This is a genomic window from Sanguibacter sp. Z1732 (assembly GCF_051020515.1).
In the GTDB taxonomy this organism is placed as follows: domain Bacteria; phylum Actinomycetota; class Actinomycetes; order Actinomycetales; family Beutenbergiaceae; genus CALKWS01.
On record NZ_CP194857.1, the window covers coordinates 2,475,457 to 2,586,940 of the forward strand.

The following is a 111,484-nucleotide window of genomic DNA, read 5'->3' on the forward strand; positions in this document are numbered from 1 at the left end:
ACCTGCGGTTATGCGATGTAGTTACGCCCGTGGTTTTCCGATCCGAGGGGGTCTAGGCTGCATCTTGCCCTCCTTGCTTTCCTCAACTTTCCTCACGAGGCTCCCTCCCATGATCAACGCGCAAGAGATCCGAGACGCCCGCCAACGCGGCGGAATGACGCAAGCCGAACTGGCCCAGCGCGTCGGCGTCTCACAGCGCACAGTGGGCAACTGGGAGCGCGGAGAGTCCATCCCGCGCAACCGGGCGGCGAAGATCCGCGCCGTGCTCGCCGATCACCTCAGCACCGGCCAGGCCGCACCCTTGCGGTCAGCGTCGGACGCCGAGTTGCTGGCAGAGATAGCGCGCCGGTTCGAACGCGCCAAGGAGAGTGAGGAGGTGGTGGGCAATGCGAAGCATCCCGCCCCCATAGAGAACGAGACCAACGCCAGGCCGGCCCGGTTCGGCCTGGCCGCGATGGCCGGCGAGCCCGGCAACCCACCCGACACCACCACAGGAGAGGAAACACAAGTGCCGCCGGGCGAGGAGGACGGTGACGAGGCGTGAGTCCGGAACAGGAGCCACGCGATAATCGTTCCCCTAGTAGGGACGGTTTTGGCGAGCGCGAAGGCGAGGAGGAGGTAGAGTCCAACCATGAGCCCGACACACAAGCAGTGTTGAAGGGGATCAGCCGGGGGATGCGGATGGGATTGGCCCCAGACCCGACGCGCCTTCGCGAACTCAGCCGGGAAGCAGCGTCGATCGACTACACGGCCGAGGCGTGGAAGGACGTGGGGCGGAGCCTGGAACAGGCGATCCAGCAGGAGAGCCAGTCCAGGGGTCATTCCCAGAAGTAGACGAACACAGCGTCGTCGCTGTTGAGTTCGCGGGCCCTATCCCGCACCCTGCGATGCTCTCCGGTTTCGAGAACGTCGTGCCGGGATCTGCGGAACGCATCATCCGCATGGCCGAAGAGTCCCACCGGGCGAGGATCGAGGTGGAGCGGGTCCCGGTTGACGCTGAGGCTTTCGCGCTCCGGGCCTCCACGGTCGGGGTTTCGTTCCTGCCTTGGTTGATCATCCTATTGGCGGGCGGGCTCATCATTGCCGGCGAGTCCGCCGCGGGGATTATTGCGGGCCTTGTCGGCGTTATCGCGGTCGGCCCGCAGATTATCGCTGCCACCCGTCGCGCAAGGGGTTGATGTCACACCCTGCGCCTACGGTCCAGCGGTATGTTTCACCCTTGGCGCGCGTTGCGCAGTAACCCGCACATTGACGTGCATTGGACGGACCAACCACCGGGCCTGATCGCGTCCACTGATGGGCGTTCCCGGATCTTCATGGACACCCGTCTGTTGCAGGTGCAGCGGCGGTGTGCGGCGACGCATGAGTTGATCCATATCGAACGTGGGCACACTCGGGAGTGTTCCCCGGGGGAGGAGTTGTCGGTGCGGGTGGAGACCGCGCACCGGCTGATCGGCACCTTCCGGTTGATGGATGTGATGGCGTGGACGGAGTCGTGGGAGGAGGCGGCGGAGGAGTTGTGGGTGACGGTGGAGGTGTTCATGGACCGGCTCGCGTCGCTGACGAAGGCGGAGCGGACGGCGATCCAAACCATGTATGAGCAGACCGAAGGAGGTGCCTGATGCGGCCCCATGTTGTGCCTGATGTGCCGCCGCGGGCGGTGCTGTACCTGCGTCAGAGTGTGGATCGTGAGGAGTCGATCAGCCTCGAGTTGCAGGAGACCGCGGGGCGGGACTACGCCACCCGCATGGGGTACGTGGTGACCGAGGTGCTCGCGGACCCGGGGATCAGTGGGCGCACCTGGGCCCGCCCGGCCGTCAAACAGGCTCTCGCGTTGGTGGAGGCCAGGGACGCTGACGTGATTGTGGTGTGGAAATGGTCCCGCCTGGCGCGTAACCGTCGCGACTGGGCGGTGGCGGTGGACACGATCGAGGCCGCCGGCGGCCGCCTGGAGTCCTCCACCGAGACCGTGGACACCACGACCAGTACGGGCCGGTTGGCGCGGGGGATGCTTGCGGAGATTGCAGCGTTTGAGTCTGACCGCATCGGCGACGGGTGGCGGGAAGCCCACGCCCGCAGAGTCAAGGCAGGCCTGCCGGCGAACGGTAAACCCCGGTGGGGATACACCTACGACCAGGGGGCGAAGGTGCACCGCCCGGACCCGGTGACGGGGCCGGTGCTGGCGCAGTTGTATGCCCGGTATGTGGCGGGGGAGTCGGTGTACTCGTTGGTGCGGTGGCTGAACGCCAACGGGCATCGCACCAGCCCGGGGTATGGCACGTCGGGTGGGGTGTGGTCGGACCGGTCGCTACGGCGGGTGCTGGACTCGGGTTTCGGTGCCGGCCTGATCACCGTTGCGGGGGAGCGGCACCCTGGGGTGCACGAGCCGGTGATCGACCGGGGCCTGTGGGAGGCGTACCAGGTGTCCCGCGCCGGCCGTCGGGTGAGGCGTTCCTCGGAGCGGTCCCAGTATCTGTTGTCGGGGATGGTGCGGTGCGCGTGCGGTGCGGGGATGACCGGTGGGCAGTTCGGGGCGGGGCGGGTGGCGAAGTTCCGGTGCAAGGCGGCCGCCGACCAGGGCCGCCATGGCGGCGGGTACGCCACCATGCATCTGGTTGAGGACGAGGTGCTGGCGTGGTTGCGGGGACTTGGCGGGGGACGTGGACGATGCCACCGCCCAGGGGGCTCTGACTGCGGTCAGGTCGCGGCGGCACGCCCACGATGAGCGGGCGCTTGCCCGGGAGGCGGGGGCGGTGCAGGAGCAACTGGTGCGGGCCACCAGGGGGCACGTGGAGGGCCTCATCCCGGATGGGGCGTACCGGGAGGTGGTGGCCGAACTGGACGAGCGGGCGCGGATGGTGGAGGCGCGGCGGTTGGCCGCTTCGGTGGCATCGCGGGAGGCGTCCGCGCCGCAGGTTGCGGCAGACCTGCTGCAGGATTGGGAGGTGCTGGCGGTGGACGTGCGCCGCGCGGGCCTGCGACGGTTGATCAGCCGGGTGGTGGTGACGACAGGCCGGCCACGGTCTATCGTTGAGGTGGTGCCGGTCTGGGTTGGTGAGACCAGGGCCTAGTCACGTTGATGACCGCCGGGTTGGTGGTACTGATCTGGGCGCTGGCCGGGGAACTGCTCACCCAGGTCTTCGAGACGGCGATCGAGCGCATCCTGGGGGCGTGAGCGCCGAAGGTGAGCGGGGCTCGGCCGTGGTGGACTTCCTCCTGGTTTCCCTGTTGGTCACGGTGCTCACGCTCGGACTGATGCAACTGGCGCTGACCCTGCACGTGCGTAACATCCTCATCGACTCGGCAGCCGAAGGGGCCCGCTATGCGGCCCTGGATGGTCATGAGTTGCATCACGGGGTGGCTCGTACCCGGGCACTGATCACCGCGGCATTGCCGAACGCCTACGCCGATCAGGTACAGGCAGGGATGATCACCCACGAGGGCGTGAGCCTGGTCCAGGTGCAGGTACACGGCCCGGTGCCGGTGCTGGGCCTGCTCGGCCCGGGCGGAGTGATCAGCGTGAGCGGGCGGGCGGTCTTGGAGTGAATAGCGAGCGGCGGGACCTGCGCCGTGCGTGGGCGGCGGTGCGCTCCCGGTTGGGGGAGGGGGAGCGCGGCAGCGCCGTGGTGGAGTTCCTCGGGGGTCGTTGCTGATGCTGGTGCCGATCGTGTACCTGATCCTGACCCTGGCGCAGATCCAGGCGAGCGGTTTCGCCGCCGAGGGAGCGGCCCGCGAGGCCGGTCGGGTGCTGGCAGGTGCCGAGACGTTCGAGCAGGGGTTGACCGCTGCGCACCTGGCGGTGGAACTGTCCTTCGCCGACCAGGGGATCGCCGTCGACGGCGCCCAGGCACTCCAGATCAGGTGCCAGCACGAGCCGTGCCTGACGCCGGGGTCCTACCTCTACATCTCGGTGCGCACCGACGTGGGCCTGCCCGGCATGCCGGCGATGCTCTCCGGCACGCTACCGAGCGTGACCCAGGTTCAGGCGGATGCGATGACGGCGATCCCGCGGTATCGCGAGGTGGGCTGATGCGGGCGGACCGGCGAGCACGCCCGATGCGCATCCGTGCCGGCGACGAGAACGGCCAGATCATGCTGCTGTCCATCGTCTATGGGCTGGTCACTCTGGCCCTGGTCCTGGTGGTCGCATCCGTCTCTCACCTGCACATCGAGCGCAAGCGTCTGTGGAACCTGGCCGACTCGCTGGCCGCCGGCGCTGCCGATGCGGCTGACGTGGGACGGTGGTACGACACCGGTGGAGCGGACGGTCTGGTGCTGACCGACGCCAGCGTGAATGAGGCGGTAAGCGATCAATTGGCGGCAACACCCGAAGTGGTCACCGATTCCTTCATCGACTTCAGGGTCGTCTCGGTGAGCGCGGTGGACGATCAGACCGTGGAGGTCACCCTGTCCGCCCGGGCTCGCCCGCCGCTGGTGCCGTGGGTCCTGGTGCCGTGGCAGGACGGCTTCACCGTGCAGGTGACTTCCCGGGCCCACGCCACCGAGCCATGACCGGGGCCGGCGGTGTACGACAGGTGAGGTAACGGTGGGGGCAGCAAAGAAGGAGCCCCTCGCCACGTCAATGGAAATCGTCATCTCCGTCGTCGGACTCGGATTCGTGGTGCTGCTCAGGCTGGTGGTCTAGTGGTGCCTATGAGCGCGGAGAAAGGAGAGCCGACATGAAGGCAGTAGTGATCCACGGCGCCGGTGACCTGCGGGTGCAGGAACGTGAGGTTCCCACCCCTGGCACCGGGCAGGTGCTGGTCGCGATGGAGTTCGGGGGTATCTGCGGCTCGGACCTGGCCTACTACGCCCACGGCACCTCCGGCACCGCCATCCTGCGCACGCCGATGATCCTGGGTCACGAGGTGGCCGGACGGATCGCGCAGGCCGGGGCCGGTGTGAGCGGCCTGACGGAGGGCACAGCGGTGACGATGCATCCGGCCCGGTATGGCCCCGGGCCACTGGCGCCGCACCTGGGGGAGCGGACCAACCTGCACCACGATGTGCGCTACCTGGGATCGGCAGCGCCCACCCCGCACCAGGACGGAGCCTTCGCCCAGTACGTGCTGGCCGAAGCCGGCCAGATCCGGGTGCTGCCCCCGGGGGTGAGCACCCGGCACGGCGCGGTGGCCGAACCCTACTTCGGCGTGGCCCTGCACGCGGTGCATCGCGCGGGCTCGGTGCAGGGACAGGATGTGCTGGTCAACGGGGTCGGACCGATCGGGGCGCTGTGCGTCGCGGCAGCCAGGGCACGGGGCGCGGCCAGCGTCACCGCGGCGGACATCGCACCGGCCGCGTTGCAGATCGCGGCCGAGTTGGGAGCCGATCACACCGTCAACGTCGCCGCGGGGGAGGAGCTGCCCGCCGATGTGCCGGTGGTCATCGAGGCCAGTGGCGCCGCGGCCGCCCTCGGCCCGGTATTGGCGGCGGTGGCCCGCGGCGGTGTGGTGGTGCAAGTGGGGAACCTGCCGCTGACCGACCGCCCGGCGGTGCTGGGTAACCTGGTCACCCGGGAGGTGGAGTGGCGCGGTTCCTACCGATTCGTCGATGAGATCACCGACGCCGTGGCACTGCTGGCTGGCCAGGTGGACGTCGAACCGCTCCTGACCCACACCTTCAGCCTTGATCAGGCCCGGCTCGCCTTCGATACCGCCGCCGACCCCGGAAGTGGCGCAGGGAAGGTGCTGCTCGACCTGGGGTGAACCCTCAGGCGTCGGCGAGTTCGCGCTCCCGGGTGCGGGTGCGTTGCAGCGCTGCGCCCTCGACATCCATGTTCGGGGAGATCCGGTCCAGCCAGGCCGGCATCCACCACGCGGCCCGGCCGAGCAGGTGCATGGCCGCGGGGATGATCAGCATCCGCACCACGAACGCGTCGAACAGCACCCCCACGGCCAGGGCGAAGCCCATCGGGCGCACCATGGTGATCTGGGAGAAGGCGAACCCGCCGAAGACCGCGACCATGATCAACGCAGCGACGCTGACCACCACCCGGCCGTTGTGGAACCCTGCGGTCACCGCCCGGCGGGCAGGGGTGCCGTGGGCGTAGGCCTCCCGCATCCCGGAAACCATGAACAACTGGTAGTCCATCGCCAGCCCGAACAGCACGCCGGTGAGCAGCAACGGCAGGAAGTTCAGCAGCGGCGGGGGTGTGCACGCCGAAGGCTTCCCCGAACCAACCCCACTGGAAGACCGCGGTGGTGGCCCCGAGGGCGGCGAACAGTGACAACCCCAGTCCCAGCGCGGTCAGCACCGGTACCAGGATGGAACGGAACACCCCGATCAGGATCACCACCGACAGGCCGAAGACCACCAGAACGTACACCGGCAGGGCGTCGGCGAGCTGGTCGGAGATGTCGATGTTGCCCGAGGCCAGCCCCGCCACCCCCAACTCGGTGCCGTCGACCAACGGCGAGGCCGCGCGCAGATCACGCACCAGCGCCTCGGTGGACTCACTGGAGGGGCCTTCGATCGGGATCACTTGGAAGGCCATGAAGTCACGGCCGGCGGAGGTGCCCACCGGCGCCACCGCCGCGACGTCGGCGCGCCCGGCCAGCACCGTGGCCAGATCGAGTTGGACCTGCAGTTCCTCGTCCTCGGCTACCGGCTCGTGCAGATCGGCAGTGACCACCAGTGGCCCGTTCTGTCCCTCGCCGAAGGCCTGGGCGGTGATCGTGAAGGCTTGGTACTGGGTGTTGTCCTGCGGTTCGGAGGAGCCATCGGGCAGTCCCAGACGCATCGAGGTGGCCGGGATCGCCAGCACCGCCAGCGCGGCGACGCCGATGACCACCGTGGCCACGGCACGCAGGGTGCCCATCGGCTCGGTGCTGCGCGTGGGGACCGCACCGTTGGCAGCCCGTTCGCGTGCCTTGCGGGACCACACCCCGGACCCGATCAGACCCAGCACGGCCGGGGTGAAGGTGATGGCCACCGGCACGGCGACGACGATGCAGATCGCAGCGACCACGCCCATCACGGCCAGGAACTCGATCCCGGTGATCGCCAGCGCCAGCAGCGCGATCATCGTGGTCAGGCCGGCGAACACCACAGCGGTGCCCGCCGTGCCGTTGGCCAGTCCGATCGACTCGCGCACGTCCATCCCCTCACGCACCTGCCGGCGGTGGCGGTAGATGATGAACAGGGAGTAGTCGATGCCCACGGCCAGGCCCAGCATCAGCCCGAGCACCGGGGTGACGGTGGTCATCTCCACCGTGCCGGAGAAGGCCATCGACCCGCCCACCCCCACGCCCACGCCGACCAGTGAGGCCAGCACCGGCAGCATCGCCGGGCGCAGCGCGCGGAACACCAGGATCAGGACCAGTGCGGCGCCGATCACCCCGATGATCTCCCCGGCCCCGATCAGGCCGTCGATCGAAGCGGCGATCTCGGCGCCGTACTCCACCTGGACACCTGGCAGGTCAGCGGCGTCCAGGACGTCCATGACCTCCTGCTTGACCTCTTCGGGCACGGAGAAGACGTCGTCGTCGAACAGCACCGTGGCAAGCGCCACGGACTCGTCTTCGGAGACGGTCCGGATGTCCTCGGCCAGGGCCGCCAGGTCAGCGGCCAGGTCGAGTTGCTCCGACTGTTCCTCCAGGGTGACCAGCTGGGCGGAGACCTCGTCCAGCTCGGCCTCCATGGGGCGATCTCCTGCTCCGGTGCACCCACGGCCCGGGCCTGCTCCAGGCCCGCGGTGAGCCCTTCCTGCGCCTCGAGCAACTGCGGCCGGTTCTCCTCGATCTCGGCCAGGCCCTCGGCGAGTTCGGCGTCCTGCGCGGCCCGCTCCTGCTGTGCTTCGAAGGGGTCGATGACCTCGGGGATCTGCTCTACCTGCTCCACCTGGTCCAAGGCGGAACTGATGTGCTCGCGCTGGTCGCCGGTGAACTTCGCGGCGCCGGTGGTGTGGAAGACCACGGTGCCGCCGGTGGCACTGGAGTCCAGTTGGTCCTCCAGGTGCTCGTTCACCCGTTCGGTCTCGGTCCCGGGGATGGAGAACTGCGCTGCCAGGGTGCCACCGAACATCAGGAAGCCGCCGACGGCGAGCGCGAGCAGCAGCGCCCAGGCCGTGATCACACGGCCGGCGCGGCCCGCGGACCATTGTCCGACCCGATAGAGCAACGTGGCCACGGCGATCCTTCCGATAGGGGCAGGGCCGCCCCATTGCACCACACCCGTCGCATAACCAACAAGTGTTGTTTATCACGTCGGTGAGGTGGCACAATGAGCACCATGGACCCCCGCATCGCCCGCACTCGTAGTTCGCTGCGCCAAGCCCTGCTCGGGTTGGCCCGTGGACGCGACTTCGAGGAGATCTCGGTGGCCGACATCGCCGAGAGCGCGGGCATCAACCGCAGTACGTTCTACCAGCACTACGCGGACAAGAGCGAGTTGCTGGTGGACGTGCTCGATGCCATCACCTCCGACCTGCTCACCCAGGTCAGCGCCGACCTCGAGCCCGAGGAGGCCTACCAGGTGCTGGTGCGCTACATGGAGCACGTGCGCGACAACATCGCCCTGTACCGGCAGATCTTCTCCGAGGCAGTCGCCGCCGGAGTGCCGATCCGGATCCGCGAGCGCCTGGAGGGCTTGCTGCTCACACGCGCAGCCGGCTCAGAACTCGGTGGCCTGCCTCTGCCGATCGCCGCCGCCTCGATCACCGGATCGGCCGTCGCGATCATTGCCACCTGGGTGCGCTCCAGCGAGCCGGGCAGCGCCGAGCAGGTCGCCGGATGGATCTGGCAGATGGTGGATCTGCATGGGGCGATCCCGCGGGACTAGTCGCTGCCCACGTCCCGGGGTGCCGCCACGACACCCTCGCGCTCGGCCAGGTCGCTGATCTGGCGGGCCATCAGCACGTCCCGTTCGGTCAGTCCACCCACGTCGTGGCTGGTCAGGGCCACATCTAGGTGCGGGTAGCGCAGGTCCAGGTCGGGATGATGGTCAGCGGCCTCGGCCGCATGCCCGATCAGGTTCAACAACCGCAGCCCGGTCGCGAAGTCCCCGGTGCGCCATCGGGTGCGCAGCATCTGGTCCTCGATGACCCAGTCCACCAGGCCCTTGGCCCGTACGTCGGCTTCGGACAACTTCTCCGTTGACATCTGGCCTCCTCACAACTCCGGTGTGTTCAACCTACCCCGTTGTGTTGGGGGCCCGGCACGGCGGCCCCGGCCCCGCTATCGGACCCTGCGCGCCACGCGTGACCGCCCCGCGCACCCCGCTACCGAGCCGCCCGCGCCCACCGGCCCCAGGGCGAGACCACCTCGAAGGCTCCGCCGGGGCCTGCGGCCAGTTCGCAGTGGTCCGGCATGTTCAGGCGCGCCCACGCGTCGGCGTCCGGGGGCGCGCCCACCAGCGCTGCCACCAGCAGCGTGAAGGCGGTGCCGTGCCCCACCAGCACGCATGCGGGGTGGGTGCTCGACTCCAGCGCGGCCAGGGCGCCGTCGACGATCCGCATCGTCGCCTCCACCCGCGGTTCCCAGGTGGCACCGGACGGTGCTTTCCCGGTGGTGAGGTAGTCCCGGGTGGCGGCGCGGAACTCCGCGGCAGGCAGCAGCGCGCCGTCCCGGGCCACCTCGGCCAGCGCGGGCAGCACCTGCACCGGCTCCCCGGTCAGCAGCGCGGCACTCTGACGGGCCTTGGGCTCGGCGAGGTGAACCAACTGGCCGCGGTGGGCAGCGCCCCGGCGCCGAGCAGCGGCCCGACGTCGGCGCCGGCTGCCAGTTCCCACTGCCGGGGCGGGGCGGCTTCGGTGATCCGGGGCCGGGCGTGGCGGACCAGGTGCAACCGGTCGGTGATCATCGCCCCTGGTCCTGCGGACCCTGGTCCTGTGGGCCCTGGTCCCGCGTACCGTGGTGGTGCGCCACCTCGGCGCCCTCGACGCGCGCCAGGTGAGCGGCGTCGGCACCCGCATCGGCCACGAGCACCACCGAGGCGCCACCGAGCAGCATCACCAGCACCCGGGCCACCATCTGCTCAGGGGCCAGGTCCGCCACCGGTACCAGCACCCGCTCGGGACCGGACCAGGCCGGCCCCGCCACCGCACCGAGGTCTGCTGCGTCGGTGGGCGTCAGCAACTGATCCGGGTAGGTCATCAGGTCCGCGGCGCCGTCGATCACCCCGTCCGGCAGGTCGCCGTCGAAGGCATCGCCAGCGCAGGCAGCGCCACCGCGATCACCGCAGGCCCGCCCGGGGCGTCCTGGGGTCGCTCGGTGACGATCACGTCGTCGTCCGGCCGTCCCGGGCGCAGGTGCGCCTGCGCCCCGGTCAACCATGCGCCGAGGGACCACACCAGCGCCCGCCAGTGCACCGGCAGGTCGATGGCCACCATGGTGGAGGGCTCGGCATCGGCCTCCTCGGTGAGCAGGTTCGCCACCTTGATCACCCAGTTGGCCAGCACGCGTCCTGACAGTTCCACCCGCTCGGCACCGGGGCCGTACCAGGTCAGTCGCGGTTGGGCACCCTCCGGGCCCTGCCAGGAGGCGATCAGATCGGACACGTCGGCCATACAGCACACCCTACGCGCGCCGCAGCGCTCAGAATTCGGTGTGGACCAGGCCGACCACGCGGTGCTCGCGCAGCAGGGGAAGGGTGGGCCATTTGTCGAAACTGGTGCATGGGTGGGAGATGCCGAACTCGATCACCTCACCCACCTGCACCGCGTCGTCGGTGTGCAGGAACAGGTGCTGGTCGTTCAACCGGGTGGTGGTTCCGGACAGGTCCCGGGCGTTGCCCGCGCCGGAGGAGCTGCCGGTGGCGGCGTGCACCCGCAGGGGGATCGGCAGGTCGGCGTCGAACGGGGGGCGTCGCGCCGCCCCGCGCCGCACAGCACCAGACCCGGTTCGGGCACTGAGAGCACCTGCGCCCACAGTCGCAGCGCCGGCCGCAACCGAGCCGGTTCGCGCATCCGCGACCATGGGTCGGAGCGGGCGTAGATGCCGTGGTCGTGGCTGAGGTAGGCCCCTGAGCGCACCACCACCCGATGTCGCGCGGTCACGTCGGCATGGGCGAGCACCGACTCCACCACGTCCAGGTAGGCGCTCCCGCCCACGCTCAGCACCGGCGCCTCGACCGGGACTTCCTCGGCGACGGCGTCGGCGGCCTGCAGCAGCCCGGTGCAGAATTCGCCCACTGCCGCCAGGGCGCCGGCATCGGTGCCCTTGGCCACACTGCCCTCGTAGCCGCTCACCCCGACCACGCGCAGCCCGGCCGCCTCGGCCGCCCGGGCCAGCGCGGTCACCTCGGCGAGGGTGCGCGCCCCGGTGCGGCCACCGGGATGGCCGCACTCGATCAGCACCCCGACCCGCTCGCGCACCTGCGGGGCGGCCAGGTGCGCCGCGAGCAGGTCCACGCCGGCGTGGCTGTCGGCATAGAGCCACACCTGCAGGTCCTCATCGCCCTCGGCGCCGATCGCCTGCTCGGCCAGCCAGGCCAGTTCACGGGCGTCGGTGAGTTGGTTGGCCAGCAGGATGTGCTCGGTTCCCCAGGCGCGGACCTTGCGCAACTGGTCGGCGGTGGCCACGGTGGCGCCCCAGGCTCCGGCCTCATGCTGACGCTCCCACAGTCCGGCGGACATGTGCGTCTTCACGTGCGGTGCGAGGTCGAAGCCGTGGCGGGCGCAGAAATCGGCCATCGTGGTCACGTTGTGGGTCAGTGCCGACTCATCCAGCGTCATCACCGGCCAGGAGAACGGGCCGGTGAAAAGGTCCGGGCGCTCGGTGGCCACGGTGGTCTCGAACCGGGCCGGGGTGGTGCCGGCGGGCACATGCAGACCTTTGATTCCCATCGACTCACGGTAGCGTGCACCGTTGGCGGGCCGGCATCGAAGGTGCGCCGATCCGGGTGCGGACCGCGGCATATCAGCAACCGCCGACCCTCGCAATATCACGCCCGGGCTTGACTCCAGCGGATAACACGCGTGTAATTTACCCAAGACGGCGGCAGTGTCGCCTCACCGCATCTGAGATTGGGGAAAGCATCGTGTGGAATATCTTGGGAGAGGGGCCACTGACGGACGGGATGTCCGCGGCGGGTCCAGCGCCCCGCCCCGATGCCCCCTTGCTCCTGGACTCCTTCGACGACGACGGAGCGCTCGGCTGGCAGGAGCGGGCGCTGTGCGCCCAGACCGACCCGGAGGCCTTCTTCCCCGAGAAGGGCGGATCCACCCGGGAAGCCAAGCGCGTGTGTGTCTCCTGCGAGGTGCGCGCGGAGTGCCTGGAGTACGCGCTGGCCAATGACGAGCGGTTCGGCATCTGGGGTGGCCTGTCCGAACGCGAGCGCCGAAAGCTCAAGCGTCGCGCGATCTGACCATGCTGCCTCACCCCCACCTGCCGAATGGTCGCTGACGCCCCCGACGCCTGCGCCGTCGTCGTCGGCACCACTGATTCCCCCTACCTGCCGCACACGCTGAGGGCCTTGGCGACCCAGACGCACCCGCCCGAGCGGGTGCTGTGGGCGGTGCTGGACGACGACGAGGCCGCCCCGGACGTCCTGCCTGCCGACGCCGAGGAGGTACTGGCCGAGGCCGGGTTCGGCCCGGACCGGCCCGCGCAGGTCGCCCCCCAGGGCGTACAGACCGTGCGTGCACCGGCCGGCGCCGGATTCGGCGAGGCGGTCGATGCCGCGCTGGATGCCCTGACCGGCGGCGACCACGAGGGTGATGCCCCGGCGTGGCTGTGGCTGCTGCACGACGACAGCGCCCCCGACCCGGCCGCCCTGGATCACCTGCTCGCCGCGGTGGACGCCGCCAGTTCGGTGGGCGTGGCCGGGGTGAAGCAGGTGGACTGGGACGAACCGGACCGGTTGGTCTCGGTCGGAGTGGGCCAGACAGTGGACGGACAGCGCTACACCGGCATCGAGGACGGGGAGATCGACCAGGGCCAGCACGACGGGCGCGAGGACGTCTACTCCGTGGGCACCGCCGGAATGCTGATCCGTACCCGGACCTGGCGCCGGCTCGGCGGCCCGGACCCGGCGCTGGGGGTCTTCGGCGATGGGGCCGATCTGAGCCGGCGGACCCGCCTGGCCGGCCAGCGGGTGGTGGTGGTGCCCGCCGCCCGGGTCCGGCACGCCCGCGCCGGCTGGCACGGCCTGCGCACCACCTCCGGGGCCCGCACCCGCGAACCCCATGCGCCTGACCCGCGGCGCTCCTTCCGGGCCCGGCGCACCGCGCAACTGCACTCCTGGCTGGTACGCGCCCCGCTGCTCACCCTGCCCCTGGTAGCGCTTGCGGCACTGGTGCTGGCCCCGTTGCGGGCGCTGTGGCGGGTGGCCTCCAACGAACTGGCCCTGGCCGCCGAGGAGTTGCGGGCCGCGGCGGTGGCGCTGGTACGACCGGTTGCGGTGATGCGGGCCCGGCGCAGGGCCGCCCGCACCCGCGAGGTCTCCACGCGCCGGCTGGCCCCGCTGCAGGCCACCTGGGGGCAGCTCTGGCAGGCGCGGCGCAACCGACGCCTCCAGGCCGCCGCGGAACAGCGGGCGGCCCGGGCACCCAGCGAACTGGAGATGACCGAGCGCGCCGCAGTGGCCCGGCGCCGCCGGCTCACCTTCGGTGCGCTCGCATCGGTCACCACCGCGGTGGCGCTGGTGACCCTGGCCCCGGTGGTGGTGGCCGGGCCGCTGATCGGCGGCGCGCTGTTGCCGGTGGACGTCGGTTTCGTCGACCTGTGGCGTGCCGCGCTCGGCGCGTGGCTGACCACCGGTGATGGCTACGCGGGCCCACCGGATACGTTCCTGGCGGTGCTGGGTGTGCTCTCCGCCCTGACCGGGGGATGGGCCGGCGCTTCACCGGGGGTGAGCGTGGCGCTGGTGCTGCTGCTGGCGATGCCGCTGGCGGCGACCTTCGCCTGGTTCGCCGCCGGTGCGGCAAGCCGCTCGGTGCTGGTGCGGGCCTGGGCGGCCGGGGTCTGGGCCTTCGGTCCGCCGCTGCTGCTGGGCCTGGGACAAGGCCGCCTGGGCGCGGTCCTGGCGCACCTGATGCTGCCCCTGATGGCCCTGGGCATCGCCCGTGCCCTCGGGGTGGACCGGCGCGATGTGGTGATCTCGGGCATGGTCGGTGCCCAACGGGTCTCCCGGCGCCGTTCGGTGACTGCGGGGCGCTCGGCCCGGGAGGCCAAACGGGCGCGGCTGGCCGCACTGGCCGCCGTCGGGCAGTCCGAGCGGGACGACACCTTCGCCGACCTGGAACCGATCCGCTCCAACACCGCTGAGCAGGTCGAACCGACCGAGCGAGCCGAGGCGGTCGAGTCGGCAGCGCCGGCCGAGGGTGCCGGGCCGCAAGCCGGTACCGACCCTGGTGAGACCGGCGACGCCGAGCCGCAGGGCGCCCCGCCGGCTGCCGAGGGCGAGAGCCGGGTGGAGCGGGCCACGGTGGTCTCCCGGACCTCCCGGGCACCCTCGATGGCCGCCGCGGCCGCAGCCGGGCTGGCTTTCGCCGTCGCCGTCGCTGGTGCCCCGGTGCTGCTACCGGCTGGACTGACGGCCTTGATCGTGCTCGCGCTGGTCCTGGGCCGCCGCCGACACCTGGCGGCCGGGCGGGCCCGGTTGATCGTCGTCGCACTGCCTGCGGTCGTGGTGCTCGGACCGGTCTGGACCTACGCGATCCGAACCTGGGCCGACGGCGGCTGGCGCGTGCTGCTCGCCGACCCCGGGGCACCGCTGGCCGCCGACCCCGGGCCCGCGTGGCTGACCCTGCTGGGCTGGCCGGCCCTGCCCCACGTGGACGGTGACCTCGGGGCGGTCCTGGGCTCCCAGGTGCTGCCGCTGGTGGCGACCGGTGCGCTGCTCGTGGCAGCACTACTGGCGCTGCTGCGGGGCGGGCAGCGCGGCCGGGCGGTGCGGATCGGCTGGCTGATCAGCGCGATCGGGCTGGCCACCGCGCTGGCCTCCAGCCGCACCGTGGTGGCGCTGGGTCGCTCGCACGAGCCCGGTGCCGGCCCCGACGAACTCGTCACCGGCTGGGCCGGTCCGGGGACCTCGCTGGTCTTGCTCGGGCTCCTGCTCGCTACCGGTGTTGCCCTGGACGGGTTGCAGGGCGCCCTGGCCGGCCGGACTTTCGGCTGGCGCCAGATCAGCGCCGCCGTGGTGACCGTGCTGCTGGTCGCCGGCCTGGTGGTCTCGGCCGCCTCCTGGACCACCACCGTGGTGGCCGAACGTGGGCAGCAGACACCCGAGGCCGGCCAAACCGAGCAGACGCGGGCGGTGTACCTCACCGGGCGTGGCCCGGATCCGGTGCCGGCGCTCGGCCGCACCCTGCAGGCTCCCGAACAGGGCGCGCGGGTGCTGGCCCTGACCGCCACACCGGAAGGCATCGACGCCCAGTTGTGGCGCGGCAACGGCCCCCAGCTCACCGAGACCGCCACCGTGCTCGGCCTGGGTCGGGCCCTGGCCCGGACCGACTCCGGCGGCGAAGGGGACGGGGAACCGGACCAGGCTGATGCCCACCTGTTGTCGCTGGTGGCGGACCTGGCCACCGGGTCGGTCGGAGCCGCCGGTGAGCGGTTGGCGCAGCACGCCGTGGCCGTGGTGATCGTGCCCATCGCCGGATCGGTCGCCACCGGGGTGCCGGACGCGGACGAATCGGCCCGGGCCCGGTTGATCGCCCGCCTGGACGCGGTGCTGGGCCTGGAACGGGTCACCGAGAACCCGGCCGGAGTCATCTGGCGGGTCAGTGCCGGACCGGGCAGCACCGATACCGCGATCGCCCGCGGACAGGTACGTGACGAGGAGGGCACCCTGGTCACCAACCTCGACTTCGCCCACGACAGCGGTTCCGCACGACTGAGCCCGGAGGGCACCGGGCGCACCGTGGTGCTGGCCGAACGTTCCTCGCCGGCGTGGCGTGCTGAGATCGACGGCCGTCCGCTGCGCGCAGTGGCGGACTCCTCCTGGCGCCAGGCCTTCCTGATTCCCGACGACGCCGCCGGGGAACTGACCGTGACCTACCGCCCGAGCCTGCACACCCCATGGCACGTCGTGACCGGAGTGGTGCTGGGATTGACCGTGCTGCTGGCTCTGCCCACCCGACGTCGACGCCCGGAGGAGGTCTGAGATGGCCGCCGAGGTTCCCCGGCCCCGGATCAGTCCCGGGCTGCGCCGCACCCTTCGTGGCCTGGTCTCGGCGCTGACCGCGATCGCGGTGGTGCTGATCACCGGCGCGGTCCTGGCCTCGGGGCTGCTCAACCCCGCACCAGCGCCCCAGGCGGTGCCGGCCCGGCAGGTGGACATCGGTGCTGGCCCGCTGACGCTGGTCTGCCCGGACGCACCTGTGTCCAGCACCGGTGAGGCCGGCGCCGACATCGACTACGACGCCGAGTTCAGCACCGACACCGAGCAGAGCCGGACCAGGGCCGAGACGGTGGTGACCCAGCCGGACGGGGCCGCCGCCGGCACCGCCACGCTCACCGAACTGGGTGAGGCCGGCCAGGACCTCAGCGCCGGCACCGACGGTCTCGTCGGCACCCTGGATCAGACCACCGACGCCGCGGTGCTACGGGCCGAGCCCGCCGAGGAACGGACGCCACTGGGTGCGGCAACCGCGGTGGTGCGAGCCGAGTCCGGTGACCTGCGCGGCCTCAGCGCGGCGGCCTGCCTGCCCCCCTCCTCCACCCAGTGGCTGGTTGGTGGGATGACGAAACTGGGGTCCTCGGCGGCACGGCTGTTGCTGACCAACGCAGGGCAGACCCCGGTGACGGCCAACGTAGAGGTCTGGGGCGAACTCGGGCCTCTGGAGTCCGGTGCCCAGATCCTGGTACCGCCGGACGAGTCGCGTTCGCTGCTGCTGGAGACGCTGTCCCTGGAGGAACGCCTGGCGGTACGGATCACCGCCGACGGCGGGCAGATCGCGGCCGCGATCCAGGACAGCGCTCTGTCCGGCGTGGTCCCGGCCGGCACCGACGTGGTCACCACGACCGCGGACCCCGCTACCCGGATCAACATCGGGCCAGTGCACGTCGGCGAGGCCGAGGTGACCGATCACCCCCCGGTGCTCCGCCTGGTCAATCCCTCCCGGACCCAGGCCAGCGTCTCGGTGGACCTGTTCACCGAGTCCGGTCCGATCGTGCTCCCCGGCGCCCAGGACCAGGTCCTGGAACCGGGCACGGTCACCGATGTCTCCCTCGCCGGGATCGACCCGGGCGCACTGTCGGTGCAGGTCATCTCCGAAGTCCCGGTGACCGGGTCGGTGCTGCGCACCGTGGTGGGCGAGGCCGGGGAACTGGACCCGGACGAGCCGGTCCGGGATCGCGCCTGGATCGCCGCACAGCCGGCCCCGGAGCGCGGGGTCCTGGCGGTGCCGGGAGAACTGGCCGATACGGTCGCGGTGGTGCTGGCCAACCCGCTGCCGCGGGCCCAGCAGGTGCGCCTGACCCCGATCACCCGCGACGGCACGCGCGGGGAGGTGACCACCGTGGAGGTCGAGGCGGGTTCAGCCACGGTAGTCGATCCCGACCAGGTGGCCCTGGATGAGGTGATCGCCCTGGAGATCAGCGGGGAGTCCGTGCTGGCCACCGCGATGGTGCGGGCCGAAGCCCCGGACGGGCCGATGCTGTCCATGCTCAACCTCACCCCCGACGCCGCCGCCGAGCAGCAGGTGCAGGTCCGCTTGGGAGCCTCCTGAGCGCCGCTAGAGTCCCGGATCTATCTGGTCGGGGTCCAGCCCCCGCAGGTGTGCCACCTGTTCGACCAGCACGTGCCGCAGTAGGTCCGGGACCTCGGCCCAGCCGCGGCACCGGCTCTCGATGGGGCGCCGGTACACCACCACGCGGTCGGTCAGCCCGGCGGCAGCATCAGCGGGGAAGCACCGTCCCAGCGACACCGCGCCGGCCTCCCACGGTGCCGGCGCCGAGGGTGGGACGTCCTCGACGGCGAATTCCACCCCGTGCAGGACATCGCCCAGGTGGTGCTCCAAGTGAGCCACCGCGCGCAGCAACAGTGCGTCGAAACGCTGTGCGCCCGTGCGCGCGCCCGGGACCGTGGGCGGCAGCAGCGGGCCGCGCAGACCCCGGCCGCGCCGGTCCCGGCGCCGGCCGGTACGCCGGGACGGCAGCACCGTGGTGCTCAGGTCCCGGCCGGCCGGCTGCGGGGTTGTGCTCATGCCCACAGGGTGCCAGAGCCCGACCACCCCGGCCCAGCCTCCGCGCGGCGTGGGATGCCACTCCCGCGGCCGACGGAGGGTACCGTGGTCTCCTGTGAGAGCGACCCGTCAGTGCACCCGGTCCACCTGCACCTCCCCGGCGGTGGCCACGCTGACCTATGTCTACGCCGACTCCACCGCCGTGCTGGGGCCGCTGGCCACGCACGCCGAACCGCACTGCTACGACCTGTGCCTGACCCACGCCGAGCGGCTCACCGTTCCGCAGGGCTGGGACGTGGTCCAACTCGCCACGGAGTTCGAGCCGGCCCCGCCCAGTGACGACGATCTGCTCGCCCTGGCCAACGCCGTCCGGGAGGCCTCGCGCGCTCCCGCGCCCAGCAGCCTGCCGGCCGCGCGCACCGCCGGCGTACCGGCACCGGTGACCCAGCCCCGTCCCGAGCCCACGTCCGGGCGGCGCGGTCACCTGCGGGTGATCCGCGGGGACCAGCAGGACTGATCGGCCGGAACCGTGACGGGAGTCCCCGGGCGTCGGCCGACGCCGGGCACACCGATGGCCGCGAGCCGGTACCAGGTAGGCTGACCCGGGTGAAGGATCTGAGCGCCATCGTCAAGGCCAACGACATCCGAGGGTTGGTTCCGGACCAGTTCGGTCCCGACGTCGCCCGCGCCCTGGGTGCGGCCGTGGCGGACCTGCTCACCGGGTCCGGGGCCGCTCACACCGTGGTGGCGGTGGGACAGGACATGCGCGAGACCTCCCCGCAACTTGCCGGGGCCTTCGCCGACGGCGTCACCTGGCGGGGGCTGGACGTGATCCATCTCGGTCTGTGCTCGACCGACATGCTCTACTACGTCTCCGGTTCCGAGGGCATCGCCGGGGCGATGTTCACCGCCAGTCACAACCCGGCCGACTACAACGGGATCAAACTGTGCCTGCCCGGAGCGCGGCCGCTGGGCGTCGACACCGGCCTGGCCGACGTGCAACATGCCGCCGAGGCCTACCTGGACCAGGGCATCCCGGCTGCGCCCGAACGGGGCAGCGCCGGTCAGCGCGACGACGCCCTCGCCGACTATGCCGCCTACCTGCGCTCGCTGGTGGACCTGAGCCGGATCCGGCCCCTGAAGGTGGTGGTCGACGCCGGCAACGGTATGGCGGGCCTGACGGCCGCGGCGGTGCTGGGCACCGAGGCCGGTCTGGCCGACCTCGGCCTGGACCTGGTGGTGATGTTCGCCGAACTCGACGGCAGTTTCCCCAACCACGAGCCCAACCCACTGGTGCCGGCGAACCTGGTGGACCTGCAGGCCGCGGTGATAGCCGAGCAGGCCGACATCGGTCTGGCTTTCGACGGCGACGCCGACCGGTGCTTCGTGATCGACGAGCGCGGCGGGGCGGTGAGCCCCTCGGCGATCACCACCATGGTGGCGTTGCAGGAGGTGGCCAAGGACAAGGCCGACGGTGGCCACGGCACCATCATCCACAACCTCATCACCTCGCGGGCGGTCCCGGAGTACGTCGCGGCCGCTGGCGGTCGGGCGGTGCGCACCCGGGTGGGCCACGCGTTCATCAAGGAGCAGATGGCCGCCCAGAACGCCGTCTTCGGTGGCGAACACAGTGCCCACTACTACTTCCGGGACTTCTTCTACGCCGACACCGGGATGCTCGCGGCACTGCACGTGCTCGGGGTAGTGGGCAGCCCTGAGCAGTCGATGACGCTGTCCGAACTGGCTGAGGTGCACACCCCCTATGTGGCCTCGGGGGAACTGAACTCCCGGGTCGAGGATGTGACCACGGCCCTGGAGACGGTTCGCGCCCTGTTCGCCGAGGACATCGCCGCCGGCATCGTGCATACCGATGACCTGGACGGCCTGTTGGTCAGCCACTGGCACCAGAGCCCGCGTTGGTGGTTCAACCTCCGGCCCTCCAACACCGAGGCGCTGCTGCGCCTGAACGTGGAGGCCGAGGACGACGACATCATGATCAAGATTCGCGACGGCGTGCTCGGGGCCCTGGGTGCTCGGTTGCCCACCGACGTGGATGAGGAAGGACCGCGATGAGCCGATCCGAAGAGCCCTCTGTCGATCCGGGATTGCTGGAGGTGCTGCGCTGCCCGGTGACCGGGGCGCGCCTCGACCTGCGCCAGGTGGACGGCGAGACCGTCCTGGTCAGTACCGACGAGGCGAACCCGCTGATCTACCCGGTCCGCGACGGTGTGCCGGTGCTGCTGGCCGAGGAGGGCCGGCCCGCGCGCTGAGGCGGCCCAGCCTCGGGCTCACCCACCGTGCTCGGCGACCGCGTTCCCGAGACGGGTGATGCCCTCGGTGAGCAGCGGGCGTGGGGTGGCGAAGTTGTAGCGGATGAAGCCCGCGCCGACCTCTCCGCAGTGGGCGCCGTCGGTGACCACCACCCCGGCGTGGCGCCGGAAGAACGCCCCGGCCCGCTCGGGGGTCCCGGTCTCCCGCACGTCGATCCAGCCCAGGTACGTCCCCTCCGGCGGGGTGTACCGGGCCCCCGGCAGGTGTTCGGCGAGGAGGTCGCCCAGCAGGTGGCGGCTGCCGTCCAGATAGGCCAGCACCTGCTCCAACCAGGGCACGCCGCGGGAGTAGGCGGCGGTGGCGGCGACGATGCCCAGGTTGGCCGCCCCGGTGCCCACCACCTCCCCGACCCGACTCCACACGTCCCGGTCGGCATCGTTGCTCAGCACGATCTGAGCCGCCTTGAGGCCGGGCAGGTTCCACGCCTTGGAGGTGGAGGTGGCGGTGATCGTGTGCGCCGCGGTCTGCTCCGACAGGGTGGCGTAGGGAATGTGCCGGTGCGGGGCGTACACCATCGGGGCATGGATCTCATCGGAGAACACCCGCCCGCCGTGACGCTGCACCACCTCGGCCACCCCGAGCATCTCCGATTCGGTCAGCACCCGCCCGATCGGGTTGTGCGGGTTGCACAGCACCAGCAGGTGCCCGCCGGCCGCGAATGCGGCGTCCAGGGCGTCCAGGTCGTAGATGTACCGCTCGCCGTCGCGGGCCATCGGCACCTGGATGATCGGGCGCTCGTACACCTGCGGGATGGTCAGGAACGGCATGTACGCCGGGGTGGGCACGATGATGGGGGAGTCGGGGCGGGACAGGTAGCGGATCGCCGCGCCGAGGCCGGTGAGCACGTCCGGGATAGGGTGCACGTCCGCAGGGTCGACCTGCCATCCGTAGCGGTCGGCGGCGAAGTCGGCGTAGGCGCCGGCCATCGCCTGCAGCGGTGCCGGGAAGTGGTAGCCGAAGGCCCCCCCATCCACCGCTTCGTGCAGGGCCGCGGTGATCGGTTCGGCGATGCCGAAGTCCATCTCGGCGATGAACGCCCCGATCGTGTCGGGGAACCGGGACCACTTGGCCCCGCCGACGTGACGCAGGTGCTCGGCCGTGATCGAGTCGAAATCAATCATGGCGGCAACGGTACTGGGCCGGACCGCACACCGGTGCCACCGTGACCCTCGGCCCGCGGGTCGGGACGGCGCTGAACGAGCGCGCATCGCCTGCCTCCGGCTAGGCTCCAGGGTTATGAGCTTCGATACCGAACCCGGTGCGTACAAGGTCCGCGATCTCGGCCTGGCCACCTCAGGCCGGCACCAGATCCGCCTGGCCGAGCACGAGATGCCCGGCCTGATGGCCCTGCGGGAGGAGTTCGGTGATACCCAACCGCTCGCGGGGCAGCGCATCACCGGCTCACTGCACATGACCGTGCAGACGGCGGTGCTGATCGAGACGCTGACCGCGTTGGGCGCGCAGGTGCGCTGGGCCTCCTGCAACATCTTCTCCACCCAGGACGAGGCGGCAGCCGCCGTCGTCGTCGGACCGCACGGGAGTCCCGAGGACCCCCAGGGCGTGCCGGTGTTCGCCTGGAAGGGGGAGACCCTCGCTGAGTACTGGGAGGCTCTCGATGAGACCTTCAGGTGGCCCGGGCATGGGGGTCCGACCCTGATCCTGGACGACGGCGGGGATGCCACCGTGATGCTGCACGAGGGGGTCAAGGCCGAGCGCGCCGGAGCCGTGCCGGCCGACCCCCTGCCCGGCGAGGCCGGCTACTCGGCGGAGAAGTTGGCGTTCCTGGCCCAGTTGCGCACCAGCCTGGCCGCCGACACCACCCGGTGGACCAGGGCGGCCGAGCAGATCCTCGGCGTCAGCGAGGAGACCACCACCGGCGTCAACCGGTTGTACCAGTTGCACGCCGCCGGGGAACTGGCGTTCCCGGCGATCAACGTCAACGACGCCGTCACCAAGTCCAAGTTCGACAACCGCTACGGCATCCGGCACTCCCTGCCCGATGGGTTGAACCGGGCCACCGATATCCTCATCGGCGGCAAGGTGGCGGTGGTGTGCGGCTACGGGGACGTGGGCAAGGGGGCGGCCGACGCGTTGCGCGGACAGGGTGCCCGGGTGCTCATCACCGAGATCGACCCGATCTGCGCGATGCAGGCGGCCATGGACGGCTACCAGGTGGTGCGCCTGGAGGACGTGCTCGGGCAGGCGGACTTCTTCATCACCGCGACCGGGAACTTCAACGTCATCACCGCCGAGCACCTGAGCGCGATGAAGGACAAGGCGGTGGTGGGCAACGTCGGCCACTTCGACAACGAGATCGACGTGGCCGGCCTCGCCGAACTCCCCGGGGTGGAGTGTGTGGAGATCAAGCCGCAGGTGCATGAGTGGGTCTTCACCGACGATCCGGAGAACCCCCGCAAGTCGGTGATCGTGCTCTCCGAGGGCCGGTTGCTGAACCTGGGCAACGCCACCGGGCACCCCTCGTTCGTGATGAGCGCCTCCTTCACCAACCAGGTGATGGCCCAGATGGACCTGGCCGATCCGGCCAGCGAGTACGAGGTGGGTGTGCACGTGCTGCCCAAGGCGCTGGACGAGAAGGTGGCCCGGCTGCACCTGGAAGCCCTCGGCGCGGAGTTGAGTGAGCTGACCAAGGAACAGGCCGAGTACATCGACGTGGACGTGGCCGGACCCTACAAGCCCGAGCACTACCGGTACTGACCACGGTCCCCGGCCTGCGACAGCGGGCCGGGTCAGTCGGCGTCGGGGATGCCGTAGGGCAGTACTCGGGCGCGCCGGGCCTCCTCCTGTTCGCGCTGGGCCACGGCCAGCCCGGCCAGGTACTCGGTGTCGCGGCGAGCCACCAGGACCGCGGCGACGAACCGCTCGGGGTCGGTACCCCACGGTGGCGGCGGCGCCACGTACGGTTCCAGCGCCGCGGCGAATGCGCGGCCGACGTCGGCGCGCACGTTCGGGTGCAGCTCGCCGGTCCGGGACAGGTAGATCCGGGCGTACAGGGCCAGGGAATCGGGTAGCCGGCGGATGTCGGCGATCTCGGCCCAGGACCGCAGTTCCGGGGGCATCAGTAAGGGGGCGGTGGCCACCTCGGTGTCGCGTACGCGCAGTGAGTAGGTCCCCGCCACCATGTCACCCAGACGTTTGGAGCGTGGGTGCACCATCGAACTGATCAGCGCGACCGAGCCCAGCGAGAGCCAGATCTCACCGATCCCGGTCAGGGAACGGATGAACGCGTGCCGGAACCGCACCGGGCCGCCGTCGTCACGCACGATCCGCAGGCCCACCGCCAACCGTCCGGCGGACAGGCCCCGGGTGAACGTCTCGGTCAGGCACGGTAGCAGCACCATCATCACGGCGATAGCCACGATCGTGAGAGTGCTCATCTGGGCGGGGTTGGCGCTGAACCGGCCGGCCAGCATCAACACCCCGATGCCGATGCTGAGGTAGACGATCGCATCGATCACCCCGGACATGAGCCGGCTCAGCGCCGAGGCCGGCGCCAGGTCCAGGGGGACCGCCTCGCCGGTGATGACGCGATTGAGGCTCTCGGTGGGGGAAGCGGCCGTGGTCATGTGTGGCAGGGTAACGGGTGTGGATGTGGACGCCTTCGTCGCCCTGAACGCACCTCGCTGGGCGCGGCTGCGGGCACTACTGCGCCGGCGCAGGCTCACCGGTGCCGAGGTCGATGAGTTGGTCACCCACTACCAGACCACCGCGACGCATCTGTCCCAACTTCGCTCCAGCGCCCCGGACCCGGCGCTGATCTCCCGGCTGTCCACCCTGCTGGCGCGGGCTCGCGGGGTGATCGGTGGGTCCCACGAGTTGTCGCCGGCCGATGTGGTGCGGTTCGTGGCGATCTCCCTGCCCGCCGCGTTCTACCGGGTGCGGTGGTGGACGCTGGCCGCCGGGGCGGTGTTCATCGGCCTGGGGCTCGTCCAGGCCTGGTGGCTGCTCACGGTGCCGGAGGCGATGGCGCAGGTCGGGACCCCGAGCATGCGGCGCACGTACGCCGAGGAGGCGTTCGCCGCCTACTACTCCAACTACCCGGCCCCGGACTTCGCCGCCCAGGTGTGGACCAACAACGCCTGGATCAGTGCCCAGGCGATCGGGTTGGGTGTCACCGGGATATTCCCGGCCTATGTGCTGGTGGTCAATGCGCTGAACGTGGGTGTGGCCGGAGCGATCATGGCCGAGCACGACGGTCTCGGGGAGTTCTTCGGGCTGATCCTGCCGCACGGCCTGATGATGGAACTGACGGCGGTGTTCGTCGCCGTGGGAACCGGGCTGAAATTGTTCTGGAGCTGGGTCGCCCCGGGCCAGCGAACCCGCGCGCGTGCCCTGGTCGAGGAGGGCCGGGCGCTGATCACGGTGGTGATCGGCCTGGTCGTGGTGATGGGGGTGAGCGGCGTCGTGGAGGGGTTCGTGACGCCTTCGGGCCTGCCCGGTGGAGTCAAGATCACCATCGGTGCGGTGGTGCTGGCCGCCTACTGGGCCTATACCTTCGCCCTGGGCCGGCGCGCGGTGGCCGATGGGGAGACCGGGGACATGCGCGCCGAACTCGTCGAGGACACCGTCGCCACCGTGGGGTGAGGCAGCGGCCGACGGCGCCGGACGCTCACAGTTTCCCGGCTGCCTTCAGCGCCAGGTAGGTGTCGGCCAGGGCCGGCGGGAGGTCCTCCGGGGCGCGACGCACCACCTGGGCACCGGTGCGCTGGAGACGCTGGGCGAGGGCGCCGCGTTCCAGTTCGGCGCGCTCGGCCGCGGCCGCATCGAAGAGTTCGGCCGTGCTTTCCCGGCTCCGGCGCATCCGCTGGGCCACCGGGTCCTCGGCTGACGCCAGCACCACCTGGTGGTCGCGCGCCACCGCCGCCACCACCGAGACCAGCCCGGACTCGATCGCGCCCGGCTCCAGCCCGGTCAGGATCACCACCAGGGCCCGCTGGCTGAGGCGGTCCCGGATCTCCTGGGCCACCACCGCCCAGTCCGGCTCCACCAGTTCGGGGGTGAGCGTGGCGAGCTCCTGCGCCAGAGCGGACATCAGCGCCGGGCCCTCGACACCGCGCACCCTGGTGTGCACCGTCCGGTCCATCGCGACCAGGTCTACCCGGTCCCCGGCCTTGGCGGCCAGGGCCGCCAGCAGCAGCGTCGCCTCGATACCGGCCTCCAGGCGGGGCGCCTCGCCCAGACGGGCAGCGGACAGACGGGAGGTGTCCAGCACGATCAGGACCCTCCGGTCCCGTTCCGGCCGCCAGGTGCGCACCACCACCTCGGCCCGGCGGGCGCTGGCGCGCCAGTCGATGGCACGCACGTCGTCGCCGATCACGTACTCCCGCAGGGAGTCGAACTCGGTGCCCTGCCCGCGGACGTTCACGGCGGCGCGCCCGTCCATCTCGCGCAGCCGGGCCAGGCGGGAGGGGAGGTGGCGGCGCGCGGAGAACTCCGGCAGCACCCGCAACAACCCGGGTACGTCGGTACTGCGCTGACGGGCCGCCAGCCCGAACGGACCGTAGGAGCGCACGGTCACCGCGGCGGCGCTCATGTCGCCGCGTCGCCATGGGCGCAGCGTGGTGCGGATGCGCCGCACCTGGTCGGCGCCGAGGGTGAGGCGGTGCCGGTTGGTGCCGGTGCCGGCGCTGGGCTGCCAGGCGTCGCGCACCAGGGCGCGCAGGGTGCGGGGGGAGGTGTTGTGCAGGCGCAACCGGCTGGCTGTCTCCTCGGTGTGACGCACCGTGGGGATCGGCGCGCCCGTTCGATCCGGACGTCGCGCACCGGTGCGGCCAGTGCCAGATCGGAGCCGACCAGGGCGGCCACCAGCACCAGCCAGGTGGCCACGGTGAGCCAGCTCGGCAGCAGCAGCACCGGGATCAGGCCCAGAGCCAGCAGGCCCACCGCCCGGCCGGTGAGCACCATCAGCGCGGGACCGGGACCGAAGCCAGGACCCCGTCCAAGACCGACTCGGCGCTGATTCCCTCCAGTTCGGACTCAGCACGCAGTTGCACCCGGTGCCGCAGCGTGGCGTGCGCCAGTGCCTTGACGTCATCGGGGGTAACGTAGTCGCGCCCGGACAGCCACGCCCAGGCCCGAGAGGTGGCCAGCAGGGCGGTCGCCCCCCGCGGGGACACCCCGAGCGACAGGGACGGTGAAGTGCGGGTGGCCCGGCACAGGTCCACGATGTAGCCGAGCACCTCCGGACCGACCTGCACCGCGCGGGTCTGTTCCCGCGCCTTCGTCAGGGACTCGCCATCGGCCACCGCCCGCACGCCCGCGGCGGCCAGGTCGCGGGGATCGAAGTCGTGCGCGTGCCGGAACAGCACCTCCACCTCCTCGGCCCGCTCGGGCAACGGCAGCAGCAGTTTCAGCAGGAACCGGTCCAGTTGCGCCTCCGGCAGCGGGTAGGTGCCCTCGTACTCCACCGGGTTCTGGGTGGCGATCACCATGAAGGGTTCGGGCAGAACCCGCGCTTGCCCGTCCACCGTTACCTGGCGTTCCTCCATCGCTTCCAGTAGCGCGGCCTGGGTCTTGGGCGGCGTACGGTTGATCTCATCGGCGAGGAGCAGATTGGTGAAGACCGGTCCGGCGCGGAAGGAGAACTCCGCCGTGCGAGCGTCGTAGACCAGCGACCCGGTGATGTCACCCGGCATCAGGTCCGGTGTGAACTGCACGCGCTTCATCTCCAGGTCCAGGCTTGCCCCCAGGGTGCGCACCAGCAGGGTCTTGGCCACCCCCGGCACGCCTTCGAGCAGGACGTGCCCGCGGCACAGCAGCCCGATCACCAGCCCGGTGACGGTCGCGTCCTGGCCGACCACGGCCTTGCCGACCTCGCTGCGCAGGGACGCCAGTGCCGTCCGGGCCGCAGAGTCCTGCCCGGACTGCCCGGCCCGGCCGAACGGTGCGGATGGCGCGGCCGGTGCGGGCTGGTCGGGAGGAGGGGGTGGCCCGGCTGGCCCGGGCCCGGCTGGTGCGGGCGGGACGGAGGCCTGGCCGGCCGGGGGAGGTGGACCCGCCGGTTGGTGCCCGCCCGGGAGGTAGGGGTCCGGGTTGGTCATCGTCGATGAACCTCGCTCTCCATGGTGTCCAGTGCCTCGGCCAGTGCGGCCAGGGATGCTTCGTCGTGCGGTGGTGGTCCGTAGAGCACCGAGTCGATCTGGTCGGGGGTGCGTCCGGTGGCCCGCGAGATTGTCAGGACCACGTCATCACGCTGAGCCCACCTGGCCAGCCCGAGTTTCCCGGAGACCCGGGCCACGGTACCGGCCCGAAGGGCGGTTCCGGCGTGGGCATGGGTCTTGTTGCGCCGGTACAGGCGGCCACGGCCCCGGGTGGTCTCGGCGGCCCGGACCGCCACCGGCAACGGTTCGCTGATCACCGGACCCAGCCGGCGCCCGCGCCAGAGGATCAGCGCCAGCGCCAACACCGCGTACATCGCCAGCATCGGTGGGCGCAGCAGCGGCAGCATGGTGGCCGCAGCCAGATCCTCCTCACCGAAGTCGTCGCCCGGGGACGGCACGTACCAGGTCAGGTGCGGGTAGTGGCCCAGGGAGCGCAGCACCAATGCGGCGTTGCCGTGCTCGGCCAAGGCGTCGTTGCGCAGGATCTCCGGGGTGCTGAGCACCCGCCAGGTTGCTCCGTCCTGGATCCAGGCGGCGTACCTGCCGGTCTCGGGAGTGTCCCCGAAGCACAGCTCCACGCCGTCGCCACCGGTGACCTGCGGGCCACCGGCGCCGATGCGATCTGCGGCCCGGGCGTGCTCGTCCCCGCACTGGGCCTCATGCACGTCCCGGGTGCCACCGGCGTGGTGGCCGACCCGCTCGGTAAGCCGGTCGATCTGCGGACCGGTCCCGGCCAGCACCACGTCCCCGGGGGCCTGGGCCAGGGCCTCCTGCTGCTCGGGACGCAGCCGGTGGGCGTTCACGATCAGCAGGGTGCCGTCCTCGCGGGCATCGGCCAACGCCGCCGACGTGGTGCGCACGTACCGGACGTGCACCCCCTGGTCGCCGAGGATCTGGGCAGCGGCCCGCGCCCCATCGGCATTCGGGTTGTTCGGGGCGTAGGCCACCGAGGAGGACGCCGAGGGGCTGATCCAGGCCAGTGCGGCAATCAGGGTGATGGCACCGGCAATGCCGAGACCCCAGGTCAGGCCGGTGCGGGTCCGGCTCGTTCTCACCGGACCACCGACCAGCCCCGGTCGGGACCGGCGCCGGAGGACCGCTCCGGGCGGGTGCGGGCGATCCGCTCATCCAGGTCCCGCAGCCAGGCGTCCTGCTCGGAGCCGGGCACGGCCGAGCCGTAGCGGACAGCGTCGAAGAGCTCTCCGGCGGCACGCAACGCTCCGGCCTGGTCGCCGAAGGCGGCGCCGGCCTGCTCGGCGGCCTCGTGCGCGGTGCGCCCCAGCCGGTCGGTCAGGATGTCCCGCTCGTCCAACCCGCGCACCACGGCGCGGAAGCGTTCCAGTACTGCGAGCGCGTAGTCACCCCGCTCCGATGCCGCGGCCGCAGCCGTCCGGAGCGCATCGGCGCTGCGTTCGTCGTCGTCGAGCACCTGGGTGCTGGGGCCGGTGACGCGGCGCAACTGACGCCGTCGGACGGGCCCGCCGAGCACCATCGCGACCGCAACCACCGCAGCCACCAGCACCAGCACCAGGACCGGCATCAGCACCGCGCCGGCCCCGCCCAGGTTCAGCAGGGCCTCCCAGCGTTCCGCGAGCCACTCCAGGATCCGGTCGAGCACGCCCGGTCCCTGGTCGTACACGGACTTGGCCAACTCCTCCTCGGCCCAGCGCCGGGCCTCCTGCTCGGAGGGGTCAAGAGGTGGCCCCATCGGCCGGAGGGCAGGGCGCATCAAGACTCCTGAGCCGCCCGCGCCAGTTCCACATCCAGCCCTTCGGTGCGGATCCGCATGTCGATGTACAGCAGCGCCACCACGGCCGCCAGCACCGGCGTGGTCAGCCAGTTCGCCACCACGCCGCCCAGGATGCTCAGGCCGAACGCGACCGGGCCGCCTTCGAAGATGTTGCCGACCTGGTCGAACGGCCAGGACACGGCGAACCCCAGGATCGCCGCCAGGATGGTGGTGAGCAGGTAGATGCCCAGCACCCGCCAGAATGCGCGCCTGGCCAGTCCGAATCCGCGGCGCAGGGCGGTGCCGATGCCGGCTCGTTCAAGGATCAGGGCCGGGGTGGCCAGCACGGTGAAGGTCAGGACCGTGGCGGTCCCGCCCAGCATGATCGCCAGCATCGCCAACACCCCGAGCAGGATGACACCCGCGGACCCGCTGGGCAGGCTGAGGGCGAAGACGACCGCTCCCAGCACTATCACGCCCGCCACGAGCAGCCCCACGACCACCGAGAGCACCAGCAGTCGCAGGATCTGGGGACGCACCGCCGCCCAGACCTGAGCCAGAGAGGTCCGGCGCCCGATCACCGACTGGCTCACCGCGTGGATGAGCAGCCCGGTCAGGATCGTGGTGCCCAGGAACGCCAGCAGTGCCGAGACCCCGCTGTTCAGGAGTATCGACGTGCCGGACTGGGCGAAGGAGTCGAGGAACGCTTCCGGGTCGGTGGCGGGGTCGATCTGACCGACCAGCCGGTTCATCTCCTCGTAGGAGGCGTAGGTGGTCACGCCCTGGAGGATGCCGAGGGCGAGCACCACGATCGCCGACAGGCCCAGCATCACCGGCAGGTTGGCCCGGATGGCTCGGAAGGCGCCGTCGTAGATCTCCCCCAGGCTCAGGGCCCGTAGCGGAATGATCCCGGGCTGGGCGACCGGGCCGGGGGGCAGCTGGGACCACTGGTCGCCGTGACCGTACTGGCCGTAGCCGCTGCCGGGCTCGGGGTGGTAACCGCCGGGGGGTTGCTGGCCGTACCCGCTGCCGGGTTGCTGGCCGTAGCCGCCGGGGGGTTGCTGGCCGTACCCGCCGGGTTGCTGGCCGTACCCGCCGGGTTGCTGGCCGTACCCGGGCTGGGGTGAGCCATAACCACTCCCGGGTTGCTGGTCGGGGGTTTGCCCGCCCCCGGTCCCGGCTCCCCACGGGTCAGGTGTGTGCTCACCGCGGTCACTCATCAGTGCGGATCTCTCCCTCGGATGACAATGAGGACATCTTTGCATGGACAACCAACAGCCGGATTCGGCCCCGGGGTGGGACACTAGGCGGATGGAAGCACGCGTTCTGGTAGTAGATGACGACGCCGCGCTCGCGGAGATGATCAGCATCGTGCTGCACTCCGAGGGATTCACCACCGAGACCTGCGGCGACGGCGCCGCCGCCCTCGAGGCCTTCCGCACCACCCAGCCCGATCTGGTGCTGCTGGACCTGATGCTGCCGGGTGTGGACGGGATCGAGATCTGCCGCCGGATCCGCGAGGAGTCCGGGGTGCCGGTCGTGATGCTCACCGCCAAGAGCGACACCGCTGACGTGGTGCAGGGCCTGGAGGCCGGCGCGGACGACTACATCTCCAAACCCTTCAAGCCCAAGGAATTGGTGGCCCGGGTGCGCGCCCGGCTGCGCCGCCAGGACTCCGAGGGTTCGGAGCAACTGCCCATCGGGGACCTGGTGATCGATGTGTCCGGGCACCGGGTGCTGCGCGGCACCGAGGTGATCAACCTGACCCCGCTGGAGTTCGACCTGCTGGTGGCGTTGGCCCGCAAGCCGTGGCAGGTCTTCTCCCGCGAGGTGCTGCTGGAGCAGGTCTGGGGTTACCGGCACCAGGCCGACACCCGGCTGGTGAACGTCCACGTGCAGCGTCTGCGGGCGAAGGTGGAGAACGACCCCGAACGGCCCGAGGTGGTCGTGACCGTACGCGGCGTCGGGTACCGGGCGGGAGCACCGTCGTCCTCCTGACGGTGAGGTGAGTACGCACATGGCAGAACCCGCGTCCGGTTGGGAGCGAGTCCGGGACAGCCGGGTCCTCGGTCCGGCCCGGGCGCTGATCCGGGTGTGGCGCAGTTCGCTGTGGGTGCGCGTGATGACCACCACCGTGGTGGTGGGGCTGGTGGCCGTGGGAGCGCTGGGCGCGTTGTTGTCCGGCCAGGTCCGCGACGGGCTGTTCGAGGAACGGCGCGACCAGATCCTGGCCGATGCGGCCGCCCGTACCGAGGCCGCCCAGGAGCGGTTCGACTCCCAGATCGCCTCCAACGAACAAGACGTGCAGGATGTGGCGCTCGACGTCGTGCGGTCACTTCAGGAGGGTTCGGTCGGCAATGCCGGGGTGCTCCTGATGCGCGGCCCGGAGGCGGAGGGTCCCACCGATCTGCTGCTGCCCGTGACGGACGGGGCTCTGGCAGAGCTGATCGAGCCCGAACTGCGCGAGGCGGTACGGGCCGAGTCCTTCCAGCAGTGGCAGTCCGTCTCCCTGCCCGCGGCCGTGGAAGCCGGGCCCACCCCTGGTATCGCGGTGGGCTCCACGGTGACGCTTCCCATCGTGGGGGAGCACGAGATCTACTTCATCTACTCCCTGGCCACCGAGGCCCAGACCCTGGAGGTGCTCCAGCAGGTGCTGGTGGTGGGGGCGGTGAGCCTGATCCTGCTGCTGGTCGCGATGGCCTGGTACCTGGCCCGCCAGGTACTGGACCCGGTGCGGGTTGCCGCGCGAACCGCCAGCCGGCTCGCGGACGGGCGCCTCGACGAACGCATGCCGGTGCGGGGTGGTGACGAGCTGGGTGTGCTGGGCAGCGCCTTCAACGACATGGCCCAGAGCCTGCAGGACCAGATCGAGCGGTTGGCCGAGTTGTCCCGGATGCAGCAGCGGTTCGTCTCCGACGTCTCCCACGAGTTGCGCACCCCGCTGACCACGATCCGGATGGCCGCCGAGGTACTGCACGCCGAGCGTGACTCCTTCGATCCCGTGCAGGCCCGGTCCGCGGAGTTGCTGGCCACCCAGGTGGACCGGTTCGAGTCGCTCCTGGCCGACCTGCTGGAGATCTCCCGGTTCGACGCGGGCTCGGCGGTGCTGGACGTGGAGGAGGTCGACGTTTACCGGGTGGTCGAACGGGTGGTCGAGGAGACCGCCCCATTGGCCGACGGGCATGGATCGGAACTGAAACTCAGCGCACCGGAGGGCAACTGCGCCGCCGACATCGACCCACGGCGGGTGGAGCGGATCCTGCGCAACCTGCTCGTGAACGCGATCGAGCACGGGGAGGGTGGTCCCATCGAGGTACAGGTCGGGGCGAACGAGGCCGCGGTTTCGGTGACGGTGCGCGATCACGGCATCGGGATGACCGCGCCGGAGGCGAAGCGGTTGTTCGACAGGTTCTGGCGTGCGGACCCGGCCCGCACCCGCACCCTGGGCGGCACCGGCCTCGGTCTGGCGATCTCGCAGGAGGACGCCCGGTTGCACGGAGGCACCCTGGAGGCCTGGGGAATTCCCGGTGATGGTGCCAACTTCCGGCTCACCGTGCCGCGCCGGGCCGGTTTGACCGTGACCGAACACCCCCTCGCGCTCGTACCCGAGCGCCCGGAGGTGCCGGTCAGCCCACGGCACGAGCCCGAGGACCCGGCCGGCCCCGCGACCGTGCCGCGCCTGGCCGACCACGACCTGGAGATGGGCCGATGAGGGGCCGGTGGGTGCTGGCGGTCCTGACCGCCGCCGCGCTGCTGACCGGCTGTGTCTCCTTCCCCGAGTCCGGTCCGGTGACCCGCGGGATCGAGGGAGCGCCGGAGCCCGAGGCGATCTCCCTGGTGGCCGAGGAGCCCCAGCCCGGGGACTCCCCGGAACAGATCGTTCGCGGGTTCCTCGCCGGGGCCGCGGCCGGGACCACCGACGACTTCACCGTTGCTCGGCAGTACCTGACCGAACCGACCGCCGAGGTGTGGAGTCCGAGCGCCCAGGTGACCGTCTACTCCGGGGCGAACCCGTTCGAGGTGACCGAGACCGGCGAGGGCCAGGTGGAGGTCACGGTGACGGTGTCCGGGACGGTCGATGGTACCGGGGTCTACACGCCGGCACCGGTGGAGACCAGCGCGACGCTGGAGTTCGACCTCCGCCAGGACGAGCGGCAGCAGTGGCGGATCGACGAACTCAGCGACGGCGTGCTGCTCTCGGAGGTGATCTTCGGGTCCCAGTACCGTCAGATTCCGTTGTACTTCCTCACGCCCGATGCGACCATGCTGGTGCCCGACACCCGCTGGTATCCCCAGCGCAACGCCCCCACCGCCGCCATGCGTGGATTGCTGGCCGGGCCGGTGGAGTGGTTGGACGGCGCCGTGTTCAGCGCCATCCCCGCCGACACCGCGCTGTCCTTCGCCGCGGTGACCGTCTCCGCCGGCACCGCTCAGGTGGACCTGACCCCCGAGGCCTTCGCCGCCGACGCCACCGCCCGGCAGTTGATCCGCAGCCAGGTGGAGCAGACGTTGCTCGGCCTGCCCCAGGTGCAACGCGTGGAGATCACCGTGGACGGCGTGGCGTGGGACTCCCCGGTCGATGGCCTGGACGTCACGCGCGACCCTGCGGTGGGCCGTTCCCCGGTGGTGCTGGACGTGGAGCAGGAGGTGCTGGGCTCCTTCAACGAGATGGCCACTGAGCCGATCACCCCGCTCCCCGATGTGTTGCCGGTGACGGAGTTGCAGCCGCGGGCTCTGGCGATCGGCTACGACGGTGAGCCACCGGTGATGCTCGCCGGGACCGACCACCTGGTCACGGTGCCCACCGAAGCGGCACCCGAGCCGGTGGTGCTCGCCCAGTTCCCCGACCTGGTGGCGCCCAGTTACGACCGGCACGGGTGGGTCTGGACCGGCCCGGCGGCCAACACCGGTGAACTCCTGGTGGTACGTGCCACCGAGGAGGTCCGGCCGGTCAGCGCCGAACTGCTCGCCGACGCCGAACTGCTCGCCGCCCGGGTCAGCCGTGACGGCACGCGCTTGGCGGTGATCGTACGCATCGACGGAGGCGTCTCGGTGGAGGTGCACGCGGTGATCCGGGATGAGGCGGGCGTACCGCTGCGGCTGAGCCAGGGCGTGCAGGTGGTACGTCAACTGCGCGAGGCCAGCACCCTGGTGTGGGTGGACGAGCAGCACTTGGCGGTGCTGGGAGTCTCCGGAACAACCAACTCGGTTCACCTGACTCCGATCGGTGGCCTGACCCAGCAGTTGCCCACGGTCCCCGAGGTGGTCGACATCGCCTCGGCGCGCGGTGCGCGGGAGATGTATGCCAGCACCGAAGAGGGTGACCTGTACGCCCGCAGTGGCCTGGGCTGGCGCAAGGTCGGGGAGAGTATCGCGCTACCGACCTTCCCCGGCTGAGCATCTGCGCCACGGTCGAGTCCTCCGATGCACAGGCAGGCGCCCGCTGCGGCGGCGTCCCCAGCCATCCCAGCGACGCTGGTGACCTACCCGAACTCCCGGGCACCCTGACCCCGATGGGGATACTCAGCGCCCTGGTGGCGACCTGCCGTGACGTCGGATCGGACCTGACGTCCCTGCTGCTGCCGCTCGGCTGTGCCGGTTGTGGCACCTGGGACATGGCGATCTGCCGGCGGTGCCGCGGGCTGTGGCAGCAGCGACCGCGCCGGTGCGAGTCCGACACCGTCTACCTGGCCGCGCAGGACCACCCGCCCCGTCCGGGTCTACCGGTGTGGGCGCTGGCGCCCTACCGCGGCGGCCCGCGACGGATGGTGCTGAGTTGGAAGGGGCACTCCCGCACCGATCTGCGCTCGTTCTTCGCCGGCGTCGGATACGGTCTCGGCGGGGCATTGGGTGGGGAACTGACGCGCCTGCTCACCGGACCAGCCGCACCGGTGCTGGTGCTGCCCGCACCGTCGGGGTGGCGGCGCCGGCTTCGCCGTCAACTCGTCGTCGCCGATCTCGCCCGAGCCGTCGGCGCGGGCCTGGGGAGCACGGGTCACCGCGTGGACGTCCAGGATGTGCTGCGCACCCCCGATGCGTCACTGCACCGTCTGGGCGCCTCGGCGCGCCGGTCCTCCCGGCGGGTCAGCTTGGCGCGCCGGACCGATCCGCGGTCATTGCGGACGGCCGTGGTGCTGGTGGACGACGTGGTCACCACCGGGGCCACACTGGCCGCCTGCCGCACGCTGCTGCGGGAGCACGGGGCCAACGTGGCAGGTGCGGTGGTGCTGGCGGCCACTCCGGGCCCGGGCAGCGCTACCTGGCAGTGACCCCTAGGACCTATGGCCGGGGCCCGGCTCGGCCGGTCCGAATAGGCTGTGGGCGCAGACGATGCCCGTTCAGTTGGGCAAAACCGGGACGGGCGCAGTAGCGTCTGATCATGGAACTGAATCGAGAATCCGGACGGGGGGGATCGACTCCGCACGAGCCATTGGGCCGCACGGGCCGCAGTGGCGCAACACCCCGCTCAGGACCGGTGAACACCGCTCCCGAACTCTTCTTGACACCGGAGGTCGTCATGGAAATCGTCGTCGTCTCTCGCCACACCGAGGTGCAGGAGCGCTTCCGCAGGCACGCGGAGGAGAAGTTGGCCAAGGTCAGCCAACTCTCGCCCTACGCCCAGCGCGTCGATGTGGAGGTCACCCACGAGCGCAACCCGCGTCAGGCGGACAAGGCAGAGCGGGTGGAGTTGACGGTGAGGGCCAAGGGTCCGGTGGTGCGGGCCGAGGCCAGCGCACAGGACCGGCACGCGGCCCTGGACCTGGCGGCGGGAAAGCTGATGGAGCGACTGCGGCGAGCCCGGGACCGGCGAAAGAACCACAAGGGCCGTCCTGCCGCGCCCCCGTGGCAGGACGTCGTCGCCCCCGATCTGGTCACCGACGTGGTGGAGGAACCCGCGCCCGAGTCCAACGGTCCGACCGCACCCACCGAGCCCGGCGTCGCGGTGGAGGATCAGCTCGGGGACTCCCCGGTGATCATCCGCCAGAAGATGCACGAGAGTAAGCCGATGACGGTGGACCAGGCGCTGGCCGAGATGGAACTCGTGGGCCACCCGTTCTACCTGTTCATCGATTCCGAGACGGACCAGCCCTGCGTGGTCTACCACCGCCACGGGTGGACCTACGGCGTGATCCGGTTGAACTACTCCGCCCAGCCGCTGGAGAGCGTAGCCAGCCGATGAGGTGGCGATGAGCCGATCCGCACTGCCCTCGCGCCGGCTCACGCCGGCGCAGGCCCGCCGAATCGCCCTCACCGCACAGGGTCTGGCCGGCGCACCGGCGCAGGCCAGACCCGCCGGGGCGGTGACGATGCGCCACCTGCAGTCGATGATCAACCGGGTGGGGTTGCTGCAGATCGACTCGGTGAACGTCCTGGCTCGCGCGCATCTGCTGCCGGTGCTGGCCCGGCTGGGTCCCTACGATCCGGCACTGCTGGACCGTGCCACCACGGGGAGTGCCTCCCGCCCCCGGCGGCTGGTGGAGTGTTTCGCGCACGAGGCGGCACTGGTGCCGCCCTCGACCTACCAGTTGCTGCGCTGGCGGATGACGGGACCGCGCGTGAGCGCCCGGCTGGCGTCCTTGCGGCTCGAGCACCCCGGGTTGTTGGGGCAGATCATGGGGCTGATCACCGAGCACGGCCCGGCTACCGCCGCTCAGATCCACGCCGAACTGGGACACGAACGCGGGCCGAAGGAGCACTGGGGGTGGAACTGGACGGTGGCCAAGCAGGTGCTCGAGGCCGCCTTCGCCGCCGGGTTGCTGGCGTGCGCCCACCGCAACAGACAGTTCGAACGTGTCTACGACCTGCCCGAGCGGGTGCTCCCTGCGCACCTGCGGCCCGAGGACGCGCCGGACCGGGCCGAGGCGATGATCGAGTTGGTCAAAATCGCCGCCCGTGCCCATGGGATCGGCTCGCCACGGTGCCTGGCCGACTACTTCCGGATGCCGGTTGGCCAGACCAGGGCGGCGATCGAGCACCTGCTTGCCGCCGGGACGCTCGAGCGCGTGCAGGTGCACGGATGGGACGCCCCGCTCTACCGCTACGCGCAGGCTCCGGTGCCCCGGTCGGTTCATGGGCGGGCGCTGCTGGCTCCGTTCGACCCGCTGGTGTTCGAGCGGCGCCGGCTGCGGGCACTGTTCGGCATGCACTACCGGATCGGGATCTACACCCCCGCCCATCAGCGCACCCACGGTTATTACGTGCTGCCCTTCCTGTGGGGTGAGGATCTGGTGGCGCGCGTGGACCTGAAGGCCGACCGGGCTGCCGGCGCGCTGGTGGTGAACCACGCCTTCGCCGAGGACGGCGCCGCGACACCGGGCGCACGTGCCGCGATCGCGGCACCGCTGGCTGCGGAACTGGGCCAGGTGGCCACCTGGTCGGGCCTGGGCACGATCACCGTGGCCCAGGGCGCCGGTGGGGACCTCACCAGCGCACTGATCGAGCAGTTGTAGGGCCCGCGCCGGCAGGACCGCAGGATCGTTCGGTTCGGTCCGGGAGCCAACTCGCATACCATGGACACCGCCGGGAACCACCGGCTGCTCCGCCACACACTCTGGAGACCTGCGTGCCTTCGATCCTCGACAAGATCCTGCGGATGGGCGAGGGGAAGATCCTCAAGACTCTGCGTGCCCTGGCCGACCAGGTCAACGCGCTGGAGGAGTCGGTCAGCGACCTCACCGACGCCGAACTGCGCGAAGAGACCGACCGGTTCACCGAGCAGGTCGCCGGCGGAGAGAGTCTGGACGCACTGCTGCCCGAGGCCTTCGCCGTCGTCCGCGAGGCCGCGGTACGAACCCTGGGTCAGCGCGCCTACGACGTGCAGATCATGGGTGGCGCGGCGCTGCACCTGGGCAACATCGCCGAGATGAAGACCGGTGAGGGCAAGACGCTGGTGGCCACCTTCCCGGCCTACCTGAACGCCCTGTCCGGCAAGGGCGTGCATGTGGTCACCGTGAACGACTACCTGGCCCGCTACCAGGGCGAGTTGATGGGGCGGGTGTACCGCTTCCTGGGCATGGAGACCGGGCTGATCGTGGCCGGGCAGAAGCCGGACGAGCGCCGGAAGATGTACGCCGCTGACATCACCTACGGCACGAACAACGAACTGGGCTTCGACTACCTGCGCGACAACATGGCCTGGTCGAAGGATGAACTCGTCCAGCGCGGCCACAACATGGCCATCGTGGACGAGGTGGACTCGATCCTCATCGACGAGGCGCGCACTCCGCTGATCATCTCCGGCCCGGCTGCCGGGGAGGCGAACAAGTGGTATTCCGAGTTCGCCCGGCTGGTGCGCCGGATGGAGCGGGACGGCGACTATGAGGTCGATGAGAAGAAGAAGAACGTCGGGGTGCTGGAGTCCGGGATCTCCAAGGTCGAGGACTACCTGGGCATCGAGAACCTGTACGAGTCCCTGAACACCCCGCTGATCGGCTTCCTGAACAACGCGATCAAGGCCAAGGAACTGTTCACCCGGGACAAGGACTACGTGGTCCTCAACGGTGAGGTGCTGATCGTGGACCAGCACACCGGCCGGATCCTGGCCGGGCGCCGCTACAACGAGGGCATGCACCAGGCGATCGAGGCCAAGGAGGACGTGGCGATCAAGGCCGAGAACCAGACCTTGGCCACGATCACGCTGCAGAACTACTTCCGTCTCTACGACAAACTCTCCGGAATGACCGGTACCGCGATGACCGAGGCCGCGGAGTTCCAGAACACCTACAACGTCGGCGTGGTGGAGATCCCCCCGAACCGGCCACTGGCCCGGATCGACCAGTCCGACCTGGTGTACAAGAACGAGGACGCCAAGTTCAACGCCGTCGTCGAGGACATCGTGGAGCGGCATGCCAAGGGGCAGCCCGTCCTGGTGGGGACCACCAGCGTGGAGAAGTCCGAACTGCTGTCGAAGATGCTGAAGAAGCGTCGGGTGCCCCATGAGGTGCTCAACGCCAAGCAGCACGCCCGTGAGGGTGCGATCGTGGCGATGGCCGGGCGCAAGGGCGCGGTCACGGTGGCCACCAACATGGCCGGTCGTGGTACCGACATCATGCTCGGCGGGAACGCCGAGCACATCGCGATCTCGGAGATGACCAGGCGTGGCCTGGACCCCACCGAGAACCCCGAGGAGTACGAGCAGGCCTGGCCGGGCGTGCTGGAGCAGGCCCAGGAGTCGGTGGCGGCGGAGCACGATGAGGTCGCCGAACTCGGCGGACTGTACGTGATCGGCACCGAACGGCACGAGGCGCGCCGGATCGACAACCAGTTGCGCGGGCGTTCCGGACGTCAGGGCGACAAGGGCGAGTCCCGGTTCTACCTGTCCATGGGCGATGACCTGATGCGACTGTTCAACGCGGGGTTGGCCGAGCGGTTCATGAACGCCTCCTCCTACCCCGACGACATGCCGTTGGAGTCGAAGATGGTTACCCGCGGCATCGCCAGCGCCCAGGGGCAGGTGGAGAGCCGCAACTTCGAGATCCGCAAGAATGTCCTGAAGTATGACGACGTGCTGAACCGGCAGCGCACGGTGGTCTACGAGGAACGTCGTCGGGTGCTGGAGGGGGAGGATCTGGCCGACCAGGTGCAGACCTTCATCACCGACGTCATCACCGGCATCGTCACCGCGGCCACGGCCTCGGGCGTTCCGGAGGAGTGGGACACCGACCAGCTCTGGACGGACCTGAAGACGGTCTACCCGGTCTCGATCACGGTGGAGGACCTGGAGGAGGAAGCCGGAAATCGTGCCAGGCTGACCACCGACCAGCTCATCACAGAACTGGTCTCGGACGCCAAGGTCGCCTACGCCCAGCGCGAGGAGGAACTGGGTGAGCAGGTGATGCGCGACGTCGAGCGCTCCGTGGTGCTATCGGTGCTGGACCGCAAGTGGCGCGAGCACCTGTACGAGATGGACTACCTCAAGGAGGGCATCGGGCTTCGCGCGATGGCCCAGCGCGACCCGTTGATCGAGTACCAGCGCGAGGGCTTCGACCTGTTCGCCGCGATGAACGAGGCGATCAAGGAGGAAGCGGTCGGCTATCTCTTCCACGTCGAGGTCAAGGCACCCGAGGAGCAGCAGGTCGACGGCGTGAGCATCGTGGCGCAGGAGGGCGAGGCCGACGGCGCCATCGCGCCGGCCGGTGTGGAGCCGCGGAAGGATCAGTCGAAGTCGGGCAAGCGGGCAGGCGCGTCCCAGCGGGACGACCAGCGGCGGCGGGACGGTGAGCGTGCGGACCCGCTCGGTCTGGGTGTGCCGCAGCGCCCGACCGGGTTGCGTTACAGCGCGCCGAGCGCGGACGGCGACGGCGCCACCACCGTGACCACCGGCGGTGGCCAGCGAGGCAACCAGCAGGCCGCCCCGGCTTCCGGTGGCAACCGGGAGCAGCGCCGACGGGCGGCCAAGGCTGCCCGCAACGTCGCTGAGCTCGGACCGGCTCGCTGAACTCGGACCGGCTGAGTCACCGAGCCGGCCCGAGTCGCCGCCTCAGAACCTCGCGCAGGTGCCACCCCAGTTGGAGTGGCCGACGACGTTCTGCCGCCAGATGTGGGCGGAGTAGGCACCATTCTGGGTCTGCGCCTTGGAGATGGACCGGGTCTGTCCGCTGCTCCAGGTGGTCTGGGCGCCGGTGTGCCAGGTGGTGCCGGTGGGGCAGTGGCTCGCGTTGGTGGGGATCCGGTAGATGCGCAGGAATCCGGTCGTCGCGGCCGAACCCCGGTTCTGCCAGGAGGCCGTGATCCAACTGCCCGATGAACTCAAGCAGATCGTGCCGGGCCCGCGGGTGCCGTAGTTGCACCGCGTTCCGCGCGGCACCGACGCGGTGCGCGCCTGCGTGGAGGTCGAATCCTCCATCTCCGCGGTGGGCTCCTCGCACTCCTCCACGCGGTCCACCCGGACGGTGGACAGCTCCGCGGGTGCGCCCATGGCAGCGTTGTAGCCGGGGTCTACCTCGGTGGTGAACTCGATCTCGAGCAAGGTGCAGCCGCGTGCTGCGGAGTCCGCGGCCCAGTCGTACCGGCGGGCCTGGTCCAGATCATGCTCGGCCCAGGCCTGCCACTGCGCGACCGACGCATGGGTGGCCGGGGTCTCGTCGTCGTCCTGGCCGGGGCCGGCATGCTGGGTGGCGCCGGCAGCGCCGCCCAGGGCAGCCATTCCGGTCCATGCCAGGGCGAGTGCGGCCAGAGTGCAGGTTGATCGAAGCAAGGGTCGACGTGCCGACATAAGTCCTCCAGTGGCGTCCCGGCCACCCCCGTGGAGGCCGGTTCCCCAGGAGAATACGCACGTGATGCGGCACCTGCACCAGTGTCGGATGTAACAACTGCACCGGTGCCGGCAATAGACAGGGTATGGAGGAGGTACTCGTTGCACGACGCCGACGCCGACGCCGACGCCGACCGGCAACGGCTCACCGCCCTGTGGGTGGAGCATGCCGATGCTGTGCGCCGGTTCGCCCGGCGACGAGTCGAGGTGACCGAGGTCGAGGACGTCGTCGCCGAGACGTTCGCCGTCACCTGGCGCCGGATCGATCAGGTCCCGGCCACCGCGCTCCCATGGATCTACGCGGTGGCACGCAATGTGATCGGGACCAGGCTGCGCAGCGAGGGTCGCAAGGAGGCCTTGCTGGCGAAAGTGGCCGCCGAGCCGGCGGGGCAGATGCCCTCGGCGGAGGTGGAGGCGGTGGAACGGCTGCATCTTGCCCAGGCGTGGTCGCAGTTGACCGAAGCCGAGCGCGAGGTGATCGCGCTGGTTGCCTGGGAAGGATTGTCCAGTACCGAGGCGGCCACGGTGATGCAGTGCCTGCCCTCGACGTTCGCGGTCCGGCTACTGCGGGCCCGGCGCAGGCTGGCGCACCTGCTCGACCGTGGTACCGGAGAGGGGGCGGGGCCGCACACGGGTTCGCTGGGTGAGGACGAGCCGGCCGCGCGCTCGGTCAAGGCAAGGGGAGAGGGGGACTCGCGATGAGCCACGCGATGGAGGGGAGGGTGCACCCGAGGTTGATTGGGACGGGGCCCGGGTGCACCAACCGGGGGAAGCAGGGGGAGGGCGTGAGGTGCGGTGGCCGCCCCCGGTACGGGAGCGACCACCGCACCGGGGGTGATCGGTGATGCCTCGCACCGGACCGCACGGGGTGCTTGCGCGGTTGGGCGCGCTGGATCCGGCCCGGGACCTCCCGGACCAGGGCGCCACGGCGCAGGATGAGGCGCTGCACCACATTCTGAACTCCCCGCGGCGGCCGCAGGCCGGGGACTTCGTGCCACAGCGCCGGACCGGACCGATGGTGGCAGCCAGCGTGCTGGTGGTGCTGGCGCTGGCCGTGGGTGCGTTGGTGTGGATCTTCTCCACCCCGCCGGTCTATGCCACCTGGAGCGCCCAGCCCGAGCCCTTCTCGGCCGGCGATGCCCGGGTGGCCCGGGAAAAGTGTCCGATGGTCGCTCACGAGATCGTGGGGGATCCGGACGATCCGGAGGTTCGGCAGGTGGGTCTGGAACCGGTGCTGATCGATGTTCGCGGGGAGTACACCTACGTGATCAGCGCTGATGACCAGGGCCGGTTCGCCGAGTGCTTCGTGACCCGGGGCGAGGAGAGTAGTGCGGTGTCCAGCGACGCCGGGTTCTCCGCCGACGCCTGGGACTCGGTGACGATCGCACCGGCCCAGGGGGTGCAGGTGCTGCACGCCGGCACCGCCACGTGGAGCCGGGAGGGCGAGGAGCTCCCGGGAGCGCTCACCTCGGTGTTCGGGCGAAGCGCGCACGACGTGGAGCAGGTGATCCTGGTGACCGAATCGGGCGACCGGGTGCACGCGTCCGTGCAGGACGGGTGGTGGGCGGCCTGGGCGCCGGGGGATGAGTCCATCGTCGGTGAGGTGACCGTGGTGACCACCGACGGTAGGACCCACCAGCAGGAGTTGTTGGAGGGCGACTCCGCACCGGTGGAGGAGCCGCGCTGAGCATCGGCCTACTCAGCCGATGCTCAGCGCGGTGGCGCACCAGCGCCCCCGGAGCACTTCCAGGCGCAGCGCCACCGCACGCATGCGGCGCCCGTCATGCAGCACGACCGAGAACTCCCATGTCGTGGCGCTGACGGCGCAGCCGTGCACGCGCCGCGGGCGCACCTGGGCGGGCCGGTCCGGACGACCGGCTACCTGCACTCCGAGCAGGGCCCGCCGGTTCAGGGCAGCCCAGAGGTCGGCGTCCATCCAGCGGATGAGTTGCGCCGGCGGGCGCTGTCCCTGCAGGACCTCCACCGCGGCACGGGCCAGGGTGGCCGCCCAGCTCGCGGGGTCCGGTAGGTCGGTGTGCCCGGACCCGGCATCCGCGCCGGCCGGGGCGTCCCCGGTGGACTCCCGCTGCGGGCCGGTGAAGCGGACCCGGTCCCACTGTGCCCGGACCGGATCGGGGCGAACCCGGAGTTCCCGGGCTCGCCGGGGCGGTAGGGCGGTGACCGGTTCAGGGCTGCGGGACCGCCGGGTGCCGACCGCGGTCATGACGCACGCCCCTCGGGGTGGGTGAGCTCCTGGCCCGGATGGATCAGATCCGGGTCGTCACCGATGACGTCGAGGTTTGTGCGGTACCACCGTGGCCACCAGTCGGCGACCTCGGCCGGTTCGGCCTGCTCGCCGAGCGAGTGCGCGGCCACTGACCACAGGGTGTCGCCGGGCTGGACGACGTAGACCGGGCCGGGCGGATCGTCGACCCCGGATGCGACGTCCTGCTCGGTCCGGTCGTCCTGCTCTGGTGGCTCCTGCTGGTCCGGCTCTGCCCCGCCGTGCGTGCCGTACCCATCGTCCGGCGTGGAGGACTCGTCGTCGTCCTCGCCCTCGACCGGGCCGGGGTCCTGGGTCGGTGTCCACGTCAGGTGCACCGGGTTCGAGGCGACATCGTCTCCATCGACCGCGTGGGCCGGGCCCAGGAGGGCACCGGCAACCAGGACGGCCCCGGCACCACCCCCCAGCAGCCGGCGCACCGCCGGGGCGCCGGCCCGGCGCACCAGCCGTTCCCCGCCGGACCAGACCAAGCCGGTCAGCCGCATGGCCAGGCACAGCGCGGTGATCGTGCCGCTGAGTACGTACCAGGCCAGCAGCACCAGGCCCAGGCCCACGAGTACCGCGGCGGTGGCCGCGTCGATTCCTCGGCCGGTTCCCTGGCCGAGTCCCCGGAGCAGGTCCAGCAGATGGGCGGTGCCGAGCCAGAGCGCCCCGGAGCCGGTGGCAGCCAGGACGCTCGCCCCCAGCAACCGGCCCCCGGTGTGCGACACCGTTGTCGTCCACTTCGTCATCATAATCCCCTATACGTATCAGTTCGTGTCAGTTCATGATGGTAAGTGGTGTTATGTGTACACGGGTCGGCTGTGATTGTCCAGAGGTCGGCCGGTGCAGGGCCGGACGGATCGCTACGGTGAACAGATGCGCTGGGATGATCTGTTCGCTGACCTGCAGGCGCAGTTCGAAGCGGCCGCGGACGAGCATGTGCCCATGCAGGTGGCCGAACTCGCCGAGGCAGAGATCGCGACCACGATGCTCCCGGACCGGTGGCGGGCCCGGCGCGGGGAACAGTTGCAGGTGCGGCTACGGGACGGTTCGGACCGCGACGGGGTCGTGAGCGACGCGGCTCAGGACTGGCTCGTTCTTGCCCGAGAGGCTCGCCGCAGCCTCATCCCGCGCTCCGCGGTGGTACTGGCCAGGCCACTGGGACCCAGCGCACCCGAACCCACCCGGGTAGAGCGCGGGCTGGGGCTCGGTCACGTCCTGCGTGCGCTCGCGCAGGAGCACCTGGCCGTGGTGGTGCACACCATCGCCGGCACCTACCGTGGCCGGTTGGCGCGGGTGGGCGGCGACCATTGCGACCTGGTCGATGCGCGCGGCGTGGTCACGATCGCCTGGTCCGGACTGGTCAGCGTGGAGTCCGGCACCTGAGTGGCCTCGGCCACCCATGGCCGGTGGAGATTCTGACGCTCGGATTCTCGACCGCGGAGTCAGTCCACCCGGCCTTCCTCGCGCAGCCGCTCCTGGGTCCGGGCGTACATGCGGTCGATGTAGTCCTGCAACTGTGCGTCCTCGATCCGCCAGGTGCCCTTGCCGCCGATCTGGATCCCCTTGAGTTCCCCGCTGCGTACCAGCGCCCGCACCTGTGACATCGAGATCGAGAGGATCTCGGCCACGTCGGCAAGGGACAGGAATCGCTGCTGCATGAGCCCATTCTGGCATCCCGGTGGGACAAATCGCCCGGCATGAACAAAGCCCCTGTGCATAACTCCTACACGAGGGGAGTGTTCTTGGCACCATAGGACGGGCGTAAGGGCACTGATCCACGCAGGGCTGGAACGCGCAGGGGAGGGCGACGGTGGACGAGACACCAGGGGGACTGCGGATGCGCCGGCCGAGTTGGCGCGATCCGCGGCTGGGCATCGGAGTGCTTCTGGTTGCGGCCTCGGTCGCACTGGGCTCCTGGGTGGTCACGCAGGCCGGGGCGACCGTGCCCGCCTACACCGCCAGGGAGGTCCTGGTACCTGGTGAACCCATCACCATGGATGATCTGGAGGTGGTCCAGGTCCAGATGTCCGGGCTGATGCAGACCTACCTGACCCCCGAGGAAGACGTGCCGGCCGATGCGGTGGTGCTGCGCACCGTCGGTGCCGGGGAACTGGTGCCGGCGGCGGCGATCGGCAGTGCCGTCCAGTTGGACCTACGACCGGTGACCATCCCCACCGACGCCTCGGCGGCGACGTCGTTGGCACGCGGCAGCCGTGTGGACGTGTGGGTGGCCCGGCCGGACCCACAAGGGAGCATCGGCGCAGTGCTCCCCCCGGTTCAGCTTCTGCCGGACGTTCAGGTCGCTGAGGTGCTCGAGGACACCGCCTTGTTCGCCGGCGCAAACCAGGTGCACGTCCAGGTCCTGATCGCGGAGGCCGACCTGGCCGACGTGCTCGAGGCGCTGTCCTCCGGCGCCGAGGTGATCCTGGTGCCGGGTCCGGGTGCGTAGCCGATGAGCCTGGGCGTGCTGGTGGCACTGCCGGGCGGCGTCGAGGAACGCCTGGTCCGGGACGTCGCCGCGGCCTCGGACATGACGGTGACCCGGCGCTGCGCCGATGTCGCCGAACTCCTCGCCGCCGCCATCGCCGGTGTCGGCGTGGTGGCGGTCACCGACGCAGAGTCCGGCATCGACCGGATGGCGATCGACCGGCTCGCCGCTGCCGGGGTCCCCACCGTGGTGGTGGCCGGCCCGACCGAGCACGCTCGGGTGCGCCAGATGGGTGCCGTGCCCGCTGATCCCGATGCGGACCTGGTCTCCGCGATCCGTGACGTGGCTGGGCGCGGAGTGGTGCCCGTGTCGGCCCCCGTCGAGCCGCCGGTGCCCGATCCGGCGCAGACGAAGGGTACGGGCCGGCTCGGCACCGTGGTCACCGTTTGCGGTCCTCCGGGATCCCCGGGCCGGTCCACGATCGCGGTGAACCTGGCCCACGAGATCAGCGGGACCGGGCAGGGCGTGCTGTGCATCGACGCCGACATCTGGGGCTCCGCGCTGGCCCAGATGCTCGGCGTGCTCAGCGAATCGGCCGGGCTTGCCGCTGCGGTCAGGGCGGCTGACCAGGGCACCCTGGACGCCACTGCGTTGGCCCGCATCGCCTGCGAGGTCGACGGCGGGCTGCATCTGCTCACCGGGCTGCCCCGGGCGTCCCGTTGGCGTGAGATCGGCGCGGCGAGCCTGCGCAGCGTCGTCCAGGTTGCGCGCACGGTCTACTCATGGGTGATCATCGACGGCCCGGTGCGGGTGCCCGATGACGACGGCGACTACGAGCCGATGCTCACCGCCGGACGCAACGCTGTGGCCGCCGCGGTCTTGGATGAGGCCGATGAGGTGCTCGTGGTCGGCGCGGCCGAACCCATCGGGATCGAGCGGCTGGTGCATACCGTGCTGGACCTGGAGGAACTGCCGCGCCGCACCGTGGTGGTCAACCGGGTGCGCGCAGGTGCCGCCGGCCCGCGTCCGCAGGACTCGGTGCGCGAGGCGCTGGCCCGCTTCGCCGGGATCAGCGACCCGGTGCTGATCCCCGACGACCGGAACGCGGCCGATCGGGCCCTGTTGACCGCCTCGACCTGGGCGGAGGCCGCGCCGAAGTCCTCGGCCCGTCTCGCGGCTCAGGCCCTGGCACACCGGATCAGCGGCACCGCCCCGGTGCGGGCCGGGCTGCGCGGACGGCTGCGCGGACGGCTGAGCGGACGGCTGCGCCGGCCCGGATAGGACACACTGTGACCATGCGCGTCTATCTCCCAGCCACGCTGGCCGACCTGGCCGGCACCGAGGGCCTGCCCCCGCGCCGCGGCCATGCCCTCACCCCTGCCCTCGCCGCCGCGCTCGGCACCGCAGGCGGTGACAGTGACGACGCCGAGGCAGGGGAGTTCCAGGCCCTGGTGGCGGCCGCAGCCGACAGCCTGGCCATGCTGCGGGACCGCGGTCATGAGCCGCCGGTGCGGGTGGTGGTCGCGGCCGATATCGACGATGTCGAGGTACCGCAAGGCGATCCGGAGCCCTCGGCGGTGTTCGCCCCGGCCGTACCTTGGCGCGCCGTGGTCTCCTTCCACATCGACGACCGAACAGACCTCGCCGGCGCCGCCCAGTTGCGCGGGGCCATAGCCGGGCAGGCCGGAGCCGAGGAGGCCGTCGCCGAACTGGACCTGCTCTGGTACGACGTGAGCGAGCGCGCCGATCTGCTGACCTGACGAGCCGTGTCGTGACGCCCGGGTGACCTACTGTGCGGGCCGGGCCAGGTAGCCCATCACCGCGTCGTGCAGGTGGGTGTTCGTGGCCAGCGCGTTCCCACCGAAGGGACCGTCGGCCCCGGCCAGCGAGGTGAATCGGCCGCCCGCCTCGGTCACGATCGGCACCAGAGCCGCCATGTCATGCAGCGCCAACTCGGGTTCGCACGCGATGTCGACCGCGCCCTCGGCGACCATCATGTAGGACCAGAAGTCTCCGTAGGCGCGGGTGCGCCACAACGCCTCGGTCAGGTCCAGGAACGCATCAAGCAGCCCGATCTCGTCCCATCCGTCCAGACTGGAGTAGGACAGGGAGGCATCGGCCAGATCGCGGACCCCGGAGACCTCCATGCGGCTGGCCGCCGAGAGGGCGCGGCCAGTCCAGGCACCGGACCCGAGCGCGGCCCACCATCGACGTTGCAGTGCCGGCGCCGAGACCAGCCCGAGCACCGGTTCGCCGTCGTCGACCAGTGCGATCAGGGTGGCCCAGACCGGCACGCCCCGGATGAAGTTCTTGGTGCCGTCGATCGGGTCGATCACCCACTGACGCGAACCGTGCCCGGTGGCGCCGAACTCCTCGCCCAGGACCGCGTCTCGGGGCCGGGTGCGGCTGAGCTGGCCGCGCACGATCTCCTCGGCGCTGCGGTCGGCATCGGTGACCGGCGTGGTGTCCGGTTTGGTCTCCACGTGCAGGTCGAGGGCCTTGAACCGGGCCATCGTCTGGGCGTCGACCTGGTCAGCGATCACGTGCGCCAGCCGCAGGTCGTCGTCGTAGCGGGGGCGTCGCGGGGCGGTATCGGTGCTCACCCGGTCACGGTAGCGCCCGGCGGGGCCCGGGAGTCCCAGGTGGCGGGGCGGGGCGCCGCAAACACCGGAGAGATGTTCGCAGGCCAATGGGTAATCGATTACTATCGGTGCCATGGCAGCGGATGATGATGTCGAGGGTGCTGCGTCGTCGGACTTCTTCGCGGTCGCGCACGTGGGGGCGGCTGCGACCCTGAGCACGTCTAGCGACGGAGATCTGTGGCCGAGCGCATGGGCTGACGATGGTGCGTTGTACACCGCCTGTGGGGACGGTACCGGGTTCGCTCAGGACGACTTCGCCGACATCGTGGTCAACCGCATCGAAGGGCACCCCCGCACTGGATTGGAGGGTGCCCGGCTCGCTGCCGGGCGCGAGGTGAGTCCGGTATGGACTGACCCGGCCACGTTCAATTCCAAGCCCACCGGCATGGTGGCAGTGGACGGTAACGGCGACGGGCGTGATGAGTTGTACCTGGCGGTGCAGGACTTGCGCTGCGGCGAATCCCCGGACACCTTCAACACTGCTCCGGCTGCGGGCATCGTGTGCTCCGAGGACTACGGCCGCACATGGGACCAGGGTTCAGGAGTGATGTTCACCGGCGAGTTCACCACGGTGATGTTCTTGGATTTCGGGCAGAGCAACTCCGGGGTCTCAGTTCTCGGCGACTGCCAGCCGATGGTCTATGCCTACGGTCTGGACCACAACTGGCGCACGTCCTACTCCGGCGCCGTGCCCGACCCGGTCGACCTCTTCCTGGCCCGGGTACCCGCCCGGGCGGTGCAGGACCGCGACGCCTGGGAGTTCTTTGCCGGCCACCGGGCTGATGGCAGGCCGATGTGGAGCGTGCACCTGCAGGACCGGATTGCGGTGCTCACCGACCGTCGGCGCACAAGTCGGTGGCCGTCCCTACCCGGTGTGTCGCCGCGCCCCGACGGGACGATGATCGCCCAGGGCGGAGTGGTCTATAACGCCGGACTGCGGCGGTATCTGTATTCCTCCTGGACCGAATACACCTTCGAGTTCTACGAAGCGCCTGCCCCTTGGGGGCCGTGGCGGCACTTCCTCCGCCGGGACTTCGGTCCGCTCAGTGGTTGGCTGGGTCCCAAGGTCGACCTGGCCCACCACGGCGGCTATGCCACCACGATCCCGAGCAAATTCATCTCCTCCGATGGTCGGGATGCCTGGGTGCAATCCAACTGGTTCTACCGGGCCGGCAGCTACCCCGGGAATTCCTATCAATTCTCGCTGCGTCCTCTGCGCCTTGATCCTGAGCGGCAAGGCGCCGCCCAGAAGCATCCGAGCCGGACGAACCTCGCCCGCATACCCGGAGTGCATCCGATCGCCAGCGCGTCCCGAAACGGACGGCTCGAGGTCCTCAACGACGGCACCAGCGCGCGTGCCGAGGACTCCTGGAACGGATTGCGCCAGGAGCAGGACTGGTGGGGCTACACCTGGCCGGCGCCGATCCGGTGCAATCAGGTAGTGCTGAGCACCGGACCCCGGGACGCCGGAGCGGGCTGGTTCGCGCAGCCGCCAGTAGTGCAGGTGCGCCGGAGCGGGCAGTGGGAACACGTTCCGGCCCGGATCAGCCCGCCCTATCCACCGGACTCCACCGCTACCGGTGCGCGCCGGTACACCTTCGATTTCGGCCCCCAGGTGACCACCGGCGTGCGGCTGTGCGGGCCCAGTGGTGGCTGGGGTGGTTACACGTCAGTCAGTGAGATCGAGGTGTACCTGCGTGAGGAGGCGTCGACGGGCGACGACTATGGGAGCATCGAGACGTGAGGCGACGTACTGTGCGGATTACCGACGTTGCCCGGGAGGCCGGGGTCTCCACGGCAACGGTCTCTCGAGTGCTCAACGGTGCCCCGTCGGTGGATCCAGAGCTGGCCGAGCGGGTACGCGCCGCCGCAGCAGCAACTCGGTACGTACCCAACTCCAACGGCCGGGCACTGCGCCGCCAGCGCGCCGACATCTGGGCGGCAGTCGTCTCAGATGTGCAGAACCCGTTCTTCACCTCGCTGGTGACGGCCGTCGAACACGTCGCCGTCTCCGCGGGCTACTCGGTGATGTTGTGCAACACAGACGAACAGCTCGACCGCGAGAGGGCCTATCTGGAGGCGGCCATCGCGCAACGAATGGCCGGCGTGGTGGTGTCTGTGACGTCGGAGCAGCACTCGGATCTGACGCCACTGCTCGATGCGCACATCCCCACTGTGGTGGTCGACCGCCGGGTGCAGGGTTTCACCGGGGACACCATCCTGATGGACAATGTCGAGGCCGGGCGACTGGCGGGCCGCCATCTACTGGACCTGGGCCACCGGGAGGTCTTCACCATGGCAGGTCCCTCAGGGGTGAGTACCACCGAGGACCGGCTGCTCGGGATCCGTGAGGTCCTGGAGGCCGCGGGGCTGCCGATGCAGGGCCGGCACCTGGTGCGCACCGACCTCAAAGCCGATGAAGCCGAGACGGCGGTGCGAGCCATGCTGGACCGGGCGGACCGTCCGACGGCCATCTTCGCCAGCAACGGCCCGCTGAGCACCGGTGCTTACCGCGCGATCCAGCGCAGCGGCCTCCGCATGCCCGACGACATCTCGTTGTTGGGCGTCGACGATGAACGGTGGACCACCATGGTCAACCCCAACCTCACCCTGATCGCCCAACCGGTCGAGGCTCTGGGCCGATTGGCGGCGGAGCGATTGCTTGCCCGGGCCGCCGACGATCAGACCGAGGCCGTGCACGTCCTGATGGCACCGGAGATGAAGGTCCGCGGGACCACCGGGCCGGTTCCGGCTTCCTGAAGCAACCAAGCGCGGCGGGCTCCGGGCCGGGCCGCCGTCACGATGCCCACCGACAATGGCGAGGAAATGAGAAGGATGCACCGAGATATCGCAGCCCTGCGTGAGACCGAGACCAGATCGATCAGCCCCGAGAACCCCACTGGCGAACGGGGTGGGGGCGCTCGCGCGACGGACGGCACGGGCGCAGCGGCAGCCCGTGACCTGGGAGTCGGCTGGAAGGTCTCACCCAGTGTGGCGATCGCCCCACACAGCACCTACGACCTGGCCCAGATCGCCGGTCCGGGTCGGATCACCCACATCTGGCTGACCACCCACACCAGTAACTGGCGACGGCTCCTGCTGCGCGCGTACTGGGACGGTGCCCAGGAACCGGCCGTCGAGGTTCCCGTCGGCGACTTCTTCGGTCAGGGCTGGGGGCAGTTCGCCCAGGTGAACTCGGCCATGATCGCGGTGAATCCACACGGTGGGTTCAATTCCTACTGGCCGATGCCCTTCGCCGACGGGGCCCGGCTGACCCTGGAGAACCTCTCCGATGACGAAGCGATCGTGTATTTCCAGGTCACGTATGAGATCGGGGAGCAACCGGGATCTGCGCGACTGCATGCCCAGTGGCGTCGCTCGAATCCGCTGCCGGAGGCATCCCCCCACGTACTCCTGGAGGGCGTGCAGGGCCGCGGGCATTACGCCGGGACGTATCTGGCCTGGGGAGTGAACTCCTCCGGGTGGTGGGGAGAGGGTGAGATCAAGTTCTATCTGGACGGTGACCAGGCCGGCGGGCACCCGACCATCTGCGGCACCGGTACGGAGGATTACGTCGGTGGTGCCTGGAACTTCGATGTCCCGGGGCAGGGATACACGACGTTTTCCACTCCCTACCTGGGGATGCCGCAGGTGATCCGCCCCGATGGGCTGTACCGGTCCCAGCAACGCTTCGGCATGTACCGCTGGCACGTGCCCGACCCGATTACGTTCCACTCCGAACTCGCCGTGGACATCCAGGCGCTGGGATGGCGCAGTGGCGGACGCTATTTGCCGCTCCGCGACGACATCGCGTCGGTGGCATTCTTCTACCTGGATCGCCCCAGCACCCGACGCCCGCCGTCGCCGGTAGCCGACGCCCTGGAGATTCTCTGAGGTGAGGCTTGACCACGGCTGACGCTGTGCCCTAGCATCGGGTAATCGATTACCAGTAATCGATTACCCAGAGGTCAGCGCTGACGGAAGAGGAGCCCGATGTCCGTGCGATGCCGAATCGGCTGCCTGGTCACCCGGCCGGGAAGGCCGCGGCGATGACGGGGCTGCGAGCCGAGCTCGTGGCCGCGCGGGAGAGCCTGCAGGTTGAAGTCGAAGCCTTGCGGCGCAGCATCGACACGGTACTGCCCGCGCTCGGCGCGGCGCTGGACCTGATCCGCTCCCGACCCGGGAAAGTCGTCGTCTCCGGATTGGGCAAGTCCGGTCTCATCGGTGCCAAAATCGCTGCCACACTGGCCAGCACCGGAACCCCTGCGCACTTCATGCACGCCTCGGACGCCTTGCACGGGGATTCCGGATCGGTGGCTGCCGGTGACATCGGGATCCTGATCTCCAACTCCGGGACCACCGCTGAGGTGTGCCAGGTGGCGAGGATGCTGGCCTCCTGGGACGTTCCCGTCATCGCGATGACTGCAGAACCCGCCTCACCGCTTGCCGAGTCAGCGCAGGTATGGCTGGACATCTCGGTGCCGCGCGAGTCGGATCCGCTCGGGCTGGCACCGACCTCCTCAGCGCTGGTGACTCTCGCCGTCGGCGATGCGCTGGCCGCAGCGCTGATGACCCGCTCAGGATTCGACGCCGGAGCCTTCGGCGAGCGCCACCCCGGCGGCGCCCTCGGTCACTCCACCCGAAGGACGGCTGACGCCGGGGGCCGACGGTGAGCGGGTCGGTGCAGGTGTGCGTGGTCGCCTCGTTCATGTACGACATGGTGGCAACGGCGCCGCGGATGCCCGAGATCGGGGAGACCCTGATGGGAACCGGATTTGCTACCTACGTCGGCGGGAAGGGCTTCAACCAGGCGATCGCGGCGGCCCGTGCCGGGGCCACCACCGGGGTCATCGGGCGGGTGGGCCTCGATCCGTTCGCCGCCGAGTTCCGCGAGTTCCTGCAGACCGAAGGAATCGACGACGGGAATCTGGCCGCCGACGGCGAGCACGGCACGGGTGTGGGGCTACCGGTCGTGGACGCGCATGGGCGGAACGCCATCATCATCGTCCCGCGAGCCAACCATGCGCTGAGTGCGCAGGACATCGAGGCGGCGCGGGAGAAGATTGCCGCGGCGGCGGTCCTGGTGCTGCAACTGGAGGTCCCGATCGCCCCGGTCGTCCATGCGGCCCGGATCGCGCGGGCAGCGGGTACCACCGTGATCCTCAATCCGGCACCCTATGCGCCGCTGCCACCGGAACTGGTGGAACTGGTGGACGTCCTGGTGCCCAATGAGGTGGAACTGCGCCAGATGGTGCCCGGCGAAGGCGCATTGGACCGCGCCGCTGAGATGCTGCAGCTCAGCAGTGGCTGCGCCGTGGTGGTGACCTGCGGGGCCGCCGGCCTCCTCGTGGTCGGCAAGGAAGGCCGGCTCTTGCGGGTTCCGGCCCACGAGGTGCAGGTCGCCGACACGATCGGTGCCGGCGATGCCTTCTGCGGAAACCTTGGTGCGCGGCTCGCCCTGGGTGACGCCTTGCTGACCGCGGTGCGGTACGCCAACGCAGCAGCGGCGCTGGCCGTGACTCGCCCGGGAGGGGCCCCCGCAGCACCGACCGCCACCGAGACGGAGCGATTCGTCGCCAGTCGCGATCGGAGTTTCAAGGCCGACCCTTGACCGCGAGGTTCAAGGTGCGATGAGATGGGTAATCGATTTCCCAAAGGAGCGAATGAGAACGATGGCGACCAGCGGCGGCCGCTACGGCAGTTACGGAAGCAGTTTGCGAGACCTACCGCGGCTGCGCGCACACCGGCGCATGCGCGAATCCAGTTGGGACCCCACCGGCGGCAATGAGGATCGCGTCACGGTCCGACCGGGGCACCGTCACGCTTGCCGATATACCCGGGGCGGGTTCGGTGAACCACATCTGGATGACCGTCGCACCCCGGGAGGCGCCAACCCCGGACTCGGTGGACAACGATTACCTGCGCAAGTTGGTGCTGAAGATCTACTGGGACGGCGCCCAGTACCCGAGTGTGCTGGTCCCGCTGGGTGACTTCTTCGGCGTCGGGCATGCCCGGACGGTCAATTTCGCCTCGCTGCCCCTGCAGATGAGCCCACAGGACGGTAAAGCGTTCAACTCCTTCTTCCACATGCCCTTCGCTGATGGCGCCCGGTTCGAGTTGACCAGTGAATGCGAAGCGGAGGACATGTGGTTCTACTACTACATCGACTACGACGCCTTCGATGAACTCGAGGAGGGGTTCGGCAGGTTCCACGCCTCGTGGAACCGGCAGTGCCCCACCGACGGCGTCGAACAGGGCGGACAGTCCAACGCGGAATTCCTGTTCGGCGGAGAGAACCGGGATGGGCACGGCAACTACACGATCCTGGACACCACCGGGCGCGGGCATTACATCGGATGCGTCCTGAACATCACGAACCTGCGCGATACCAGCGACTGGAACTGGTACGGCGAAGGCGACGACATGATCTTCATCGACGGGGAGCCGTGGCCCCCGCGGCTGCACGGCACTGGCACCGAGGACTACTTCAACACCGCCTGGTGTCCCTCGCAGTCCTATGCCGCGCCCTACCACGGGCTCACGCTGCCGGGCGGGGAGAACTGGAGTGGCCAGATCTCCACCTACCGCTTCCATGTCGAGGACCCGATCTCCTTCACCACCTCGATCAAGGTCACCATCGAACACGGGCATGCCAACAAGCGCAGCGACGACCTGTCCTCCACAGCGTACTGGTACGCCGATCAGCCGACGCCGGGCCTCACGCTGGCACCGTTGGATCAGCGCCGGCCGAGGCAGGGATGAGGAGGCGGGCGATGGTGAGGGCGACCGCAGCGGGTTCCGCCGTGCTGCTGGCGGCGTGCTCACCGGACCCCGGCGCCGTGGATGTCGCCGAGTCGAAAGGGGGTGACTTCCTCATCACCGGCGTCAGCGACGTGACCCAGATCGCGCAGTTGACCGGCCCGGACTCGCGGATCAACGACACCGAAGCGGTGGCGGTGGCCGGGACCGATCTTGGCTCGATGTTCACCGCCGGAGAGCGGACCTTCTTCGTCTTCGGTGACACCTTCGGTGAGCGCGACCCGGAATCCCACGGCGGGCAGGGGAGCAACTGGCGCTCGAACGTACTCGCCTACACCACCGATGACGACCCCTCGGACGGCATCACCTTCGACGGTTGGATCACTGACGACATCGGTTTTGCCGCCGAAGCCGTTCCCGGTGCCCACGATCCGAACGGCGTCGGGGAGGTGACCAAGATCCCCACCTTCGGCTTCGCGGTGGACGACGTCCTGTACCTGGCGTTCATGTCGGTACATCTCTGGGGTGAACCGGGGGAGTGGGAGGCGAACTACGCCGGGTTGGCCCGCAGCGACGACGGCGGACAGAACTGGACCGAGCTGGACATCCAGTGGCCGGGAGACTCCAACTTCATCCAGGTCTCCACCGTCGAGGTCTCCGAGGACGGTGAGGATTATCTGTACTTCTTCTCCATCCCGGCCGGCCGCACCGGCCCGGTGCAGTTGATGAAGGTCCCCGCCAGCACCGGGGCCGTGGAGGACCTGGGCTCCTACCGCTACTTCACCGGCACTGATGGCGACGGTGCTGCGCAATGGTCGCAGGAGATGGACGCCGCCGTCGATGTGGTCCCGGGACAGTTCGGCGAACTGTCGGTGATCTACTCCGAGCAACTCCAGCGCTGGCTCCTGACCACAATGCGGTTCGCGGAGGGTGACGCGGTGCTCTTGGAGGGCCTCAACCCCTGGGGACCGTGGAGCGAGCCGCACGTCATCACCGACCAGGTGGACAGTCCCGGCCTGTACGGGCCCTATACGCATCCGGACTACGTCAGTGATGACGGTCGAACCCTCTACTTCACCCTGTCCCTGTGGGGGCCGTACAACGTCTTCTGGTACAGCCTCGACCTCGAGATCAGCAATCCATAACCACCCGCTCGTCCAGAGCACATCAAGGAGGATGACGACAATGAGCACACGACGCACACGACGCACACGACGCACGATGGGCGCGATGAGCGCCATCGCGGCGGCAGGTCTGGTGTTGACTGCGTGCTCCGGGACACCGGAAGGTGGCCCGGGCGACACCGGCGAGCCCGGGGGTGAGAACGGGGACTCCGATGCCCCCACGGGCGCGGTGGAGGTGACCTTCTGGCAGACCCAGTACACCGATGAGGAGAACGAGTGGTACGAAGGCGTCGTCGAAGAGTTCAACGACGCCCAGGACGACATCTTCATCAACCACACGATCGTTCCTGGCGATGCCTGGGACCAACGCATGACCGCTGCCCAAGCGGCCGGTAATCAGCCGGATGTCCGCACGGTCAACTACGGCGACATCTCCGATGGCGCTCGTACCGGTCAGATCACCTCACTGGCCGACCTCATCGATTCCGCAGCATGGGATGACCTGGAGGACAACGTCCGGGAGATGGTGACCTACGACGGCGAGGAGTATGCCTACCCCTTGCTGGTCGAACCCTCGGCGGTGCTGTACTACCGCACCGACCTGTTCGAGGAGGCCGGACTCGATGGCCCGCCGACCACCTGGGACGAACTCGTCGACTATGCCGACCAACTGACCGACGACACCACATTCGGGCTGCGGCTGGCGCAGAACGCCGGGGACATGGCGTGGTCCACCTGGGGTTACCAATGGAACGTGGCCGGACACCTGCCGATCAGCGATGACTGGTCCGAGCCGCAGGCGACGCAGGACTACGCCCCGCTGCTGCAGGCGTTCCAGGACATGTTCGCCTCCGGTGCCATCCCACCGGCCGACGGCGGGGGCTACCCGGAGGCTTCCCCCTTCGGTGAAGGTCGTTACGCCATGATGGCGAACGGCTCCTGGGCAGCCAGTGAACTACTGGCCGACTACCCCGACCTCGTCGACGACGTCGCGGTCGCCGCCATGCCAAGTTTCTCCGGCCAGCCCGGCGAGACCACCGCAACCCTCGGTGGCTGGACCCTTGTGGTTGACGGCGCCAGCGACGTACCCGAAGAGGCCGCGGCCTTCATCGAATGGGCCCTGGGTGGCGACGTGGATGTCCTGGTGCCCTTCTTCGAGTCCACCGTCTTCTCCAAGGTCTCCCCCCGTATCTCGGTGGCCGAGGCGATCGCCGAGCACCCGGATGTCGATGAGATCAACCCGTGGAACGCGGTGATCCAGGAAGACATCGTCCCCTACGCCCAGGCGGAGCCGCAGTATCCCTGGGGCGTGAGCCTAGCGATGGGTGAGGCCATCGAGATGGCCATGCAGGGCACACCGGTCGACGAGGCGCTGGAGTACGCCGACAGCGAGATCCAGACCGAGATCGACAACTCAGACCTGGCCGGGTCCTGACCCTGTGCTACCGACGGGCCCGGCCGGGCCCGTCGGTAGCACCCCGACTCACAAGGAGGTGACGGTCATGGCGGTGCTGTCCCAGCAACGTCGTGGTACCCACCACGATGGGCAAGCGGCGCGACGACGACCCGCTCCGCACCGGAAGGACAACAAGATCGCGTTCGCGATGCTTGCCCCGGCGCTCATCCTGCTCTCGATCTTCGTCATCTGGCCGCTGATCTACGCCTGGGTGGTGAGCTTCTACCAATGGAACTTCTACCAGGAGTCGATCTTCATCGGCCTGCGCAACTTCCAGATCGTGCTCAACGATGCCACGTTCCGCGAGTCGATCGTGCGCGGCCTGGTGTTCGCGCTGATCGTGGTGCCGGTGATTCTCACGATCGCCTTCCTGTTCGCCAACCTGGTCAAGACGATGGGGCAGCGGATGGCCACCCTGCTCAAGGTGAGCATCTACATCCCCACGGTGATCTCCGGGGTGATCGCCTCGATCGTGTTCGTGCTGGTGTACGAGTACCGCCAGGGCATCCTCAACTACCTGCTCGGACTGGTGGGCATCAGTGACATCGCCTGGCTGGGCAGTGCCCGGACCGCGCTGTACGCCCTGACCGTGCCGGCGATCTGGCTCGGCTTGGGCCTGGCCTCGCTCATCATGCTCGCCGGCTTGCTGGACGTCCCGGAGAGTTACTACGAGTCAGCCGAACTCGAGGGCGCGAACTGGTTCCAGCGCACGTTCTACATCACCATCCCGTTGATGAAGAACGTCATCCTGTACCTGCTGGTCACCGGGTTCGTGGCCGCGATCCAGCAGTACGAACTCCCCCTCATCATGACCGGTGGTGGCCCGACGCAATCGACGCTGCTGCCCAACCTGCTGATCTTCCAGAGGTTCACCGGTGATCTGTACGTGGGGTACTCGATCGCTGCCGCCCTGCTGCTGTTCCTAGTGCTGGGCTCGTTGTCGGCAGTGATCTTCCGGTTGATCAACTCGGAGAAGGCGGTGGATGGCTGATGGCAGTCACCGGACAAGCACTTACCCGCGATATGGCCCCGGAGATCATCTCCGGGGTGACCACGGTGACCAAACGGCGCCGCAGCGCCCGATCCACCGGTCCTGTGGGCACCGTGTTCCGATACCTGTTCGCTTTCCTCATCGTGCTCGCCGCCCTGTTTCCGTTGGCGTGGATGGCGATCTCGGGGTTCAAGGCACGCAATGAGGTCGTGACCTCGCCGTTCCAGTTCTTCCCCGAGATCTGGCGCCCGGAGAACTACGCGGAGATCCTGAGCGATCCCCAGTTCACCCGTGCCCTGGGGATCACCTTCCTCGGCGCGGTGTTGTTCACGTTGCTCAGCCTCACCGTGAACTCGATGGCGGCCTATGCCTTCGCGCGTCTGGAGTTCTCCTTCAAACGGATCATCTGGACCCTGACGCTGCTCACCATGTTCATTCCCGGGATGGCGATCCTGCTGACGTCCTACATCGTGGTGACCCGGATGGGCATGCTCAACACCTTGGCAGTCCTGGTGGTGCCCGGCGCCACCGCCGCGATCCACATCTTCTTCATCCGCCAGTTCTATCTCGGCGTCCCGACCAGCCTGGAGGAGGCAGCGTTCCTGGACGGATGCGGCCGGTGGCAGATCTTCCTGAGGATCTTCCTGCCGATGTCCAAACCGGTATTCGTCGTCGTCGGCATCACCTCTTTCCTGGCGTTCTGGAACGCCTACGTGTGGCCGATCATGACGATCACCGAGCCGGACAGTCCACTCACCCAGATCCAGCAGTACCTGGCCATGTTCCGCTCTGAACGACGGACCGAGTACGGCCTGTTGCTGGCGGGTTCCACCCTCGCAGCCACCCCGGTGATCGTGCTGTTCCTGATCTTCCAGCGGTACATCATCAGCGGAATCCGGATCTCCGGGATCAAGTAGGCGAGTACGACAACGCAGCGGCGCTCGATGCGCTGCAGTGAAGGAGTCCCATGGCTGACACCGGCCCCCGGTCGATCCCGCATGCACTCGGGCCCCATGTGGCCCTGCCGCTGGGCGGGATCGGCACCGGCAACCTCGCCCTGGGCGCCGATGGCGGGTTGCGACAGTGGCAACTGCACAACATCGGCAACCACCGTGGCGATCTCCCCGGATCCTTCTTCGCGCTCCGGGTGAGCCAGTGGGAACCACCGTTCGACGCCGTGCGGATTCTGCAGGCACCTGCGCCGGCGGCTGAACAGACCCACACCCCGCTGGTCAACGACGACCACGTCCCGAACTGGCAGCGTGAACTGCTCGAGCAGGCCGAGCCGATGCCCGAATCCACCTTCACCGGCCAGTACCCCTTCGGGCGGGTCGACTTCCACGACGAGACGCTGCCCGTGCAGGTGAGCCTGGAAGCCTTCACCCCGTTCGTGCCGCTGGATGTGCAGAACAGCTCGCTGCCCGCCGCCCTGTTCACCCTCACCCTCACCAACCACGACGTGACCCCCGTGGCCGCCTGGCTGGGGGGGGGCGATCCAGAACGCTGTGGGAGGTGACGGCGTCCTGGCGCCCGACGGCGTGCGCGCGCCCGGATACGGTGGCAACGTCAACCGGGTCAACCGGGACGGGGGTTGGACCAACCTGGTGCTGGAGAACCCGTCGCTGTCCGCGGATCACCCCGGCGCCGGTTCCATGGTGCTCGCTTGTGATGCTCCGTTGACCACGGCACTACCCGCTTGGACCAGCCCGCACCAGTTCCTGGACTTCATGCGCTCGCGGCAACCGTTCGGTCCCCAGGACTGGGCCCACATGCCCTCATGGATCGCCGATCCACAACCCACGGGCACCTGGAGCCAGGCACGGCCCAGCCCGACCGGAGCCACCTGGAACGGTGGTTTGGCGGGTCAGATCGACGTGCCTCCCGGGCAGAGCGTGCAGGTGCGGTTCGTCCTCACGTGGCACTTTCCGAACCGGTACGTCAACTTCACACAGTTCGGGGGGATCCGGCCCGAGTGGGGGGCTACCAGGCACCGGCTCGGCAACCACTACACCACCGTGCATGCCGACGCGTTGGCGGTGAGCCGGCAGGTGCAGCAGCAATGGAAGGGTCTGGAGTCGGTCTCCCGCCGGTGGGTACGCACGGTCGCCGGCTCGGGACTGAGCGCGACCGAGACCGAGCATCTGCTCGCCCAGGCCGCGATCATCAGGAGCCCGAGTTTCTTCCGCGATGAGGACGGAAGGTTCTACGGGTTCGAGGGCGTGCATGGCGCCTCGACCACGATGTGGTCCGGGGACGTTGGCGGGTCCTGTCCGCTGAACTGTACGCATGTGTTCGCCTATGCCCAGGGACTGGCGAAGTTGTTCCCGGAACTGGAACGGTCGATGCGGCGGACTCAGTTCGAGGTCATGCAGGCCCCGCCAGGGTTCATCCCGCACCGGTTGATCGCCCCGACCCACCTACCCCAACTATGGGACCGGCCGATCGGGGGACCGGGAGAGCCCGCACTGGACGGGATGCTCGCGACCGTCCTGCAGACGTATCGGGAGGTGCGTACCGGAGCCGGACAGGACTGGCTCAGGACGTACTGGCCCAACATCCACCGACTGCTGGAGTACGTCGCCGCATCCTGGGATCCCCAGGGCACCGGGATGCTGCACGGCATACAACCCTCCACCCACGACATCGACCTGGCCGGCCTGAACACCTTCATGGGCACCTACTGGCTCGCGGCACTGCGCGCGGGCGAGGAGTTGGCCCGGCTGCTCGGCCACACCGACATCGCCACCAGGTGGCGGGAATGGTTCGAACGGTCCTCGGTCGCCTACGATGACGCCCTCTTCACCGGGGAGTACTACATCCAGGTGCTCGAGGAAGGCGATCCGACCAAGTTCCAATGGGAGCGCGGCTGCCTGTCCGACCAACTGATCGGGCAGTGGTGGGCCCACACCCTGGACCTGGGGTACCTGCTCCCGGCCGATCACGTGCGTACTGCGCTGGCTTCGGTGGTCCGTCACAACCTGCGCACCGGCTTCGACGGCTTCGACCACCCATTCCGGTCCTTCGCGGTCCAGGATGAGACCGGGCTGCTGATGTGCTCCTGGCCGCACGGGGGCCGCCCGGCCACGCCCACCCGGTATTGCGATGAGGTGTGGACCGGGATCGAGCAGCAGGTGGCCGCGCACTGCCTGATGGAAGGGCTGACCGAGGAAGCCGACGCGATCCTGACCGGACTGTGGGCCCGGTACGACGGGCGCCGACGCAATCCGTACAACCAGGTTGAGTGCGGAGACCACTATGTGCGGGCTCTGTCGGGATGGACGGTCCTGGAAGCTCGCACCGGGCACCGTTGGGACGCCACCACCGGCACCCTGCAGGTGGCGGCTATGCCCGACGGCGGCTGGCCGGTGCTCACCGACGGCGGCTGGGGCACGCTCCGGCCGGTGCCCGACGGGGTGGAGTTGACGTGCCGGCACGGTCGGTTCGAGATCGAGCGTCTCGTGGTCGACGGGCAGGATCTGCTCGGTGCCCGCTGATGTTGGCCACGGGGGAGGGGAGAACCATCCGTTGATGCGCTGCGCCGTCGAAGCAGCGCAGCCGTCCAGGAGGGCACTGGTGCCGGCGGTCGCCGGCTCAGGCAATGACGCCAAGGAGAGGGATATGAGCACATCTAGCACATCTAGCAGCACGGGCACCAGGGCAACCGCGGCCCTGGGCACACTGGCGCTGGCAGCAGCGGGGGTGGTCCTGGTGGCTACGCCCGCAGCAGCCTCGGAAGAACATTCTCCGGCGCAGATGATCGCGAAGATCACCGGGCCGGGTTCGATCAACGACACGGACTCCCGGTGGAACGTCGGGGGTACCGACCTGGGGTTGATGTGGGACAACGGGGCCGGGCAGATCATGTTTGCCATCGGGGACACCTTCGCCACGGCCCCTGCTGGTGGGCCGGACTGGCGCTCCAACGGTCTGCTGCGCAGTTCCGATGCCGACTTCACCACCGGCATGATGCTGGATAGCGCAGTGCTGGACGGCGACGGCGACGCGGCCGAGATCATCCCTTCGCTGAAGGACCCGGGCACCGAGCACACCACCATCCCCACCGCCGGGATCGCCGTGGGTGACACCCAGTACCTGGCGTTCATGTCAGTGCGCCAGTGGGGAGAGCCGGGGGAGTGGGACACCAACTACTCCCGGATCGCCTACTCCGAGGACAACGGGGAGACCTGGAATGACACCGACGGTCCGGAGTGGACCAACACCGAAGCCGGTGACAACAACTTCCAGATGGTCAGTTTCGTGCGCGGGCAGGGGGACGGCTACATCTACATGCACGGCACGCCGAACGGCCGCCTCGGCGCGGCCCAGGTGGCGCGGGTACCCGAGGAAGAGATCCTGGACAAGGACTCCTACACCTACTGGGACGGCGCCGGCTGGGCCCCCGAGGAGACCGCCGCGGTCGACGTCGTGGCCCCCAACGTCTCCGAACTGTCCGTGCAGTACCACGAACACTCCGGGCAGTGGCTGATGATGTATCTGAACGACGAGGAGGTCGACGTCGTGGTGCGCACCGCGCCGGCTCCCGAGGGCCCGTGGGGCCAGGCTCAGATCGTCGCGAGTTTCGCAGACTATCCCGGCCTGTACTCCCCGTACATGCACCCCTGGAACGAGGGCCCCACGGTGCACTTCATGATGTCGCTGTGGGAGCCGTACAACATCTATCAGCTCGCTTTCGATCTCGATACCGACGGACAGATCACCCGCCCCAACCTGATCGCCGATCCCAGTTTCGAACGCGCCGGCGAATCCGGTGCGGTGAGCGACGTCTGGTCCTGCACCGGGAACTGCGGCATCGATCGCGACATCAACTGGGCCCATTCGGGCAGCAACCAAGCCTGGATGCGGCACAACACCGGATGGATCGATGTGCACCAGCAGGTGCCGGTGGAGCCGAACACCACCTACGACCTGTCGGCCTTCGTCACCACCGGTGGCGAACCGGCCCAGGGCGCGCTGGGCGTTCGTCAGGTGGCCCGGGCGCCCAGGTCCTCGCCGAGACCGAGTTCACCGAACTGCCCGTGTACGAGCGTCAGGCGTTGACCTTCAATTCCGGACCGAACACCGCCGTGGAGGTCTACGTCGGCAGCAACCTGGACGGTGACCGCTGGGTCCAGATCGACGACTTCACGCTGATCGCCGGCGGAACCGAGGCCGAACCCGACCCGCCCTCGGTCGACGCGCTGCGAGCCAGTCTGGAGGCCTACACGGCCGACGGTGCGGTGGCCGGACCGATCGCTCATCAGTTGGCCGGAGCGCTGGACCAAGTCGAACGACACCTGGACGATGGGCGCACCCAGCCTGCGCACGTCGCACTGGACCGGTTCATCCGTCACCTGGACAACCCCAAACGCCCCGACACCTTGACGCCGGAGGCTGCCTCGCATCTGCGGCACGAGGCCGTGGCCCTGCGGGAGGCCACCGGGTGAACCAGGTGTACCTGGTGGCCGGCGCTCGCTGGCACCTCTGCGTATCCCACCGGCACCGGTGCGCGCGTGTCACTTGGTTTCCGAGGCGCGCCGGGCGTACCGTGAACCGGCCGAGGAGAAGGAGGCACCCGTGAAAGTGCTGAACCGTGACACGCTGGAGGCAGTCTCCGCGACGGTGCCGGCTCCGGCCTACGACCGCACGCAGTTGCGCGTCGGGATCGTGCACTTCGGGGTAGGCGGATTCCACCGGGCCCACCAGGCGATGTACGTGGATCGACTCATGCAGGACGGGACCGCCCGGGACTGGGCCATCTGCGGCGTGGGGCTGCTACCGGGGGACCGGCACATGGCCGACGTGCTCCAGGCGCAGGACGGGCTGTACACACTGGTGACCAAGCACCCGGACGGGACGCTGGAACCCAGGGTCATCGGCTCGATCGCGCGGTACCTGTACGGGCCGGCGGACCCTGCGGCGGTGCTCGATCAGATGGTTGATCCCGGGGTTCGGATCGTCTCGCTGACCGTCACCGAGGGCGGGTACCACGTCAACCCGGTGACCGGCGAACTCGATCCCGCCGCCCCCGAACTGCAGCACGATCTGGCCCACCCCGACGAGCCGTCGTCGATGTTCGGCTACGTGCTGGCGGCGCTGCGGCGGCGCCGTGCCGCGGGAGTACCGCCGTTCACGGTGGTCTCCTGCGACAACATCCAGGGCAACGGGGACGTGGCCCGGGCGATGCTGGTGGCGTTCGCCAGGCTGCAGGATCCGGATCTGGGCGGCTGGATCGACGCCGAGGTCTCCTTCCCCAACTCCATGGTGGACCGGATCACCCCCGCCACCGCCGCTGCCGACCGCACCATGGTGGCGACCCGGTTCGGCATCATCGACGAGTGGCCGGTCGTCGCCGAACCGTTCGTCCAGTGGGTCCTCGAGGACGACTTCCCGACCGGCCGTCCGCCGTTCCAGGACGCCGGCGTGCAGATGGTCGATGACGTGGTGCCATACGAGATGATGAAGTTGCGCCTGCTCAACGCCAGCCATCAGGCGCTGTGCTACCTGGGCTACCTCGCCGGGTACCGGTACGCCCATGAGGTCGCCGCGGACCCGTTGTTCCGGTCCTTCCTGCTCCGGTACATGCGTGAGGAAGCTGCCCCGACCCTGCCCCCGGTGCCCGGTGTCGATCTGCGCGACTATCAGCACCAACTCATCGAACGGTTCGCCAACGCCCATGTGCGCGACACCCTCGCGCGGCTCTGCGCGGAGAGTTCGGACCGGATTCCGGCGTGGTTGGTACCGGTGGTCGTGGAGAACCTGCAGGCCGGCGGATCCGTGGCATGCTCGGCCCTCGTCGTCGCGGCGTGGGCGCGGTACGCCGAAGGCACCGACGAGCAGGGCCGGCCGATCGAGGTTGTGGATCAGCGCCGGGACCGGGTGATGGCGGCAGCGGGCCGGCAGCGGCAGGATGAACTTGCGTTCCTGCGCGATCGGACGCTGTTCGGTGACCTCGTCGACGACGACCGGTTCGTCACGGCATACCGGTCCGCGCTGACCGACTTGCACCGGGACGGAGCGCGAACGGCACTTGAATCGCTCATGGCCGGGGCGCGGATCCACTGAACGGAACGAACCCATCCCGCTGAAATGTCCAAGCCCGGGACCAGCATGGGCGGCACACTGGAGGCATGCCCATCACACTCACGCCCAAACTCGTCGTCCACGAGGCCGATAGCGCGATCGACTATTACTCCCGGGCCCTCGGGGCCACGGTGCGGCAGCGGTACACGATGGGGGACTCCGTGGTGTTCGCCGAACTGGCGGTGTTCGGCCTCGCCCTTCTTCTCAAGGATGCCGACGAGCACGACCCCAGCCCGCAGACGTTGGGCCGGCCGGGCGTGCTGCTCGATGTGACCACCGACGATCCGGACGGTCTGGCCGAGCAGATGGTGGCGGCCGGCGGCCAGGTGGTCTTCCCGGTGGCCGACCAGCCCTACGGGGCGCGCGGCGGACGGGTGCGCGACCCCTTCGGCCACGAGTGGCTGCTGCAGACACCGATGACCTGGAGCCCCGAGCAGATCCAGGCCGCACTGGAGGATCCGAGGGCTGAACCACCCGGCGACACGACCCGCTGCCGGTGAAGGAAGTGTGAGGGGACGGTCGCCAAAGAGAGTACGGTGAAGGGGTGGCAACCCCAACACTGAACACCAGGCCACCGATCCCGACGTGGCGCTCGAGCATCGTGCTCAAATCTGTCATGGCCGTCAGCGGGCTGATCCTGGTCGGATTCCTGATCGCCCATGCCTACGGCAACTTCAAGATCTTCTCCGGGCAGGAGGCCTTCGATGCCTACTCGGCCTACCTGCGTGAGATCGGCCAGCCCCTGTTGCCCTACAGCGGCGCGCTGTGGATCCTGCGGATCGTGCTGCTGGCCGCTATCGGAGCGCATATCTACGCAGCGGTGACGCTATGGCGGCGCAACCGCGGCGCGACCGCCGGCAAGGGTGCCGCCCGGTACGTGAGCAGCAACGCCCGGCGCGGCCACCAGCGGTCCTACGCCTCGTTCACGATGCGGTGGGGAGGGGTGGTCATCGGGTTGTTCGTGATCTACCACATCCTGCACCTGACCACGAACCACATCGCCCCCGGTGGTGCTTCCGGAAGCCCGTACGAGCGAACGGTGAACGGGTTCGAGATCTGGTGGGTGGTGGCCACCTACACGATCGCCCTGATCGCCCTGGGCTTCCACCTGCGCCACGGGCTGTGGGCGGCCTTCGCCAGCATCGGCTGGAACCGATCGCCGCGGGTGCGTGCGAACCTGAACATCGCCGCCACGGTCGTCGCGGTAGCGATGATCCTCGCCTTCCTCATTCCCCCCTTCGCCGTCCTGTTCGGAGTCGTGTAGTGAGTACCACCCAGCCCGTCGACACTGAGTTCTACATCTCGGGCGCCCCGATCGCTGATGACAAGGCTCCGGCTGGGCCGATCAACGAGCGGTGGGACACCCGCCGGTTCGAGGCGAAACTGGTCAACCCCGCCAACCGCCGCAAACTCTCGGTGATCATGGTGGGCACCGGACTGGCCGGCGCCGCAGCAGCGGCCACCCTCGGTGAGGCCGGTTACCACGTCCAGGCGTTCTGCTATCAGGACAGCCCCCGCCGGGCCCACTCCATCGCCGCCCAGGGCGGGATCAATGCGGCCAAGAACTACCGCAACGACGGGGACTCCATCGAGCGGTTGTTCTTCGACACCGTCAAGGGCGGTGACTACCGCGCCCGGGAGTCCAACGTCTACCGGCTCTCCCAGGTCAGCGTGGAGATCATCGACCAGTGCGTGGCCCAGGGCGTACCGTTCGCCCGGGAGTACGGCGGGTTGCTGGACAACCGCTCCTTCGGCGGTGTGCAGGTCTCGCGCACCTTCTACGCCCGCGGCCAGACCGGTCAGCAGTTGCTGCTGGGGGCCTACCAGGCCATGGAACGCCAGATCGGGGCCGGGACGGTGGAGATGTTCTCCCGCCACGAGATGCTCGATGTGATCGTGATCGACGGCCACGCCCGGGGCATCGTGGCCCGGGACCTGGTCACCGGCGAGATCCAGACCCATATGGCCGACGCGGTGGTGCTGGCCAGCGGCGGGTACGGCAACGTGTTCTTCCTGTCCACCAACGCGATGGGCTCCAACGTCACCGCCACCTGGAAGGCGCACCGCAAGGGCGCCTTCTTCGGCAACCCCTGCTACACCCAGATCCACCCCACCTGCATCCCGGTGTCCGGGGCGAACCAGTCCAAACTCACCTTGATGAGCGAGTCGCTGCGCAACGACGGGCGCATCTGGGTTCCGAAGAAGCCCGGTGACGAACGCGCCCCGCAGGATATCCCCGAGGACGAGCGCGACTACTACCTGGAGCGTCGCTACCCCGCCTTCGGCAACCTGGTGCCTCGGGACGTGGCTTCCCGGGCCGCCAAGAACGTGTGCGATGAGGGCCGCGGGGTGGGCCACAAGGTCGACGGCGTAGCGCGCGGGGTCTACCTGGACTTCGCCGATGCGATCGCCCGATTGGGCCGCAAGGCGGTGGAGGGCAAGTACGGCAACTTGTTCGACATGTACGAGCAGATCACCGGGGAGAACCCGTACGAGATGCCGATGCGGATCTATCCCGCGGTGCACTACACCATGGGCGGGTTGTGGGTGGATTACGACCTGCAGTCCACCATCCCGGGGCTGTTCGTGACCGGGGAGGCCAACTTCTCCGACCACGGCGCCAACCGGCTCGGTGCCAGCGCGCTGATGCAGGGGTTGGGGGACGGCTACTTCGTGCTGCCACCCACGCTGGCGCACTACCTCGCGGACAACCCGCTGCCGCCGGTGGATGAGCACCACCCCGAGGCACAGGCCACCAAGGCGGCCGTGACCGAGCGGATCGAGAAACTCCTGAGCATCAACGGCGAGCGTACGGTGGACTCCTTCCACCGCGAACTCGGCGACATCATGTGGGAGTACTGCGGCATGGAGCGCAGCGCCGAGGGCCTGACGAAGGCGATCGGCCTGATCCGCTCGCTGCGTGAGGAGTTCTGGCGCAACGTCAGGGTGCCCGGTACCGCGGCGGAGTTCAACCAGTCCCTGGAGCGGGCCGGGCGGGTCGCCGACTTCCTGGAACTCGGCGAACTCATGTGCATCGACGCCCTGCACCGGGAGGAGTCCTGCGGTGGGCACTTCCGCGCCGAACATCAGACCGAGGACGGTGAGGCGCTGCGGGACGACGAGAACTTCGCCTACGTGGCGGCCTGGGAGTACACCGGAGAGGACGCCAAACCGGTCCTGCACAAGGAAGACCTGGAGTACGAGTACGTCGAGATGAAGCAGCGGAGCTACAAGTGAACATCACTCTGCGCGTATGGCGGCAGCGCACCGCCACCGACAACGGCCGGATGGTCACCTACCAGGTGGAGGGCATCTCCCCGGACATGTCCTTCCTGGAGATGCTCGACATGCTCAACGAGCGCCTCACCATGGCCGGCGACGACCCGATCGCGTTCGACGACGACTGCCGCGAGGGAATCTGCGGTGCGTGCGGACTGGTCATCAACGGCCTGGCGCACGGGCCCAAACAGCTCGTCACCACCTGCCAGTTGCACATGCGTAGTTTCAACGACGGCGACGTCATCGACGTCGAGCCCTTCCGGGCCGAGCCGTTCACCGTCGTCCGCGACCTCGTGGTGGACCGCTCCTCCTTCGACCGCATCATCCAGGCCGGCGGTTACATCTCGGTGAACACCGGCTCGGCCCCGGACGCCCACGCCACCCCGGTGCCCCGGGACGACGCCCAGGACGCCTTCGACGCCGCCGCCTGCATCGGTTGCGGAGCCTGTGTGGCGGCCTGCCCGAACGGATCGGCCTCGCTGTTCCTGGGCGCCAAGATCGATCACCTGGGCAAGCTCCCCCAGGGCCAGCCCGAACGGCACGCCCGGGCGCTGGCGATGACCGCCCGGCACGACCACGAGGGCTTCGGCGGGTGCACCCAGATCGGGGAGTGCGAAGCGGTGTGCCCCAAGGGGATCCCGCTGTCGGTGATCTCCCAGACGAACGCCGACGTGCTCGGTGCGCTCTCCCACGGGGGCCGGTAGCCCTGCGCACCGGTGTGAGGCAGTGAGGCCGGCGCACTCCTGATGCGCAAGATCGGTCGGGCGCGGCAGCGGTGGTCCCGGTCATACTGCTGTCATGCCGGATCAGGAACGCGACCGCCTGCGGGAGTTGCTCGACACGGCCCTCGATGAGGACAATCGCACCTTGGCGGAGATGGCCGAGGGCGCCTTCCTGTCTCCGTTCCACTTCAGTCGGGAGTTGGCCCGAGGGACGGGGGAGCCGCCGGTGCAGATGCGGCGCCGGGTGCTGTTGGAGCGGGCGGCGTGGCAACTCGGTGGGGGCGCCTCGGTGACGCAGGTGGCTCTCGCGGCCGGGTATGAGTCGGTCGACGGGTTCGGGCGGGCCTTCTCGAAGGCGTTCGGCTCCCCGCCCAGTACCGTCACTGACCGCAGTAGCAGCCATTGGCTTCCGTCCCCCAACGGCATCCACTTCCACCCCCCGACCTCGCTGTGGCTCGGCGAGGGTGAGGCCGCCTCGGCCCGGTCCGGATCGGGCGAGGTCATCGAGATGATGGCGCACCACGACATCGACGACGTCCGTCACCTGCTGGAGGCGGTCGAAGGGCTGTCGGAGGAGGAGTACCGTCGGGTACGCCTACCCGGGAACGCTCCCCTGGAGTGGGATGGTCCGGATGAGTCGGTGGCTCAGGCGATGTCCCACCTGGTCGCGACCAAGGAGGTCTGGTTGGCCGCGATCGCCGGCTATGAGTTTCCGGAGGTGCTCGGTGACGACGACGCCGTGACGCTCGCCGGCCGCCACGAGGCGCTCGCCGGTCGCTGGCTGGCCACGATCCGCAACATCGACCGCCGCGGTGCGTGGGCGGACCGACTCATCGACGCGCTGTGCCGGCCGCCCCAAAGTTTCGTCATCGGCAGCGTCATCGCCCATGTGCTCACCTTCTCCGCACATCGGCGCCAGTTGGTGCGGATGATGTTGCGCGAGACCGGAGCAAGCACCGACGGCGGCGACCCGATCGACTGGCTGCACCGGCGCTCAGGAGGTAGGCGATGAGCCGGGCCCTCCGCTCTGAGGAGACCACCCTATGAGGTTCCTGCTGCTCGTGCACTGGCCACGGGGCCGGTGGCAGGGAATACCCGCCGACGGCGCGGACGGGGAGATGCAGAGGCACATCGCGCTGATTGAGGACCTCGACTCACAGGGCCGGCTCCTGGACTGCAGCCCACTCGCTCCGCCCGAGGAGGCCGTGGCGGTCCGCGTCCGTCATGGCGTGACCCTGGCCACCGGTACCCCCGGAGAAGAAGTCGGCTACCAGGACGGCGTGCTCGCCGGTTACTACCTGATCGAGTGCCCCACCACCGACGAGGCGGCCCAGGTCGCCGCCCGCATCCCGGACGCCGCGACGAGCGAGGTCCTGGTGCCCCCACTGGTCGACCTGGAGCCGGTGCCCACCGGCCCGCGGACCACGAGCCGGAACTGAGTCGCATGTCCACGCACCTGTCACCCCGCCTGGCCCGGATCGTCCAAGCACTACCGCTGGAGCCACACCTGCGGGTGCTCGAGATCGGGTGCGGACCCGGTGCTGCTGCGCGCGTGATCGCCGACCGGTTGACCACCGGCCACCTCCTCGCCATCGACAGGTCCGCCACGGCAGTGGACCAACTCAAGAAGCGGTCGACCGCACAGATCGACTCCGGGCGCTTGAGCGCGCGGCAGGTGGCGATCGAGGACTTCGTCCTGACCGAGGACGAGGAGCCCTTCGATCTCGTCTTCGCAGTGCGGGTCGGCGCGCTCGACGGCCGCCACCCCCGAGCCGGGCACGCGGCCCTGCAGCGCATCGCCGGAGCCACTCACCCACGCGCGCGACTCTTCATCGCCGGCGCACACCCCCTGCGCGAAGTGCCCATCCCGCGGCCCCGTCGGTGAGCCCACTGCGACGAGTGCAGCGGTGACCTGGCGCGTTCCGCAGCGGTTCCGGTTCTGTGTCCGGCAGCCTCAATCGGAGGAGGTGCGGCTGGCCAGCAGCCTGCGGAACGAGGCCAACCTGGCCTCTCCGACCGCTCCGGCCCGCCCCGAGGCCACCCAGTCATCCAGTACGCAGTCCGGGGCGTCCGCGGTGTGGGTGCACCCCCGCGGGCAGTCCTGGGCGACGGCACCCAGGTCCTCGAAGGCGAGCACCAGACTGTCGGGGTCCACGTGCGCCAGACCGAAGGAGCGCACACCCGGGGTGTCGATGATCCAGCCCCCCTGCGGGAGCGGCAGGGCCACCGCCGAGGTAGAGGTGTGCCGCCCGCGGCCGGTGGTCACGTTGACCTTGCCCACCGCCCGGTCCGCCTGCGGGACCAGGGCGTTGACCAGCGTGGACTTGCCCACCCCGGAATGACCGACCAGCACCGACATCCGTCCGGTCACGGCCTCGCGAAGTTCCGCCAAGCCGGTGATGTCCGACGGCGTGGCCGCCCCGGGTGCGGCGGTGACCACCGCGGAGACGCCCAGGGAGGTATAGGCGGACAGGAACTCCTCGGGGTCGGCCAGGTCCGCCTTGGTCAGGCACAGCAAGGCATCCATGCCGGCGTCGAAGGCCGCTACCAGGCAGCGGTCCACCATGCGTGGGCGCGGTTCGGGCTCGGCCAGCGCGGTGACGATGACCAGTTGATCGGCATTGGCCACGAGCACCCGCTCGGCGCCCTCGACGTCCTCGGCGGAGCGGCGCAGCGCGGTGTGTCGTTCGTGCACGCGCACCACCCGCGCCAGGGTGTCGGAGGCGCCGGAGGTGTCCCCGACCACATCCACCCGGTCCCCGACCACGACGGCGGCCCGGCCCAGTTCCCGGGCCATCATCGCCACCACTGCCACGCCGTCGTCGGTGAGTAGCCGCGCCCGGCCACGGTCCAGTCCGATCACCAGCGCCGGGATCGCGTCGGCGTGGTCCGGCCGCCTCTTGCTCGCGGCCGGCTGCCACGGGAGTTCGGACGGATCCGCACGTCCGCCTCGGAGTACTCGCGCGGTGACCTCATGCCCCGGTAAGCATCGAGTGCCACATGGTGGCGAAGCCGGGCACGGTCTTGGCGGTCGTGGCTACATCCACCACACCCACCCCGTCCACCGCCAGGCCGATGATGGCGGCGAACATCGCCATCCGGTGGTCGTGGTAGGTCCGCAGCACCGCGGGGCGCAGGTCGCCGCCGTCGATGATCAGGCCGTCCTCGGTCTCCTCGGCCCGACCCCCGAGCCGGGTGATCTCGGTGACCAGTGCAGCCAACCGGTCGGTTTCGTGCCCGCGCAGGTGGGCGATGCCGCGCAGCCTCGAACGACCAGGTGCCAGGGCGGCCAGTGCGGCCAGGGCCGGGGTGAGTTCCCCGGCCTGGCTCAGGTCCAGGTCCACCGGTGCCAGGGTGCCGCCGCCGCGGGCGGTGAGCACGCCGTCGTCGTCGAGGTTCACCTGGCCCGCCGAAGGCGGTCAGGAACTCTGGCAGCAGAGCTCCCGGCTGGGTGGTGCGGGCAGGCCAGTGCGGGATCCGCACCTGCCCACCGGCCACCAGCGCGGCGGCCAGGAACGGTGCGGCGTTGGAGAGGTCCGGCTCGACGGCGACGTGCCCACCGGCGATCGGGCCCGGTTCGACCCGCCACTGACCCGCGGTGGTGTCATCCACCACGACGCCCCGTTCCCGCAGCGCGGCCACCGTCATGTCGATGTGCGGCTGGCTGGGCAGCACCGATCCGACGTGGCGCAGGGTGAGCCCGGAGGTGAACCGTGGGGCCGCCAGGAGCAGGGCGGAGACGAACTGGGAGGAGGCGGCGGCATCGATCTGCACCTGTCCACCCGCCACCGCACCGGCACCGTGCACGGTCACCGGCAGGAACTGCGGCGGGTCCTGCTCGCCGCCGAGAGCCACGCCCAGGTCCGCCAGGGCGGTCAGCACCGGGCCCATCGGCCGGGACCGGCGCTGCGTCACCGTCCAGATGCACCGGGCCGGTGGCCAGCGCCGCGATCGGGGGGATGAACCGCATCACTGTCCCGGCCAGTCCGCAGTCGATCCGGACCCCGCCCTGCAATTGACCAGGAGTGATGGAGATCGAGGTGGGGTCCTGCTCGCCGATGGTGATCGTGGTGCCCAGCGACCGCAGCGCCCCGATCATCAGGTCCGCGTCCCGGGAGCGCAGCGCACCGGTGATGGTGGTCGGCTCCTCAGCCAGGGCGGCCAGGGGCAGGTAACGGTTGGTCAGCGACTTCGATCCGGGGATCACGACGGTGGCGTCGAGGCCCAGGGTGGCAAGCGGAGCCGCCCACACCTGATCGGTGGTCATCGAGAGGGCCTCATGCGGCCTTGGCTGCCTTCACCCGGCCGCGCATGTCCGACTTCACCTCGGCGAGTTCGGCGCGGTGCTCCTTGGCGTTGCGCCGTTTCCAACCCAGCGACGGCTCACCCTCACGGTCGGAGGCGGCGATGATCAACCCACCGAGCAGACCCAGGTTGCGTAGCAGCGTGCTGCGCGCGGCGCGGCGCTCCTCGGGTGTGCCGTCGGTGGGCCGGTTCAGCACTGTGAGCGGGACTGCGACCAGGGCGAGGATCCCGGCGGCCAGGCGGGGCGCTCTGCCGGTGGCCAGCAGCACCCCGGCCCCCACCGAGATGGCACCGCTGATCTTGGCCAGCGTCACCGTGTCCTCGGGCAGTCCCGAGACCTTCTCGGAGGCGGCTTTGAGCGGCTTGGCGACCGGCTCGAGGTTCTCGGCGTGCCGTTCCGGATTCCGCATCGCGTCCCACCCGTCCACGATGAACACGGAGGCGAGCAACGGGCGGGCCAGTCTGCGCAGCGAAGTCATAGGTCCATTGCTACCGCAGAATGGGCTCGAGCGCGAGCTTTTCGGTGAGATAGCCGTATCGGCGAGCGTTGGGAATAGCCGGGCGGGTGGAGACGGTTGTCCATGATGTGCAGGTGATGACGAGGGACCGTGAGCAGGCTGTGCCCGCCGGGCTGCGCGAGGGCTGGGGAGGGCTAGGCTTGCAGGTGATGAATGATCACGGTGAAGCCTCCGGGACCGGCGCCGCTCAGGACGAGCGGTCGCCCCGGCGTGCGCCCGAGGAGGAGACCGTCGCAGAGCGCGACCGCCGCTTCCAGGACGAAGCACTGCCCTACCTGGACCAACTTTACGGCGCAGCGCTGCGGATGACCCGCAAGCCCGAGGATGCCGAGGACCTGGTCCAGGAGGCCTTCTCCAAGGCCTATGCGGCCTTCGGTCAGTACCGCCCGGGCACCAACCTGAAGGCGTGGCTGTACCGGATCCTGACCAACTCCTACATCAATTCGTATCGCAAGAAGCAGCGTGAGCCGCAGCAGTCCGACGCCGAGGAGGTCGAGGACTGGCAGATCCATCGCGCGGCCTCGCACACCTCCACCGGGTTGCGCTCGGCCGAGGCCGAGGCGATCGACGCCCTGGGTGACGACGTGGTGAAGGAGGCGTTGACAGCGCTTCCTGAGGATCGCCGCCTGGCGGTGTACCTGGCCGACGTGGAGGGGTTCGCCTACAAGGAGATCGCCGAGATCATGGACACCCCGATCGGTACGGTGATGTCGCGCCTGCATCGCGGCCGCGCGCAGTTGCGCACCCTGCTGGCCGACCATGCCCGGTCCCTGGGGATCAAGGTGGAGAAGGTATGAACTCAGAGATCCGCCGCGCAGCCCAGTTGTGCAACTGCGCCGAGGCGTTGGAGCATCTGTCCGAGTACCTGGACTCGGAGATGGACGAGCGCGAACTGGAACGCCTGCGCACCCATATCCAAGACTGCGCCCAGTGCCTGGAGGCCCTCGCCTCCGAACAGTCCCTGCGGGTGGTGCTGCGTCGCTCCTGCGCTGAGGTGGCGCCGCCCTCGCTGCGGTTGCGGGTGCTCTCCCAGATCACGGTGCAGCGCAGCACCTCACGCTGAGTGCGGGCACGCAGCCGGGAGACGCAACAGCGCCGAGGGGATCGAAGGATCCGCACTCGGCGCTGATCTGACTGGTTGCGTGTCGCGCTGGCTCAGCTGTTGGGACGCTTGCCGCTGTTGGCAGCGTTCTTGCGGCGGGCCTTGCGCTTACGTCCGCGCTTGCTCATCGGGCGCACCTTCCGGTTCGTCGGTCACGTAGGGGTCGGAGACCACCGCCCATCATCCCACACGGGGCCCCTCGGGTGACAATCACAGGGGTAGGCCGCCACGATCGCGACCCCGGGCGTCGGGTCCGGGCCCACCACTAGGCTGTGCCGATGCGCTGTGTCTACGTCCGAAGCCAGGATCCCGACCGCCCGCTGACCGGATTGGGCATCGGCCCGCTGGATCTTCACCCGCCCGAGGCCGACTGGGTGCCGGTGCAGGTCCGAGCGGCCTCGCTGAACCACCATGACCTGTGGAGTCTTCGCGGTGTGGGTCTGAGCGCCGACCGGCTTCCAATGGTGCTGGGCACCGACGCGGCCGGATTCGACCCCGACGGGCGGCGGGTGCTGGTGCACGCGGTGCTGACCAGCCCGGGCTGGGTGGGGGAGGAGACCCTGGACCCGCGACGCAGCCTGCTCTCCGAGCGCTACCCGGGCACACTGGCCGAGCGGGTCTGGGTTCCCGCACGGAACGTGGTCGCCATCGCCGACGGGATGTCCTTCCCCGATGCGGCCTGCCTGCCCACCGCCTATCTGACCGCGTACCGCCTCCTGGTCGATGCCGCGGGAGTACGGCCCGGGCAGCGGGTGCTGATCCAGGGTGCCGGCGGCGGGGTGGCGACCGCCGCGACGGTGCTCGCCCGGGCCATGGGCGCGCACGTCGTGGTCACCTCCCGCTCCGAGGAGCGTCGGGAGGCGGCCCTGGCGATCGGTGCGCACCAGGCGGTAGTGGCCGGGGAGCGGATCGAACCGGTGGATGCGGTGATCGAGACCGTCGGGGAGGCCACCTGGTCCCACTCGCTCCGTGCGCTGCGTCCCGGCGGGGTGGTCGCCGTCGCCGGAGCCACCTCCGGGGCGATGCCGCCGGCGGACCTCAACCGCGTGTTCTTCCGTAGCCTGCGGGTGGTCGGCTCCACCATGGGCACCCTGGAGCAACTGCACGGCCTCCTCGCGATGCTGCAGGCCACCGGGGTGCGCCCGGTGGTGGATTCGGTGCACCGGTTCGACGAGGAGGGAGTCCGCGCGGCGTTCGCGCGCCTGGACTCCGGTGCGGCGTTCGGCAAGGTCGTGCTCAGCCGCGACTGAGTAGCCCTCAGTTCTCCTCGGGCAGACCCAGCCAGGAGTGCCAGCCGTTGTGCAACACCAGCCAGGCCAGCAGCCCGTAGCCGGCCTGGCCGGGGTGCACGCCGTCCCCGGCGGCGACGTCTGCCTGCCACTGCTCGTGGGCACGCAGCGGCGCGAACGTCTCCACGTAGGGCACCCGCCGCCGCCCGCAGACGTCGGCGTAGGCTTCGGACAACCCGGCAAGGCCGGTCTCGGACGCTCCCGGACGCGGGGGAGGCCCGACGACGAAGGTCGGGATGGCGCGGGAGGCCGCGTCGTCGAGGACGTTGGCCAGGTTCAGCCGGCTCCGCGCCAGGGAGATCCCGTGCTCCAGGTCAGCACACCCAGGCGCCACCACCAGGTGGCCGGGCTCCTTGCCGAACCGGCGGTTGCACTCGCTCTCCCACCGACCGGCCAGAGCCGTGCTGGTCTCCCCGGGTACGGCCAGGGTGAAGAACGCCGGTGGCTCCTCGGCGCGGGTGCGGGCGGCCACCCGGCCGACCCACCCCATGCCGCGGGCATCGCCGACTCCGGCGACCAACTCGTCCCCGACGATGCAGATCCGTGTGCTCACCGGGTGAAGGCTTCGTCCAGCAGTGTCTCCTGCTCGCGCGCGTGCACCTTGCCCGAGCCGGTGGACGGTGCCGCCGATTCCGGCCTGGTGACGCCCCGGATACCCCGCTGCGCCACCGCGGGCACCGCCTCGGGAAGGTTCACGTACAGGTAGTTCCACGCGCCCTGGTTACGCGGCTCGTCCTGCACCCAGAGCAGTTCGGCGTCGCCGTAGCGGTCGAGTTCGGCAGCGATCTCCTCGGCCGGCAGCGGGTAGAGCTCCTCCACCCGTACCAGCGCGGTGCGGTCGTCGTTCTCCTTGATCCGGCGCGCGAGCAGGTCGTAGTAGATACGTCCGCTGCACAGCATCACCCGGTCCACCTTGGCGGCGTCGATGTGCTCATCGCCGATCACCGGGCGGAAGGTGCCGGTGGTGAAGTCCTCCACCTGGGACGTCGCCGCCCGCAGCCGCAGCAGCTGCTTGGGGGTGAACACCACCAGGGGCAGACGCGGGCGCTGGTAGGCCTGGCGCCGTAGCAGGTGGAAGTGGTTGGCCGGGGTGGAGGGCTGGGCAACGATCATGTTGTCCTCGGCGCCGAGTTGCAGGAACCGCTCGATCCGAGCCGAGGAGTGGTCCGGACCCTGGCCCTCGTACCCGTGCGGCAGGAGCAGCACCACCGAGGAATTCTGGCCCCACTTCTGCTCCGCGGAGGAGATGAACTCGTCGATGACGATCTGGGCACCGTTGACGAAGTCACCGAACTGGGCCTCCCACAGCACCAGGGCATCGGGACGCTCCACCGAGTAGCCGTACTCGAAGGCCAGTGCCGCGTACTCACTCAGCAGGGAGTCGTGCACCCAGAACTTGGCCTGGTCGGCGGCCAGATACATCAGCGGGGTCCACTCCGCACCGGTGTGGTAGTCGTGCAGGACCGCGTGCCGCTGCACGAACGTGCCGCGACGGGAGTCCTGACCGGCCAGGCGCACCGGGGTGCCCTCCAGGAGCAGCGACCCGAAGGCCATCAACTCCCCGAAGGCCCAGTCCACGTTGCCCTCGGTGGCCATCTTGGCCCGCCGCTGCAACAGCTTGTCCAGTTTCGGGTGCACCGTGAAGCCCTCCGGCGGGCGCGTGTGCGCTTCACCGACGCGGGCCAGCAGGTTGGCCGGCCGGCACGGCGGTCTGCCAGCCGACCATCACCCCGGCGTCCTCCTGCTGGGACTCCGGACGCTCCAGGCCGGCCACCGTTGTCGGGTCACCGGAGTTCTCGGCGTTGCGCGACTCGGTGAAGACCCGCTCCAACTCCTTGCGGTAGTCGGCGAGGAACTCCTCGGCCTCCTCCTCGGTGAGGTCACCGCGTCCCACCAGCGCCTCGGTGAACAGGGTGCGCACCGAGCGCTTGTCCTCGATCAGGGAGTACATCACCGGCTGGGTCATCGAGGGGTCATCACCCTCGTTGTGCCCGCGGCGGCGGTAGGACACCATGTCGATGATGACGTCGCGGTTGAACTCCTGGCGGTAGTCGAAGGCCAGCGCCGCGACGTGCGCCACCGCCTCCGGGTCATCACCGTTGACGTGGAAGATCGGTACCTGCAGACCCTTGGCCACGTCGGTGGCGTAGAGCGTGGACCGGGTGGAGGAGGCACCGGCGGTGAAGCCGACCTGGTTGTTGATCAGGATGTGCACGGTGCCGCCGGTGCGGTAGCCGCGCAACTGAGCGAGCTGGAGGGTCTCGGTCACCACGCCCTGGCCGGAGAAGGCGGCGTCACCGTGGATCAGGATCGGCAGCACCGAGAAGCCCGAGCCGCCCATGTCGATCCGGTCCTGCTTGGCCCGCACCACACCTTCCAGGACGCCGTTGACGGCCTCCAGGTGGGAGGGGTTGGCAGCCAGGTAGACCTTGGTGGTCTCCCCGTCCACGGCCGTGTAGGTGCCCTCAGTGCCCAGGTGGTACTTCACGTCACCGCTGCCCTGTACCGTGCGCGGGTCCTGGTTGCCCTCGAACTCGGCGAAGATCTGCCGGTAGGACTTGCCCGCGATGTTGGCCAGCACGTTCATCCGGCCACGATGCGGCATCCCGATGGCCACCTCGTCCAGGCCCTCCTGGGCGGCGCGCTGCAGGATCCGGTCCAACATCGGGATGAGGGACTCACCACCTTCGAGGCTGAAGCGCTTCTGACCCACGTACTTGGTCTGCAGGAACGTCTCGAACGCCTCGGCGGCGTTGAGGGTGCGCAGGATCTGGCGCTGCTCGGCTCCGACCGGCTTGGTCCAGCCCGACTCCAGGCGCTGCTGCAACCAGCGGCGCTGGGCGCCGTCGTGCAGGTGCATGTACTCCACGCCGATGGTGCGGCAGTAGGAGTTGCGCAGCAGCCCGAGGATGTCGCGCAGCGGCATCCGGGCCTTGCCACCGAATCCGCCGGTGGGGAAGGTCCGGTCCAGGTCCCACAGGGTCAGGTTGTGGTTCTGCACGTCCAGGTCGGGGTGCTTGCGCTGGCGGTAGGCCAGCGGGTCGGTGTCGGCGATCAGGTGGCCGCGGGACCGGAAGGCGTGGATCAGTTCGGCGATCCGGGCCGGCTTGGTGAGTTCCTCGTCCTCGGTGCCGGCGATGTCGGTGGTCCAGCGGACCGGCTCGTAGGGGACGCGCAACGACGCGAAGACGCGGTCGTAGAAGCCGTCCTCACCGAGCAACTTGGAGTGAACGATCCGCAGGAAGTCACCGGACTGGGCGCCCTGGATGATCCTGTGGTCGTACGTGGAGGTCAGGGTCATCGTCTTGGAGATGCCCATCCGGGCCAGGGTCTCGGACGAGGCGCCCTGGAACTCGGCCGGATAGTTCATGGCGCCCACGCCGACGATGGTGCCCTGGCCCTGCATCAGCCGCGGTACCGAGTGCTCGGTGCCGATGGTTCCGGGGTTGGTCAGGGTGATGGTGGTGCCGGTGAAGTCCTCCACCGTCAGTTTCCCGTCGCGGGCCTTGCGAACCAGTTGCTCGTAAGCGAGCCAGAACTCGGCGAAGTTCATCTGCTCCGCGCCCTTGATCGAGGGCACCAGGAGCTGGCGGGTGCCGTCCGGGCGGGGCAGGTCGATCGCCAGGCCGAAGTTGACGTTGGCCGGGTTGACGATCCCCGGCTTGCCGTCCACCTCGCGGTAGCCGGCGTTCATCTCGGGCATGTCCGCCAGTGCCTCGACGATCGCGAACCCGATCAGGTGGGTGAAGGAGACCTTCCCGCCCCGGCCGCGCTGCAGGTGGTTGTTCAGCACGATCCGGTTGTCCACCATCAACTTCGCCGGGATGGAGCGTACGCTCGTGGCGGTGGGGACGGTCAGCGAGGACTCCATGTTGGTGACCACGCGGGCCGCGGCCCCACGCAGCCGTGAGGCCTCGTCATCGCCGCCGGTGCTCCGCGGGCCACCGGCGGTGGGGGCCGAGGTGTAGGTGGCAGTGGCGGCCACGGCGGTCACCTCGGGAGCGGCCGGGGGCAGGTCGGCGGGGACCTGGGTGCCCGAGGCGTCGGTCTTCTCGGCCTGCACCGAGTCGGCCGAGTGTGCCTCGGCGTCCACCGGTGCGGGGTCCGGGGCGGGCTCGGCGACGGCCCGGGCGGCCCTGGCCTGCCGGGCGGGTTCGTCGCGACCGGACTCGGCTTCGTCGCGACCGGACTCGACTCGGCTTCGTCGCGACCGGACTCGGCTTCGTCGCGACCGGACTCGGCTTCGTCGCGACCGGACTCGGCGCCGCCGGTCTCGTCGGTGCCGGACTCGGACTGTTCGGCGTCATCCGCGCCGTCGGCTGCGGGCGCGCCGTCGGTGCCGTTGTCCGCGCTCGCGCTCGCGTCCTCATCACGGTAGGACGCGAAGAACTTCCGCCAAGCGGGATCGACGAGGGAGGCATCCTTCTTGTATTTCGCGAACTGCTCTTCGATGAGCCATTCGTTTCCGCCGAAGGATTCCGCGCTCAGCGCGGGGTTTGCTGGGGCCTGCTCGGACACGCGGGGATCGCCCTCTTCCACAACGATGAGTGTGTTGATGAACACCCCCAGCCTAAGCGACGAGGTCCCGGGGAACGTCGTCAAAGTGCCGTGGAGCACACGGAAATCTCGGGATCGAGCGGATGTCGACCCGGCTGTTCAAGAGCCGGTCAACACCGAGTCAGCGATCGCGCTCAATGGGGTCGACTGCTGGTGTGGCCGTCACTTCGACCCGGGCCAGGTGCTGCGGGCCGGGGAGGGTCCCGTGGTGGGCAGCCGAACCCGGACCGTGGTGCCCAGCGGCGGGCTGGAGTCCGCGATGGCGATGGTGCCGCCGTGCAGGCCGACAGCCCAGCGGGCGATGGCAAGGCCCAGACCGGTGCCGCCGGTGGACTCACCGACACGCTGGTCCGGGGCGTTGCCGCGTTCGAATCGTTCGAAGACCTTGACCCGGTCCGCCTTCGGGATGCCCTCGCCCTCGTCGGTCACATCGATCACCACCTCGTCGCCGGCGCTGCCGTACCGTGCCAGCAGTTGGATCCGGCCGCCGTCGGGCGAGTGCCGGGAGGCGTTGGCGACCAGGTTGGACAGGACCTGCCGCAGGCGTTCCACGTCGGCGCGCAAGCGCAGGTCCTCCGGGGTGGCGCGCACCTGCCAGGTCAGTTCACGGGTGTGCTGCGCGGCGGCGTGACGGGCCTGGTCCGCCACCTCCTGGAGCAGGTCTTGCACGGTCACATCGGTCAGGTCCAGGTTCACCGCGCCTGCTTCCAGGCGGGACAGGTCCAGCAGATAGGTGACCAGCCTGGACAGCCGTTCCAACTGGGTCAGCGTGGCCTCCAGCGCCGGACCGTCGGCCGGCACCACCCCGTCGGCCATGTTCTCCAGCTGCGCGCGCAGTGCGGCGACGGGGGTGCGCAGTTCGTGCGAGACGTTGGCCACCATCTCCCGTCGCTGGCTGTCCAGGGTGTGCAGTTCGGTGGCCATCGAGTTGAAGGCGGCGGCGAGTTCGCCGACCTCGTCCTGACTGTCGGTGTGCACCCGGGTGCTGTATTCCCCACGCGCCATCGCCCGGGCAGCGGCAGTCATCTCGCGCAGCGGCCGGGTCATCCCCCGCGCCAGGATCTGCGTGATGAGCAAGGAGGAGACCAGGGCCACCGGGAAGGTGCGCAGCACCCCGAAATCGAACCGGATACCCACCCAGGTCACCAGCGTGAACATCACCACCGTGGCAGCGATGATCACGATCAGTTTCATCTTGATCGAGCGCATCGGGTCCAGCGGACGCAACTCCGCCAGCGCGGTGGTGAACCGGCGCCACCAGGTCACCTCGGTGGAACGCGCGTGCCGCAGGCTCGAGGTGTTCACGGTGGTGCCTCAACCACCGGTGGGTTCGAAGGAATAGCCGACGCCGTGCACGGTGCGGATGAGGTCCGCACCCAGCTTCCGCCGCAGCGCTTTGACGTGGGAGTCCACGGTCCTCGTGCCCGAGGCGTCGGCCCAGTCCCACACCTCGGCGAGCAGGCGCTCGCGGGACAGGACGGTGCCCGGTTGGGTGGCCAGGCAGACCAACAGGTCGAACTCGGTGGGGGTCAGATGTGCCGGCTCCCCGCCCCGCTGCACCCGGCGCGAGGCGCGGTCGATCCGCACGTCGCCGAGTTGGATCGGAGGTTCGGCGGAACTGTTCACCGCCGCGTTGCGGGCCCGCTGCACTCGTCGCAGCAGCACCTTGAGCCGGGCGAGCAACTCACGCATCGAGAATGGTTTGGTCATATAGTCATCGGCGCCCACCCCCAGACCGATGATCATGTCGGTCTCATCGTCGCGCGCGGTGAGCATCAGGATCGGGGCGCCCGGTGCCGACTCACCATGGTGGTCGGACTGGATCCGGCGGCACACCTCCAGGCCGTCGATGCCGGGCAGCATCACATCCAGCACGATGATGTCCGGGCGCACCTCGCGGGCGCGCTCGACCCCGGCGTGGCCGTCGTGGGCCACGTGCACCTGCCACCCTTCGGCTTCCAGCCGGTGGGCGATCTGGGCGGCGATCTCCGTCTCGTCCTCGATGATCAGGGCCACGGTCGCTGTCGTGCCAGGCATGGCCAAACTCTGTCACACATCCCCGCGCGAGGGGGTGAACCCCCGCGTCCGCCCAGCACGTCATCCGTCTGGCGCACACATCCCCGCGCGAGGGGGTGAACCGTGCGCGCGGGCAGGGGTGCCGGGTGCTGCGGGTTGTGAAGGAATTGTCCACAGGTGTGGCGACTTCCACAGCGGAAGCCGGCAACGTTGCCCCGGCACCGTGTCCGTACCGTTATAGTGGCTCGCGGTGCGTTTGCGCACCGTCCGATGTTCCTGTATCCCCGCCGTGCCGCCGGAGACTGTGTGACTGCCAAGCGTGTGTCGAACGAGACCGCGCTGACCCGACGCCAGTTGCGCGAGCAGGCCCGGCTCGAGGCCGCCAGGAGGAACCGGCCGCACCGCCCTGCAGGGCGGTGGATGGGTCGATTGGCCGTGCTCACCGCGCTGGGCCTGGCTACCTGGGTGGTCCCGGCCACGGGCGTGGTGCTGCCTCAGGTCGAGGTCGAGGAGGATCGGCCGGCGATGCTGGCCGACGCCAGTGCGCTGGACACCCTGGTCAGTGATGTGCCCTCGGAGTCCGACGCGCACGCGACGACGGCGCTGCTCGCCGACCCGGAGGCCTCCGGCCGGGCGCTGGTGGCCGCCAGTCGCAACCTGGCCGAGCGCGGTGCCCCCGGTTGCGGGGTGTCGGCGGTGGAGGCGAACGGAACCCTGGCCGCGGAGTCCTCCTCCAGCGAGGTGGACCTGGTGCGACCGCTGTCCGATGGCAGTTACCGGCTCACCTCCCACTACGGCTACCGGATCCACCCCATCTTCGGGCGCTACTCCGAACACACCGGGCTGGACTTCGCCGCACCGGTGGGGACCCCGATCCATGCCATTGCCGACGGCGTGGTGACCCATGCCGGTGCGGGCCGGGACGGGCGCAGCGGAATGTTGGTGATCATCGAGCACGAGATCAACGGTGCTCCGGTGTGGAGTTGGTACGTGCACATGTACCCCAACGGCGTCTACGTCAACGTGGGCCAGCAGGTGGCTGCGGGCGAGGTAATCGGTGCGGTGGGCTCTTATGGCAACTCCACCGGGCCGCACCTGCACCTGGAGATCCACGTGGATCAGAATCTGACCACGGTGGACCCGAACGTCTGGCTGAACCAGCAGGGCGCGCTGCCGCTGAACTCCGAGACGATGGCCTGCGCCCAGGACTGAGTTGGCCCGAAGGCCCGAACGGCCCGGCAATGCGCCTGAGCGACGGGCTCGGCAATCGCCTGAGCGACGACTGGGTGGTTCTGCGCGCGATCTCGCCGTCGACCGGTCTGGTGTCAGGGGGATTCCGGCGCCGCTGCTGGGTGGCCCCGACACCAAAGTGCTGGTGCCCCCGACAGGATTCGAACCTGTGGCCTTCTGCTCCGGAGGCAGACGCTCTATCCACTGAGCTACGGGGGCGTGGTCGCCGAGACGAGAGGCTATCAGCACTGGCGGGGTGAGACCGAACCGCAGGGCAAGGTGCGTCCGGGGTCACACCTGAGGCCGCCCCGCAGCGGGGTGCCCTTACGATGAGAACCGTGATGTATTGACGAGAACCACCGATTGATCGCACCGAGGAGTTGCCGCGATGACCCAACCGCCCGCGCAGGGACCCGGTAGCGGACCGGAGGGTTCTGATCACCCCACCCAGTCCTTCGGTCACCCCGCAGCTGACCAGCCCACGCGTTCCTTCCCGTCCCCGGGTGGTGACGCTCAGCCGGGTTACGGCCAGCAGCCTGCTCATGGGCAGCCTGCCCAGGGTCAGCAGCCCGGTTACGGCCAGCAACCCGGCTACGGCCAGCAGCCTGGTTACGGCCAGCAGCCTAGTTACGGCCAGCAGCCTGCTCATGGGCAGCCCGGTTATGGTCAGCAGGCCGGCTACGGCGGAGCGTCCGGGCCGCAGCAACGCCGTCGGTCGCCCGCACCGATCGTGGTCGGGGTGATAGTGGCCGTACTGGTGCTCGCTGGCCTGGTCTTCGCCGCTGTGAGCCTCGCCGGCGGCGATGACGAGGACCCGGCCGTAGGCCCCGGGACCGAGGAGACGACGCAGGCACCGGACGCGGGGGACCAGCCTGAACCGGCCAACACCGATACGGGTGAGGACACCGACGAAGGGAGCGCCGACGAGGGGGACGCCGGCGAGGAGGGCGCGGCCGAGGACGACGCCCGTGACGAACCCGAGACCGAGCCCACCGGTGGCGAGTTGTACGACCACCTGAACCAGCACGCCACCGTGGTGGACGCGGAGAACTCCCAGTGGACCATCGACGAGGCCGGCTGGACCGACCACGAACTCGACGGGGCCAGCCCGGCCGAGGCCTACACCGCCGACTTCACCTCAGATGCCGACGAGTCCCTGACCATGTGGGCCGCGCTGTGGGATGACCTCGACGAGGCGGTCACCACCGCCGAGGGGCTGGTGGACGAACGCGGCCCCGCCGATGAGACCGGCGAGGTCTGGCGTATCGAGGATGACTCCGAGGTTGAGGACGACCTCGCGTACGGCGTCTTCCACATGTGGCAGGACGGATCCCAGATCGAGGTGATCTGGTGGGACGACACCGGCGTGGTGCGGCACCTGAGCGGACCGGCCGAATCCACCTGGGACTTCTACCTGTGGGTCTCGATCTGACGTTGTGTGGCAGGAGGACCTGACCGGCCAGGTGGCCGCGGCGCTCGATCGTGACGATCTGGTGCTGGTGCGCGCACCTGCCGATCAGGGCGACTGGGCGACCCTGGTGCTACCGCCGCGACCAGTGGGGTCGGTGCTGGACCTGCCGGTCGTGCAGCGGACGACCTGGCAGCATGGCCGGCTCTTCCTCACCCTGACCACCACCGCTCGCGGTCAGGTCGTGGCCGACGTCCTCACCGGACGGAACCCGCCACCGCCGGCCCCGCCGCCGGCCGACTCCGAGCGGGCCAGGCGCTCGGCGACACTGGCTCGCGCCGGTGGCGGAGTCGACCTCATGCCCGGCCGGCTCTACCCGGTACGTCGTGCCCGTGCCCGAACCGCGATGCTGCTGCGCCAGGGCGTCGACCACGGGGTGCTGCCTGCGCCCGAGGGCCCGGCCGGCGACGTACTGCCCGGGGTGCTGGCAGGGATCTGGCGGGACCTGGCGCACACCCGCACCGAGGACGCCCGCACCCGCGCGCTGCTGCTGGCGCTGGCGGCCGCCCACCTGGCCCGCCATCGCGCCCGCCTTCAGGACCGTGGCGCCCCGGTGGTGTCCAACCTCCGGCAGATCACGGGCGCGTTCACCGACTGGTTCGCCCACTCCCGGTCCACACCCCGTGGCCCGATCACCGCTGATGCCCCCATCATGGATACCTACCGCCTCAACCTCGCCCTGGCCTGTGCGACCGGGCTGGTGCTCCGCACCGGCCTGCGGGAACTGGGCCTGACCGCACCGGAGAACCTGTGAGCACACCACCTGACGCCCACCTGTGGCCGTCCCGCACCACCGTGACCGAGGGGGCGTGGTCCGTGGACGGGCTTTCCCTCGCTGACATCGCCGAGGAGTTCGGCACACCCTCATACGTGCTGGACGTGGCCACGCTGCGGGAGCGGGCCCGGCGCTACCGCGACGCCCCCTCGCCGGCGCGCATTCGCTCCGCAGGGCATCGAGGTGGACGTCTACTACGCCTCCAAGGCCTTCAGTTCCACCGCGGTGCTGCGCTGGGTGCACGAGGAAGGCTTGGCGGTGGACGTGGCGAGCCTGGGGGAACTTTCCACCGCGCTGAAGGCGCAGGTGCCACCCACCCGGCTCGGCCTGCACGGGAACAACAAGTCCGACGACGAACTTGACCTGGCGGTGCGCTCCGGTGTGGGACGCATCGTCGTGGACTCACTGGAGGAGATCGAGCGTCTGGCACAGGTAGCCGCCGCGCACGGGGTGCGCCAGGGCGTCCTGGTGCGGGTGACCACAGGAGTGCACGCCGGCGGGCACGACTTCATCGCGACCGCGCACGAGGACCAGAAGTTCGGGCTGTCGCTGGCCACCGGCGCGGCCCGCCGGGCGCTGGAGACCATCGCTGCCACCACCTCGTTGCGCCTGCTCGGCCTGCACTCCCACATCGGCTCCCAGATCACCGGCAGCGCTGGATTCGCCGCGGCTGCCCAGGCGCTGCTGGGCCTGCGCGCCGACTTCGCCGCCGACCAGGACTACGTGATGCCAGAGGTGGATCTCGGTGGTGGCTTCGGAGTGGCTTACACACCCGGTGAGCAGGAACTCGACATCACCGCGGCCGCCGGCGAACTCGCCGAGGTGGTGCGCTCCCGGAGTTCCCGGGACGGGCTGCCTGCCCCGGCTATCTCCTTCGAGCCCGGGCGGGCGATCATCGCCCCGGCGATGCTGACTCTGTACCGGGTCGGCACGTGCAAACCGGTGCGCACCGAGGAAGGCACCACCAGGCTCTATGTCTCGGTCGACGGGGGGATGAGCGATAACCTGCGCCCGGCCCTGTACGGGGCCGATTACCACGCACAGGTGGTCGGCCGGGACGTCCCCGGCGATACCGTGGCGGCCCGTGTGGTGGGTATGCACTGCGAGAGCGGGGACATCGTGGTGCGTGACGTGAGGCTGCCGGCCGGGATCAGCCGCGGGGACCTGCTCGCGGTTCCGGTCACTGGAGCCTACGGACGCTCAATGGCCTCCAACTACAACCTGGTGCCCCGACCCGGAGTGGTCGCGGTGCAGGACGGGGCGGCGCGCGAGATCGTGCGCCGCGAGAGCGTGGCCGACCTGCTCGCACTCGACGTGGGCTGAGCCGGCACCAGCCTCGCCCCCCCGTCCACCCGTCCACGCATCGGTCAGCACCACGGGCCTTCCACGGCGCCCCTTAGGGTGAGTCCGTCACCGCCGAGAGGAGATCATGGACACCATCGCGTCAGAACCAGTCCTGCGGGTCGCCGTGCTGGGCTGCGGAACGGTCGGCACCGAGGTGATCCGGGGACTGCGCACGCAGGCCGAGGAACTGGCTGCCCGCAGCGGGACCCGCATGGAGATCAGTGCGATCATCGTGCGTGACACCACCCTCGCGCGAGACCCGGTGGTGCCGACGGAGTTGCTGGGCACCGATGCCCGGGCCGCGGTCGAGTCGGCCGACCTCGTGGTGGAGTTGATGGGCGGTATCGAACCGGCGCGCAGCCTCATCGTGGCCGCACTGCGCCGCGGTGCCGGCGTGGTCACGGCGAACAAGGCGCTGCTCGCCACCCACGGCCCGGAGTTGTTCGAGGCCGCCGACGCCGCCGAGGCGGACCTGTTCTTCGAGGCTGCGGTGGCCGGTGCGGTGCCGGTGGTGCGCGGGGTGCGCGAATCCCTGGCCGGAGACTCCATCAGTCGCATCGTGGGCATCGTCAACGGCACCACGAACTACATCCTGGACCAGATGAGCACCGCGGGCGTCGACTTCGACGAGGCCCTGGCCCAGGCCAAAGCCCTGGGCTACGCCGAGGCTGACCCCACCGCTGACGTCGACGGGCTGGACGCCGCGGCCAAGACGGCGATCCTGGCCTCCCTGGCCTTCCACTCCCGTATCCACCTCGATGACGTGGCGGTCTCCGGGATCCGCGACATCACGCCCTCGGACATCGCGGCGGCCAAGCACTCCGGCCACGTGCTCAAACTGCTGGCGATCGCCGAACAGCGTCAGGACGAGACCGCCCGCGGCGTCGCGGTGCGGGTCCACCCTGCGCTCATCCCGCTGGACCACCCCCTCGCCAATGTGCGGGAGGCCTACAACGCCGTGCTGGTGCAGGCCGAGGGCGCGGGCACGCTGATGTTCTACGGCGCCGGTGCCGGCGGAGCGCCGACAGCCTCGGCGGTGCTGGGTGACCTGGTCGCTGCGGCCCGCCACCGCTCCACCGGGGGGCGGGCACCGGCGGAGTCCGACTACGCCGCGCTGCGCTCCCTGCCGGCCGAGTACGTGCAGACGCGTTACCAGGTGCGCCTGGAGGTGCGCGACCGGCCCGGCGTGCTGGCCACGCTGGCGACCACCGTGTCGGAGCAGCACGTCTCGGTGGAGACCGTGCGGCAGACGGCCACCGAGGAGGGCCAGGCCACGCTGGTGCTCATCACCCACCTGGCCGATGAGCGGGCCCTGCAGGCGATGATCGAGGCAGTCGATAGGCTCGAGGACGTGCTGAGGATCTCCTCGGTGCTACGCGTGGAGGGACACTGATGGCCAAGCCGTGGCGGGGCGTGATCGCCGAGTACGCCGAGCGACTGCCGATCGATGACGTGGATCCGGTCATCACCTTGGGTGAAGGTGGTACCCCGCTGGTCCCGGCCCCGAGCCTCTCGGCCGCGACCGGCGCCCAGGTTCACATCAAGGTCGAGGGCGCCAACCCCACCGGGTCGTTCAAGGACCGCGGGATGACGATGGCGATGAGCAAAGTGGCCGGCGCCGGCACCGAGGTTGTGGTCTGCGCCTCCACCGGGAACACCTCGGCCTCGGCCGCGGCCTACGCAGTCCGGGCCGGGCTGCGCTGCGCGGTGATCCTGCCCGCCGGAAAGATCGCGGCGGGCAAGCTCGCCCAGGCGATCGTGCACGGTGCCGAACTGGTGGCCGTGGACGGGAACTTCGACGACTGCCTGCGGATCGTGCGGCACCTGTCCCAGGCCTACCCGGTGGCACTGGTGAACTCGGTGAACCCGTACCGGCTGCACGGGCAGAAGACGGCTGCCTTCGAGGTGGTCGACGTCCTGGGGGACGCCCCGCACATCCACGTGCTCCCGGTGGGCAACGCCGGGAACATCAGCGCCTACTGGATGGGGTACCGGGAGTACCTCAGCGATGACCTGGCCACCCGCACCCCACAGATGTGGGGCGTCCAGGCCGAGGGCGCGGCTCCGCTGGTCAAGGGGGAGGTGGTGGAGCACCCGGAGACCGTGGCCACCGCGATCCGGATCGGCAACCCCGCCTCCTGGGAACTGGCGGTGGCGGCGCGGGACGATTCCGGCGGGCGCATCGACGCCGTCAGTGACGCCCAGATCCTGGCTGCCCAGGAGCTCCTGGCCCGCGAGGTGGGCATCTTCGTCGAACCGGCCTCCGCGGCGAGCGTGGCCGGTCTGCTCTCCCGCGCCGAGGAGGGAGCGGTGCCCGAAGGCGCCCAGGTGGTGTGCACCGTGACCGGGAACGGCCTGAAGGACACCGCTACCGCGTTGGGGCAGCGCCAGGTCGACCCGCCCGTGATCTCCACCGACCCGGCAGCTGCGGCCCGCGCACTCGGATTGGACTGAGCGGTGCGGCTGGTCCGTGATCAGGTCACCGTGACGGTGCCCGCCACGTGCGCGAACCTGGGTCCGGGTTTCGACTCGTTCGGACTGGCCGTGGCCATCCATGACGTGGTGCAGGTCCGCGCCACCACCGGCGCCACCCGCGTGCACGTCAGCGGCGCCGGGGCGCAAGAGGTGCCCGACGGCGAGGAGCACCTGGTGGTCCGCGCGATGCGGGTGGCCCTGGACCAGGTGGGCGCCCCACAGGCGGGGCTGGAACTGCGGTGCGCCAATGCGATCCCGCACGGGCGAGGACTGGGGTCCTCCGCCGCAGCGGTGGTCGCCGGGTTGCTGGCGGTGCGGGAACTGATCTCCGAGCCCGAGCCCCTGGACGACGGGCTCATCCTGCAGTTGGCCACCGAACTCGAAGGCCACCCCGACAACGCCGCCCCGGCCCTGCACGGGGGCGCCACCATCGCCTGGACGGACCAGGGACAGGCCCACGCGGCACAGGTACCGGTGCATGACCTGGAGGTCACGGTGCTGATCCCGCAGCGCCGGCTGTCCACCTCCCGGGCTCGTACCGCGCTTCCACGAACCATCGCCCATGCCGACGCCGCCGCCAACTCCGCCCGCGCCGGGCTGCTCACGCTCGCACTGGGCAGCCGCCCGGATCTGTTGTTCGCAGCCACCCAGGACTGGCTGCACCAGCGTTACCGGGCCGACGTGATGCCGGAGAGCCTGGAGTTGCTGGACCGGTTGCGCCGGGCGGGCCTGCCTGCGGTGATCTCCGGCGCCGGACCCACCTTGCTGCTGTTCGGGGCCCTGCCGGCAGAGCAACTGGCCACCATCCCGGCCGGCTGGCGGGTGCGCCACCCCGACGTCGACCGGCACGGACCGCGGGTCGCCGCGCCCTGAGGGGCCCGGCGTTGATTTCTGGGGAGAGTGCGGTGCTAGGCTTGCATCGCACCCCGGGCGGGCGTGGACACGCCGCCGTTGACCAGGGTGTACCCCCAAAGTTTTCAGGCGCTGTGGCGCGGGCCGGTGCTTTCCGGCCGTGCGGCGCACCGACGCCGGTGATCGCACCGGCAGACTCTCGTGCCTGGGCCCGGTGACCGGGCCCTGGTCTCATCGAGGGAAGGAACCTCGTGACCGATACCACCAACGCCCCCGGCGGCGACCTCAGTGCGCTCAAGGTTGCCCAGCTGCAGCAGATCGCGGCCGAACTCGGCATCAAGGGCGCCCGGCGGATGCGCAAGAGCGATCTGATCGACGCCCTCCGCTCGGGTCAGGGCGGCCCGGCACAGCCCGAGCGCCCAGCCGAGACACCCACGCAGGGCACACTCGACGGCGATGACGGCGGTACGGCCACCGCGAGCGGAGATCCCGCCCCGGGCGGGGCGGGCCCGCGCCAGGATGCACCGGAGGGGGTCTCGCAGCAGCGCGGCCGTGCTCCGCAGGGTCCCTCCGGCGGTGCCGGTGGCTCCGGTGACTCCGACCGGAACGGGAAGAAGGATCGGCAGGGCGGGCAGGGACAGCAGGACCAACCCGGTCGGCAGGACCGGCGGGATCAGCAGGACACGTCGGATCAGCAGGGAAAGCAAGCCCAGCAGGACCCGTCCGGTAGGCGGGGCCAGCAGGATCAGCCGGGTCGGCAAGCCCAGCAGGGCAAGCAAGCCCAGCAGGACCAACAGGGCAAGCAAGCCCAGCAGGGCAAGCAAGCCCAGCAGGACCAACAGGGCAAGCAAGCCCAGCAGCGCGGCCAGGGTGAGAAGTCCGGGCAGGGCGACCGTCGTCGTCCCAGCGTCGATGACATCCAGTTGCCCGAGCCGCGCGGCCTGGACTCCGAGGGCGACCAGCGCCGTCGAGCCACCCGCGGCCAGGGAAGTCCGGGGCCCTCCGATGGCGACTTCCGCCCCGATGACTCCGACCGCGGTAACCGGCGGCGCCGGGGGCGCGAGCGGAGCCGGGACCGTAAGCGTCGCGGTGGGCGCTCCGAGGAGGCGAACTACGACGACGTCGAGATCTCACCCGATGATGTGCTGATCCCGATCGCGGGGATCCTGGACATCCTGGACAACTACGCATTCGTGCGGACCTCCGGGTACTTCCCCGGCTCGAACGACGTCTACGTCTCGCTGAACCAGGTGAAGAAGCACGGGTTGCGCCGGGGTGATGCGATCGTTGGTGCGGTCCGTCAGCCCCGGGAGGGCGAACAGGCGAACCAGCGGCAGAAGTTCAACGCCCTGGTGCGACTGGACACCGTGAACGGGGCTCCGGCCACCGAGGCGCTGGACCGTCCCGAGTTCGATTCGCTGACGCCCTTGTACCCCAGCGAACGCCTTCGACTGGAGACCACGGCCTCGAACCTGACCACCCGGGTCGTCGATCTGGCCGCCCCGCTGGGCAAGGGCCAGCGTGGGCTGATCGTGGCGCCGCCCAAGGCCGGGAAGACGGTCCTGCTGCAGCAGATCGCCAATGCGGTCTCGGACAACAACCCCGAGGCTCACCTGATGGTGGTGCTGGTGGACGAGCGCCCCGAAGAGGTCACCGACATGCAGCGCACGGTCAAGGGTGAGGTCATCTCCTCCACCTTCGACCGACCCGCCTCGGATCACACCGTGGTGGCCGAACTGGCGATCGAGCGGGCCAAGCGGCTGGTCGAACTCGGCCAGGATGTGGTGGTGCTGCTGGACTCCCTGACCCGGTTGGCGCGCGCCTACAACCTGGCCCTGCCCGCCTCCGGCCGGGTGCTCTCCGGCGGCATGGATGCTGCGGCGCTGTACCCACCGAAGCGGTTCTTCGGTGCCGCGCGCAACATCGAGCACGGGGGATCCCTGACCATCCTGGCCTCGGCTGCGGTGGAGACCGGTTCGACCATGGACGAGGTGATCCTCGAGGAGTTCGAGGGCACCGCGAACTCCGAGGTGCGGCTCAGTCGCGAACTGGCGGACAAGCGGATCTTCCCGTCGGTGGACGTCAATGCCTCCAGCACCCGCCGGGAGGAGTTGCTGATCGGGGAGGGCCAGTTGCAGATCGCGTGGAAACTGCGCCGCAGCCTGGCCGGGAAGAGTCCCCAGGAAGTGATCGAGGCGTTGTTGACCCGGATGCGTGGTTCGGCCACCAACGCCGAGTTCCTGGCCACCGTGAACAAGACCACTACCTCCACCGGCAGGGCCGCGAGCAAGGCTGCCAACTGAGCATCCGGTGTGCCGGTGGGCAACTTCTGAGAGGCTGTCGTGATGAGTGAGTTCGACGGCGTCGAGGCGCTCTTGTCCGAGTACACCCGGATCGAGGAGGATCTGGCCGACCCGGACGTGCACGCCGACACTGCCCGGGCCCGCTCGCTGGGGCGGCGTTACGCCGAACTCGGCCGGATCGTGGCGGCCTACCGGGAGTGGACCCGCGCCCGGGGCGACGCCGAGGCCGCGCGCGAACTCGGCCGGGACGACCCAGGGTTCGCTGCCGAGGTGGAGCCGATGGAACGGGCCGAGGCGACCGCAGCCGACCGGTTGCGCCAGGTGCTCATCCCGCGCGACCCCGACGACGGACGTGACGTGATCCTGCAGGTCAAGGCCGGCGCCGGGGGAGAGGAGTCGGCGTTGTTCGCTGCCGACCTGCTACGGATGTACCTGCGCTTCGCCGAGCGGCAGGGATGGTCGACCCAGGTGCTGGACACCACCGCCTCGGACCTGGGCGGGATCAAGGACGTCTCGGTGGCGATCAAGTCCCGGTCCGCCGATCCCGGCGACGGGGTATGGGCCCATCTGAAGTTCGAGGGTGGGGTGCACCGGGTGCAGCGCGTGCCGGTGACCGAGTCGGCCGGGCGGATCCACACCTCGGCCGCCGGTGTCGTGGTGTTGCCAGAGGTGGAGGATCCCGGTGAGGTGGAGATCGCCGCCAACGACCTGCGGATCGACGTCTACCGCTCCTCCGGGCCCGGTGGGCAGAGCGTGAACACCACCGACTCGGCGGTCCGGATCACCCATGAGCCCACCGGGATCGTGGTCTCGATGCAGAACGAGAAGTCGCAGTTGCAGAACCGCGAGGCCGCCATGCGGGTGCTGCGCGCCCGGTTGCTGGCCGCACAGGCCGAGGCCGCTGCTGCTGAGGCCGCTCAGGCCCGCCGGTCCCAGGTGCGCACCGTGGACCGCAGCGAGCGGATCCGCACGTACAACTTCCCGGAGAACCGGGTGGCCGACCACCGCACCGGGTACAAGGCCTACAACCTGGATCAGGTACTCGACGGCGACCTCGGCGCGCTGATCGGCTCGGCGATCGAGATGGAAGAAGCGGAGCGGATCGCCGGTGCCACCCAGTGAGGACCGATCGGCTACACCTGAGCAACCGGACCTGCGCCACCTGATCAGGGCCGCGACCGCCATCCTGACCGAGGCGCAGGTGCCCAGCGCCGAGTCCGACGCGATCAGCCTGGCCGAGCACGTGCTCGGCATCGACCGCCTGGTCCTGGTGATGCCTCCGCCGCTCCCGGAGGAGTTCACCGCCGATTACGCGGCCGTGGTGGAGCGGCGGCGGCGCCGGGAACCACTGCAGCACATCACCGGCCGTGCGCACTTCCGGCACCTGGCCCTACAGGTACGCCCGGGGGTGTTCATCCCGCGCCCGGAGACCGAGGTCGTCGCCGAACACGCGGTATCCGCCGCGCACGCTGTGCGCCGGGCCGGCCGTGATCCGCTCGTAGTGGACCTGTGCTGTGGTGCCGGTCCGATCGCCGTCTCGGTGGCAAGCGAGGTCCCCGACTCGTCGGTGCTGGCGGTGGACGCCGAGGGCGCCGCGGTGGACCTGACCCTGGCCAACGCCGCCGCCGCGCGCGTCCGCATTCGGGCGATGGTCGCGGATGTGCGTCAGGAGGACCTCCTGGCCGACCACGAGGGGCAGGTGGACGTGCTCGTGGCCAACCCGCCCTACATCCCTCCCGATGCGGTGCCGCAGCAGCGCGAGGTTCGCGAGCACGATCCGGACCTGGCCCTGTACGGTGGCGGCCCGGACGGGCTCGATATCCCCCGCGCCGTCATCCGCGCCGCGGCCCGGCTGCTGCGGCCCTCAGGCGTATTCATCATGGAGCACGCCGAGGTGCAGGCGGGCGCGGTACGTGACGTGGTCAGCGACACCGGAGGCTTCACCGAGGTGTCGACGGCGGAGGACCTGAGCGGGCGGGCGCGGATGGTGCTGGCCCGGCGCCGCTGAGTCGGTGCCGCGTGATCACACCGGCCAGGTACCAACCCAGGACCACCCCGCCGAGGTTGGCCAGCACATCCAGCCATTCGCCACCGCGTCCGGGCAGGGCCAGGTGCTGGATGAGCTCGCTGGCGAAGGCGTGTGCGATCAGTGCCGGAGCCAACCAGGCCAGGGAGAGTCCCAGCAATCGCCCGGTGAGGATCACGCCGGCGAAGATGAGCATGTGTGCGACCTTGTCCGCACCGGGCACCTCCACCTCGGCGACCGCGGGCACCATGGGCAGGTAGAGCACCAGCAGGTGCACCCCCACGCTGACGGCGAAGGCGATGCGCAGCAGGACCGCATGGGCCCGGGAGGCAGAACTCACCAGCACACCATGGCACGAGACACCATGGCACGAACCGGAGCCACGACGGCAGCGCCGGTCATGGGAGACTTTGTGCCGTGACTGAGCACAACCTGCGCGATTGCACCGAGCCGGCCACCTGGTGGCCGCATGTGGACGAAGCCGTGCGCACCCTGTCCCGGGGGGCGCTCGCGGTCATTCCCACCGACACCGTCTATGGGATCGCCGCCGACGCCTTCACTCCGGACGCGGTGGATGCACTGCTGGCGGCCAAGGGCCGCGGACGGCAGATGCCCCCACCGGTGCTGATCGGTGATGTGCGCACGCTGGACGGCCTGGCCATCGATGTGCCCCAGGTGGTGCGTGACCTGGTGGAGCGCTTCTGGCCGGGCGCGCTGACCGTGATCCTGCCCGCCCAGCCCTCGTTGATGTGGGACCTGGGCGAGACCGAGGGCACAGTGGCGCTACGGATGCCGGACGAGGAGTTCACCCTCGCTCTGCTGCGCAAGACCGGGCCGCTGGCGGTCTCCAGCGCGAACCGCACCGGGCAGCCAGCGGCGCTGAGTGCGGCCGAGGCGGCCGAGCAACTGGGCAGTGCGGTGAGCCTGTACCTGGACGGCGGGCCGGCGCCCGGGCAGCAGCCCTCGACGATCGTCGACGCCACCGGGGAGCGGCTGCGGATCGTTCGTCAGGGAGCGATCAGTGCCGAGGAGTTGGCGCAGGTGGCCCCGGAGTTGGCGCCGGAGCCGGACCATCCCCAGGATCCGGCACTGGACCCGGACAGGGCCCAGGAGCCCGCCCCGGGGCCGGGTGAGGCCCAGGAGCCCGCCCCAGAGCCGACCAGGCCCACGAACAGACCCAGAGCCCGGCACCGATCTCCGATACGGCCCGGGAGCCTGACAACCAGTGAGGATCTACCTGCTCCTGATGGCGGTGGCCGCTGCCGTGAGCTTCCTGGCCACCCCACTGGCGTGGCAGGTGGCGCACCGGCTCAAGGCGGTCACCCCGGTGCGGGATCGGGACGTGCACACCGCCCCCACACCCCGCCTGGGCGGGGTGGCGATATTCCTGGGGCTGGCGACCGCGATGGTGGTGGCCGCCCAGGTGGAGTTCCTCGAGCGCGTCTTCGCCGACAACCTGCCCTGGGCGATCCTGCTGTGCGCGGGGCTGATCTGCCTGCTCGGGGTTGCCGATGACATCTTCGACCTGGACTGGCTGACCAAACTGGTCGGGCAGATCCTCATCGCCGGACTGCTCGCCTGGCAGGGTGTGCAGTTGATCACCTTCCCGGTGTTCGGACTGACCATCGGCTCCTCCCGGCTGTCCCTCGTGGCCACCGTGATCGCGGTCGTCTTCGCGGTGAACGCGGTGAACTGGGTCGACGGGTTGGACGGCCTGGCCGCGGGCGTGATCGCGATCGGCGGTGCGGCCTTCTTCGTCTACACCTATCTGCTCACCCAGATCACCAGTCCCACCGACTACTCCAACCTGGCCACGGTGGTGATCGCCTGCCTGGTGGGGGCCTGTGTGGGGTTCCTCCCGCACAACTTCTTCCCCGCGCGCATCTTCATGGGCGATTCCGGAGCGATGATGCTGGGCCTGGTGATCTCGGCCGCAGCGATCGTGGTGACCGGGGACATCAACCCGGGCCTGATCGCCACCCGCCAGGCGTTCCCGGCGTTCGTGCCGATCCTGCTGCCGTTGGCGGTGTTGATGCTCCCGCTGCTCGATGTGGTCATCACGGTGCTGCGCCGCATCGCCGCCGGCAAGTCCCCGTTCCACGCCGACCGCAAACACCTGCACCATCGCTTGCTCGACCACGGCCACTCCCACCGTCGTACCGTGGTGATCCTGTACGGGTGGACCGCCGTCTTCGCCGCCTCGGCGGCCGCCACAGCGATCTTCCCGGTCGGGTGGGTGATACTGGGAACGGTGGTCGCCGTCGTCCTGGCCGTCTTCATCTCCGTGGTGCACCTGCCGGTACGCACCGCGCAGGGCTGGCACAGGATGCGCCGCTGACCACACCGCACCGCCCCTCCCCGAACGGTCAAGGACCTCACCTCGTGAACGAACCCGTCTTTCTCAACGACGCCGTGGTGCGCACCAGCGCCATGCTCGACATGATCCGCACCGTGCTGCGCCGGATGTTGCTGGCCACTGTAATCGGCGCGGTCCTGGGAAGCGGGATCGGATATCTGATCGCCCAGGTGCCGGGCGTATGGGCGGCACTGGTAGCCGCCGGGATCGGCCTCTTCTTCACGGGGACCACCGTGCTGCTGATCTACCTGGTGGTCGGCCGCGGCCCTGAACTGCTCCAACTGGTGCTGCTGGGTGGGTGGATCATCAAGATGGCGGTGGTCCTGGTGCTACTGCTGTGGTTGCGAAACCTGGACTTCTACCACCGGGAGACCTTCGTCGGGGTGCTGATCCTGCTCGCCCTGACCCTGGTCGCGGTGGAGTTGGTCACAGTCATCCGGACCCCGCTGCCCGCCGTCGACCTGTCCCGGCGCGCACCGCTGCGGCCCGGATTCCCCGTCGACGCCGACCAGGAACCGACGGTGACGTCCGCGGCATCGCCCGACGATGCGCCCGGCCCGGACGCCACCGCGGGGAAGGACCCCGGCGGTGAACACGGGAGGGATCAGGATCAGGTAGGCTGATCGCCGTATTCCCACCCCCGCGCCTGTCGCCCTGCCCCTGACCTGCCTCTGAGCGAGGTCACGGGCCGGAGGTTCCCAGGCCACGCATCTGAGGGAGAGAGTCCTGTCCGCCGCTGCCCCCATGCCCCTCGTCGCGGCCGCTGACGACCCCGCCGAGTTCCACGCCCCCGGGATGGAGGAATTCTTCCCGGAGATGATCTTCGGACAGCCGGACGGCTGGTTCGCCTTCGACCGGCTGATGCTGGTCCGCCTCGTCGTGGCCGCCGTCCTGCTGCTGCTGCTGTGGCTGGCGGTCCGCCGGGTGACGCTGGTGCCCGGCCGCGGTCAGGCGGTCGTGGAACTGCTGGTGGACTTCGTCCGTCTCCAGATCGTGGAGCAGATCATGGGCAAGGAGCGGGCCAAGCCCTTCCTGCCGATGCTCACGGTCATCTTCGTGACGATCCTGGCGATGAACCTGGCCAGCGTGATCCCGTTCCTGAACATCGGTGGCACCTCGCGGGTCGGCCTACCGTTGGTGATGGCGGTGTGGGTGCTGCTGACCTACCTTGCCGCCGGTGTGCGGGCCCAGGGGCTGGGCAAGTACCTCAGGGGCCAACTGTTCCCCCCGGGCATCCCGTGGCCGATGTACTTCATCATCACCCCGATCGAGATCCTGCAGGTATTCATCCTGCGGCCGGCCACGCTCACCCTCCGTCTCACCGTGGCCATGGTCGCCGGGCACCTGATGCTGGTGCTGGCATTCGCCGCGACCCACTTCCTGCTCCTGGAGGCCAGCGCGGGGATGACCGTGTTCGCCCCGGTGACGCTGTTCGGTGGCCTGTTCATCACGGTCCTGGAAGTGTTCATCTCGGCCCTTCAGGCCTTCATCTTCACCATCTTGTCCGCGGTCTACCTCAATTTCGCGTTGGAAGACCACTGACGGGCCGGGCCGGGAACGCCCGGCCCCATGTTCGTCTCACCGAACTACCCTGAACTACACCACCGACGCCCAGCCCGGGCGCCATAGGAAGGAAACACAGTGGATAGCAACGTCACCGGCAACATCGCCACCATCGGTTACGGTCTTGCGACCCTCGGACCCGGTGTGGGTCTGGGCATCATGATCGGCCAGACCCAGGCGGCCACCGCGCGTCAGCCCGAGGTGTCCGGCCAGCTCTTCCGGAACATGATCATCGGTGCGGTCTGATCGAGGTGCTCGGCCTGCTGGGTCTGGTCGCGGGCATCATCCTCTGATACCAGCACAACGCTGAAAGAGGTGCCCATGCAGTACATCCAGTCACCCGCTGTGATCCAGGCGGACGAGTACGAGCCGAACCTGTTCGTGCCCCCGGGCTACGACATACTCTGGTCGCTCGTCGTCCTGGTGATCATCGGCTTCTTCTTCTACAAGTTCCTGCTGCCGCGGATCAACGCGGTCCTGGACGAGCGCGCCGCCAAGATCGAGGGCGGGCTGGCGCTGGCCGAGCAGGCTCAGGAGGATGCCGCGGCGGCCAAGAGCGAACGGCAGGAGGAGTTGGCCCGGGCTCGTCGCGAAGCGGCGGAGATCCGGGAGGACGCCAACGCCCAGGCCGCCCAGATCGTGGCCGAGGCGCGCGAGCAGGCCAAGGCGGAGGCGACCCGTCTGGTCGAAACCGCGAACCGGCAGATCGAGGCCGAGCGCCGCAGCGCGGTGGTGTCACTGCGCTCCGAGATCGGGGGGCTTGCCACGGAGCTCTCCTCACGGATCATCGGGGAGGCACTGGCCGACGATGCCCGCCAGTCGCGGGTGATCGATCGTTTCCTGGATGAGTTGGAGTCCGGCACCGGCGAGCAGGAACTCGCTGACGCCGGTGTCTCGGCTGACACCGGCCCGGCTGACCAGGAGAAGTGATGCGGGCAAGTAGTCAGGCCTCCCTGGAGGCGGCCGAGCAGCGGTGGGAGTCCGTGCTGGCCGATGCCGGAGAGAACGCGCTGGAGTTGGGCACCGAGTTGTTCGCCGTCGTGGACGTGCTGGACGGCTCGGCGGCACTGCGCCGCGCCCTGACCGACCCGGGCCGGGACGGAGCGGACAAGGCCCAGGTGGTGGCCGACCTGCTCGGAAACAAGGTCTCCGAGGCCGTGGTGGACCTGGTCTCGGGGATGGCCCGCAGTCGCTGGTCGTCCGAGGGCGACATCGCCGACGCGTTGTCCCAACTCGCGATCGACTCGATGCTGGCCAGCGCCTCTGCCGCCGACTCCCTGGAGCAGGTCGAGGACGAGGTGTTCCGGGTGGGACGTCTGCTCGCCGCCAACCGCGAACTGCGGCTGGCGCTGGCGGACTCTGCGATTCCGGTGAGCCGGCGGCAGGAATTGCTGCGCACCGTGTTCGCCGACAAGGTCAGCCCCGCCACGGCCACCTTGCTGGACCGCTCGCTGGGCAGCGTCCGGCATGCTTCGCTGGCGGCGGCACTGACCGAGATCAGCGAGCTGGCGGCGCACCGTCGTCGTCGGCTGGTGGCCGTGGTGACGGCCGCCACCCCGCTGACCACCGCCCAACGGGACCGGCTCGGAGAGATCCTGGCCCGCTCCTACGGGCGCCAGGTCCAGGTGAACGTGGCTGTGGACCCCACGGTGCTGGGTGGGGTGAGGATCCAGATCGGTGACGACGTGCTGGACGGCACCATACTGACCCGCTTGGACGACGCCCGCCGGCGCCTGCCGGCTGAACGAGACGAAACGATCGCCCACCGTGGCGGTCAGGAGAAAAGGACGAGAAACGATGGCTGAGTTGACGATCAAGCCCGAGGAGATCCGCTCGGCGCTGGATTCCTTCGTGCAATCCTACGAGCCGGCAACCAGCGTGGCCGAGGAAGTCGGCACCGTGATCCTGGCCGGCGACGGAATCGCCCAGGTCGAGGGTCTGCCCGGCGCGATGGCCAACGAACTGCTGCGCTTCGAGGACGGCAGCCTGGGCCTGGCGCTGAACCTGGACGTGCGCCACATCGGTGTGGTGATCCTGGGTGAGTTCGCCGGGATCGAGGAGGGCCAGCAGGTTCGCCGCACCGGTGAGGTGCTGAGCGTTCCGGTGGGGGATGGCTACCTGGGTCGCGTGGTGGACCCACTGGGCCAGCCGCTGGACGGCCTCGGCGAGGTCGAGACCGATGGCCGGCGTGAGCTTGAGCTGCAGGCACCCGGGGTGATGATGCGCAAGAGCGTGCACGAGCCGCTGCAGACCGGGATGAAGGCCATCGACTCGATGATTCCGATCGGCCGTGGCCAGCGGCAGTTGATCATCGGTGACCGGCAGACCGGGAAGACCGCGATCGCCCTGGACACGATCATCAACCAGAAGGCCAACTGGGACTCCGGTGACCCGACCAAGCAGGTCCGCTGCATCTACGTGGCGGTGGGTCAGAAGGGTTCCACCATTGCCTCGGTGCGCGGCGCCCTGGAGGACGCCGGCGCGCTGGAGTACACCACCATCGTGGCTGCCCCGGCCTCGGACCCGGCCGGGTTCAAGTACATCGCTCCCTACACCGGCTCGGCGATCGGCCAGCACTGGATGTACGGCGGTAAGCACGTACTGATCATCTTCGACGACCTGTCCAAGCAGGCCGAGGCCTACCGTGCGGTCTCGCTGCTGCTGCGCCGGCCCCCGGGCCGTGAGGCCTACCCCGGTGACGTGTTCTACCTGCACTCCCGGCTGCTGGAGAGGTGCGCCAAGCTCTCCGATGAACTCGGTGGGGGTTCGATGACCGGGCTGCCGATCATCGAGACCAAGGCCAACGACGTCTCGGCCTACATCCCGACCAACGTCATCTCGATCACCGACGGGCAGATCTTCCTGCAGTCGGACCTGTTCAACGCCAACCAGCGCCCAGCGGTGGACGTGGGGATCTCGGTCTCCCGGGTCGGTGGCGATGCTCAGGTGAAGGCGATGAAGGCGGTCTCCGGAACGCTGAAGCTGGACCTGGCCCAGTACCGCTCGCTGGAGGCCTTCGCGATGTTCGCCTCCGACCTGGACCCCGCCTCGCGCCAGCAACTCACCCGCGGTGCCCGGCTGATGGAACTGCTCAAGCAGCCCCAGTACACCCCCTACCCGGTGGCCGAGCAGGTCGTGTCGATCTGGGCCGGAACCAAGGGGTACCTGGACCAGGTCGAACTCGATGACGTGGTCCGGTTCGAGCGGGAGATGCTCGACCACGTCGGGCGTACCACCGACGTACTCGATGAGATCGAGAAGACCGGCAAACTCGAGGACTCCACGATCGAGGCGATGACCAAGGCCGTGGAGGACTACCGCGACACCTTCCTGGGTACCAATGGCAAGTCCCCGGTGGGGCACGAGGTGGAGGACGATCCGGAGGTCGACATCGACCAGGAGCAGATCGTCGGGCAGAAGCGGGGCTGACCAATGGCAGTGTCCCAACGGGTATACAAGCAGCGCATCCGCTCCACCCAGACTCTGAAGAAGATGTTCCGGGCGATGGAGTTGATCGCGGCCTCACGGATCGGTAAGGCCCGTGACCGCGCCCTGCAGACCGTGCCCTACACGCGCGCGATCACCCGTGCAGTCTCGGCGGTGGCCACCCACACCGACATCGCCCACCCGCTCACCTCCGAGCGCGAGGACACCAGCAGGGTCGCGATGCTGGTCATCACCTCGGACCGAGGGATGGCCGGTGCGTACTCGGCGATGGTGCTGCGCGAGGCCGAGCGCTGCGCGAGCATCTGCAGGACGAGGGCAAGGAAATCGACCTGTACGTGCTCGGCCGGCGCGGGGTGAGTTTCTACACCTTCCGTCAGCGCAGCATCGTGAAGTCGTGGACCGGTGATTCCGATTCACCCAGTCTGGACCGGGCCAACGAGGTGGCCGATACCCTGCTGCGGGCGTTCCTGACCGACCCTGAGCAAGGCGGTGTCGGCGAGTTGCACGTGGTGTACACCCGGTTCCGGACCATGGTCTCCCAGGAGCCCCAGGTGGTCCGGATGCTGCCACTGGAGGTGGTGGAGGGGGTGGCCGAGCCCGGCACCGATGCCCTACCGCTGTACGACTTCGAACCCGACGCCGATGAGGTGCTGGACGCCCTGCTGCCCCGGTACATCCGGATCCGGATCTTCTCATCGATGATGCAGGCCAGTGCCTCCGAACTGGCAGCTCGCCAGCGGGCCATGCACACGGCCACCGAGAACGCCGAAGACCTCATTCGTAACTACACGCGGCTGGCCAACCAGGCCCGGCAGGCGGAGATCACCCAGGAGATCAGCGAGATCGTCTCGGGTGCAGACTCCATGGCCGCGAGCTAAGCCCACCACAGGAGAAGGACGCCACTATGACTGCCACCGAGACCGCCGGCCCGGACACCACCGAGCGTGAGCCGGGCGTGGGCCGGGTTGCTCGGGTGATCGGCCCCGTCGTCGACATCGAGTTTCCCCCGGACGCCCTGCCGGAGATGTACAACGCCCTGAAGACCACCATCACCATGGGTGCCGACGACGCCGGCACCGAGATGACCCTGGAGGTCGCCCAGCACCTGGGGGACAACCTGGTCCGGGCGATCGCGCTCAAGCCCACCGACGGCCTGGTCCGCGGTGCGGAGGTGCGCGACACCGGTGAGTCGATCACCGTGCCGGTTGGTGATGTCACCAAGGGCAAGGTGTTCAACGTGATCGGTGAGCCGCTCAACCTCGAAGAGGGCGAGACCCTGGACGTCACCGAGCGCTGGTCGATCCACCGCCAGCCACCGGCCTTCGACCAACTGGAGTCCAAGACCCAGATGTTCGAGACCGGCATCAAGGTGATCGACCTGCTCACCCCGTACGTGCTGGGCGGCAAGATCGGCCTGTTCGGGGGCGCCGGTGTGGGCAAGACCGTGCTGATCCAGGAGATGATCCAGCGGGTGGCCCAGGACCACGGTGGTGTGTCGGTATTCGCCGGCGTTGGTGAGCGCACCCGTGAAGGCAACGACCTGATCGTGGAGATGGAGGAGGCCGGCGTCTTCGACAAGACCGCGCTGGTCTTCGGCCAGATGGATGAACCGCCGGGCACCCGGCTGCGGGTGGCGCTCTCGGCGCTGACCATGGCGGAGTACTTCCGGGACGTGCAGAAGCAGGACGTGCTGCTGTTCATCGACAACATCTTCCGCTTCACCCAGGCCGGCCAGGAGGTCTCCACGCTGCTGGGACGGATGCCCTCGGCGGTGGGCTACCAGCCGACCCTGGCCGATGAGATGGGCCAGCTGCAGGAGCGGATCACCTCCACCCGGGGGCACTCGATCACCTCGCTGCAGGCGATCTACGTGCCCGCCGACGACTACACCGACCCGGCGCCGGCCACGACGTTCGCCCACCTGGACGCCACCACGGAACTGTCCCGTGACATCGCCTCGCGTGGGCTCTACCCCGCGGTGGACCCGTTGGCCTCGACCAGCCGGATCATGGACCCGCGCTACCTGGGCGAGGACCACTATCGCGTGGCCACCCGGGTGAAGGCCATCCTGCAGAAGAACAAGGAACTGCAGGACATCATCGCCATCCTGGGTATCGATGAGTTGTCCGAGGAGGACAAGATCACGGTGAACCGGGCCCGGCGGATCGAGCAGTTCCTGTCCCAGAACACCTACATGGCCGAGAAGTTCACCGGTGTGGTCGGCTCGACCGTGCCGCTGAGCGAGACGGTCGAGGCGTTCGGCAAGATCGCCGACGGTGAGTACGACCACGTCGCCGAGCAGGCCTTCTACAACATTGGTGGCCTGGAGGACCTGGAACGCAACTGGGACCGGATCCAGTCCGAACTGCGCTGACCGAGCCAGAGCGAGTGACGAGAAGAAGGAGGGCGACGTGCCACTGACTGTGGAAGTGGTCTCCGCCGAGCGCCTCTTGTGGGAGGGCCAGGCAAGGTCGGTCTCTGTCCCGGCTTCGGACGGCGATCTCGGTATCCTGACCGGGCACCAGCCGGTGCTCGCGGTGCTGCGCACCGGGAAGATCCGGATCGATGCCATCGAGGACCAGGACATGGAGATGCAGGTCGACGGAGGTTTCCTGTCCGTGGACCAGGATCAGGTCACCGTGGTCATCGACCCCAGCACCGCCGACATCGACGGGGCGCCCCAGGTCCAGACACCTGGGCAGGACTGACGTACACGGACCGGGGAGGCGATGGCCACCGCACTGATCTGGATCGGCGGGCTCCTGGCGGCCAGTCTGCTCGTCGCCGGGTTGTTGCTGTGGCGCCTGCACGCACTGGGGCGCCGGGTCGGATCCTTCGAGTGCGCGGTCCGGGAGGGCGAGCACTGGCACGCCGGGATCGCCACCTACACCCGCTCCGGTCTGGACTGGCACCGGGTGGTCTCCCTGTCGTTGCGCCCGAGCCGCCGCTGGGACCGGGAGGAGTTGGTGTTACTGGCCCGCCGGAATCGGCAGATCGATGGCAGGGCCAGCCGGGTGGTGGAGATGCACTGCCGGCACGAGAACAGTGAGTTCTACCTGGCCGCGCAGAGCAGCGCCCTGGACGGCCTGGTGTCCTGGCTCGAGGCCGCCCCACCCAGGTCGGCGAACGAGACCATCTGAGGAGTTGAGGCAGGACCGTGCGGATCGTCGTCGCCGAGTGCGCCGTGGACTATTCCGGCCGGCTCAGTGCGCACCTACCGCTGGCGCCCCGGTTGCTGATGGTCAAGGCCGACGGGTCGGTGCTGGTGCACTCCGACGGCGGTTCCTACAAGCCAAGCCTGCTGAACTGGATGAGCCCGCCGTGCACGCTCACCACCGCGCCGGCCGAGGGCGCCGAAGCCGAAGCCGGCGCCAGCCAGGTGTGGACCGTGCAGGCCACCAAGAGCGATGACCAGTTGCGGATCGTGCTGCATCGGATCATCTCCGACACCTCGGTGGACCTGGGTGTCGACCCGGGATTGATCAAGGACGGCGTTGAGGCACATCTGCAGGCTCTGCTGGCCGAGCAGATCGACCTGCTCGGCCCCGGGCACGCCCTGGTGCGTCGCGAGTACCCCACCGCGATCGGACCGGTGGACATCCTGGCGCGGGACGACGCGGGCGCGGCGGTGGCGGTGGAGATCAAGCGGCGTGGCGACATCGACGGCGTGGAGCAACTGACCCGCTACCTGGAACTGCTCAACCGGGACCCACTGCTGGCCCCGGTGCAGGGCGTGTTCGCCGCCCAGGAGATCAAGCCGCAGGCCCGAGTGCTGGCCACCGACCGCGGAATCCGGTGCATGGTGCTGGACTACGACGCCATGCGCGGGGTGGATGACCCCAGTTCACGCCTGTTCTGAGGAGTTGGAGTTCCGGTGCGCGGGCCCGCGGGGTTCGGGTGCACTGCCCGTGGCGCCGGACCAGTTCACGCATGATCGAACTGGGCCGAGCCTCCTGCCACACGTGGGCCACAATGGGTGGATGGCCCGCCGATCCCGCCGCCGTCCCTACCGCGATCCGCACCGGGAACTGGACCCGGACATGGTGCTGCGTGGGATGACGCGCACGGAGACGGGTCCGGACGGGCTGCGCTGGCGGGTGCGGACCCTGGCAGGGGGGCAGAAGGATTACATCTGCCCCGGCTGCATGCACACCATTCCGGCAGGAATCGAACATGTGGTCGCCTGGACCGAGGAGCACTTGTTCGGCGCTGAGGCAGGCCTGGCCGAACGGCGGCACTGGCACACCGGTTGCTGGCGGGCGCGGCGGTTCGGGTAGCGGCGGGCAGGTCCGTTCGAGCGTCCCGGTCAAGGCAGCCCGGTCACGGCAGGTCCCAGGTGTGCACCGGCTCATTGCTGTGCATCCCCTCGGTGTAGAGACCGAGCATCCGTACCAGGGCCTCATCGCGGTCCATCCCCGAAGACTCCAGTCGGCGAACGGCTTCGGCCTGCCACCAGGCCCCGTTGCGGCGCAGTTTGCAGCGCTCCTCCACGATGCCCAGGTACCGGTCCACCACCCGCGCCGAGACCCGCCGTCGGGTCAGCCCCTCGGCAGCCAATGGCAGCAGGTGGCGCACCATCAGTTCGTCCCACGGCACCTCGCCGTACCCTGGCCAATAGAACCTGGCGTCCACGCCGGCACGGGCGCCCTCAGCGAAATTCGAACGGGCCGCCTCGAAGGACATCTTGGTCCAGGCCGGCCGGTCGTCGACGGACAGCATCTCCACGGCGCCGTAGTAGAACGCGGCATTGGCCAGCACGTCCACCACCGTCGGCCCGGCCGGCAGGACACGATTCTCCACCCGCAGGTGCGGGCGCCCCTCGACCACGTCATAGATCGGACGGTTCCAGCGGTACACGGTGCCGTTGTGCAGGCGCAGTTCCTGCAACCTCGGCGCCCGGCCCGCGGCGAGTTCCGCCTCGGGGTCTTCCTCGGTGGTCTCGGGCAGCAGGGCGGGGTAGTAACGCACGTTCTCCTCGAACAGGTCGAAGATCGAGGTGATCCAGCGGTCCCCGAAGTAGACCACCGGGCGGACCCCCTGGTTGCGCAACTCGGGCGAGCGGGTATCGGTGGCCTGGAGGAACAGTTCGGTGCGGGTCTCGGCCCACAGGTGCTTGCCGAACAGGAACGGCGAGTTGGCACCCAGGGCGAGTTGCGGCCCGGCCAGGAGTTGGGCGGCGTTCCAGGTGGGCGCGAAGGCGTCGGGAGTGACCTGCAGGTGCAACTGCACCGAGGTGCAGGCCGACTCCGGGGCGATCGTCGGGGTGAGCATGCGCAGGTGCTCAACCCCGCTGATGTCGAGTTCGATGTCCTCGCGTCGGGAGGAGAAGATCGCCTCCTCCAGGGCCCGGTACCGCTCGTTCGCACTCATCCAGTCACCGGTCAGGTCCTCGGTGCGCAGGGTGGGCAGCACCCCGATCATCACGATCGAGGCGTCGTGCTTGGCGGCCTTGGCCTCGGCCTCGTTCATGGAGGTGCGCAACTGCTCCTCCAAGTCGATCACCGCATCACCGGGTAGAGGTTGGGGCGGCACGTTCAACTCGATGTTGTAGCGCGCGAGTTCGGTCTGGAAGGCTGGGTCGGCAATCGACCGGAGTACCTCGGCGTTGGCCATCGCCGGCCGCAGGGAGGAGTCGACGAGGTTCAGTTCGATCTCCAGTCCGGTCAGGCGGACCTCGGTGTGGAAGGCGTCCTCCGCCAGCATCCGGGCGAAGACGTCCAGGCAGCGTCGAACCTTCTCCCGATAGCGCAGGCGCTGCTCGCGGCTGAAGGTCGAAGTGGAGATGTCATCACCCATCGTGGATTACCCCTCCGGTGCTGGTCTGACCTCGCGGACTCGCGATGAGTCACAGCAAACCAGGCTCCGACGGACCTGTCACCCGGGCGCAGGGGCACGGTTGGGCAGATGCCGCCGTGATGGGCAATGCTCTAGTCTGGACGGTGAGTGCGCAGTGGAGTCAGTGTCAGTCGAAGGGGACACCATGGTCGCCGTCGTCCATCATCACGGTCCGTCGCCCGGTGCCAGTCGCCCACCACTGGTTTTGTTGCACGGATTCCCGTTGGACTCGCAGATGTGGGCCGAGGTGATCGCCGAACTCCCGCGGATCCCGGTCCTGGCGGTGGACCTGCCCGGGTTCGGTGCGGCGCGGGAGGCGGCCGAGCCCGACGGCGCGACGTTGGAGTCCTTTGCCGACGCCGTCGTCGGGGCGCTACGGGATGCCGGGATCTCCCGGGCCGTGGTGGCGGGTCTGTCGATGGGTGGATACGTCCTGATGGCGTTGGCCCAGCGGCACGCCGACCTGCTCGCCGGCGTGGGGCTGCTGGACACCAAGGCCGGGGAGGACACCGTGGAGGCGCGCACCGGTCGACTGTCCGTGGCGAACCGTGCCCTCGGCCCGGACGGGGCGCAGGCGGTCGCGGGGATGATCGAGGGCCTGCTCGGGCCGACCTCGCGCGCCGAGAGGTCAGAGGTGGTGGAGCAGGTCCGGCACTGGCTGGCCCAGGCGCCCCCGGAGGGCATCGCGGGCGCGCAGCGGGCAATGGCCACGCGCCCGGACCGGCTCGCGGTGTTGCAGACCCTCCAGGTGCCCGCCCTGGTGCTGTACGGCTCGGAGGACGCCCTGGCAGGCGCCGAGGCGCATGAGGCGATGGCGCGAGCCCTGGGAACCGAACCGGTGGTGGTCCAGGGGGCCGGGCACCTGAGCGCGGTGGAGGAGCCGGCGGCCGTGGCCGAGGCGCTCGCCCAGTTGTACCAACGCAGCATTTGAATGCGTACAAGCGCTGCGGTTGAGCGGCAGCGACGAGGTCAGTCCCGTGTGCGCCAGCCCGGCAGCAGTCGCTCCAGCGCCTCGGTCAGGTCGATGGACTCACCGTCCTTACCGCCGGCGCCGAGCACCAACGGTGGCCGGGCCGGCTCAGGCCGTACCCCACGGAGTCGGTCCAGCAGGCTCAACGGCGCGGTCAGAACGTAGAAGTCCGCCTCGGTACTCACCCCCGCACTGGCGTCACTTCGCAGGTACCAGCCGGTCAGCGGGGTGCGTGCCGACGCCGAGCCGCCGTACCCACGCACGCGCAAGGGCTGCGGCGCGAGGCCGGCACGGGTGGCGGCGGTGACGAACTCCCGTAGCAGCGACTCAGCACGTTCGTGCTCGACGTCTTTGCGCGCCTGAAGGCGTTCGGCATGGATGCGGGCGGCTTCGGTGCGTCGGGTGGCCCAGTCGGAGTCGTGCACATGGCGTAGTCTGCCTCATCGTGAGACAGGGCAGACAGCGCGCGGCGATCCGATCGGCAGGACCGGGAGACGCCGAGATCCTGGCGCAGGTGCACATCAGAACGTGGCGGCAGGCGTTCGCGGACCTGCTTCCGGCCGAGGTGGTGCAGGCCCACGCCGACAACGCGGCCGAGCAGTGGGCCCGCAGACTGGCCGACCCGGGCCACGCGGCCTACTGGGTAGCCGAGCGGGCCGGGCAGATGGTGGGTTTCTCCTGGGCCGAAGCCGCCGGCCCGGGACAGGTGCGGCCGCTGGAGCTCATCGGTCTGTACGTCCTGGAGCAGCACTACGGCACCGGCGTGGCCGACGACCTGCTCGTCTGCGCAGTGGGTGAGGCGCCG

112 protein-coding genes, 1 tRNA gene and 6 pseudogenes (1 of these 119 cut by a window edge) are annotated in these 111,484 nt (G+C 69.6%); 83 read left to right on the forward strand and 36 right to left on the reverse strand.

Annotation, left to right across the window (positions count from 1 at the left end; all coding sequences use genetic code 11):
- Window positions 1-109: 109 nt before the first annotated feature.
- The 10 genes from ACRRRO_RS13120 (at window position 110) to ACRRRO_RS13165 (ending at window position 5,705) form a co-directional block, all read left to right on the forward strand.
- Window positions 110-544, forward strand: a complete 435-nt coding sequence (locus tag ACRRRO_RS13120; protein ID WP_424796685.1) for a helix-turn-helix domain-containing protein — start codon at window positions 110-112, stop codon at window positions 542-544.
- 137 nt (window positions 545-681) lie between these two features.
- On the forward strand, window positions 682-834 hold the full coding sequence (locus tag ACRRRO_RS13125; protein ID WP_434080385.1) for a hypothetical protein: 153 nt from the start codon (window positions 682-684) through the stop codon (window positions 832-834).
- Between the two features lie 53 nt (window positions 835-887).
- Window positions 888-1,178, forward strand: a complete 291-nt coding sequence (locus ACRRRO_RS13130; protein ID WP_424796687.1) for a DUF2335 domain-containing protein — start codon at window positions 888-890, stop codon at window positions 1,176-1,178.
- A 30-nt stretch (window positions 1,179-1,208) separates the two neighbouring features.
- Entirely contained in the window at window positions 1,209-1,622 is a 414-nt protein-coding gene (locus tag ACRRRO_RS13135) for an ImmA/IrrE family metallo-endopeptidase (protein WP_424796688.1), read from the forward strand.
- Complete coding sequence (locus tag ACRRRO_RS13140) at window positions 1,622-2,725, forward strand: recombinase family protein (RefSeq protein WP_434080386.1); 1,104 nt, start codon at window positions 1,622-1,624, stop codon at window positions 2,723-2,725. The genes ACRRRO_RS13135 and ACRRRO_RS13140 overlap by 1 nt, the downstream gene beginning before the upstream one ends.
- Before the next feature lie 28 nt (window positions 2,726-2,753).
- Window positions 2,754-3,071 (forward strand): hypothetical protein, encoded by a 318-nt coding sequence (locus tag ACRRRO_RS13145; protein ID WP_434080387.1) that lies wholly within the window; start codon window positions 2,754-2,756, stop codon window positions 3,069-3,071.
- Between the two features lie 100 nt (window positions 3,072-3,171).
- On the forward strand, window positions 3,172-3,546 hold the full coding sequence (locus ACRRRO_RS13150) for a TadE/TadG family type IV pilus assembly protein (RefSeq protein WP_424796690.1): 375 nt from the start codon (window positions 3,172-3,174) through the stop codon (window positions 3,544-3,546).
- 106 nt (window positions 3,547-3,652) lie between these two features.
- On the forward strand, window positions 3,653-4,030 hold the full coding sequence (locus ACRRRO_RS13155) for a pilus assembly protein (protein WP_434080388.1): 378 nt from the start codon (window positions 3,653-3,655) through the stop codon (window positions 4,028-4,030).
- Window positions 4,030-4,512, forward strand: coding sequence for a pilus assembly protein TadG-related protein (locus ACRRRO_RS13160; protein WP_424796692.1), 483 nt, complete (start codon window positions 4,030-4,032; stop codon window positions 4,510-4,512). Before ACRRRO_RS13155 ends, ACRRRO_RS13160 begins: the two co-directional genes overlap by 1 nt.
- Before the next feature lie 167 nt (window positions 4,513-4,679).
- Window positions 4,680-5,705 (forward strand): L-idonate 5-dehydrogenase, encoded by a 1,026-nt coding sequence (locus tag ACRRRO_RS13165; protein ID WP_434080389.1) that lies wholly within the window; start codon window positions 4,680-4,682, stop codon window positions 5,703-5,705.
- A gap of 4 nt (window positions 5,706-5,709) precedes the next feature.
- Here ACRRRO_RS13165 and ACRRRO_RS13170 read toward each other — a convergent pair whose 3' ends face one another.
- The gene (locus tag ACRRRO_RS13170) at window positions 5,710-6,090 is read right to left on the reverse strand and encodes an MMPL family transporter (RefSeq protein ID WP_434081585.1); all 381 of its coding nucleotides are present in this window, start codon (window positions 6,088-6,090) and stop codon (window positions 5,710-5,712) included.
- A gap of 154 nt (window positions 6,091-6,244) precedes the next feature.
- Window positions 6,245-8,161: pseudogene (locus ACRRRO_RS13175) on the reverse strand (MMPL family transporter); the annotation flags it as partial.
- A 59-nt stretch (window positions 8,162-8,220) separates the two neighbouring features.
- Here ACRRRO_RS13175 and ACRRRO_RS13180 point away from each other — a divergent pair.
- Complete coding sequence (locus tag ACRRRO_RS13180) at window positions 8,221-8,778, forward strand: TetR/AcrR family transcriptional regulator (protein ID WP_424788663.1); 558 nt, start codon at window positions 8,221-8,223, stop codon at window positions 8,776-8,778.
- Here the strand turns inward: ACRRRO_RS13180 and ACRRRO_RS13185 are convergent.
- The 7 genes from ACRRRO_RS13185 to ACRRRO_RS13215 all read right to left on the reverse strand — a co-directional run bounded on the left by ACRRRO_RS13185 (window position 8,775) and on the right by ACRRRO_RS13215 (window position 11,782).
- On the reverse strand, window positions 8,775-9,098 hold the full coding sequence (locus ACRRRO_RS13185; RefSeq protein ID WP_424788662.1) for a 4a-hydroxytetrahydrobiopterin dehydratase: 324 nt from the start codon (window positions 9,096-9,098) through the stop codon (window positions 8,775-8,777). The two genes, ACRRRO_RS13180 and ACRRRO_RS13185, sit on opposite strands and share 4 nt — an antisense overlap.
- A gap of 119 nt (window positions 9,099-9,217) precedes the next feature.
- Window positions 9,218-9,658, reverse strand: a complete 441-nt coding sequence (locus ACRRRO_RS13190; protein WP_434080390.1) for a hypothetical protein — start codon at window positions 9,656-9,658, stop codon at window positions 9,218-9,220.
- Entirely contained in the window at window positions 9,610-9,798 is a 189-nt protein-coding gene (locus ACRRRO_RS13195) for a hypothetical protein (RefSeq protein WP_434080391.1), read from the reverse strand. The genes ACRRRO_RS13190 and ACRRRO_RS13195 overlap by 49 nt, the downstream gene beginning before the upstream one ends.
- A complete protein-coding gene (locus ACRRRO_RS13200; protein ID WP_434080392.1) occupies window positions 9,795-10,115 on the reverse strand; it encodes a hypothetical protein in 321 nt (106 codons plus the stop codon). Before ACRRRO_RS13200 ends, ACRRRO_RS13195 begins: the two co-directional genes overlap by 4 nt.
- The gene (locus ACRRRO_RS13205) at window positions 10,112-10,504 is read right to left on the reverse strand and encodes a TIGR03089 family protein (protein WP_434080393.1); all 393 of its coding nucleotides are present in this window, start codon (window positions 10,502-10,504) and stop codon (window positions 10,112-10,114) included. Before ACRRRO_RS13205 ends, ACRRRO_RS13200 begins: the two co-directional genes overlap by 4 nt.
- Window positions 10,505-10,532: 28 nt before the next feature.
- Window positions 10,533-10,763 (reverse strand): hypothetical protein, encoded by a 231-nt coding sequence (locus tag ACRRRO_RS13210; protein WP_434080394.1) that lies wholly within the window; start codon window positions 10,761-10,763, stop codon window positions 10,533-10,535.
- Window positions 10,691-11,782: an alanine racemase gene (locus ACRRRO_RS13215; protein ID WP_434080395.1), complete on the reverse strand. Its 1,092-nt coding sequence runs from the start codon at window positions 11,780-11,782 to the stop codon at window positions 10,691-10,693. Before ACRRRO_RS13215 ends, ACRRRO_RS13210 begins: the two co-directional genes overlap by 73 nt.
- A gap of 233 nt (window positions 11,783-12,015) precedes the next feature.
- Between ACRRRO_RS13215 and ACRRRO_RS13220 the strand changes: the two genes are divergently transcribed.
- From ACRRRO_RS13220 to ACRRRO_RS13230, 3 genes are read left to right on the forward strand one after another with little or no spacing between them, the layout of a single operon-like run.
- Window positions 12,016-12,303, forward strand: coding sequence for a WhiB family transcriptional regulator (locus ACRRRO_RS13220; RefSeq protein WP_424788658.1), 288 nt, complete (start codon window positions 12,016-12,018; stop codon window positions 12,301-12,303).
- A 27-nt stretch (window positions 12,304-12,330) separates the two neighbouring features.
- Window positions 12,331-16,044, forward strand: coding sequence for a glycosyltransferase family 2 protein (locus ACRRRO_RS13225; RefSeq protein ID WP_424796698.1), 3,714 nt, complete (start codon window positions 12,331-12,333; stop codon window positions 16,042-16,044).
- 1 nt (window position 16,045) lies between these two features.
- Entirely contained in the window at window positions 16,046-17,611 is a 1,566-nt protein-coding gene (locus ACRRRO_RS13230) for a DUF5719 family protein (RefSeq protein ID WP_434080396.1), read from the forward strand.
- Between the two features lie 6 nt (window positions 17,612-17,617).
- On the opposite strand, the gene ACRRRO_RS13235 is transcribed toward ACRRRO_RS13230, so the two are convergent.
- The gene (locus tag ACRRRO_RS13235) at window positions 17,618-18,088 is read right to left on the reverse strand and encodes a metallopeptidase family protein (RefSeq protein WP_424790044.1); all 471 of its coding nucleotides are present in this window, start codon (window positions 18,086-18,088) and stop codon (window positions 17,618-17,620) included.
- Window positions 18,089-18,182: 94 nt separating this feature from the next.
- Between ACRRRO_RS13235 and ACRRRO_RS13240 the strand changes: the two genes are divergently transcribed.
- The 3 genes from ACRRRO_RS13240 (at window position 18,183) to ACRRRO_RS13250 (ending at window position 20,337) form a co-directional block, all read left to right on the forward strand.
- The gene (locus ACRRRO_RS13240; protein WP_424788654.1) at window positions 18,183-18,584 is read left to right on the forward strand and encodes a DUF3499 domain-containing protein; all 402 of its coding nucleotides are present in this window, start codon (window positions 18,183-18,185) and stop codon (window positions 18,582-18,584) included.
- A gap of 89 nt (window positions 18,585-18,673) precedes the next feature.
- Window positions 18,674-20,140, forward strand: coding sequence for a phosphomannomutase/phosphoglucomutase (locus ACRRRO_RS13245; protein WP_434080397.1), 1,467 nt, complete (start codon window positions 18,674-18,676; stop codon window positions 20,138-20,140).
- Entirely contained in the window at window positions 20,137-20,337 is a 201-nt protein-coding gene (locus ACRRRO_RS13250; protein ID WP_424796701.1) for a Trm112 family protein, read from the forward strand. The genes ACRRRO_RS13245 and ACRRRO_RS13250 overlap by 4 nt, the downstream gene beginning before the upstream one ends.
- Window positions 20,338-20,355: 18 nt before the next feature.
- Here the strand turns inward: ACRRRO_RS13250 and ACRRRO_RS13255 are convergent, their stop codons facing one another.
- Complete coding sequence (locus tag ACRRRO_RS13255; protein WP_424796702.1) at window positions 20,356-21,519, reverse strand: MalY/PatB family protein; 1,164 nt, start codon at window positions 21,517-21,519, stop codon at window positions 20,356-20,358.
- 115 nt (window positions 21,520-21,634) lie between these two features.
- On the opposite strand from ACRRRO_RS13255, the gene ahcY reads away from it, so the two are divergent.
- Window positions 21,635-23,113 (forward strand): adenosylhomocysteinase, encoded by a 1,479-nt coding sequence (gene ahcY / locus ACRRRO_RS13260; RefSeq protein ID WP_424796703.1) that lies wholly within the window; start codon window positions 21,635-21,637, stop codon window positions 23,111-23,113.
- Between the two features lie 32 nt (window positions 23,114-23,145).
- Here the strand turns inward: ahcY and ACRRRO_RS13265 are convergent, their stop codons facing one another.
- On the reverse strand, window positions 23,146-23,982 hold the full coding sequence (locus ACRRRO_RS13265) for an RDD family protein (RefSeq protein ID WP_424796704.1): 837 nt from the start codon (window positions 23,980-23,982) through the stop codon (window positions 23,146-23,148).
- A gap of 19 nt (window positions 23,983-24,001) precedes the next feature.
- On the opposite strand from ACRRRO_RS13265, the gene ACRRRO_RS13270 reads away from it, so the two are divergent.
- Entirely contained in the window at window positions 24,002-25,000 is a 999-nt protein-coding gene (locus ACRRRO_RS13270; RefSeq protein ID WP_434080398.1) for a stage II sporulation protein M, read from the forward strand.
- 25 nt (window positions 25,001-25,025) lie between these two features.
- On the opposite strand, the pseudogene ACRRRO_RS13275 reads toward ACRRRO_RS13270, so the two are convergent.
- From ACRRRO_RS13275 to ACRRRO_RS13295, 5 genes and pseudogenes are all read right to left on the reverse strand, one after another.
- Window positions 25,026-26,320 (reverse strand): annotated as a pseudogene (locus ACRRRO_RS13275) (DUF58 domain-containing protein).
- Complete coding sequence (locus ACRRRO_RS13280) at window positions 26,320-27,456, reverse strand: AAA family ATPase (RefSeq protein WP_424796706.1); 1,137 nt, start codon at window positions 27,454-27,456, stop codon at window positions 26,320-26,322. Before ACRRRO_RS13280 ends, ACRRRO_RS13275 begins: the two are co-directional and overlap by 1 nt.
- On the reverse strand, window positions 27,453-28,571 hold the full coding sequence (locus tag ACRRRO_RS13285) for a DUF4350 domain-containing protein (protein ID WP_424796707.1): 1,119 nt from the start codon (window positions 28,569-28,571) through the stop codon (window positions 27,453-27,455). Before ACRRRO_RS13285 ends, ACRRRO_RS13280 begins: the two co-directional genes overlap by 4 nt.
- On the reverse strand, window positions 28,568-29,245 hold the full coding sequence (locus ACRRRO_RS13290) for a DUF4129 domain-containing protein (RefSeq protein ID WP_424796708.1): 678 nt from the start codon (window positions 29,243-29,245) through the stop codon (window positions 28,568-28,570). The genes ACRRRO_RS13285 and ACRRRO_RS13290 overlap by 4 nt, the downstream gene beginning before the upstream one ends.
- A complete protein-coding gene (locus ACRRRO_RS13295; RefSeq protein WP_424796709.1) occupies window positions 29,245-30,465 on the reverse strand; it encodes a DUF7544 domain-containing protein in 1,221 nt (406 codons plus the stop codon). Before ACRRRO_RS13295 ends, ACRRRO_RS13290 begins: the two co-directional genes overlap by 1 nt.
- A gap of 91 nt (window positions 30,466-30,556) precedes the next feature.
- Between ACRRRO_RS13295 and mtrA the strand changes: the two genes are divergently transcribed.
- The 7 genes from mtrA (at window position 30,557) to secA (ending at window position 40,682) form a co-directional block, all read left to right on the forward strand.
- Window positions 30,557-31,243, forward strand: coding sequence for an MtrAB system response regulator MtrA (gene mtrA, locus ACRRRO_RS13300; RefSeq protein WP_424788642.1), 687 nt, complete (start codon window positions 30,557-30,559; stop codon window positions 31,241-31,243).
- A gap of 19 nt (window positions 31,244-31,262) precedes the next feature.
- On the forward strand, window positions 31,263-32,957 hold the full coding sequence (gene mtrB / locus ACRRRO_RS13305) for an MtrAB system histidine kinase MtrB (RefSeq protein WP_424796710.1): 1,695 nt from the start codon (window positions 31,263-31,265) through the stop codon (window positions 32,955-32,957).
- Window positions 32,954-34,642, forward strand: coding sequence for an LpqB family beta-propeller domain-containing protein (locus tag ACRRRO_RS13310; protein WP_424796711.1), 1,689 nt, complete (start codon window positions 32,954-32,956; stop codon window positions 34,640-34,642). The genes mtrB and ACRRRO_RS13310 overlap by 4 nt, the downstream gene beginning before the upstream one ends.
- Window positions 34,643-34,758: 116 nt before the next feature.
- Complete coding sequence (locus ACRRRO_RS13315; protein WP_424796712.1) at window positions 34,759-35,514, forward strand: phosphoribosyltransferase family protein; 756 nt, start codon at window positions 34,759-34,761, stop codon at window positions 35,512-35,514.
- Between the two features lie 248 nt (window positions 35,515-35,762).
- Entirely contained in the window at window positions 35,763-36,425 is a 663-nt protein-coding gene (gene hpf, locus ACRRRO_RS13320; protein WP_424788672.1) for a ribosome hibernation-promoting factor, HPF/YfiA family, read from the forward strand.
- Between the two features lie 7 nt (window positions 36,426-36,432).
- Entirely contained in the window at window positions 36,433-37,695 is a 1,263-nt protein-coding gene (locus ACRRRO_RS13325; RefSeq protein WP_424796713.1) for a winged helix-turn-helix domain-containing protein, read from the forward strand.
- Window positions 37,696-37,808: 113 nt separating this feature from the next.
- Window positions 37,809-40,682, forward strand: a complete 2,874-nt coding sequence (gene secA, locus ACRRRO_RS13330; RefSeq protein WP_434080399.1) for a preprotein translocase subunit SecA — start codon at window positions 37,809-37,811, stop codon at window positions 40,680-40,682.
- A 42-nt stretch (window positions 40,683-40,724) separates the two neighbouring features.
- Here the strand turns inward: secA and ACRRRO_RS13335 are convergent, their stop codons facing one another.
- Entirely contained in the window at window positions 40,725-41,390 is a 666-nt protein-coding gene (locus tag ACRRRO_RS13335) for a hypothetical protein (RefSeq protein WP_424796715.1), read from the reverse strand.
- 210 nt (window positions 41,391-41,600) lie between these two features.
- Here ACRRRO_RS13335 and ACRRRO_RS13340 point away from each other — a divergent pair, with 210 nt between their 5' ends.
- Complete coding sequence (locus ACRRRO_RS13340) at window positions 41,601-42,200, forward strand: RNA polymerase sigma factor (RefSeq protein ID WP_424796716.1); 600 nt, start codon at window positions 41,601-41,603, stop codon at window positions 42,198-42,200.
- Window positions 42,201-42,342: 142 nt separating this feature from the next.
- Window positions 42,343-43,185, forward strand: a complete 843-nt coding sequence (locus ACRRRO_RS13345) for a hypothetical protein (RefSeq protein ID WP_424796717.1) — start codon at window positions 42,343-42,345, stop codon at window positions 43,183-43,185.
- Window positions 43,186-43,197: 12 nt separating this feature from the next.
- On the opposite strand, the gene ACRRRO_RS13350 is transcribed toward ACRRRO_RS13345, so the two are convergent.
- Both ACRRRO_RS13350 and ACRRRO_RS13355 read right to left on the reverse strand, forming a co-directional pair.
- Window positions 43,198-43,722, reverse strand: a complete 525-nt coding sequence (locus tag ACRRRO_RS13350) for an Rv3235 family protein (protein ID WP_424788633.1) — start codon at window positions 43,720-43,722, stop codon at window positions 43,198-43,200.
- Window positions 43,719-44,513 carry a LysM peptidoglycan-binding domain-containing protein gene (locus tag ACRRRO_RS13355; RefSeq protein ID WP_424796718.1) on the reverse strand — a complete coding sequence of 265 codons (795 nt, stop codon included), beginning with the start codon at window positions 44,511-44,513 and terminating at the stop codon, window positions 43,719-43,721. The genes ACRRRO_RS13350 and ACRRRO_RS13355 overlap by 4 nt, the downstream gene beginning before the upstream one ends.
- A gap of 127 nt (window positions 44,514-44,640) precedes the next feature.
- Here ACRRRO_RS13355 and ACRRRO_RS13360 point away from each other — a divergent pair, with 127 nt between their 5' ends.
- Window positions 44,641-45,150 (forward strand): hypothetical protein, encoded by a 510-nt coding sequence (locus ACRRRO_RS13360; protein WP_424788631.1) that lies wholly within the window; start codon window positions 44,641-44,643, stop codon window positions 45,148-45,150.
- A 59-nt stretch (window positions 45,151-45,209) separates the two neighbouring features.
- On the opposite strand, the gene ACRRRO_RS13365 is transcribed toward ACRRRO_RS13360, so the two are convergent.
- Window positions 45,210-45,425: a helix-turn-helix domain-containing protein gene (locus ACRRRO_RS13365; RefSeq protein WP_424788630.1), complete on the reverse strand. Its 216-nt coding sequence runs from the start codon at window positions 45,423-45,425 to the stop codon at window positions 45,210-45,212.
- Between the two features lie 152 nt (window positions 45,426-45,577).
- Here ACRRRO_RS13365 and ACRRRO_RS13370 point away from each other — a divergent pair, with 152 nt between their 5' ends.
- The 3 genes from ACRRRO_RS13370 to ACRRRO_RS13380 are packed head-to-tail and all read left to right on the forward strand — an operon-like array spanning window position 45,578 to window position 47,955.
- Entirely contained in the window at window positions 45,578-46,216 is a 639-nt protein-coding gene (locus ACRRRO_RS13370) for a hypothetical protein (protein WP_424796719.1), read from the forward strand.
- A gap of 3 nt (window positions 46,217-46,219) precedes the next feature.
- On the forward strand, window positions 46,220-47,476 hold the full coding sequence (locus ACRRRO_RS13375) for an AAA family ATPase (RefSeq protein ID WP_424796720.1): 1,257 nt from the start codon (window positions 46,220-46,222) through the stop codon (window positions 47,474-47,476).
- Between the two features lie 14 nt (window positions 47,477-47,490).
- Window positions 47,491-47,955: a DUF6912 family protein gene (locus ACRRRO_RS13380; RefSeq protein WP_424796721.1), complete on the forward strand. Its 465-nt coding sequence runs from the start codon at window positions 47,491-47,493 to the stop codon at window positions 47,953-47,955.
- A gap of 27 nt (window positions 47,956-47,982) precedes the next feature.
- Here the strand turns inward: ACRRRO_RS13380 and hisN are convergent, their stop codons facing one another.
- Complete coding sequence (hisN, locus tag ACRRRO_RS13385) at window positions 47,983-48,798, reverse strand: histidinol-phosphatase (protein WP_424796722.1); 816 nt, start codon at window positions 48,796-48,798, stop codon at window positions 47,983-47,985.
- Between the two features lie 112 nt (window positions 48,799-48,910).
- On the opposite strand from hisN, the gene ACRRRO_RS13390 reads away from it, so the two are divergent.
- From ACRRRO_RS13390 to ACRRRO_RS13495, 22 genes are all read left to right on the forward strand, one after another.
- Complete coding sequence (locus ACRRRO_RS13390) at window positions 48,911-50,581, forward strand: hypothetical protein (protein ID WP_424796723.1); 1,671 nt, start codon at window positions 48,911-48,913, stop codon at window positions 50,579-50,581.
- Entirely contained in the window at window positions 50,578-51,597 is a 1,020-nt protein-coding gene (locus ACRRRO_RS13395) for a LacI family DNA-binding transcriptional regulator (protein WP_424796724.1), read from the forward strand. The genes ACRRRO_RS13390 and ACRRRO_RS13395 overlap by 4 nt, the downstream gene beginning before the upstream one ends.
- Window positions 51,598-51,672: 75 nt before the next feature.
- Entirely contained in the window at window positions 51,673-52,731 is a 1,059-nt protein-coding gene (locus ACRRRO_RS13400; protein WP_424796725.1) for a glycoside hydrolase family 172 protein, read from the forward strand.
- Window positions 52,732-52,886: 155 nt separating this feature from the next.
- Window positions 52,887-53,510 carry a KpsF/GutQ family sugar-phosphate isomerase gene (locus ACRRRO_RS13405; RefSeq protein WP_424796726.1) on the forward strand — a complete coding sequence of 208 codons (624 nt, stop codon included), beginning with the start codon at window positions 52,887-52,889 and terminating at the stop codon, window positions 53,508-53,510.
- Window positions 53,511-53,530: 20 nt separating this feature from the next.
- Window positions 53,531-54,448, forward strand: a complete 918-nt coding sequence (locus tag ACRRRO_RS13410) for a ribokinase (protein ID WP_434080400.1) — start codon at window positions 53,531-53,533, stop codon at window positions 54,446-54,448.
- A gap of 254 nt (window positions 54,449-54,702) precedes the next feature.
- The gene (locus tag ACRRRO_RS13415) at window positions 54,703-55,599 is read left to right on the forward strand and encodes a glycoside hydrolase family 172 protein (RefSeq protein ID WP_434080401.1); all 897 of its coding nucleotides are present in this window, start codon (window positions 54,703-54,705) and stop codon (window positions 55,597-55,599) included.
- An 11-nt stretch (window positions 55,600-55,610) separates the two neighbouring features.
- Entirely contained in the window at window positions 55,611-56,741 is a 1,131-nt protein-coding gene (locus ACRRRO_RS13420) for a DUF4185 domain-containing protein (protein ID WP_424796729.1), read from the forward strand.
- A gap of 85 nt (window positions 56,742-56,826) precedes the next feature.
- Window positions 56,827-58,155: an ABC transporter substrate-binding protein gene (locus ACRRRO_RS13425; protein ID WP_424796730.1), complete on the forward strand. Its 1,329-nt coding sequence runs from the start codon at window positions 56,827-56,829 to the stop codon at window positions 58,153-58,155.
- Window positions 58,156-58,222: 67 nt separating this feature from the next.
- Window positions 58,223-59,167: a carbohydrate ABC transporter permease gene (locus ACRRRO_RS13430; RefSeq protein ID WP_424796731.1), complete on the forward strand. Its 945-nt coding sequence runs from the start codon at window positions 58,223-58,225 to the stop codon at window positions 59,165-59,167.
- Complete coding sequence (locus ACRRRO_RS13435) at window positions 59,167-60,084, forward strand: carbohydrate ABC transporter permease (protein ID WP_424796732.1); 918 nt, start codon at window positions 59,167-59,169, stop codon at window positions 60,082-60,084. The genes ACRRRO_RS13430 and ACRRRO_RS13435 overlap by 1 nt, the downstream gene beginning before the upstream one ends.
- Window positions 60,085-60,134: 50 nt before the next feature.
- Complete coding sequence (locus ACRRRO_RS13440; protein WP_434080402.1) at window positions 60,135-60,683, forward strand: GH116 family glycosyl-hydrolase; 549 nt, start codon at window positions 60,135-60,137, stop codon at window positions 60,681-60,683.
- Entirely contained in the window at window positions 60,673-62,661 is a 1,989-nt protein-coding gene (locus tag ACRRRO_RS13445) for a GH116 family glycosyl hydrolase (RefSeq protein ID WP_434080403.1), read from the forward strand. Before ACRRRO_RS13440 ends, ACRRRO_RS13445 begins: the two co-directional genes overlap by 11 nt.
- Window positions 62,662-62,785: 124 nt before the next feature.
- A complete protein-coding gene (locus tag ACRRRO_RS13450) occupies window positions 62,786-64,225 on the forward strand; it encodes a DUF4185 domain-containing protein (protein WP_434080404.1) in 1,440 nt (479 codons plus the stop codon).
- Window positions 64,222-64,611, forward strand: coding sequence for an FIMAH domain-containing protein (locus ACRRRO_RS13455; RefSeq protein WP_434080405.1), 390 nt, complete (start codon window positions 64,222-64,224; stop codon window positions 64,609-64,611). Before ACRRRO_RS13450 ends, ACRRRO_RS13455 begins: the two co-directional genes overlap by 4 nt.
- Before the next feature lie 130 nt (window positions 64,612-64,741).
- Window positions 64,742-66,229 (forward strand): mannitol dehydrogenase family protein, encoded by a 1,488-nt coding sequence (locus ACRRRO_RS13460; protein ID WP_424796735.1) that lies wholly within the window; start codon window positions 64,742-64,744, stop codon window positions 66,227-66,229.
- A gap of 65 nt (window positions 66,230-66,294) precedes the next feature.
- Window positions 66,295-66,747: a VOC family protein gene (locus ACRRRO_RS13465; RefSeq protein ID WP_424796736.1), complete on the forward strand. Its 453-nt coding sequence runs from the start codon at window positions 66,295-66,297 to the stop codon at window positions 66,745-66,747.
- Between the two features lie 44 nt (window positions 66,748-66,791).
- The gene (locus tag ACRRRO_RS13470; protein ID WP_424788611.1) at window positions 66,792-67,511 is read left to right on the forward strand and encodes a succinate dehydrogenase cytochrome b subunit; all 720 of its coding nucleotides are present in this window, start codon (window positions 66,792-66,794) and stop codon (window positions 67,509-67,511) included.
- On the forward strand, window positions 67,511-69,484 hold the full coding sequence (locus ACRRRO_RS13475; protein WP_424788610.1) for a fumarate reductase/succinate dehydrogenase flavoprotein subunit: 1,974 nt from the start codon (window positions 67,511-67,513) through the stop codon (window positions 69,482-69,484). The genes ACRRRO_RS13470 and ACRRRO_RS13475 overlap by 1 nt, the downstream gene beginning before the upstream one ends.
- A complete protein-coding gene (locus tag ACRRRO_RS13480) occupies window positions 69,481-70,230 on the forward strand; it encodes a succinate dehydrogenase/fumarate reductase iron-sulfur subunit (RefSeq protein ID WP_424788609.1) in 750 nt (249 codons plus the stop codon). The genes ACRRRO_RS13475 and ACRRRO_RS13480 overlap by 4 nt, the downstream gene beginning before the upstream one ends.
- Before the next feature lie 94 nt (window positions 70,231-70,324).
- The gene (locus ACRRRO_RS13485; RefSeq protein ID WP_424796737.1) at window positions 70,325-71,260 is read left to right on the forward strand and encodes a helix-turn-helix domain-containing protein; all 936 of its coding nucleotides are present in this window, start codon (window positions 70,325-70,327) and stop codon (window positions 71,258-71,260) included.
- 31 nt (window positions 71,261-71,291) lie between these two features.
- Window positions 71,292-71,687, forward strand: coding sequence for a YciI family protein (locus tag ACRRRO_RS13490; protein WP_424796738.1), 396 nt, complete (start codon window positions 71,292-71,294; stop codon window positions 71,685-71,687).
- A 5-nt stretch (window positions 71,688-71,692) separates the two neighbouring features.
- Window positions 71,693-72,133 (forward strand): class I SAM-dependent methyltransferase, encoded by a 441-nt coding sequence (locus ACRRRO_RS13495; RefSeq protein WP_424796739.1) that lies wholly within the window; start codon window positions 71,693-71,695, stop codon window positions 72,131-72,133.
- Window positions 72,134-72,202: 69 nt separating this feature from the next.
- On the opposite strand, the pseudogene rsgA reads toward ACRRRO_RS13495, so the two are convergent.
- The 3 genes and pseudogenes from rsgA to ACRRRO_RS13510 all read right to left on the reverse strand — a co-directional run bounded on the left by rsgA (window position 72,203) and on the right by ACRRRO_RS13510 (window position 75,032).
- Window positions 72,203-73,224 (reverse strand): annotated as a pseudogene (gene rsgA / locus ACRRRO_RS13500) (ribosome small subunit-dependent GTPase A).
- Window positions 73,221-74,515: pseudogene (aroA, locus tag ACRRRO_RS13505) on the reverse strand (3-phosphoshikimate 1-carboxyvinyltransferase). Before aroA ends, rsgA begins: the two co-directional pseudogenes overlap by 4 nt.
- Window positions 74,516-74,525: 10 nt before the next feature.
- A complete protein-coding gene (locus tag ACRRRO_RS13510) occupies window positions 74,526-75,032 on the reverse strand; it encodes a DoxX family protein (RefSeq protein WP_424796741.1) in 507 nt (168 codons plus the stop codon).
- Between the two features lie 116 nt (window positions 75,033-75,148).
- On the opposite strand from ACRRRO_RS13510, the gene ACRRRO_RS13515 reads away from it, so the two are divergent.
- Together ACRRRO_RS13515 and rsrA are read left to right on the forward strand one after the other, a co-directional pair.
- Complete coding sequence (locus ACRRRO_RS13515; protein ID WP_424788602.1) at window positions 75,149-75,868, forward strand: sigma-70 family RNA polymerase sigma factor; 720 nt, start codon at window positions 75,149-75,151, stop codon at window positions 75,866-75,868.
- Complete coding sequence (rsrA, locus tag ACRRRO_RS13520; protein WP_424796742.1) at window positions 75,865-76,134, forward strand: mycothiol system anti-sigma-R factor; 270 nt, start codon at window positions 75,865-75,867, stop codon at window positions 76,132-76,134. The genes ACRRRO_RS13515 and rsrA overlap by 4 nt, the downstream gene beginning before the upstream one ends.
- 92 nt (window positions 76,135-76,226) lie before the next feature.
- Here rsrA and ACRRRO_RS13525 read toward each other — a convergent pair whose 3' ends face one another.
- Window positions 76,227-76,301 carry a 50S ribosomal protein bL37 gene (locus ACRRRO_RS13525; protein WP_424788671.1) on the reverse strand — a complete coding sequence of 25 codons (75 nt, stop codon included), beginning with the start codon at window positions 76,299-76,301 and terminating at the stop codon, window positions 76,227-76,229.
- A gap of 150 nt (window positions 76,302-76,451) precedes the next feature.
- Between ACRRRO_RS13525 and ACRRRO_RS13530 the strand changes: the two genes are divergently transcribed.
- The gene (locus ACRRRO_RS13530; protein WP_424796743.1) at window positions 76,452-77,423 is read left to right on the forward strand and encodes a zinc-binding dehydrogenase; all 972 of its coding nucleotides are present in this window, start codon (window positions 76,452-76,454) and stop codon (window positions 77,421-77,423) included.
- Between the two features lie 7 nt (window positions 77,424-77,430).
- On the opposite strand, the gene ACRRRO_RS13535 is transcribed toward ACRRRO_RS13530, so the two are convergent.
- From ACRRRO_RS13535 to ACRRRO_RS13560, 6 genes are all read right to left on the reverse strand, one after another.
- Window positions 77,431-78,015, reverse strand: a complete 585-nt coding sequence (locus ACRRRO_RS13535) for a GDSL-type esterase/lipase family protein (RefSeq protein ID WP_424790082.1) — start codon at window positions 78,013-78,015, stop codon at window positions 77,431-77,433.
- A complete protein-coding gene (locus tag ACRRRO_RS13540) occupies window positions 78,012-79,100 on the reverse strand; it encodes a hypothetical protein (protein ID WP_434080406.1) in 1,089 nt (362 codons plus the stop codon). The genes ACRRRO_RS13535 and ACRRRO_RS13540 overlap by 4 nt, the downstream gene beginning before the upstream one ends.
- A gap of 31 nt (window positions 79,101-79,131) precedes the next feature.
- On the reverse strand, window positions 79,132-81,555 hold the full coding sequence (locus ACRRRO_RS13545) for a multifunctional oxoglutarate decarboxylase/oxoglutarate dehydrogenase thiamine pyrophosphate-binding subunit/dihydrolipoyllysine-residue succinyltransferase subunit (protein ID WP_434080407.1): 2,424 nt from the start codon (window positions 81,553-81,555) through the stop codon (window positions 79,132-79,134).
- Window positions 81,453-82,079, reverse strand: coding sequence for a 2-oxoglutarate dehydrogenase E1 subunit family protein (locus ACRRRO_RS13550; RefSeq protein WP_434080408.1), 627 nt, complete (start codon window positions 82,077-82,079; stop codon window positions 81,453-81,455). Before ACRRRO_RS13550 ends, ACRRRO_RS13545 begins: the two co-directional genes overlap by 103 nt.
- A gap of 102 nt (window positions 82,080-82,181) precedes the next feature.
- Window positions 82,182-83,324, reverse strand: coding sequence for a sensor histidine kinase (locus ACRRRO_RS13555; protein WP_424796745.1), 1,143 nt, complete (start codon window positions 83,322-83,324; stop codon window positions 82,182-82,184).
- Between the two features lie 9 nt (window positions 83,325-83,333).
- Window positions 83,334-84,056 carry a response regulator transcription factor gene (locus ACRRRO_RS13560; RefSeq protein ID WP_424788596.1) on the reverse strand — a complete coding sequence of 241 codons (723 nt, stop codon included), beginning with the start codon at window positions 84,054-84,056 and terminating at the stop codon, window positions 83,334-83,336.
- Between the two features lie 285 nt (window positions 84,057-84,341).
- Here ACRRRO_RS13560 and ACRRRO_RS13565 point away from each other — a divergent pair, with 285 nt between their 5' ends.
- On the forward strand, window positions 84,342-85,247 hold the full coding sequence (locus ACRRRO_RS13565; RefSeq protein WP_424788595.1) for a M23 family metallopeptidase: 906 nt from the start codon (window positions 84,342-84,344) through the stop codon (window positions 85,245-85,247).
- A gap of 161 nt (window positions 85,248-85,408) precedes the next feature.
- Here the strand turns inward: ACRRRO_RS13565 and ACRRRO_RS13570 are convergent.
- A tRNA-Arg gene (locus tag ACRRRO_RS13570) sits at window positions 85,409-85,484 on the reverse strand.
- Window positions 85,485-85,653: 169 nt separating this feature from the next.
- Here ACRRRO_RS13570 and ACRRRO_RS13575 point away from each other — a divergent pair.
- From ACRRRO_RS13575 to prmC, 9 genes are all read left to right on the forward strand, one after another.
- Window positions 85,654-86,697: a hypothetical protein gene (locus ACRRRO_RS13575; RefSeq protein ID WP_424796746.1), complete on the forward strand. Its 1,044-nt coding sequence runs from the start codon at window positions 85,654-85,656 to the stop codon at window positions 86,695-86,697.
- A gap of 4 nt (window positions 86,698-86,701) precedes the next feature.
- Window positions 86,702-87,487 carry a hypothetical protein gene (locus tag ACRRRO_RS13580; RefSeq protein ID WP_424796747.1) on the forward strand — a complete coding sequence of 262 codons (786 nt, stop codon included), beginning with the start codon at window positions 86,702-86,704 and terminating at the stop codon, window positions 87,485-87,487.
- Window positions 87,488-87,691: 204 nt separating this feature from the next.
- On the forward strand, window positions 87,692-88,831 hold the full coding sequence (gene lysA, locus ACRRRO_RS13585) for a diaminopimelate decarboxylase (protein WP_434080409.1): 1,140 nt from the start codon (window positions 87,692-87,694) through the stop codon (window positions 88,829-88,831).
- Between the two features lie 106 nt (window positions 88,832-88,937).
- Window positions 88,938-90,245, forward strand: coding sequence for a homoserine dehydrogenase (locus ACRRRO_RS13590; protein WP_424796749.1), 1,308 nt, complete (start codon window positions 88,938-88,940; stop codon window positions 90,243-90,245).
- Window positions 90,245-91,306 carry a threonine synthase gene (thrC, locus tag ACRRRO_RS13595; RefSeq protein WP_424796750.1) on the forward strand — a complete coding sequence of 354 codons (1,062 nt, stop codon included), beginning with the start codon at window positions 90,245-90,247 and terminating at the stop codon, window positions 91,304-91,306. Before ACRRRO_RS13590 ends, thrC begins: the two co-directional genes overlap by 1 nt.
- A 3-nt stretch (window positions 91,307-91,309) precedes the next feature.
- The gene (gene thrB, locus ACRRRO_RS13600; protein ID WP_434080410.1) at window positions 91,310-92,200 is read left to right on the forward strand and encodes a homoserine kinase; all 891 of its coding nucleotides are present in this window, start codon (window positions 91,310-91,312) and stop codon (window positions 92,198-92,200) included.
- A gap of 230 nt (window positions 92,201-92,430) precedes the next feature.
- Window positions 92,431-94,482: a transcription termination factor Rho gene (rho, locus tag ACRRRO_RS13605; protein ID WP_424796752.1), complete on the forward strand. Its 2,052-nt coding sequence runs from the start codon at window positions 92,431-92,433 to the stop codon at window positions 94,480-94,482.
- Between the two features lie 42 nt (window positions 94,483-94,524).
- Complete coding sequence (gene prfA, locus ACRRRO_RS13610) at window positions 94,525-95,604, forward strand: peptide chain release factor 1 (protein WP_424788587.1); 1,080 nt, start codon at window positions 94,525-94,527, stop codon at window positions 95,602-95,604.
- Window positions 95,591-96,490, forward strand: a complete 900-nt coding sequence (gene prmC / locus ACRRRO_RS13615) for a peptide chain release factor N(5)-glutamine methyltransferase (protein WP_424796753.1) — start codon at window positions 95,591-95,593, stop codon at window positions 96,488-96,490. Before prfA ends, prmC begins: the two co-directional genes overlap by 14 nt.
- Here prmC and ACRRRO_RS13620 read toward each other — a convergent pair.
- The gene (locus ACRRRO_RS13620) at window positions 96,423-96,848 is read right to left on the reverse strand and encodes a VanZ family protein (RefSeq protein ID WP_424796754.1); all 426 of its coding nucleotides are present in this window, start codon (window positions 96,846-96,848) and stop codon (window positions 96,423-96,425) included. The genes prmC and ACRRRO_RS13620 overlap by 68 nt on opposite strands.
- 143 nt (window positions 96,849-96,991) lie before the next feature.
- Between ACRRRO_RS13620 and ACRRRO_RS13625 the strand changes: the two are divergent.
- The 14 genes and pseudogenes from ACRRRO_RS13625 to ACRRRO_RS13690 form a co-directional block, all read left to right on the forward strand.
- Window positions 96,992-97,492: pseudogene (locus ACRRRO_RS13625) on the forward strand (L-threonylcarbamoyladenylate synthase); the annotation flags it as partial.
- 241 nt (window positions 97,493-97,733) lie between these two features.
- Complete coding sequence (locus ACRRRO_RS13630) at window positions 97,734-98,846, forward strand: MraY family glycosyltransferase (RefSeq protein WP_424796756.1); 1,113 nt, start codon at window positions 97,734-97,736, stop codon at window positions 98,844-98,846.
- A 44-nt stretch (window positions 98,847-98,890) separates the two neighbouring features.
- On the forward strand, window positions 98,891-99,487 hold the full coding sequence (locus ACRRRO_RS13635) for a hypothetical protein (protein ID WP_424796757.1): 597 nt from the start codon (window positions 98,891-98,893) through the stop codon (window positions 99,485-99,487).
- A 121-nt stretch (window positions 99,488-99,608) separates the two neighbouring features.
- Window positions 99,609-100,406, forward strand: a complete 798-nt coding sequence (gene atpB / locus ACRRRO_RS13640) for a F0F1 ATP synthase subunit A (protein ID WP_424796758.1) — start codon at window positions 99,609-99,611, stop codon at window positions 100,404-100,406.
- A 99-nt stretch (window positions 100,407-100,505) separates the two neighbouring features.
- Window positions 100,506-100,673 carry an ATP F0F1 synthase subunit C gene (locus ACRRRO_RS13645; RefSeq protein ID WP_434080411.1) on the forward strand — a complete coding sequence of 56 codons (168 nt, stop codon included), beginning with the start codon at window positions 100,506-100,508 and terminating at the stop codon, window positions 100,671-100,673.
- Between the two features lie 75 nt (window positions 100,674-100,748).
- A complete protein-coding gene (locus tag ACRRRO_RS13650) occupies window positions 100,749-101,357 on the forward strand; it encodes a F0F1 ATP synthase subunit B (RefSeq protein WP_424796759.1) in 609 nt (202 codons plus the stop codon).
- Window positions 101,357-102,232: a F0F1 ATP synthase subunit delta gene (locus ACRRRO_RS13655; protein WP_434080412.1), complete on the forward strand. Its 876-nt coding sequence runs from the start codon at window positions 101,357-101,359 to the stop codon at window positions 102,230-102,232. The genes ACRRRO_RS13650 and ACRRRO_RS13655 overlap by 1 nt, the downstream gene beginning before the upstream one ends.
- Window positions 102,225-103,856 carry a F0F1 ATP synthase subunit alpha gene (gene atpA / locus ACRRRO_RS13660; protein ID WP_424788577.1) on the forward strand — a complete coding sequence of 544 codons (1,632 nt, stop codon included), beginning with the start codon at window positions 102,225-102,227 and terminating at the stop codon, window positions 103,854-103,856. Before ACRRRO_RS13655 ends, atpA begins: the two co-directional genes overlap by 8 nt.
- 3 nt (window positions 103,857-103,859) lie before the next feature.
- Window positions 103,860-104,752 (forward strand): annotated as a pseudogene (locus ACRRRO_RS13665) (F0F1 ATP synthase subunit gamma).
- A gap of 26 nt (window positions 104,753-104,778) precedes the next feature.
- Window positions 104,779-106,248, forward strand: coding sequence for a F0F1 ATP synthase subunit beta (gene atpD, locus ACRRRO_RS13670; protein ID WP_434080413.1), 1,470 nt, complete (start codon window positions 104,779-104,781; stop codon window positions 106,246-106,248).
- Between the two features lie 37 nt (window positions 106,249-106,285).
- On the forward strand, window positions 106,286-106,582 hold the full coding sequence (locus tag ACRRRO_RS13675) for a F0F1 ATP synthase subunit epsilon (RefSeq protein ID WP_424796762.1): 297 nt from the start codon (window positions 106,286-106,288) through the stop codon (window positions 106,580-106,582).
- Between the two features lie 21 nt (window positions 106,583-106,603).
- On the forward strand, window positions 106,604-107,014 hold the full coding sequence (locus ACRRRO_RS13680; RefSeq protein WP_424796763.1) for a DUF2550 family protein: 411 nt from the start codon (window positions 106,604-106,606) through the stop codon (window positions 107,012-107,014).
- Window positions 107,015-107,031: 17 nt separating this feature from the next.
- A complete protein-coding gene (nucS, locus tag ACRRRO_RS13685; RefSeq protein ID WP_434080414.1) occupies window positions 107,032-107,733 on the forward strand; it encodes an endonuclease NucS in 702 nt (233 codons plus the stop codon).
- 121 nt (window positions 107,734-107,854) lie between these two features.
- Window positions 107,855-108,151 carry a hypothetical protein gene (locus ACRRRO_RS13690; RefSeq protein WP_424788571.1) on the forward strand — a complete coding sequence of 99 codons (297 nt, stop codon included), beginning with the start codon at window positions 107,855-107,857 and terminating at the stop codon, window positions 108,149-108,151.
- Between the two features lie 43 nt (window positions 108,152-108,194).
- Here ACRRRO_RS13690 and ACRRRO_RS13695 read toward each other — a convergent pair whose 3' ends face one another.
- Window positions 108,195-109,670 carry a glutamate-cysteine ligase family protein gene (locus tag ACRRRO_RS13695; protein WP_424796765.1) on the reverse strand — a complete coding sequence of 492 codons (1,476 nt, stop codon included), beginning with the start codon at window positions 109,668-109,670 and terminating at the stop codon, window positions 108,195-108,197.
- A gap of 184 nt (window positions 109,671-109,854) precedes the next feature.
- On the opposite strand from ACRRRO_RS13695, the gene ACRRRO_RS13700 reads away from it, so the two are divergent.
- The gene (locus ACRRRO_RS13700) at window positions 109,855-110,640 is read left to right on the forward strand and encodes an alpha/beta fold hydrolase (RefSeq protein WP_424796766.1); all 786 of its coding nucleotides are present in this window, start codon (window positions 109,855-109,857) and stop codon (window positions 110,638-110,640) included.
- 38 nt (window positions 110,641-110,678) lie between these two features.
- Here the strand turns inward: ACRRRO_RS13700 and ACRRRO_RS13705 are convergent, their stop codons facing one another.
- Complete coding sequence (locus ACRRRO_RS13705; protein ID WP_424796767.1) at window positions 110,679-111,104, reverse strand: hypothetical protein; 426 nt, start codon at window positions 111,102-111,104, stop codon at window positions 110,679-110,681.
- Between the two features lie 20 nt (window positions 111,105-111,124).
- Here ACRRRO_RS13705 and ACRRRO_RS13710 point away from each other — a divergent pair, with 20 nt between their 5' ends.
- A protein-coding gene (locus tag ACRRRO_RS13710) for an N-acetyltransferase family protein (RefSeq protein ID WP_424796768.1) crosses the window boundary here: on the forward strand, window positions 111,125-111,484 show its 5' portion. Its footprint extends 132 nt past the window's final position; the window shows 360 of its 492 coding nt (coding positions 1-360); the start codon lies at window positions 111,125-111,127; its stop codon lies beyond the right edge, outside the window.

What these genes read in the sequence shown, in the direction of transcription:
- ACRRRO_RS13120 (WP_424796685.1), top strand. Translation starts at nt 110, where the DNA reads ATGATCAACGCGCAAGAGATCCGAGACGCCCGCCAACGCGGCGGAATG.
- ACRRRO_RS13125 (WP_434080385.1), top strand. Translation starts at nt 682, where the DNA reads ATGGGATTGGCCCCAGACCCGACGCGCCTTCGCGAACTCAGCCGGGAA.
- ACRRRO_RS13130 (WP_424796687.1), top strand. Translation starts at nt 888, where the DNA reads ATGCTCTCCGGTTTCGAGAACGTCGTGCCGGGATCTGCGGAACGCATC.
- ACRRRO_RS13135 (WP_424796688.1), top strand. Translation starts at nt 1,209, where the DNA reads ATGTTTCACCCTTGGCGCGCGTTGCGCAGTAACCCGCACATTGACGTG.
- ACRRRO_RS13140 (WP_434080386.1), top strand. Translation starts at nt 1,622, where the DNA reads ATGCGGCCCCATGTTGTGCCTGATGTGCCGCCGCGGGCGGTGCTGTAC.
- ACRRRO_RS13155 (WP_434080388.1), top strand. Translation starts at nt 3,653, where the DNA reads ATGCTGGTGCCGATCGTGTACCTGATCCTGACCCTGGCGCAGATCCAG.
- ACRRRO_RS13160 (WP_424796692.1), top strand. Translation starts at nt 4,030, where the DNA reads ATGCGGGCGGACCGGCGAGCACGCCCGATGCGCATCCGTGCCGGCGAC.
- ACRRRO_RS13165 (WP_434080389.1), top strand. Translation starts at nt 4,680, where the DNA reads ATGAAGGCAGTAGTGATCCACGGCGCCGGTGACCTGCGGGTGCAGGAA.
- ACRRRO_RS13170 (WP_434081585.1), bottom strand. Translation starts at nt 6,090, where the DNA reads ATGGACTACCAGTTGTTCATGGTTTCCGGGATGCGGGAGGCCTACGCC.
- ACRRRO_RS13180 (WP_424788663.1), top strand. Translation starts at nt 8,221, where the DNA reads ATGAGCACCATGGACCCCCGCATCGCCCGCACTCGTAGTTCGCTGCGC.
- ACRRRO_RS13185 (WP_424788662.1), bottom strand. Translation starts at nt 9,098, where the DNA reads ATGTCAACGGAGAAGTTGTCCGAAGCCGACGTACGGGCCAAGGGCCTG.
- ACRRRO_RS13195 (WP_434080391.1), bottom strand. Translation starts at nt 9,798, where the DNA reads ATGATCACCGACCGGTTGCACCTGGTCCGCCACGCCCGGCCCCGGATC.
- ACRRRO_RS13205 (WP_434080393.1), bottom strand. Translation starts at nt 10,504, where the DNA reads ATGGCCGACGTGTCCGATCTGATCGCCTCCTGGCAGGGCCCGGAGGGT.
- ACRRRO_RS13215 (WP_434080395.1), bottom strand. Translation starts at nt 11,782, where the DNA reads ATGGGAATCAAAGGTCTGCATGTGCCCGCCGGCACCACCCCGGCCCGG.
- ACRRRO_RS13220 (WP_424788658.1), top strand. Translation starts at nt 12,016, where the DNA reads ATGTCCGCGGCGGGTCCAGCGCCCCGCCCCGATGCCCCCTTGCTCCTG.
- ACRRRO_RS13225 (WP_424796698.1), top strand. Translation starts at nt 12,331, where the DNA reads ATGGTCGCTGACGCCCCCGACGCCTGCGCCGTCGTCGTCGGCACCACT.
- ACRRRO_RS13230 (WP_434080396.1), top strand. Translation starts at nt 16,046, where the DNA reads ATGGCCGCCGAGGTTCCCCGGCCCCGGATCAGTCCCGGGCTGCGCCGC.
- ACRRRO_RS13235 (WP_424790044.1), bottom strand. Translation starts at nt 18,088, where the DNA reads ATGAGCACAACCCCGCAGCCGGCCGGCCGGGACCTGAGCACCACGGTG.
- ACRRRO_RS13250 (WP_424796701.1), top strand. Translation starts at nt 20,137, where the DNA reads ATGAGCCGATCCGAAGAGCCCTCTGTCGATCCGGGATTGCTGGAGGTG.
- ACRRRO_RS13255 (WP_424796702.1), bottom strand. Translation starts at nt 21,519, where the DNA reads ATGATTGATTTCGACTCGATCACGGCCGAGCACCTGCGTCACGTCGGC.
- ahcY (WP_424796703.1), top strand. Translation starts at nt 21,635, where the DNA reads ATGAGCTTCGATACCGAACCCGGTGCGTACAAGGTCCGCGATCTCGGC.
- ACRRRO_RS13265 (WP_424796704.1), bottom strand. Translation starts at nt 23,982, where the DNA reads ATGACCACGGCCGCTTCCCCCACCGAGAGCCTCAATCGCGTCATCACC.
- ACRRRO_RS13280 (WP_424796706.1), bottom strand. Translation starts at nt 27,456, where the DNA reads ATGACCAACCCGGACCCCTACCTCCCGGGCGGGCACCAACCGGCGGGT.
- ACRRRO_RS13290 (WP_424796708.1), bottom strand. Translation starts at nt 29,245, where the DNA reads ATGCGCCCTGCCCTCCGGCCGATGGGGCCACCTCTTGACCCCTCCGAG.
- ACRRRO_RS13295 (WP_424796709.1), bottom strand. Translation starts at nt 30,465, where the DNA reads ATGAGTGACCGCGGTGAGCACACACCTGACCCGTGGGGAGCCGGGACC.
- mtrA (WP_424788642.1), top strand. Translation starts at nt 30,557, where the DNA reads ATGGAAGCACGCGTTCTGGTAGTAGATGACGACGCCGCGCTCGCGGAG.
- mtrB (WP_424796710.1), top strand. Translation starts at nt 31,263, where the DNA reads ATGGCAGAACCCGCGTCCGGTTGGGAGCGAGTCCGGGACAGCCGGGTC.
- ACRRRO_RS13310 (WP_424796711.1), top strand. Translation starts at nt 32,954, where the DNA reads ATGAGGGGCCGGTGGGTGCTGGCGGTCCTGACCGCCGCCGCGCTGCTG.
- ACRRRO_RS13315 (WP_424796712.1), top strand. Translation starts at nt 34,759, where the DNA reads ATGGGGATACTCAGCGCCCTGGTGGCGACCTGCCGTGACGTCGGATCG.
- hpf (WP_424788672.1), top strand. Translation starts at nt 35,763, where the DNA reads ATGGAAATCGTCGTCGTCTCTCGCCACACCGAGGTGCAGGAGCGCTTC.
- ACRRRO_RS13325 (WP_424796713.1), top strand. Translation starts at nt 36,433, where the DNA reads ATGAGCCGATCCGCACTGCCCTCGCGCCGGCTCACGCCGGCGCAGGCC.
- ACRRRO_RS13335 (WP_424796715.1), bottom strand. Translation starts at nt 41,390, where the DNA reads ATGGCTGCCCTGGGCGGCGCTGCCGGCGCCACCCAGCATGCCGGCCCC.
- ACRRRO_RS13345 (WP_424796717.1), top strand. Translation starts at nt 42,343, where the DNA reads ATGCCTCGCACCGGACCGCACGGGGTGCTTGCGCGGTTGGGCGCGCTG.
- ACRRRO_RS13350 (WP_424788633.1), bottom strand. Translation starts at nt 43,722, where the DNA reads ATGACCGCGGTCGGCACCCGGCGGTCCCGCAGCCCTGAACCGGTCACC.
- ACRRRO_RS13355 (WP_424796718.1), bottom strand. Translation starts at nt 44,513, where the DNA reads ATGACGAAGTGGACGACAACGGTGTCGCACACCGGGGGCCGGTTGCTG.
- ACRRRO_RS13360 (WP_424788631.1), top strand. Translation starts at nt 44,641, where the DNA reads ATGCGCTGGGATGATCTGTTCGCTGACCTGCAGGCGCAGTTCGAAGCG.
- ACRRRO_RS13365 (WP_424788630.1), bottom strand. Translation starts at nt 45,425, where the DNA reads ATGCAGCAGCGATTCCTGTCCCTTGCCGACGTGGCCGAGATCCTCTCG.
- ACRRRO_RS13375 (WP_424796720.1), top strand. Translation starts at nt 46,220, where the DNA reads ATGAGCCTGGGCGTGCTGGTGGCACTGCCGGGCGGCGTCGAGGAACGC.
- ACRRRO_RS13380 (WP_424796721.1), top strand. Translation starts at nt 47,491, where the DNA reads ATGCGCGTCTATCTCCCAGCCACGCTGGCCGACCTGGCCGGCACCGAG.
- ACRRRO_RS13390 (WP_424796723.1), top strand. Translation starts at nt 48,911, where the DNA reads ATGGCAGCGGATGATGATGTCGAGGGTGCTGCGTCGTCGGACTTCTTC.
- ACRRRO_RS13400 (WP_424796725.1), top strand. Translation starts at nt 51,673, where the DNA reads ATGCACCGAGATATCGCAGCCCTGCGTGAGACCGAGACCAGATCGATC.
- ACRRRO_RS13405 (WP_424796726.1), top strand. Translation starts at nt 52,887, where the DNA reads ATGACGGGGCTGCGAGCCGAGCTCGTGGCCGCGCGGGAGAGCCTGCAG.
- ACRRRO_RS13415 (WP_434080401.1), top strand. Translation starts at nt 54,703, where the DNA reads ATGACCGTCGCACCCCGGGAGGCGCCAACCCCGGACTCGGTGGACAAC.
- ACRRRO_RS13420 (WP_424796729.1), top strand. Translation starts at nt 55,611, where the DNA reads ATGGTGAGGGCGACCGCAGCGGGTTCCGCCGTGCTGCTGGCGGCGTGC.
- ACRRRO_RS13425 (WP_424796730.1), top strand. Translation starts at nt 56,827, where the DNA reads ATGAGCGCCATCGCGGCGGCAGGTCTGGTGTTGACTGCGTGCTCCGGG.
- ACRRRO_RS13430 (WP_424796731.1), top strand. Translation starts at nt 58,223, where the DNA reads ATGGCGGTGCTGTCCCAGCAACGTCGTGGTACCCACCACGATGGGCAA.
- ACRRRO_RS13435 (WP_424796732.1), top strand. Translation starts at nt 59,167, where the DNA reads ATGGCAGTCACCGGACAAGCACTTACCCGCGATATGGCCCCGGAGATC.
- ACRRRO_RS13440 (WP_434080402.1), top strand. Translation starts at nt 60,135, where the DNA reads ATGGCTGACACCGGCCCCCGGTCGATCCCGCATGCACTCGGGCCCCAT.
- ACRRRO_RS13450 (WP_434080404.1), top strand. Translation starts at nt 62,786, where the DNA reads ATGAGCACATCTAGCACATCTAGCAGCACGGGCACCAGGGCAACCGCG.
- ACRRRO_RS13465 (WP_424796736.1), top strand. Translation starts at nt 66,295, where the DNA reads ATGCCCATCACACTCACGCCCAAACTCGTCGTCCACGAGGCCGATAGC.
- ACRRRO_RS13485 (WP_424796737.1), top strand. Translation starts at nt 70,325, where the DNA reads ATGCCGGATCAGGAACGCGACCGCCTGCGGGAGTTGCTCGACACGGCC.
- ACRRRO_RS13490 (WP_424796738.1), top strand. Translation starts at nt 71,292, where the DNA reads ATGAGGTTCCTGCTGCTCGTGCACTGGCCACGGGGCCGGTGGCAGGGA.
- ACRRRO_RS13495 (WP_424796739.1), top strand. Translation starts at nt 71,693, where the DNA reads ATGTCCACGCACCTGTCACCCCGCCTGGCCCGGATCGTCCAAGCACTA.
- ACRRRO_RS13510 (WP_424796741.1), bottom strand. Translation starts at nt 75,032, where the DNA reads ATGACTTCGCTGCGCAGACTGGCCCGCCCGTTGCTCGCCTCCGTGTTC.
- ACRRRO_RS13515 (WP_424788602.1), top strand. Translation starts at nt 75,149, where the DNA reads ATGACGAGGGACCGTGAGCAGGCTGTGCCCGCCGGGCTGCGCGAGGGC.
- rsrA (WP_424796742.1), top strand. Translation starts at nt 75,865, where the DNA reads ATGAACTCAGAGATCCGCCGCGCAGCCCAGTTGTGCAACTGCGCCGAG.
- ACRRRO_RS13530 (WP_424796743.1), top strand. Translation starts at nt 76,452, where the DNA reads ATGCGCTGTGTCTACGTCCGAAGCCAGGATCCCGACCGCCCGCTGACC.
- ACRRRO_RS13560 (WP_424788596.1), bottom strand. Translation starts at nt 84,056, where the DNA reads ATGCCTGGCACGACAGCGACCGTGGCCCTGATCATCGAGGACGAGACG.
- ACRRRO_RS13575 (WP_424796746.1), top strand. Translation starts at nt 85,654, where the DNA reads ATGACCCAACCGCCCGCGCAGGGACCCGGTAGCGGACCGGAGGGTTCT.
- ACRRRO_RS13590 (WP_424796749.1), top strand. Translation starts at nt 88,938, where the DNA reads ATGGACACCATCGCGTCAGAACCAGTCCTGCGGGTCGCCGTGCTGGGC.
- thrC (WP_424796750.1), top strand. Translation starts at nt 90,245, where the DNA reads ATGGCCAAGCCGTGGCGGGGCGTGATCGCCGAGTACGCCGAGCGACTG.
- prfA (WP_424788587.1), top strand. Translation starts at nt 94,525, where the DNA reads ATGAGTGAGTTCGACGGCGTCGAGGCGCTCTTGTCCGAGTACACCCGG.
- atpB (WP_424796758.1), top strand. Translation starts at nt 99,609, where the DNA reads ATGCCCCTCGTCGCGGCCGCTGACGACCCCGCCGAGTTCCACGCCCCC.
- ACRRRO_RS13650 (WP_424796759.1), top strand. Translation starts at nt 100,749, where the DNA reads ATGCAGTACATCCAGTCACCCGCTGTGATCCAGGCGGACGAGTACGAG.
- ACRRRO_RS13655 (WP_434080412.1), top strand. Translation starts at nt 101,357, where the DNA reads ATGCGGGCAAGTAGTCAGGCCTCCCTGGAGGCGGCCGAGCAGCGGTGG.
- atpA (WP_424788577.1), top strand. Translation starts at nt 102,225, where the DNA reads ATGGCTGAGTTGACGATCAAGCCCGAGGAGATCCGCTCGGCGCTGGAT.
- atpD (WP_434080413.1), top strand. Translation starts at nt 104,779, where the DNA reads ATGACTGCCACCGAGACCGCCGGCCCGGACACCACCGAGCGTGAGCCG.
- ACRRRO_RS13680 (WP_424796763.1), top strand. Translation starts at nt 106,604, where the DNA reads ATGGCCACCGCACTGATCTGGATCGGCGGGCTCCTGGCGGCCAGTCTG.
- ACRRRO_RS13690 (WP_424788571.1), top strand. Translation starts at nt 107,855, where the DNA reads ATGGCCCGCCGATCCCGCCGCCGTCCCTACCGCGATCCGCACCGGGAA.
- ACRRRO_RS13695 (WP_424796765.1), bottom strand. Translation starts at nt 109,670, where the DNA reads ATGGGTGATGACATCTCCACTTCGACCTTCAGCCGCGAGCAGCGCCTG.
- ACRRRO_RS13700 (WP_424796766.1), top strand. Translation starts at nt 109,855, where the DNA reads ATGGTCGCCGTCGTCCATCATCACGGTCCGTCGCCCGGTGCCAGTCGC.